The organism is Arenibaculum pallidiluteum (genome assembly GCF_017355985.1).
GTDB lineage: Bacteria > Pseudomonadota > Alphaproteobacteria > Azospirillales > Azospirillaceae > Arenibaculum > Arenibaculum pallidiluteum.
In genome coordinates this window covers 55,628-165,965 of sequence record NZ_JAFIQU010000001.1, presented here as the reverse complement: position 1 = coordinate 165,965, position 110,338 = coordinate 55,628, and the positions used below count along the sequence as shown (strand labels likewise).

The following is a 110,338-nucleotide window of genomic DNA, read 5'->3' as shown; positions in this document are numbered from 1 at the left end:
TTCCGCCGTCTCTACGCCGAGGCCGTGCGCCGCAAGGGCGACACCGGCGAGAACCTGATCCAGCTCCTGGAGCGGCGCCTGGATGCGGTGGTCTACCGCATGAAGTTCGTCCCGACCCCCTTCGCCGCGCGCCAGTTCATCAACCATGGCCACGTGACCGTGAACGGCCGGCGCGTGAACATCCCGTCCTACCAGGTCAAGGACAACGACGTCATCGAGGTCCGCAACCGGTCCAAGCAGATGGCGATGGTCCTGGAGGCCACGGCTTCGGGCGAGCGCGACATCCCGGACTACCTGGAGGTCGACAACGGCTCCCTGAAGGGCCGCTTCCTGCGCGCCCCGAACCTGGCCGACGTGCCGTACCCGGTCCAGATGGAGCCGAACCTGGTCATCGAGTTCTACAGCCGCTGACGCGGCCGGGAACCGACCGGAGAAGCGCCGCGGAGGGAAACCTCCGCGGCGTTTTCGTTTCCGGCTTCCGCAGTCGCCCGGGCATAGGTCTCTGCGGAGGCCCCGGCGGAGGCCGCGGTCAACGCGCCTGGGCGGCCTGCGCCGGCGACTCACCCAGGCGGGCCTCCAGCTCGGTCAGCGCCGTCGAGAGCGACGCGGCCTCTGCGAAGGCGCGCGTGTAGGGGACGTCCGCCGTCGCGCCGCGGGCGAGGCGGTCCGCGGCCGCGGCGATGTCCGACAGGGGCGCGGCCACGCGGCGCGCAAGCCACAGCCCGGCGAAGGATGCGCCGCCGGCAGCCAGGAGCGCGATCATCAGGATCCGCTGCCGGAGCGCATGGGCGGGCGCCAGGGCCACCTCGGCCTTCTGCCGCAGCAGCACAGTCCAGCCCAGGCCCTTGGGGCCCTCCTTGCCGCCGGTCGGCGCCACGGCGGTCACGTAGTCCAGCCCGTCCGGCCAGCGCTCCACCGTCACGCCGGCGACGCCCTGCCGCGCCGTGGCCAGGCTGCGCAGCTCGACTTTGCCGCCCTCGGTATCCCCGGGGCCGAGCAGGATCGACCCGTCCCGCGCGACGATGAACGCCTCCACCCCTTCATTGTCGATGCCCTCGAGCACCTTCTCCTCCACCTCCTCGGCCCAGGACCAGCTGAGATGCGCTCCGACCACGGCGACCGGCACGCCGTCCGGGCGCCGCACCGGCGCGGCCACGTCCACGAACCGCGGGGGCGCCCCGTCGCGTGTTGGGCCCAGCAGCTTCGCCAGCAGGACCGCCTCGTGCACGTCTCCGGCGAAGGGAGCCTGCAGCCCACCCCGGAACCACGGCCGCTGCGAAACATCCGCCTGCTCGAGCTGCCCGCCCGTGCTTGCGATGACCTTGCCGTCGGCGGCGGCCAGGCCGATCCAGGCATATGCCGGCGCAGCGGCGCGGAGCTGCTCGAGAAGGCCGCGCGTCGTCGCCGGGCTGCCAAGATGATCGGTGTCCCGAGAAGCACTACCGGGCGCCGGGATGCCCGCGGACACGACGGCCGCCATGGAGATCACGTCGTTCCACCGCTCGTGCAGGCCGGTGTCGAGCCGGTAGGCGACCTCGCCGGCATGCCGACCAAGCGCGGTGAAGGCCGACTGCTCCAGTCCCTGGACGGATGCGCCGCCCACGACGACGCCGACGGCGAGGACGGGCAGGGCCGCGACGCCGAGCACCGCGGCCGAGAGCTTGGTCCTCAGGGGGGCAGGACGGGACATCGGGACACTCCTGAACGTTCGGTGTGGAGGCGGGCGGTTCACGCGGCCTGAGGTCCGCCCCGGACCTCGAGCCGCTTCCAGCTCATTGGACCTGGAGCTCTAGCGGAGGGCGCGGCTGGCGAGATCGGCCACGAGACTGCCAAGCCGCACCCGCGTCGTGCCGCCCTCGTAGCGGTCGGAATGGAGCTTGCGGACGAGCCGGTCGCGCAGCGCCGGGTCATCCGCAAAGCGGAGAGTGAAGAAGCCGTCGCCCTGCAGCATCAGGGTTCCGGGCACGGCCCCGACACCCGGCAGGTCGAGCACGAGTTCGGAGCCCAGCGGCACGCCGGCCGTTCCACGCACCTTCGCCCCACCGGCCGAGAGATCCAGGAGACGGGTCCGGCGCGGGCGGCCGCCGGCGGTGACGACCACCCCTTCGGCCGTCGCGAAGCGCTCGTCTCGGCGGTGTCGGGGCAGCTCGACGCAGACGGCCATGGCCAGCAGAAGGGCCGTGACGTTGTAGAAGGTCCAGAACAGCACGACCCATTTGCCGTCCCCGGCGCTCCCGGTCGGCGCGTAGTCGGCCAGCGTATTCCAAAGCGCGCCGCCGAGGTTCAGCGCCAGCAGCCAGGCAAAGCGCTTGATCATGGTCCACTGCACGACGATCTGGCCGCGGTCGCCGCCCTTGGCGGTAACCTTGAACGCATGCCCCCTGGGCTTGACGAGGCCGGTCGCGACGGCGCGGACGGCATCGAACATCGTCAGCATCTGCCCGACATCGGTCAGGACCGGCACGACCTGCCCGCGGGTCGTCCAGTTCAGGGCGATCATGACCGCGAGGAAGTAGGGCCCGAAGTAGAGGACGACCTCGGGCAGCGGCGCGTCCACCAGCGTGACGCCGAGAAACCAGTAGAGCGGGGGCGAGAGGAAGCAGGCCAGCCGGAAGGTGAAGGTGGCGGCCCAGTACAGGAAGCTGTCGACGAGGCCGAGACGGTCCATCAGGGTCAGCGCGTTGCGCCGCAACGGGCCGAGCGGGCCCCGGACGATCTGCACCAGCCCCAGGCACCACCGGCTGCGCTGGGTCACGTATTCCTTCAGCCCCTCCGGCGCGAGGCCGTCCGACAGCCGCTCGTTCAGGTAGACCGTGCGGTATCCCTTCTCCTTCAGCCGCAGGGTGACCAGGAAGTCCTCGGTGACGCTGTCGGTGGGAAAGCCGCCGATCTCCTGAAGCGCGTTCCAGCGGATGGCGGAGGACGTGCCGCAGCAGAAGGCGATTCCCCAGGCGTCGCGAGACGCCATGGCGTGGTCGAAGAAGAAACGCTGCTCGTCCGGGAAGGCCCGACCGATCTGCAGGTTCGCCTGGATCGGATCGGGGTTGAAGAAATGCTGGGGTGTCTGCACCAGCCCGACGTGGGGGTCGTGGAACAGCGCCAGTGCACGGCGGGCGAAGTTGCTGTGCGGTACGAAATCCGCGTCTAGCACGACCAGGAAGTCGGGCAGCGGCTCCAGCGTCGCAAGATGGCGCAGCGCGTTGTTGATGTTGCCGGCCTTGGCATGGGCATTGTCGGTGCGGCGGAGATAGCTGACGCCCTTCTCGGCGCAGAGATCGCGCAGCCAGTCACGCCTTCCGTCGTCGAGCACCCAGACGCGCAGGCGTGGATGGTCGATGCCGGCTGCGCCCGCGATGGTGCGGGCCAGGATCTCCGCTTCCTCGTTGTAGGTCGCGATCAGCACGTCGACCTGGGGCGGCTCGTCGCCCCACCAGCGATCATGGGCGCTGGCCTCGGTTCCCCGGTTGCGGGTGCGCGACAGGACCAGGAAGGACAGCGTCGAGCTGACCGCCGCGGCTGCCTCGAGCAGCAGGAAGGCCCAGGAGCAGATCGCATCCAGGGTGAAGTCGGGCGACGGCACGGTGGTGCCGGCGCGCCAGGCTATGTAGCGCCAGCACAGGAAGGCGCAGATCGAGAAAAGGACGGCCCGCGTGGCGGTGTCGTCGCGGCGGCAGAACGGCAGGACGGCCAGCGCCAGCCCGGCGGTCAGCAGGGTCGGGCCGAAGGCCGCCGCGAGAGGCGAGAGCATCAGGCGAAGCCCAGCCAGCGGGCCAGGGTGCGCAGCACATCGGACGGGGCGCCGGCGAAGGTCACCTTCCCCGTGCGGCCGACCGCGCAGGCGGCCGCCGGATCGTCGATCAGGCCGGGGAAGGACAGGGCGACATCGAAGCGCTCGAGCTGCTCCTTGCCAGGGGCGACCGCAAGGTTCTCGTACACCGTGGCGGCACCCGAGCCCGCGAGCCGCAGGACGATCCCCTCGTACACCTTTCCCGTGCCCGAGATCCGGAATCGCGCGGGATCGCCGACCTTGAGGCGGTTGTAGTCGCTTTCGGCCACGCTGGCCGTCACCAGCACGGTCCTGCAGTCCAGCAGCCGCAGGAGGTTCTGCCCTTTGCGTGCATATTCACCGGCGCCGAGCGACGCTTCCCAGACGAGTCCGTCGACGGGTGATTCGAGGAGCGCGTCGCGAAGCCGGGCCACCCGGTGCCGCTCGGCTCCGAGCTGGTCCCGAACCGCTGCCAGCCGGTCGCGGCGCTCCTTCAGCGTCGCGTCGAGCTCGGCCTGCCGCAGCGACAGCTCCTGGGCGCGCTGGGTCGAGAAGGGGGTGTCGTTATAGCTGTCGCCGAGGAAGGTGCCGCGGCGCGCGGCTGCCAGCTCGATCTCGGTGGATTCGAGCCTATGCCTGGCAGCGGCCGCCTCGAGGGCATCCACGTCCTTCGTCGCGCGTGCCTTGTCCAGGCCCGCGACCGACTGGTTGCCGCCGGCGCGGAGCTCGCGGGCACGCACGAAGCTGGCATCGGACTCCGCCAGCCGCGCTTCCGCCGCGGCGAGCGTCGCGCGCGCCTCCTGGACCTTCGCCTGGAGCTGTCCGATGCGGCCTGCCTGGTAGGCGGCGGCACGGGCGCCAAGCTCGGCGACGGCGCCGGTCGCCGCGCGGATATCCGCCTCGAGACGGGCGGTCTCGGCGACCAGCTCCCGCTCGATCCGCTCGAGGTCGAGCAGCCGGGCCGCGTCGACGCGCTCGTCGGCGAGCGTACCCAGGGATTCGCCCCGGCGCAGCCGCTGTCCGACGGAGAGCGGCTCAAGGGCGAGGATGCCGTCGATCGGCGCACGGACGACAGCCACGCGGGCATTCACCACGGCATTGGCGCTGACGACGGCAACGCCTTCGCTGAGGACGACGTAGAGGCCGACCGCGCCGATGGCAACGCCGGCTGCGACCTTGACGAGCTTGCGGGAGGAGAACGGCATCTGGGGGTCCGAAGCGTGTTCCCCGCCACGGAGGCGGGTGGTCGACGACGACGGAGGTTTGAGGCCTTATTGGTTAACCGGGAGTTGCGCCCCGCAGGGACAAAAAGGGACATCCGCGGCCGGGCATCGTGCCTGGCCGGGACCGGTGCCGATCCGGGGGCTGCGCCGTGCTATTCCGCGGGCAGCGTGCGCCGGGCCGCGCGGCGGCCGAGCACGGCATCCGAGCTGTAGACCGCGAGGCCGGCCCAGATCAGCAGGAATGCTGCGGCATGGGTGGGGGTGAAGGGCTCGCCATAGGCCAGGGTGCCGAGGCCAAGCTGGATCGTCGGGCTGAGATACTGCAGCAGCCCGATGGTCGAGAGGCGCAGCCGCAGGGCGCCGAGGTTGAAGAGGACGAGCGGAAGCGCCGTCACCGCGCCGGCGCCGGCAAGCATCAGGTCGAGGCCAAGGCCGTGGGTTCCGAACGCGCCCTGGCCCTGCGAGCCGATCCAGAGCAGCCAGCCCAGGGCGAAAGGCGATGCCATGGCCGTCTCGACCAGGAGGCCGCCCACAGGATCGACCGCGGCCTTCTTGCGCACCAGCGCGTAGAAGCCGAAGCTCCCGGCGAGCGCCAGGGCCACCCAGGGCATGTGGCCGACGCCGGCCACCAGGACGGCGACCGCCGCGAGGGCGAGGAGCACCGCCGAGACCTGTCGGCGGTTCAGGCGTTCGCCCAGGAAGAGCACGCCCAGCACGACGTTGACGAGCGGGTTGATGTAGTAGCCCAGGCTGGCCTCGACCAGCATGTTCTGGCCGATCGCCCAGATGTAGATCAGCCAGTTGCTGGAGATCAGTGCCGCCGTCACGGCATAGACAGCAAGCCGTCGGGGCGAGCGCAGTTCGCGGAGAACCAGCCCCTGGCGGCGCAGGGCCAGGGCGACCACCGCCATGAACAGGACCGACCAGACGGTCCGGTGGCAGACGATCTCCAGCGGGGAGGCGGGACTCAGGGCCTTGAAATAGATCGGGACGAAGCCCCAGCACAGGAACGCCGTCAGGGCGTAGAGCAGGCCGGCTGCGGCCGGATCGGGGCTCCGGTCGGGGCGGGAAGCGTCAGCGGGCGGGGCGGTCATTCCCCGTCCTTAGCACGGGGCGGGAGCCGCCGCCCGGGCGCCCCCCGCGGGGCAGGCATGCGCAGGTTCAGGGGTGCGCCGGTTCAGGGTCCGCGCCGGGCGGCGCGGACCCGCCGATGCCTCAGCGGTCCTCGACCGCGATGCCCTTGGCGCGCAGGGACTCCTGCAGCTCGCCGGTCTCGTACATCTCGCGCACGATATCGCAGCCGCCCAGGAACTCGCCCTTCACGTAGAGCTGCGGGATCGTCGGCCAGTTGGTGAATTCCTTGATGCCCTGGCGCAGCGACGGGTCGACGAGCACGTCGACGCCCTTGAAGGTCACGCCCATGTGGTTGAGCACCTGCACCACCGCCGCGGAGAACCCGCACTGCGGGAAGACGGGGGTGCCTTTCATGAAGAGAACGACGTCGTTCTCGGTGATGTCGCGGCGGATCCGCTCGGAAACGGTCGTATCCATCTCATCGTTCCTTGTTCGGTCAGGCGCCCTGGGGCACCGAAGTGGTGAGGGCCAGGGCGTGCAGCTCTCCGCCCATGCGCCCCTGGAGCGCCGCGTAAACCATCTGGTGCTGCTGTACCCGGTTCTTGCCCTTGAAGGCCGCGGATTCCACGTAGGCGGCGTAATGGTCGCCATCGCCCCGCAGATCCTCGATGCGGACAATGGCGTCCGGGATGCCTTCCTTGATCAGGCGCTCGATCTGCGCCGCGTCCATCGCCATGGCGTGTGGGTCCCCCGTCCTCAGACGACCGGCGCAAGCTCGCCGGCCATGAGAGCCGGCAGCCAGCCTTCGTTGGCGCGCCGCAGCTCATCGACCGATATGGCCCCGTGCCCGAAGCCTGTCAACGCGGTGCCGCCCGTGGTGCCCAGCGAGCTGCAGGGAACGCCGGCCTCCCCTGCGCGCCGGGCGATCTCGGCCGCCGCGTCCGCGGGGCAGGCGATCACGTAGCGCCCCTGGTCCTCGCCGAAGAGCTGGCCCGCATCCGCGCCGGCAAGGCCCGGAAGCTCGGCGCCCATGCGCGCGGCCATGGCCATCTCGGCCAGAGCAACCAGAAGGCCGCCGTCGCTGACGTCGTGGCAGGCCGCAACCAGCCCGTCCCGGATCAGGCCGCGGACGAGATCGCCGTTGCGGCGCTCCACGGCCAGGTCGACGGGCGGCGGCGGGCCGTCCTCGCGGCCCAGGATCTCGCGGAGATACAGCGACTGGCCGAGATGCCCGTCCGTCGCGCCGAGCAGCAGAACCGCATGGCCCGCGGCCTGGAAGGCCAGCGGCACGGCGCCCGCGCCGTCGTCGAGCAGCCCGAGCCCGCCGATCGCAGGGGTCGGCAGGATCGCCTGGCCCTCGGTCTCGTTGTAGAGGCTGACATTGCCCGAGACGACCGGGAAGTCCAGGGCCCGGCAGGCCTCGGCCATGCCCTGGATGGCGCCCACGAACTGGCCCATGATCCGGGGCTTCTGCGGGTTGCCGAAGTTCATGTTGTCGGTCACCGCCAGCGGCAGGGCGCCGGTCGCGGTCAGGTTGCGCCAGGCCTCGGCCACGGCCTGGGCGCCGCCGCGCACGGGGTCGGCCACGCAGTAGCGTGGCGTGCAGTCCGTGGTGATGGCGAGCGCCTTGTTGGTGCCGTGCACCCGCACGACCCCGGCGTCGGCCTGGCCCGAGCGGTAGATCGTATCGGCGCCGACCTGGCCGTCGTACTGCTCCCAGATCCAGCGCTTGGAGGCGAGGTCGGGACAGGCGACAAGGGTCTTCAGCAGCTCGGCCACGGGCCGGGCGGGCAGGGCGCCGAGGGCGGGCTCGAGCTCCGCGCGGGCGGGGGTCGGCTCCCACGGGCGCTCATAGACCGGGGAGGCCTCGACCAGCGGCGCGATCTCGATGTCGCAATAGGTCTCGCCGTGCATCTTCAGAACCAGCCGGCCGCTGTCGGTCAGCCGGCCGATCACGGCGAAGTCCAGCTCCCACTTCTCGAAGATCGCCCGCGCCTCGGCCTCGCGGCCGGGCTTGAGGATCATCAGCATGCGCTCCTGGCTCTCGGAGAGCATGATCTCGTAGGGCGTCATGCCGGTCTCGCGCTGGGGCACCCGGTCGAGCTCCAGCTCGATGCCGAGGCCGCCCTTGCCGGCCATCTCCACCGAGGATGAGGTGAGGCCGGCGGCGCCCATGTCCTGGATGGCGACGATGGCGTCCGTCGCCATCAGCTCCATGCAGGCCTCGATCAGCAGCTTCTCGGTGAAGGGATCGCCGACCTGCACCGTGGGGCGCTTCTCCTCGGCGTCCTCCGAGAACTCGGCCGAGGCCATGGTGGCGCCGTGGATGCCGTCGCGCCCGGTCTTCGACCCGACATACACCACCGGGTTGCCGATGCCGGCGGCGGCCGAATAGAAGATCCGGTCGGCGCGTGCGATGCCGACGGTCATGGCGTTGACGAGGATGTTGCCGTTGTAGGCCGGATGGAAGTTCGTCTCGCCGCCCACGGTGGGGACGCCGACGCAGTTCCCGTAGCCGCCGATCCCGGCCACCACGCCCGAGACCAAGTGCTTGGTCTTGGGGTGGTCGGGCGCGCCGAACCGCAGCGCGTTCATGTTCGCGACCGGCCGCGCGCCCATGGTGAAGACGTCGCGCAGGATCCCGCCGACGCCGGTCGCCGCGCCCTGGTAGGGCTCGATGAAGGACGGGTGGTTGTGGCTCTCCATCTTGAAGACGGCGGCCAGCCCGTCGCCGATGTCGACGACGCCGGCATTCTCTCCGGGGCCGCAGATCACGCGCGGCCCGGTGGTCGGCAGCGTCTTGAGCCAGACCTTCGAGGACTTGTAGGAGCAGTGCTCGGACCACATCACCGAGAAGATGCCGAGCTCGGTGAAGGTCGGCGCGCGCCCGACAAGGCGCAGCATCAGCGCGTATTCCTCGTCCGACAGGCCGTGCTCGGCCGCCAGTTCGGCGGTGACTGCCGGTTCGTTCCTGGGGCTCACGACAGCGCCTCCACGAGGGATCGGAAGAAGGGCTGGCCGTCGGTTCCGCCATGCAGCGGCTCCACGGCGCGCTCGGGATGGGGCATCAGGCCCAGCACGGTCCGGCTCTCGTTCAGGATGCCCGCGATGTTGCGGGCGGATCCGTTGATGTTGCCGTCGGCCGTGGGCTCGCCGTCCTCGTCCACGTAGCGGAAGGCAACGCGTCCTTCGCCTTCCAGCCGGTCGAGCGTCGCCTCGTCGGCGAAGTAGTTGCCGTCGTGGTGCGCCACGGGGATGTGGATGCGCTGTCCCGCCTCGTAGCCGCGGGTGAAGTCGCTCTCGACGTTCTCGACGCGCAGCCCCACGGGGCGCGAGACGAACTTGAGCCCGGCGTTGCGCATCAGCGCGCCGGGCAGCAGCCGTGCTTCGGTCAGCACCTGGAAGCCGTTGCAGACCCCAAGGACGCGCACACCCTTGGCGGCGTGCTCGACCACCGTGCGCATGACGGGCGACTGGGCGGCCATGGCGCCGGAGCGCAGGTAGTCGCCATAGGAGAAGCCGCCGGGAACCGCGATCAGGTCGACGGGCGGGAGCTCCGTCTCGCGGTGCCAGACCATCTTCGGGGGGGTGCCGGTGGCGCGCTCCAGCGCGACGCTGAGGTCGCGATCGCAGTTGGAGCCGGGAAAGACGATGACGGCGGCCTTCATGAGGCGGTCCGGGCTCGCGCTGGGGGAAAACTGGCGCGGACACTAATGGCCCGGTCAGCGCATTGCAAGCTCGGTCCCCCCGGCGCCGCCCTGCTATGTTGCGGCCTTTCCGAATCGGGTTCCGAGCAGATGCAGACCATCCTTCTCCTGTGCGTCTCCAACATCTTCATGACCTTCGCCTGGTACGGCCACCTGCGCTTCAAGGGTGCGCCGCTCTGGCTCGTGATCCTGGCGAGCTGGGGAATCGCCTTCTTCGAGTACTGCCTGGCGGTGCCGGCCAACCGCTGGGGCTACGGGACCTTCACCGCCGGGCAGCTCAAGGTGATCCAGGAGGTCATCACCTTGACCGTCTTCGCGGGATTCGCCGTGCTCTATCTCGGCGAGAGCCTCCGCTGGAACCACGCCGCGGCCTTCGCCTGCCTGGTAGGTGCCGTCGCCTTCATGTTCGCCGACCGGTTCTGAGCGTCGGCGCCCTCCAGGCCGGCATGCCGCCGGCGCAGCGTCCATCCCAGCGTCATGCCCGCGGCCCCGGTCAGGATGGCCGCGGCGCCGGCCACCTGCAGGGGAAGGAGCTGCTGCCCGAACAAGAGGAGATCCGTGGCGATCGCGACGATGGGATAGATGAAGGACAGGGCCCCCACGGTGCTCGTCGGCAGCTTCTGGATGGCGCCGTAGAGCAGGATGTACATGAGCCCCGTGTGGACGGCGCCGATCGCGGCCAGCATGCCCCAGGCGCCCGGCCCCGACGGCGCCGGCGACGTCGCTGCGAGCGGGGCGAGCATCGCGATGCCGACGACGACCTGGACAAGCGCAATCAGGTGCGGGGGCACGCCCTTCAGCGCCTTGGTCGCGAGCGCGGCCAGCGCATAGAAGAAGGCGGCTCCCAGCGCCATGGCGATGCCGGCGAGATAGTCTGAGCCGGGCTGCCCCGCGCCGGGCTTCGCCTGAACGATCAGCAGCATCCCGATGAAGGCGAGGCAGAGCCAGAACAGCTTGGACGCCGTCGGGCGCTCGCCCAGGAACAGCATGCCGAGCGCCACCAGCATGAACGGCTGCGTGTTGTAGACCGCGGTCGCTATGGAGATGGACGCGCGCGGATAGGCGCCGAACAGCAGCAGCCAGTTCAGCACGATGGCGACGCCGCCCAGGGCCGCCAGGCCAAGCTGGGCTGCCGTCATCGCGCGGGGGTGCAGCAGGCCCATGGCGCCGCAGACCAGCACGAGGGTCGCCGCGCCGAACACGCATCGCCAGAACACGACCGTCGTGACGGGCTCCCCGGACAGGACGACGAAGCCGCCGATCGTGCCCGATATCAGCATGGCGCCGGTCATCTCGGCCGCGCCCCGCGCCGTGTCCCGCATGGCACCCTCCCTCCAGATGGCCAGAGAATGTCAGGCAATGGCGGCGTATTCCATGGCTGGAAGAAGGAAGTTTCCGCCCATCTCCTTTCATTGTAAGGTCGGAACGCCTAAACGCCTGGGATGATAAGATGCTGGACGCAGCCGACCGCCGGATCGTGGAAGCGCTGTTCGAGAATGCGCGGCTCTCGCTCAAGGAGCTTTCGGGTCGCGTCAATCTCTCCTCGCCCAGCGTCGCTGAACGGCTGCGCCGGCTGGAGGAGCGCGGCGTGATCCGCGCCTTCACGGTCGAGGTGGATCCCCGTGCCCTCGGTTACCAGCTTCAGGCCATGGTGCGCATCCGGCCGCTGCCGGGTCGGCTCCACACCGTGCAGGAGCAACTCGCGGGGATCCCCGAGATCGTCGAGTGCGACAAGGTCACCGGCGACGACTGCTTCATCGCCCGGATGCTGGTCCGCACCATCGAGCAGCTCGATGAGATCCTAGACCGTATAGCCGACAAGGCCGAGACCAGCACGGCGATCGTGAAGTCCCAGCCGATCCCCCGTCGGCTGCCCCGACTTCCCTGATGGACGGCGCGATGATCCAGGACCGCAGGCGAGGGAACCGATGACGATTGCACCGACATGGAGTGGCGCCCAGGGCTACGCCGAGAATGCCGACGCCCTGGCCGAGCAGTACGAGAGCGTCACCTTCGAGGAGGTGCACCGGGACACCCTTCACCTGATCCCATTGCCGCCCGCGCGCATTGTGGATATCGGCGCGGGGTCCGGGCGCGACGCGGCGGCCCTCGCCCGGATGGGGCATGCCGTGCTCGCGGTCGAGCCGACGCCCGAACTGCTGCTGCACGGGCAGCGGATCCACGGGGACCTGCCGATCGAATGGCTCGGCGACGGGCTGCCGGAGCTCTCCCGCGTCCGCGCCTGCGGCGAGCGGTTCGACGCCGTCCTGCTGACCGCCGTGTGGATGCATCTCGACGCCCGCGAGCGGGCGGTCGCGATGGAAGCGATCGCCGGCCTCCTGGCGCCGTCGGGCGTCGTCGTCATGTCCCTGAGGCACGGGCCGGTGCCCGCGGGGCGCCGCATGTACGAGGTCGGCGCCGACGAGACGATCGCGCTCGCGGCCGGCCGCGGACTGCGCGTGGTCCATCGCAGCGAACGCGACGACATGCTGGGGCGGCCCGAGGTCCGGTGGACGTCGCTCGGACTCGCGGCGCCGGGCGGCGAAGTGGGGCGCGGCTGAGGGGAGCGCCGCGCCGCTCAAGCGGCGCGCGGATCCACGGCGACGCGCAGCGCGAGGGCCGCGAGCACGCTGCCCATGATCCAGCGCTGGGCACGCAGCCAGGAGGGGCGGGTCGCGAACCAGGTGGCGACGGAGCCCGCCGCCAGCACGATGGCCAGATTGACCGTGAAGCTGACGGCGATTTGCGTCAGGCCCAGCAGGACGCTCTGCGCGAGGACCTGTCCCGCCTCGGGGTCCACGAACTGCGGCAGCAGCGACAGGTAGAGCACGGCCGCCTTGGGGTTCAGCAGATTGGTCAGGAACCCCATCGCGAAGAGCCGGCCCGTCCCGTCGGTCGGGAGGTCGGGGCGCGGCTCCAGCACCGATCGGGCGCCGGGCCGGACGGCGTTCCAGGCGAGATGCAGGAGATAGGCGGCGCCCACCCAGCGGATCGCATCATAGGTCAGCGGCACCGCCAGCAGGACCGCCGTCAGCCCCAGGGCCGCCCCCAGCATGTAGAGGAGAAAGGCGGCGAGGACGCCCAGCAGCGAGACGAACCCCGCCCAGCGTCCCTGGGTGATGGAGCGCGTCAGCAGATAGATCATGTTGGGCCCCGGCGTCAGCACCATGCTGAGCGCGACGAGGGCGAAGCCTGCGAGGGCACCCTGGCTGACCATGATCCGAGAAACTCCATCACGTTTGCGCAAGGACCCTCGCGCACATAGGATCTCGGTGCAATCCGAACATTGCACTCGGAGCAATTCAGCGAATGCCCGACTTCAGGCTGGTCGCCGACGAGCTGGCGGAGGACATCGCGTCCGGGCGCCTGCGCCCGGGCGACCGGCTGCCACCGCAGCGCGATTTCGCATACCGCCGCGGCATCGCGCCCTCGACGGCCGCGCGCGTCTATGCGGAGCTGGTCCGGAGGGGCCTGGTCTCCGGCGAGACGGGGCGCGGCACCTTCGTGCGGGCTGCCCCGGCACCGGCGGGCCCCATCCTTGCCGAACCTGCGAGCGCGCCGGTCGATCTGGAGCTGAACTTCGCCGTCCTGCCGGGGCAGGAGGCCGAGATGGCGCGGCTGCTGGCATCGATGGCCCGCCCGGCGGCACTGGGCGAGGCGCTGCTGCCCATCGGCGCCGTAGGAACCGCGGCCGCACGGCACGCGACCGCCCGGTTCCTGGCGCGCGGCGGCTGGACGCCGGATCCCGCGCAGATCCTGTTCACGGGGAAGGGACGGCACGCCATCGCGGCGGCATTCGCTGCGCTGGCACCGCCCGGCGAGCGGGTGGGGGTCGAGGCCCTGGCCTACCCGCTGGTGAAGGGGATCGCGGCGCGCCTCGGAATTACGCTGGTGCCGATCGCACTAGACGGGCAGGGGCTTCGGCCCGACGCCCTGGCGCGGGCGCACTGGCAGGCGCCGCTGAGGGCGGTCTACATGCAGCCGGTGCTGCACAATCCGCTGGGCATCGCCATGCCGCCCCAGCGCAGGGCCGAGATCGCGGCGGTGCTGGGCGCGACCGGGTTGGTCGCCGTCGAGGACGCGATCAACGCCTTTCTCGCGGACGAGGCACCCCTTACGGCCCTCGCGCCCGACCGGGTGGTCCTTGTCGACAGCCTGTCGAAGCGCGTGGCGCCTGGCATGGCTCTGGGCTTTGTGGTGCCGCCGCCGGCGCTGGTGCCGACCGTCGCGGCGGCGGTCCGTTCCGGAGGCTGGGCGGCCTCGGGCCTGCCTCTGGCCCTGGGCGTGCGGTGCATGTCGGACGGCACCGCGGAGCGGCTGGCCACCGCCAAGCGGGAGGACGCGGCGGCGCGCCAGGTTCTGGCCCGGGCCGAGTTGCAGGGTCTGCAGGTGCAGGCCGATCCACGCGCCTATCACCTGTGGCTCGAGCTGCCGGAGCCCTGGCGCGCCGAGGCCTATGTCGCGGCCGCGGCCCGGCGCGGCATCGCTGTCGCACCGGCCGGCGCCTTCGCCATGGCCCAGGGGCATGCTCCGAACGCGGTGCGGGTGGCGTTGTCGGCGCCCGGCGGCGACGTGCTGGCGACGGCGCTGCGGGTGCTGCGGCGGCTCGCCGAATCCGATCCCGATACCGTCGCGGGCATCGAGTGATCCTGCCCCGGCTGGCTTATGCCGACGGTGCCGGCCGCGTCCTGCGCCGGGCGTTCACGTACCAGTGCCAGATCAGGCGGGCGGCGGTGCTGCGGTAGGGGCGCCACGACTCGGCCAGAGCGTCGAGCTCCTGGCGCGTCGGGCGGCGGGGCAGGCCGCGCAGCTCCTGCACGCCGAGCTGCACCGCCAGGTCGTCGGCAGGCCAGAGGTCGGGGCGGCCGAGGTGAAGGAGCAGGTAGCATTCGGCGCTCCACCGCCCGAACCCCTTCAACGACGTCAGCGCGGCCATGGCCGCCGCGTCCGGCGCGGCGTGCAGCGCGCCGAGGTCCAGGCGTCCCTCGATCAGCGCCGTTGCAAGCCCGCGCGCATAGGCCGCCTTCGGCCGGGAGAAGCCACAGGACTTCAGCGCGGGATCGTCGAGCGTCAGGAAGTCGCCGGGCGCGAGCCCGGGCAGCAGCGCCGCGAGCTTCGCGAACATGGCGCGGGCCGCGGCCGTCGAGACCTGCTGCTCCAGGATGATGTGGACGAGGCCCGGGAAGCCCCGGGGGCGCAGGACCAGGGGCGGCAGCGGCCCGGCCGCGTCGATGCACGTCCGGAACATGGGGTCGCGGCCGACCAGCGCCGCGACGGCGCCGGCCTCGTCGAGGGCGGCGCCGTCGGCCAGATCGGGCGCGGGCAGGTCAGGTGCGGGCGGCCGCATGGCCGCGTCCGCGCTCAGCCCACCAGCTCGACCGCGTAGTCCTCGATCACCGTGTTGGCGAGCAGCTTCTCGCACATCGTCCGGACCGCGGCCTCGGCCTTCGAGCGGTCGGTCTCGGCCAGCTCTATCTCGATGACCTTGCCCTGGCGGACCTCGCCGACATTCCCGAAGCCCAGGGAGTGCAGCGCATTGCCGATGGCCTTGCCCTGCGGGTCGAGAACGCCCTTCTTCAGCGTGACGTGGACCTTCGCCTTCATGGTTCCCTTCACTGCATCATCTTGGGCGCGGCATGGTCGCCGGGGCCGTCGGGGAGGATGCCGAGCCGCTTGGCGACCTCCTGGTACGCCTCCTCGACCTTGCCAAGGTCCTGGCGGAAGCGGTCCTTGTCCAGCTTCTCGTTGGTGCGCGCGTCCCACAGCCGGCAGTTGTCGGGGCTGATCTCGTCGGCGAGGACGATGCGCATGCGGTCCTCCTCGAAGAGGCGGCCGAACTCCAGCTTGAAGTCGATCAGGCGCAGCCCGACGCCCAGGAACAGGCCGGTCAGGTAGTCGTTGACGCGCAGCGCCAGCGCCATGACCTCGTCGATGTCCTGCGGGCTCGCCCAGCCGAAGGCCGTGATGTGCTCCTCGGAGACCATGGGATCGCCGAGCTGGTCGTTCTTGTAGTAGAACTCGACGACCGAGCGAGGCAGGGGCGTGCCCTCGGCGAGGCCGAAGCGCTTCGAGATCGAGCCGGCGGCGACGTTCCGGACCACCACCTCGATCGGGATGATCTCGACCTCGCGCACGAGCTGCTCGCGCATGTTCAGCCGGCGGATGAAGTGCGTGGGGACGCCGATCTCGCCCAGCTTCGTCATCAGGTACTCGGATATCCTGTTGTTCAGGACGCCCTTGCCGGTGATGGTGCCCTTCTTCTGGGCGTTGAAGGCGGTCGCGTCGTCCTTGAAGTACTGGACGATGGTGCCGGGCTCGGGCCCCTCGAACAGGACCTTGGCCTTGCCTTCGTAGATGCGCCGGCGCTTCGTCATCTCGGCCTTCCGCAGTGCGAACGGGCCTCCCGCGGGTGGCGGCGGCCCGCAACTTCCGCGGCTGTATAGCAGGGGCCGTCTGCATGCACAATGCGCGCGGCAGCGCCCGGTCAGGCGGGATCCAGGGTTGTCCACGGCGCATCGCCCGGCCGGCCCGCGCAGAAAAGCCAGACCGGACGCGCATCGGCGATGCCGTGCGGTGGAAGGGCGATCAGGGCCGAGGAGCTGGTGCCGAATCCTTGGGGCGTGGCGAAACTCATCGCGCCGCGCGGCCCTGCGGCGGGCTCGTGCTCGGTGCTCGCCAGCAGCGCCTGCCAGGCGTCCCATCGGCCGGCCGCGGGATCCGGGTCGGGCGCCGCGGCGAAGCGCGGCCGGTGCATCCGGATGCGCGGCTCGCCGGCGTCGTTCGGCTCGGCATGGGTAATCATGCTTAGACCCGGAGGCAGCGGCTGCGCCTCGATGGGCCCTTCGCCACGGTGAATCACGCAGAAGGCGTCGCGGTCGTCGAGTATTACGAGGTTGAAGGGGCGCCAGGCATTCGGGTCCAGATGGACGAGCGCCCGGACCGCCTCGGCCGCGTCTGCGTAGTCGAGCGCATCGAGCACGAGCTCCCCGCGCGAGCGTTTTCCCGGCGCCGGCCCCAGCGTGCCGTGGCGGTTCAGGACGGCGGCAACGACCCCGTCGTCGTTCATCGCCAGCCAGGTTCCTCCCGCGGCCTCATCGAATCCGCCGAAGACATGGGGGCGATCCTCCCAGTGGCGCGCCGGAGGGCGCCAGGGCCGTCCGGCCATCTCGTCCCGGTTGGCCGCGAGGATCACGGGGAAGGCATCGCCCGGCCGGCGGAGAACGACGAGGCTGCACATGAGTCCTCCTGACGCGCGGTGACGACTGCGGTCATCGCGTATTAATCTGGTACGAAGGCGGGCCGTTCGCGGCCCGTGCCCGACGACACCGAACGGAGCTGTTGATGAGTACGTTCGACGAGCGCGAGCAGGCCTTCGAGGCCAAGTTCCAGCACGATGAGGAGCTTCAGTTCAAGGTCCTGGCGCGGCGCTCGAGGCTGCTCGGGCTTTGGGCTGCCCATCTGATGGAGATGCACGGCGACGAGGCCGAGGCCTATGCCCGCACGCTCGTGGACGGCGAGCTGACGCCAGGCAGCGACCAGGCCCTGATCACGCGGGTGTGCTCCGACCTGGAGCGGGCGGGAATCGACATCAGCCGGCACCGCGTCGAGCGCCATGCAGCCGATTGCCTGGTCGAGGCGCGCCGCCAGTACATGACGGCCTGAGCCCGGGCGCAGGTCCAGGTATCGTCAGGACAGGAGGGGGCCGGGGCGCCCGCGCATCTCCTCGTGCCGCGTGGTCCCCAGCTCCCGGGGGGCGCGTCCGGGTCCGGCGGGCAGGGCCAGTCCGTCCCCGTCGAAGACGAAGCCGTCGTCCGCCAAGACACCGACGGAGATCCGGTCGCCAGGGCGCGCGCGGCTCGCCCCGGCGGCCTTGACGACCAGCAGCTCCCCGTTGGCCATCCGTACATAGAGGAACGTCTCGGAGCCAAGCCGCTCGACCACCTGGACCTCCCCGCCAATTCGGGCAGCCCCCGTGCCGTCCTCGGCCAGGTGCTCCGGCCGGATGCCGAAGGTCACGGGGTCGCCCGGCCGTACGCCGCCCGGCGCGCAGGGTACGGTGATCTCGGTGCCGACCTCCCGCAGGACCACGGTGACGCCGGCCTCGCCGGTGCCGGAGACGGTGGCCTCCACGAAATTCATCCTGGGACTGCCGATGAAGCCGGCCACGAACAGATTGCGGGGGTGGTGGTAGAGCTCCAGCGGCGCGCCGACCTGCTCGATCACCCCGCCGTTCAGGACGACGATCCGGTCGGCCAGGGTCATGGCCTCCACCTGGTCGTGCGTGACGTAGATCAGCGTCGCCTTCAGGTCCCGATGCAGGTTCGCGATCTCGACCCGCGTCGCGATGCGCAGCGCCGCATCCAGGTTGGACAGCGGCTCGTCGAACAGGAAGACCTTGGGCTCGCGCACGATGGCGCGGCCGATGGCGACCCGCTGCCGCTGGCCGCCCGACAGAGCCTTGGGCTTCCTGTCGAGCAGGTGCTCGATCTGCAGGATGCGGCCCGCATTGCGCACGCGCCGGTCGATCTCGTCCCTGGGGTATTTCGCGAGCTGCAGGCCGAAGGCCATGTTCTCGTAGACCGTCATGTGCGGGTAGAGGGCGTAGGACTGGAACACCATGGCGATGCCCCGCTGGGCCGGGGGCAGGTCGTTGACCACCTGCCCGCCGATGCGCAGCTCGCCGTCGGTGATCTCCTCCAGCCCCGCGATCATGCGGAGCAGGGTCGACTTCCCGCAGCCCGACGGTCCCACGAAGACCATGAACTCGTGGTCTCGGACATGCAGGTCGACGCCCTTGATGACCGACAGCTCGCCGTAGCTCTTGTGGACGCCGTGGAGCGTGACCTCGGCCATTCCTTCCCCTCCGCCTTTCGTCCGCTGTGGGTCAGCCCTTGACGGCGCCGGCGGTCAGGCCGGCGACGATGTGCTTCTGGGCCGCGAAGAACACGATGATGGTCGGCAGGATCGTCAGGGTGACGAAGGCCAGGACCAGGTGCCAGTCGGTGCTGAACTCTCCCCTGTAGATCATCATCCCGAGCGGCCACGGGTACTTCGTCTCGGTGTTCAGGAGGATCAGCGGCAGGATGTAGTTGTTCCAGCTGTTCACGAAGCTGACGATCCCGACCGTCGCGAGGATCGGGCGCGAGAGTGGCAGCGTGATGTGCCAGAAGTACCGGACGTAGCCACAGCCATCAACCAGCGCCGCGTCCAGCAGGTCCTTGGGCACATTCCGGAAGAAGTTGCGGAACAGCAGGATGCTCATGCCGAGGCCGAATGCGACCTGTGGCAGGACGACGCCGAGATAGGTGTCCAGCAGGCCGAGGTCGCGGATCCGGATGAACAGCGGCAGCACGGCGGTCGCCGCGGGGAACATCAGGCCCAGCAGGAAGTAGTTCAGCAGCGCGCCGCTGCCGAAGAAGCGGAGATGGGCGAAGGTGAAGGCCGCCATGGATCCGGCCGCCAGCGTCAGGAACGCCGTCAGGGACGAGATGACCAGCGAGTTGCCGAGCATGCGCCAGTAGCGCTCGGTGGTCAGGATGTCCCAGTAGTTCGACCAGATCCATTCCTGGGGAAGGCCGAAGGGGTTGGTGCGCAGCTCGCCCAGCGTCTTGAAGCCGCCCAGCGCCGTCGTCAGCAAAGGCACGAGCACGATGCAGGCAACCAGGATCATGGCGCCGTAGAGATAGAGCGTCAGGAGGCCGTCGCGGCGCGGGCCGCGGCGGCGCGCGGGGCGGCGCGAGGCCGGGGTGCCGAGGGGCTGGGCCGCGTCAGTCATGGCGCATCACCCCGCGGCGGTAGAAGAAGGCGAAGGTCACGCAGATGCAGAACAGCACCACGCCGACCGCGCTGCCGAAGCCGATCTTCATCCGGGTGATCCCGAAGCTGTAGAGGAAGGTGACCATGGTCTGGCTGCTGTTCGACGGCCCGCCCGCGGTCAGCGGCATGATCATGTCGAAGAGCTGCAGCGACCCGATCACCGAGAAGAACACCGACAGGCGGATCGTAGGCGCCAGCAGGGGCAGGGTGATCCGCCGGAACCGCTGGAGGCGCGAGGCGCCATCGATCTCGGCGGCCTCGTAGATCTCGCGGTCGATTGCCTGCAGCCCCGCGATGAACAGCATCATGTGGAAGCCGAAATACTTCCAGACCACGACGGCGAGCACGGCGTAGATCGCGAGGTCCCGATCCGCGAGGACGTAGGGCGCCGTCATCCCGACCAGGCTCGCCAGCGCCGGAAGCAGGCCGTAGTCGCCGTCGTAGACGAAGCGCCAGATCAGCCCTGCGGCCACGTCCGCCAGCACGTAGGGCAGAAAGAACACCAGGCGGAACGCCACCACGCCCGGGATCCGGTGCGAGACCAGCGTCGCCAGCCAAAGCGCCAGCGGAAGCTGGACCAGCGCCGAGACGGCGATGATCAGCAGGTTGTTCTTCAGTGCTGTCAGGAACACCGGGTTGCGGAACAGCAGTTCGTAGTTCCTGAGCCCGACGAACACCTCGGGCGCGCCATAGCCGCTCCAGTCGTAGAGGCTGTACCAGGCCGCCTCGCCGATGGGCAGGACGACGAAGATCGTGAAGAGCAGGAAGGCAGGCGGCAGGAAGAGCACCAGCACCGGCCAGACGCCGCGGCGCAGGCCCTTCCGCCGCGCGCCGCCGCGGCTCCGCGTCGGCGCGGCGGCGGCGGTCGTCGGTACGCTGTGCAGGCTGCTCATGGGCTCGGGCCTCCCGCCGGGCGAGGGGTGCCGTCGCGCCCGGCGGCGCGACGGCTGCTGTCAGCGCTCCAGCTCCCAGGCGTCCTGGATGGCGCGGGCCGCCTGCTCCGGCGTCAGGTGTCCTGCGGCCAGATCGGTCGTCGTGTCGTTGACGACGCGACCGACCGCCGGGCCGAGATCCTGGTCGTAGAAGTTCTGATGGTACGTGGATGCGGCGAGCCCTTCGGCCGAGGCCTTCAGCAGCGGGCTGGTGATCGCGGCGTCAGCCCCCTTGGCAATGGGGATGTAGAGGTTCCGCGCGCCCATCTTGCGCTGGTTCTCGGCCCGGGTCAGGAAGCGCAGGAAGTCTACGGCCTCCTTGGGGGCGTTCCGGCCGACCAGCCAGCCGTTGATGCCGCCCATCGTGTCGGTGGGCAGGCCCTTGCCGCCTTCGACGACCGGGAAGCTGAAGGTGCCGAGCTCCTCGTCGGGGATGCCCTGGCCGCTGGCCGAATTGCGGCGCTGCAGGACCGGGGTCGTGCCGCTGAAGCTCAGTACCATGGCGGCTCGACCATCGCCGAAAGCCCCCAGCGTCGCCGGCCACATGGTGCCTTGCCAGCCGGGCTGGAACGGCTCCAGGTCCGCGAGCTGCTTGAAGAGCTGTCCGGCCTTGACGAAGGTCGGGCCGGCGAAGCCGTCGCCCTTGCCGCTGGTGGCCTCCTGGAAGGCCGCCTGGCCGCCCTGCCGGATGGCGAGATAGACCCAGTAGAAATGGACCGGCCACTTCTCGCCGCCGCCTACGGCGATCGGCGTGATCCCGGCCTTCTTGATGGTCTCGACGGCCTTCAGGAAATCGTTCCAGGTCCTGATTTGCCCGGCATCGACGCCGGCCTTGCGGAACAGAGCCTTGTTGTAGAAGAACTCGATCCGGGTCATGCGCTCGGGCGCCCCCCAGAACTTGCCCTTGTGATTGAAGGCCTTGGCCGCGCTGGGGTTCAGCCCGTCCATCCATTCGCCGGACATCTCCTTCGTGATGTCCTTGACCGCGCCGGCGTCGACCTGGGCGCGCATCACGCCGCCGGCCCAGCTGTAGAACAGGTGCGGCGCGTCGGCCGATTGCAGCAGCGTCGGCAGCTTGGCCTTGAAGGATTCGTTCTCCAGGAACTGCATCTCGATGGTGGTGCCCGGATTGGCCTTCTCGAAGTCCTGGGCGACCTCCTTCCAGTATTCCACGACGAGCGGGTTCTGCTCGACGTGAAGCCAGCGCACCTTGGTCTGGGCCGCCGCCGAGGAGAGGGCGAGGCCGCTGATGACGGCAGTGCCCGCAACGCAGCGGGCCGCGAGCCGGAGTCCTCTTCCGAGCTTGGACATGTGCATTGTTTTCCTCCCGCGGCCCGGGCTGTGCCGGATATTTTTTACGTGCCGCACACAAAAGTCTGCGGGCAAGGCGCAACGGCTGTCAATAGTCCTGGGGTGCTACCGCAATGACCGTGCGCCTTGCCAGAGCTTTGCGCATTGACGTCGCCCGGATGTGGGTTCATTAAATCCTGAGCCTTGAATAAACCGGCGGGCAGGATGCCGGGAAAGCACCGGATGCGATGAAGACCGCCGATCCCGAGCTGATGCGCGCCATCAACCGCTTCCACGTGATGGACGTGATCCGGCGGTACGGCCCGATTTCGCGCGTGGAGATCTGCGAGCGCCTTCAGCTGAGCCCGACCACCGTCTCGGCAATCACCGGAGCGCTGATCGACGACGCGCTGATCATGCCGCGGCAGGAGGGGGCGGTTCGCGACCCCGCGCGCGGACGGCCCAGGGTCATGCTGGAGCTGAATCCCGAGGCGGCCTTCGTCGTCGGAGTGAAGCTGGCGCCCGACCAGATCACGGTGGCCGTCACAAATTTCCGCGCCGACATCCTGGAGAGCCTCACGCTTCCGATCCGCATCGACCGGCAGCCCATTCCAGTCATCGCCGATCTCGTCGAGGACGGGGTCCGGCGTTGCGTGGCCGATGCCGACCTTCCCATGGCGCGCATCGCAGGCCTGTGCCTGGGCCTTCCGGGGCTGATCGTGCAGTCCGCCGGCCTGTGCCGGCAGAGCCCGCTGTTCGGCGAGCGCGACGTCGCCTTCGGCCCCGCGCTGTCGGAACGTCTCGGCATTCCGGTGCTGCTCGATACAGACGTGAACCTGGTGACGCTGGCCGAGCACTGGTTCGGTCATGGTCGCGGGCTCGACGACTTCATGGTCGTCAGCATCGAGCACAGCCTGGGGCTCGGCATCATGCATCGCGGCGAGATCTTCCGGGGCGCCAGCGGCCTCAGCCCGGACCTGGGGGACCTGCTGGTCCAGCAGCACGATGCCGAGCGGGCCGGCATCGAGCGGTTGAGCGCGGTCGCCTCTGGCGCCGCCATCGCCGCGAAGCTGCACGACCGGCTGCGCCGGGACGGCGAGGGGGCGCCGCCGTCCCTGCGCCGGCTAATGGCGCGGTTGCGCGAGCGGGTCGAGGGCGGAGACCGGGAGGCGGCGACGGTTGCCGCCGCGGCGGGCGAGGCGCTTGGCTTCGCAGTCGCCAATCTCGTCGCGCTCTTCGCGCCACCGCGGGTGATCCTGGCCGGCACCGTGCTGGAAGGGGGCGAGGCCCTGCTGCGGCCGCTGCGCGAGACGATCCCGCGCCTGACGCCCCCCGGCCTCGGCGACATCGCGGAGATCGTGGTGCAGGGCTGGGAAGAGACGACCTGGGCGCGCGGCGCCGCCGCCATGATGCTGCGCGAGCTCTACGGCTCGCCCTGGGGAACCACCGGGCCGGCGGAACGCCGCTGAGCCGCGGCCAACGGATCGAGGGAGGAAGGCGATGGAGCGGGTTGGCATCGGGATCATCGGCTGCGGCAACATCAGCGCGGCCTATCTGAAGGCGGCCGCGGGCTTCCCGATTCTCGCCATTCGGGGCCTCGCCGATATCGCCCCGGCCGCGGCCGAGGCGCGGGCGACGGAATTCGGCGTGCCGGCCGTGACGGTGGATGCGCTGCTGGCCGACCCCTCGGTCGAGATCGTCGTGAACCTGACGATCCCGAAGGCCCATGTGGAGGTCGGCCACCGCTGCCTCGCGGCCGGCAAGCACGTCCATTCCGAGAAGCCGCTGGGTATCGCGATCCGCGAGGCGCGCGAGCTGCTTGCCCATGCGGCGCAGCGAGGGCTGCGCGTCGGCTGCGCGCCCGATACCTTCCTGGGCGGCGCGCACCAGACCTGCCGCAAGCTCGTGGACGAGGGCGCGATCGGCACACCGGTGGCGGGAACCGCGTTCTTCATGTGCCCGGGGCACGAGCGATGGCACCCGAATCCCGGCTTCTACTATCTCGCGGGTGGCGGGCCCATGCTGGACATGGGACCCTACTACATCACCGATCTCGTGAACCTGCTGGGGCCCGTGGCCCGGGTCTCCGGGATCGTGTCGCGGCCCCGAAGCGAGCGGCTCGTCACCAGCGAGCCGCTGAAGGGCACCATGATCCCGGTCGAGGTGCCGACCCATGTGGCAGGGACCATGGAGTTCGTCTCGGGTGCCGTGGTCACCATCGTCACGAGCTTCGACGTACCCAAGCACCGGCATGCGCCCATCGAGCTCTACGGGACCGCCGGGTCCATGCTGGTTCCGGACCCGAACCGCTTCGGCGGCACCATCGAGCTGGCGGAACCCGGGGGCGAGTGGCGTGCCATCGAGACCGAGCATGCCTATGCCGACGGGAACTACCGGATAATCGGGGTCGCCGACATGGCGCATGCGCTCCGCTCGGGCCGGGCGCACCGGGCCAGCGGCGAGCTCGCCTTCCACGTGCTCGAGGTCATGGAGGCGTTCCAGCGATCCTCGGAGACGGGATCCCATATCGCCATCGAAAGCCGCCCGGCGCGGCCGGCCATGCTGCCGACCGGACTTGCCGCAGGCGCGCTCGACTGAACGCCGTCACTGAACGCCGGCCCGGTAGGAAGAAGGAGGAGATCATGCGGGAAGCCTTGATCGTCTGGGGCGGGTGGAGCGGCCACGAGCCCGAGCAGGGGGCGAGGATCGTCGCCGGGATGCTCGAGCAGGAAGGATTCAAGGTCTATGTGGAGAACACGACCGAGGCCTTCGCCGACCCGGCCATCGCGGATATGAGCCTGATCGTCCCGATCTGCACGATGTGGAAGATCGAGAAGGAGGAGCTCGACAACCTGACCCGGGCCGTCCAGAACGGCGTCGGGCTCGGGGGCTATCACGGGGGCATGGGCGACGCGTTCCGTGATGCCGTCGCCTACCAGTTCATGGTCGGCGGCCAGTGGGTCGCCCATCCCGGCAACATCATCGACTACCGGGTCAACATCACGCGTCCCGACGATCCGGTCATGGCGGGGCTGTCGGACTTCGACTACACGTCCGAGCAGTACTACATGCATGTCGACCCGTCGAACGAGGTCCTCGCGACGACGACCTTCTCGGGCGAGCACGCGCCCTGGATCAAGGGGGTCGTGATGCCCGTGGTGTGGAAGCGCCGCCACGGCGAGGGCCGCGTGTTCTACAGCTCGCTCGGCCACGTGGCGAGCGAATTCCAGCATCACGAGATGCGCACGATCCTGCACCGCGGCCTGCTCTGGGCCGCCCGATGACGGGCCACCGCTAAGGGCCCCGCCGACCGCCCGGCCTGCGGCGCCCGCTGCCGGGCGCCGCGGCTCACAGGACCGCGGCGGTCTTCCGGGTCTCGTGGGCCACTCTCCCACGGGGAATATGCAGGAAATCGGCCTCGAGCCCGCGCAAGGTCCCCTTAGCGCTTGTCAGGAGCATCCGCGGTGTTGGCGGTGACGAGGAAACTGCCATTGGCGGCCCCGGCCCGGCTCCCTGCTTCTACCGCCGATACGGCCCTCAGCCCTCGCCCTAACAACCAGTGTGCGGCTGCCAGTGTGCGGCTGCGGGACCCGCACCCGCACGCCGGATCGTTCCGCGCCTATGGTCACCCGCCGAAGACGCGGCGGAAGACGGTGTCCACGTGCTTGGTGTGGTAGCCGAGGTCGAAAAGCGGTGTCAGCTTGTCCACCGGCAGATGGCTGACGACCTCGGGATCGGCCGACAGATGGTCGAGCAGGCTCCCGCCCTCGCTCCAGACCTTCATGGCGTTGCGCTGGACCGCCTGATAGGCGCCCTCGCGGCTCATGCCGGCCTGCGTCAGCTCCAGCAGGACGCGCTGGCTGAACACCAGCCCGCCCATGCTCTCCAGGTTGGCGAGCATGCGCTCGGGATAGACCACCAGCCTGTCCATCATGCCGTTCAGTCGCGCCAGAGCGAAGTCCAGCGCGATGGTCGCGTCGGGCGCGAGGACCCTTTCGACCGAGGAGTGGGAGATATCGCGCTCGTGCCACAGCGCGACGTTCTCCAGGGCAGGAACCACGGCCGCGCGTACGATCCGGGCGAGGCCCGTCAGGTTCTCGCTGAGCACCGGGTTCCGCTTGTGCGGCATGGCCGAGGAGCCCTTCTGGCCCGGCGAGAAGTACTCCTCCGCCTCGCGCACCTCGGTGCGCTGCAGGTGCCGGATCTCGACTGCGAGGTTCTCGATGGACGAGGCGATGACGCCGAGCACCGAGAAGAAGAGGGCGTGGCGGTCGCGCGGGATCACCTGGGTCGATACCGGCTCGGGGTGCAGGCCCATCTTCTCGGCGACCCAGCGCTCGACGAAGGGGTCGATGTTGGCGAAGGTGCCGACCGCGCCCGAGATCGCGCAGGTCGCGATCTCGTCGCGGGCCCATTCCAGGCGCTGGCGTGCCCGCTCGAAGGCCGCATAATGGCCGGCGAGCTTCAGCCCGAATGTGGTGGGCTCGGCATGGATGCCGTGGCTGCGGCCGATGGTGATCGTGTCCTTGTGCTCGCGCGCACGGCGCTCGAGCGTCGCCAGCAGCGCGGACAGATCCGCCAGCAGCAGCTCGGCCGCCTGCTTGAGCTGGACCGCCAGCGTCGTGTCCAGCACGTCCGAGGAGGTCATGCCCTGGTGCACGAAGCGCGCCTCGGGCCCGACATGCTCCGCGAGGTTGGTCAGGAACGCGATCACGTCGTGCTTGGTCTCGCGCTCGATCTCGTCGATGCGCTCGATCTCCCACTTGCCGCGCTCCCAGACGGCCTTCGCGGCCTCCTTGGGGATCACGCCCAGCGCCGCCTGCGCATCGCAGGCATGGGCCTCGATCTCGAACCAGATCCGGAACTTGTTCTCGGGCTCCCAGATGCGGGTCATCTCGGGGCGGCTGTAGCGCGGGATCATTGGTCTTCCTCGGCCGGGCAGGTGGCGTCGCGGCGCGACCATAGCCGCGCCCGGCGGCGCTTGCCAGCCCCCTTGCATGGTGGTGGGGCATGGTGGCGGACGGTGCGCGCGGCTCCCGGCGCAATGGCCGCGGGCTTCCCCTGTTGACGAGGTGACGTGTACCGATGGAGGAAAGCATGGCGAATTCCGACCGCACCGAAGGCTCGCTGAAGGATGCCAAGGGCGACCTGAAGAAGGCTGCCGGCGAACTGCTGGGCGACGGCGAGCTCAAGCGCGAAGGCAATGCCGACAAGGCCGAGGGCAAGCTTCAGAAGGGCTTCGGCAAGCTGCGCGACATGATCCGGGGGCGCCGCGATGTCTGACCAGCGCCGGATGCCGGACAGCATCCAGGACCAGGACCGCAGCCAGGCCGAGCAGATCGAGGAGGCCCTGGAGGACAGGGCCTCCGGCTCGGCCGAGGAGGCGCACAAGCCGGCCCAGGAGAAGTGGGACGAGATGGGCGAGACCGAGGAGAGCAAGCGCTCGGGCGACCGCGCCTGAGACCGAGTGGCTAGCCGGCTCGGGGTGCGGGGGTCACAGCAGGCCCAGCGCCCTGAAGCTGGCATGGCTTCCGCGACCCACGATCACGTGGTCGTGGACCGTCACGCCCAGGATGCCGGCGGCCTTCGCGACCTCGCGCGTCATGTCGATGTCGGCGCGCGAGGGCGTGGGGTCGCCGGAGGGGTGGTTGTGCACGAGGATCAGCGCCGAGGCGCCGAGCTCGAGCGCACGCTTGACGACCTCGCGCGGGTAGACCGGCGCGTGGTCGACGGTGCCTCGCTGCTGGACCTCGTCCGCGATCAGCCGGTTCCTGCGGTCCAGGTACAGCAGACGGAACTGCTCGACCGGCTCCAGCGCCATGGCGCCTTGGCAGTAGTCCAGCAACTGCTGCCAAGACCCGATCACCGGCCTGCCCAGAAGCTGCTGGCGGCTCATGCGCAGCGCCACGGCGCCGATTGCCGAGAGCGCCACGGCGGCATTGCGCGGCACGCCAAGCTCGACTAGGCGCGCGGGCGCCGCGGTGGCGACCGCCCACAGGCTGCCGAGCTGCCCGAGCAGGTCCTTGGCCAGCGGCTTCACGTCCCGGCGCGGGATCGCCTGGAACAGGACCAGCTCAAGCAACTCGTAGTCCTGCAGCGCCTCGGGGCCGCCGGCCTCGAAGCGGTCGCGCAGCCGGTCGCGGTGGCCGTGGTAGTGCGGCTCCGTCTTGCCCTTGTGATCCGCGGCACCCATGCAACCCAGGATAGATCACCCCCGCGGCGCACGCCAGGGGCGCGCCAGGGGGGCCAGGCCGGGCCGGTGCGCTCAGGGGCGCTCGACCGGGATCACGACGCGCTGCATGCGGTCCACATAGGGCATCACGATGGTGGACACGATGGGTGCGCTCTGGGTGCCGGAGGGCGCGGCGCCGGCAGTCGGAGCCGGCGCTCCGGCGGCCACGTTCAGCGGCAGGGGCGGGGCTGCCGCTCCGGCGGCCGGCAGGGCGGCGGAGGGGCCGGCCGCGGGGGGCGGGGGAGCGGCCGGCGCCGGGCCCGCGGCGGGCGCCGCGCCGACGAAGGGCATGGCGCCCTGCCCGTAGATGACCGGCGCGACATTGCCGATTGCCGGAGCGGGGGCGATCCGCGCCACCAGCGGGGCCGCCGGCGCCGGCGCTGGCGCCAGTGCGGCCGGGGCGGGGGCTCCGCCCACGGCCTGGGCCGGGCCTATGCCTGCGCTGCCCATCGGGGCGGCGGTCGGGACGTTGTAGCCCTGGGGCGCAAGGCCGCTGCCGCCGACGAAGACGACCGGCGCGGATCCACCGGCAGCCGCCGGTGCGGGCGTGGGAGCGAGAGCCGGGGGGAGCGTCGGGGCGGATACGTCCGCAGCCACCGCCGGGAGGGCGCCGATCGCCGCGGCAGCGATCGCGGCGCGAGCGATCAGTCCGATGATCATTCCGTGTAGTCCCGTCCTGGGTGCGAGGTTCCGTCCGGGCTCAAGGAGCCGTGGACACGAGGGAGTCGGCGATCCAGCCGGTCACGGCTTGGCCGGTCGGTGCCTGGGCGCGGTACTCGGTCCATCCGCTCCGCGCGCTGCCCGTGGGGGTCACGGCGGCCAGGGCCGGAAGCGCCGTCAGGATCGCGAAGTTGGTGCCGGGGCCCGAGCGGATGTTGGCCGCCGTCTTGAGCCGCACGGCCGCCGGTGTCGGCGCCGGCACGGCCGGGACGGTCCGGGCCTTCTGCTCGCTCAGCAGAACCGGTGTCTTTGAGATAGGATCCCGGACGACCCGGATCACGCCGTCAGCGCCGGTCTCCGTCAGGATGCGCATGCCGGTCTCGATGTCGAAGGGACCATCCTGCCGCCCCGTGACGGGATCGGTATGGATCAGGACGGCGATGCCTTCCGGCTCGGGCGCGGGCGCCGCCAGCGGCGGGGGCGGGGCCGAGGTCCCGCAGCCCGCGAGCCCGGCCGCAAGTCCGAGGACCGCCCCAAGGGAAAGGCGGCGGTTCTTCGCCATGGGTACCTTCCTGCTGAGGAAGTATCAACTTCTCCACAAACTGCTTAAGCCCGCGTTAGCGCCGGATCGCCTCGGTGCCAGCGCCGCGCAGTGCCGGGGCCAGAAGGCTTGATGGGGAAGCATCTTCTTCACCTTTTGCGCGCATGCTACGCACTGTGTTCCGGGGGAGAAAGGTGCGATGGGACGGCGCAGGAACGGGTTCGGATTCCGCCAAGCAGCCGTGTTCGCCGTGGCCGCCCTGACCGCGGCGGCAGCGCCGGCCGCCGTCTGCCTCGCACAGGCGCAGGACGGGGATGCCCTCCTGAACCGCGACGTCGAGGTCCGCGTGGCGCCCCATCCCGAGGCGGCCGTGGTCCGGAAGCTCGCGAAAGGGCAGACGGTTGCCGTCTTCGGAATGCCGAGGCGCACGGACTTCGTCTGGATCGGGCGCGCCGGCCAGAGCCTCGGCTACGTCCCCGCGGAAACGCTCGATCCCGTCTGGAGCGACCGGCCGGTCGAGGAGGAGGTCGCGCTGATCGACCGCCGGCAGGTCGGCGAGTCCGGGCAGCTTCCGGGCACGCATGTGGTGGCGAAGGCGGTTGGAAGCGGCCGGCAGGGTCTCGCCCGTGGCGCGGTGGTCCGGGTCGAATCCGTCAGCGGCGGCGTTGCCCAGGTCAGCGGCGGTGCGGGCAAGGGCGCCAAGGGAACCAAGGTGCCCCTGGATTCGCTCAGGCCGATCGTCGGCGTCCGACAGGACTTTCCCGGAATCTCGGGTGAGGCACCGAGCTACTATCTCAGCAAGCTCGGGAATTATGTCGGCGCCGCCGAGGCCGAGGCGGCCTGGCGCGGGGAGCTGGCCTTCGTGGCGGAGCGGCAGGCCCAGGCCACGCCTTTCATCTATCCCACGGTCCGGAACGGAAGGCTGAGCTACAGCGTGGCGAGCGGGCCTCTCACCAGGGCCGACGCCGAGGCCCTTTGCATCTATGCCAGCCGGCGCGGCAGGGACTGCACCCTGGTTCGGGTCGATATCTACTGAGCAACGCCCGGCCGCGGGCCTGCGCACCCGGTCAGTGCAGGCGCTCGCCGATCCGCGGGGTGGCGCGGAAGAACTCTCGCGTGGCCGCCAGGACCTCGGCCCAGAGGATCGTGAACTCCCCATCCGGGTCGTCGGCGGCCACCGTGTCGAATCGACGCTCGGCGACTGCCACGGCCTCGGCGGCATGGTCCTCGATGAGGCAGGCCACCATGGCCCAGATCCCGCGACTTGTCTCCATGCCCACCCCCACGATTGCCAGCCCGGCCATGGTGCACCGGAGGTCGTTTCCAAGGGCTTAAGCGCCGGGCGCCTTCCTGCTGGGCACGGGGCCTCCGTCACGCCGGCGTTTTTGACGGGCCCGGCGCAACGCGGCGGCGCCTCGCCGGTTGGGCCAGGGGCGCCGGTCGGGGACGTCCGGCCCGCGATCCCCCTCCGAGGAGAAGTGCCATGGGTCCGAAAGACACCGCATCCCCCACGCGCCGCCGCGTCGTCGCGATGGGCGCAGGGATCCTGTCGGCCCCGGCTTTGGTGGCCGTCGCGGGCCAGGTCGCGGCCCAGCAGGCCCCTGGGAGCGGGAGGAGCGGGCAGGGGGATGGCGTGCCCGCGATGCAGAACCCGCTGACGCAGTATCCGAAGCCGCCTTTCCCGCGCCAGGCGAAGCAGGACCCGCCAGGGCTTGCCGGGCTGATGAACCCGCGGCCGGACCACGGCGAGACCAGCTATCGCGGCTCCGGCCGGCTGGCCGGCCGGAAGGCGCTGGTGACAGGCGGTGATTCCGGCATCGGCCGCGCGGCCGCGATCGCCTTCGCGCGCGAAGGTGCGGACGTCGCCATCGGCTACCTGCCGGTCGAGGAACCCGATGCCAGGGAGGTGATCGAGCTGATCAGGGCCGAGGGCCGCAAGGCCGTCGCCCTGCCTGGTGATATCCGGGACGAGGGCTTCTGCCGCAGGCTGGTGGCTGACGCGGTGCAGCAGCTCGGCGGGCTGGATATCCTCGTGAACAACGCCGCCAGGCAGGCCTCGCAGAAGTCCATCGAGGACATCACGACCGAACAGTTCGATGCGACGTTCAAGACGAACGTCTATGCGATGTTCTGGATAACGAAGGCGGCGATGCCGCACCTGCAGCCGGGCGCCGCGATCATCAACACCTCGTCCATCCAGGCCTACGAGCCCTCTGAGAACCTGCTGGACTACGCGCAGACCAAGGCCTGCATCGTGGCCTTCACGAAGGCGATGGCGAAGCAGCTGGCGCCGCGCGGGATCCGGGTCAACTCGGTGGCGCCGGGGCCGATCTGGACGCCGCTTCAGCCCAGTGGCGGCCAGCCGCTCGAGGCGCTGGACAGCTTCGGGGCCAAGACGCCGCTGGGCCGCCCCGGACAGCCCGCCGAGCTGGCCGCGACCTACGTCCTGCTGGCATCCCAGGAGTCCAGCTACGTCACCGGCGAGGTCTATGGCGTCACCGGCGGCAACCCGACGGCCTGAGGCCGTATTCCCGAACCGGAGAGGAGATCCCAATGGGTACCATCCCGCCAGCACGCCCGCCCGAGGGCGAGGTCCGGCCGACCCGTCGCCCGCGCGAGACGATCGACGAGCGCGACGACCTTCCGCCGGGCGCCCATATCCCTCCGGCGCCGTCGGAAGAGCCGAACGACCCCGGGCGTTTCCCGGGGCGATAGGGGCCCGCCACGCGGATGGGGCCTCGCCCTCGTCCGCGCTGGCGCCTCTTACTCGGCCGCGTTGCTCTCGGGCAGAACGTAGGGGGGCTTGGTCAGCCCGGCGGGCGAGAGCGTGAAGATCTCGCAGCCGTCCTCGGTGACGCCCACGGCGTGCTCGAACTGGGCTGACAGGCTCTTGTCCTTCGTGACCGCGGTCCAGCCGTCCGAGAGGATCTTCACATCATAGCGGCCGGCATTGACCATCGGCTCGATGGTGAAGAACATCCCGGGCTTCAGCACGGTGCCTGTCCCCGGCCGGCCGAAATGCAGGACCGACGGCGCATCGTGGAAGACTCGCCCGACACCGTGGCCGCAGAAGTCCCGCACGACCGAGAAGCGGTTCGCCTCGACGTAGCTCTGGATGGCCCAGCCGATGTCGCCCAGCGTCGCGCCCGGGCGCACCGCCGCGACACCGCGCATCAGCGCCTCGTAGGTCACGTCCACCAGGCGCCGCGCCTTCAGCGGGACGTCTCCCGAGAGATACATGCGGCTCGTGTCGCCGTACCAGCCATCCAGGATGACCGTGACGTCGATGTTCAGGATGTCGCCGTTCTGCAGGCGCTTGTCGCCGGGGATACCGTGGCAGACCACGTGGTTGGTCGAGATGCAGGTGGCTTTTGGGTAGCCGCGGTAACCCAGCGGGGCAGGCACGGCCCCGTGGTCGCGGATGTAGGTTTCGAGCAGCTCGTCGAGGCGCGCGGTGGTGACGCCGGGAACCACATGCGGGGTGATGAAGTCCAGCGATGCCGCCGCAAGGCGGCAGGCGCGGCGCATGCCCTCGAAATCCTCGATCCCGTAAATGCGGATCTTGGCGTCGGAATCGTCGGCTTGCGCCTCTTCGGTTCTGGTCATTGGAACTCGTCGGCAGATGGGGGCTGGTGCACGGGGAGGGCGCGGCCGAGTTCAATTCCCTCGGGCGTCACCGTGCAAGAATAGCACAATGCCTCGACGCCGGCCGCCATGGCCTGCGTCAGGGCGGTGGCATAGGCGGGGTCGATGTCCTCGGCCATCCGCAGATGGGTGCAGTCGGCGCGCTGGACAAGATACAGCATTACGGCGCGCGCGCCGGCGCCAGCCATCTCGGCGAGCTCGCGCAGATGCTTGGCCCCGCGGGCGGTCACGCAGTCCGGAAACTCCGCGGCGAGACCGTCGAAGCGATGCGGCCGTCGCATATGGACGTTCTTGATCTCGACATAGGCCGGCGCCCGGCCCGGCCCTTCCAGCAGAAGGTCGATGCGCGAGTTCACGCCATAGCGCACCTCGCGCCGCACCGAGGCGTAGCCTGCCAGCTCGGGGATCAGCCCGGCGGCGACCGCGTCGGCCGCGAGCGCGTTGGGATGCCCGGTGTTCACGCCGACGAGGCAGCCCTCCGCCTCGACCATCTCGAGCGTATAGGCCAGCTTGCGGGACGGGTTCGCCGCGCGCGAGAGCCAGACGCGCAGCCCGGGCGCGTCGACGCCGAGCATCGTGCCGGAGTTCGGGACATGCGCCGTCACGACGCTGCCGTCCGGCAGCGCCACGTCGGCGAGGAAGCGCTTGTAGCGACGCAGGAGCACGCCTTCGGCGAGCGGGGAGAGGAATTTCATGCCGCCCCTTCTACCGGGGCGGCCGCCATGGCGCCAGTCTCAGGGGCCGGGGAACTGGCGCAGCAGGGCGCTCCGGCTCCGCGCGTCGAGCACCGGGAGGCCGTTCCGCGCCTCCAGCATGTAGGCTTCGCGCTCGGTCAGGGTGCGCATCGCGAAGCCCGTCACCTGCGGGGGATCGCCGTCGGCTGCATGCGGGTCCGTGCCGTAGACCGGCTGGAAGGTGCAGCCGCCCAGCGCCGCCCGCAGCATCAGGGCATGGTCGCCCTCGGGCCGGTCCGGCGGAGCGGGCGATGCCAGCAGGCGTCCCACCTCGTTCTCGCCGACCAGGCCTCGCTCGCACAGATGCTCGACCATCGCCGTGTCGACCAGCAGGGGAGCTGCCCGTCCGCGCCGCCGGAACCGGTCGCCGTCCCAGCCGACATCCGCGGCCCGGAAGATCGCGTGGGGGTCGCCCTTGGCGAGGCTCGGCGCCACGAGATAGTTCAGGCGCACGAGCCCGTTCCAGCCGCCGCCATAGGTCAGGACGCAGCCTGCCCCGTTGCGCTTCAGCCGCAGGAACGCATCGTTGACGCCGTAAGGCTCGATCTCGAATTGCATGGCTGTTCCGTCGCGGAGGGGCCGGCGGCGGTGCCGCCGGTCCTCCCTGGAACAACCGGGGACGGCTCCCGGGTGCAGCTGCGAAGCAGCTATGCCGGCAGCGGAAGGCTCGGGGCCGCCCGGCGCCGGCGGCCCACCGGATTCAGACGACCCGGAAGTTCTTGAACTGCCAGGGGTCCTGGGTGTCGGTGTCCTCGGGGAAGAGGCGGCCGCGGTCGTAGAGCGGTGTCCAGTCGCTGTAGGCGCCGACGACCCTGCCGAGATAGGGCCGGCAGATCTCGAGGATCCGTTCGTGGTCGATCTCGTCGGGTTCCACGACGCCGCGCTCGGGGTTCTCAAGCGCCCAGATCGTGCCCGCAAGGACCGCCACCGTGACCTGCAGAGAGGTCGCGTTGTTGTGCGGGACCAGCGACCGCGCTTCCTCGACCGAGAGCTGGGATCCGTACCAGAACGCACCCTTGGCATGGCCCATCAGCAGCACGCCGAGCTCATCCACGCCCGAAGTGATCTCCTCCATCATCAGCCGCTTTTCCGGCTGCATGGTGTAGGCCTTGCCCGCGAACTCGTGGATCGAGAGAACCGCGTCGTCGCAGGGATGGTAGGCATAGTGGACGGTCGGCCGGTACACGACCTTGCCGCCGTCGCTCACCGTCAGGTAGTCGGCGATGGAGATCGCCTCGCTGTGGGTGATCAGGAAGCCGTGGAAGGGGCCCTCCATCGGCGTCCAGGTGCGGATGCGCACGCTGACGCCGGGCCGCATCAGGTAGATCGCCGCATCGGAGCCGAACTCGTGGCGGCGGCCGTCCGCGGGAAAATGTCGCTCATGCGTGCCCCAGCCGAGCTCCGCCGGCTGGCAGCCCTCGCCCACGAAGCCGTCGATCGACCAGGTGTTGACGAACTCGCCCACCGCCTTCGGGATCTGCGCGACCTGGGTGTCGCGCTCGGCGACGTGGATCGTCTTCACGCCCAGGCCCTGGGCCAGCGCGCCCCAGCCGGCACGATCGGTCGGCGGGTCCGCCGGGCGGCCGGTGTCGCGCGCGATCTCCAGGAGCGCCTGCTTCACGAAGTGGGAGACCAGCCCCGGATTTGCGCCGTGGGTGATCAGGGCGGTCGGCCCGCCGGGGTTCCGGCGCTTCAGGTCGAGCGCGCTCTCGCGCAGCGCGTAGTTCGAGCGCAGCGAGGGCGAGAGCGAGGTGTCGGTGTAGCCGCCGGCCCAGGGCTCGATGCAGGTGTCGAGGTACAGCGCGCCCCGCTCGCGGCACAGCTCGATCAGGGCGATCGAGCTGACATCCACCGAGAGGTTCAGCAGGAAGTCGCCGGGACCCAGCATGGGCTCGAGGATCGCCCGGTAGTTGCCGGGCGTCAGCGGCTCGACCCGGAAGGTCACGTGGAAGTCGTCGGCTTCCTGGTGCCCGCGCTCCTCGGCCGTCACCACGGTGATCTGGGACGCATCCATGTCGATATGGCGCAGCAGCAGCGGCAGGACACCCTGTCCGATGCTGCCGAAGCCGACCATCACGAGCCGGCCGTTAAATTTCACGTATTTCTTGTCGAGGGCCATGGTTGCGTTGTCCCGAGGTTGGAGCGTTGTCGCGTCGGTTCCGTGCTGGTTTCGACAGGTGATAGGGAACAGGAGGAAAGCGCGTCAGGCAACCCGCCGTGCGTTACTGGAGTAACCGGGCGTTGCGAGGAGCGGCACATCCTCCACCTCGACCAGGCGGGCCTGGTCGAAGCCGTTGAAGGCCGTGCGCAGGCAGCCGCCATAGGCGCCGAGCTGGCCGATCTCGATCCAGTCGCCGGGGCCCACATCGTCCGGCAGCATGAAGGGACCCTTCATGAAATCGGCGCTGTCGCAGGTCGGGCCGTAGAAGGCGAAGGCCGAGTCCGGCGCCGGGGCGCCCTCCTCGGCGCGAATCAGCCGCGCCGGGAAGCGGAAGCCCGGGACGCCCGCGTCGGACAGGCTGCCGTAGACGCCGTCGTTCACGAACAGCTCCTGCCCGCGCCGCTTGAGGACTTGTACCACCACCGACACGCCCGGCGCCACGAGGGCGCGGCCGGGCTCGCACCACAGGCTGGTGCTCGGGCCGAATCCCGCCGCCGAGAAGGCCGCGCCGATGGCCGCGACAAAATCATTGAGCGGAGGCGGCGTCACGTCGGGGTAGCTGACGGGGAACCCGCCGCCGACGTCGAGCACGTCCAGCTCGACCCCCGCGTCGCGCGAGACCTCGGCCGCAAGGCGGATCGCCCGGTCATAGGACAGCGGGTCCAGGCACTGCGAGCCTACGTGGAAGCAGATCCCGACCCGCGCCGCCGCCGCCCGGGCGCGCCGCAGCAGGCGGGCGGCCTCGTCCGGCTGCGCGCCGAACTTGCCGGAGAGATCGTAGACCGCGCCGCCCTTCGGCAGCGCGAGGCGCACGAAGAGACCGAGGTCGCGCGCCCCGTCGGTCTCGGCCAGGATCTTCTCGATCTCCTCGGCGGAATCCAGCGAGAAGTCGCGCACGCCATGGCGCGACCAGGCCTCGCGGATGGCCGTCGGAGCCTTCACGGGGTGCATGTAATGGATCTCGGCATCCGCGAAGAGCTGGCGCACCAGCCGCACCTCGGCGGGCGAGGCGCAGTCGAAGTGGCGCACGCCGCCGGCGTGCAGCGCGCGCAGGACCGCGGGCTCCGGATTGCACTTCACGGCATAGAGCACGGTGCCCGGGAAGGCCTCCACGAAGCGCCCGGCCGTCTCGGTCAGGACCGAGGGGCGGATGCAGTGCAGCGGATCCGTCGGGCGCAGGTCGCGGACGATCTCGGCGACGGCGCGGCTCGCCCGTCCCGGACGGGCGGCCGGGACGGGAAAGGGGCCGCGGCGAAGCGGCGCCACGGCGGAACGGAAGCGGACATGACCCATGACGCACCCCTGTCCGGGCGGACGGCCCGGAAAGAAGACAGGATGAGGCCGCGGCGGTGCGCCGCGGCGACGGATGTTGGGGAGATGGAGCAGCCCGGACGGCTAAGGGGCGCCGCGTCCCGTCGCAGGGACGCCGGCCATCACCGGCACGCCGACGGAACTGCTCTAAGCTACCGTCTCAAAGCCCTGCGGTTACTGGCAACCATACCGACCTCCCTCTCGGGACCGGTCCACGATGACCGGCTCTGCCAAAAAGGACGCTGTACGTCGTTGCATAACCACGAAGGGCCATAGGCACGTGCGGGTGCGTCTGCGCGCTGAAATACGCTATTCGCGCCGGATTGCAAGAGGGAAATCCATGATCCCGCCGCGCAGGCCCGCGCGTCTCACCCGCGTCTCAACCTTCGTGCAGGCCGGAGCGGGAGATTCGTGTGTGGCGGTGGATCGAAACGCTGAGCAGCAGCCCGAATCCGATCAGGACCGTCATCATCGCGGTGCCGCCGTAGCTGACCAGCGGCAGCGGAATGCCGACCACCGGGATCAGCCCCGTGATCATCGCGACGTTGACCAGGATGTAGAGCAGGAAGCTCGTGGTCAGCCCGATGCCCGTCAGCCGGCCGAACTGGCTGCGAGAGGACAGGGCGATCGCGTAGCCGTAGACCACGACCACCATGAACAGCGCCATCACCGCGAGGCATCCGACCAGCCCGAACTCCTCGGCAAGGACCACGAAGATGAAGTCGGTATGCTTCTCGGGCAGGAACATGAGCTGGCTCTGCGAACCCTCCATGAACCCCTTGCCGAACAGCCCGCCCGAGCCGAAGGCGATCTTGGACTGGATGATGTTGTAGCCGGTGCCGAGCGGGTCCCGCTCGGGGTCCAGGAAGGTGTAGACGCGCTGGCGCTGGTAGTCGTGCAGGAACTGCCAGCCGATCGGGATCGCGCCGAGCCCCGCGCTGATCGCGAGGAGGAACTTCCACAAGCGCACGCCGCCGCACCAGAACACCGCGCCGGACGTCATGATCAGCAGCAGGGCCGTGCCGAGATTGGGCTGCAGCAGGACGAGGCCGACCGGCATGAAGACCAGGGCAAGCGGCGGCAGCAGGACCAGCGGGCGCCCGATGCGGTCCAGGGTCTGGGTGTGGAAGTAGCGTGCGAGGACCAGGACCAGCGCGGGCTTCATCAGCTCCGAAGGCTGGATGACGATCGGGCCCAGGTTGATCCAGCGCTGCGCGCCCATGCCGATATGGCCCATGATCTCGACCAGGATCAGCAGGAAGAGCACGATCAGGTAGATCCAGTAGGCCAGCCGCATCCAGATGCGCACGTCGACCAGCGCGATCGCGATCGTGATGGGCAGCAGCGTCGCGAACCGCACGAGATGACGCGAGGCCCAGGGTTCCCAGCCTCCGCCGGCGGAGTAGAGCAGGCCGGTACCGGCCGCGGCGAGCGCGCAGACCACGAGGACCAGGCCCCAGTTCAGCATCTGCAGCTTGGCGCCGAGCCCGAGCGAGGGCTCGCGGGAGTCGATGGCGATGGTCAAGTGGTCCTTCCCGCGGCGGGCTGGCGCAGGTCCATGGTGTGATCCGCTCCGGACGGCAGAATGGGAAGCGGCCTGCGCCTGCGCAAGGGACAAAGGATCGCCGGCGCGGGCGCCTCCGCCGCCATGCGCGACCGGGTCCGCGGCATCCGAATGGGCATCGCGATGGGCGTCGGCTCAGACGGCCGCGGCGCGCGCCCCGCCCGCCCGGGGCAGGCTCTGGACGAAGGCCTCGGCGATGTCGGCGGGCTGCGGCTTTGCGAACAGGTAGCCCTGGGCCGAGGTGCAGCCGAGGCGCAGCAGCTCGCGCGCGCAGCGCTCGTCCTCGACGCCTTCGGCGATCACGCCGAGTCCGAGCGCGTGCCCAAGCGCGATGACGCTGCGCACGATGGCCGCGCAGTCGGGATCGACCAGCATCGGTCGGACGAAGCTCTGGTCGATCTTCAGCGCGTCGATGGGAAAGCGGTGCAGCCGGCCGAGCGACGAGTAGCCCGTGCCGAAATCGTCGATCACGATGCCGAAGCCGCGCTCGCGCAGGGTGCGCAGCCGCGAGGCCACCAGGTCGGCATCGCCGTCGAAGGCGGTCTCCGTCACCTCGATGCGCAGGCGGTCCACCGGGGCGCCGGTCTGCGCGATCAGCCGGTCGAGGGTCTGGAACAGGTCGGGCGTGGCGACCTGGGACGGCGCCATGTTGATGCTGAGGCTGAACGGGCAGTCGGCCGGGATCCGGCTGCTCCATTCTGCGAGCTGCGCGAATGCCTGGCGCATCACCCAGTGCCCGAGTTCGGGCATCAGGCCGGCATCCTCGGCGATCGGGATGAACAGGGCCGGCGAGACGAGGCCGCGGGTCGGATGGCGCCAGCGCACCAGCGCCTCGAAGCCCAGCAGGGTGCGGGACGGAAGCTCCAGGACCGGTTGGTAGTACAGCATGAACTCGTCGCGCTCGATGGCGCGCCGCAGCTCGCTCTGCAGGCGCAGGACGGCCAGAGGTTCGCTCCGCATGGCTGGCGCGAACATGGCCGTCTGGCCGCGGCCCTGCGATTTCGCCTCGTGCAGCGCGATGCCGGCGTCGCGCAGGAGATCCTCGGCATCCTGGCGTTCGCCGTCGTCGACTGCGATGCCAAGGCAGATCGACGGGAAGATCTCGTGCCCGTTCAACGCGAAGGGTGCCGAGACGGCGCTGCGCAGGGCATCGGCCAGCAGCCGGCCGACGCCAGGATCGCTCAGGCCCTCGGCGAGGACCGCGAACTCGTCGCTGCCCAGCCGGGCCAGCGTGTCGCCCGGGCGCAGCGCGGTCTGGAGGCGCTGGCCGAGCTCCACCAGCATCGCGTCGCCGACGGCGTGGCCCAGGCTGTCGTTGATCAGCTTCAGGTCGTCGTAGTCGATCAGGATCACCGCCGTGCCGCCGAGCGCGCCAAGGCGCTGGCGGGCGAGGGCCTGGCCCACGCGGTCGACGAACAGGTAGCGGTTGGGCAGGTTCGTCAGCCCGTCATGCATGGTGGCATGGTCGAGCTGGGCCTTCGCGCGTTTGAGATGGGTGATGTCCTCGGCCGAGCCCTCGACCGCCACGATGCCACTCTGGGCGTCGCGGACCACGCGCAGGTTCAGCGAGACCCAGACGTGCTGCCCGTCGCGGCGCACCAGCTCCGCCTCGTGGCCGAGCACGCGGTCCTGCTGCTCGATCAGCCGCTTCAGCTCGTGCCAGCGGCCGGCATCCGCAAAGAGCTGGCGCGGCCGTCCGAGCCGCTTCAGCAGCTGCGCAGGGCCATCGAAGCCCAGGATCTCCGCCAGGGCCGGATTGGCCTCGGCGAGGCGGCCGTCCCGGCCGATCCGCCACAGCCCCTCTACCGCATTCTCGAACAGGGATCGGTAGCGGGCCTCGGCCTCGCGCTTCTCCTCCTCGCGGCGCACGCTGTCGCTCACGTCGGTCTTGATGCCGATCCAGCGCACCGGGCGTCCGTCGGCATCCAGCACGGCGCGGCCGAAATCCTCGACCCAGATCCAGGACCCGTCGGTCCGGCGCATGCGGTAGCTCTGCCGCAGGACCGGGATCTCGCCCGCCATGTGCCGCCGGTACATTTCCGCCACGCCCTCACGGTCGTCGGGATGGATCAGGCTTTCGAAGAGTGCCGCGGTCGCGGGCAACTCCGGGGCGAGCCCGAGCAGGCGGTAGTATTCCGGGGACCACCAGATCTCGCCCGTCGTGGCGTCATGGTCCCAGATACCTGCGCGCATCACCGAGAAGGCGAGGTTCAAGCGCTCCTCGGAGCGGCGCCGCTCCTCGCCCGCCAGCGCCACGGCGACGAAATCGGCAAGCGAGCCCACGAAGGCGATGTCCTCGGGCGTCCATGCGCGCGGTCCGCCGGTCTGCTCGCAGCACACCACGCCCACGACCTGGCCCTGCAGCAGGACCGGCGCATCGATCAGGGCCGTGACCCCCCGGCTCGTCAGGTAACTCTCGAGGCTGGCCGTGCGCGGATCGGTGCGCGGGGCAGCCGTCGCGACGAGCCGCGCCTCCTTCAGCGCCGCGAAATACGCCGGATGCTCGGCGTCCAGCAGGGACGGGCCGCGCTCGTGCAGCCGCCCGGCCGCCGAGAACAGGTCGGAGCATTCCAGGACGCCCGAGGCAGGCCGGTACATCCAGACGGATGCCTGGGCCACGCCGAGGACGTCCACCGCGGTCTCGGTGATCGCCCTGAGGCTGGCCTCGCGGTCCTGCCGCGCGAAGCTGTCGTGGCGCGCGAGCGCGCCAAGGGCGGCGCTCGGTCTTCCGACCACGCTGAAGCCAGACCCCACCCGCCCGTTCCCCCTTGTGAAGGCCGAGATGGCGAGGATCGCAGCATTTGGATTAAGGAAGGATGAAATCCCGAAAAATGCTTATTCTTGCGCGTGACCTTTTCGATTCCGGCCCGCGCCGAAGACCGGCGCCAGGACAGCAGCCAGGGCAGGCAGCACCAGAACGGCGCCCACCATGTTCACGAGGAACATGAAGGTCAGCAGCAGTCCCATGTCGGCCTGGAACTTGAGGGCCGAGAAGAGCCAAGTGCTGACCCCGACGGCCAGCGTGATGCCTGTGAAGATGACCGCGCTTCCGGTCTCGCGCAGGGTGCGCAGATAGGCCAGGGGCAACGGCTCTCCCGTCTGCAGGTGCACCTGCAGACGGGAGAAGATGTAGATGCCGTAATCGACGCCGATGCCGACGCCCAGCGCCGCCACGGGCAGCGTCGAGACCTTGAGCCCGATCCCGAGCTGCGCCATCAGCGCGTTGCACAGGAGCGAGACGAGCGTCAGCGGAAGCACCGTGCACAAGGTGGCGTAGACGGAGCGGAAGGTCAGCAGGCACAGGGCGACGACCACCCCGTAGACCCACAGCAGCATCGGCATCTGGGCGGCATCGACGGCCTCGTTGGTGGCGGCCATCACGCCGACATTGCCGGTGGCGAGGCGCAGCCTGACATCGGCGGAGGGGTTCGCGGCCGCAAAGGCCCCGACCGCCTCGGTGACGCGCCGGATCGTCTCGGCCTTGTGGTCCTCGGTGAAGATCAGGACCGGCATCACCGAGCAATCGGCGTTCAGCAGGCCGGTTGAGGTCTCGACGGGCGTGACGGCCCTTACGAGGACGCGCTCGTCGCGCGGGAGGACCCGCCATTTCGGGCTTCCCTCGTTCCATCCGGCATTGACGGTCTTCATCACCGTGGGCAGCGACAGCGTCGACTGCACGCCGGGCACGTTGCGCATGAACCAGTCGAAGTCGTCGAGATAGGAGACGACGTCGTGCCGGATGCAGCCGTTGGCCGGCACCTCGGCGATCACCTGGATCAGGTCGACGCCGATCGCGAAACGCTCCACGATGAAGGCGGTGTCGCGGTTGTAGCGGCTGTCCGGCCACAGCTCGGGAACGCCGGCCTCCATGTCGCCGACCGCCATGCCGCGGCCCTCGTGCCAGGCCCATGCCCCGAGAGCTACCGTTGCGACGAGTATGGGGACCGCCACGGCCGGGCGCGCCGCGGCGGCCATCGTCTCCCAAAGGCGGAGGCGGTGCGCCGTGGAGCGGCGGAGGCGGTCCCGGTGGCGCTCGCCGAGCTTCGCATAGCTCAGCAGGACCGGCAGCAGGAACAGGTTGGTCAGGATGATCACCGCGACCCCGACGGAGGCCGAGACCGCGAGCTCCTGGATGATCGGGATCTCGATCAGCATGATCGTCAGAAAGCCGGCCACGTCCGTCGAGAGCGCCGTCACCCCGGGGACCAGAAGCTTGCGGAAACTGCTGCGCGCGGCCTCCATGGCACCCGCGCCCTCGTACATCTCGGCGCCGACGCCGTTGACCATCTGCACGCCGTGGCTGACCGCGATCGCGAAGATCAGAAAGGGCAGCAGCAGCGACATCGGGTCGATGCCGTAGCCGAGCATAACCAGCAGTCCGAGCTGCCACACCACCGCCACCAGCGAGCAGCCGACCAGCATCGCGCTCAGCACGACGGAATGCGCGTAGCTCCAGACCAGCAGCGCGGTCAGCAGCACCGCAACGCCGAAGAAGCCGACGACGCCGGCCGCGCCGTCGGCGACGTCGCCGATCACCTTGGCGAAGCCGATCACGTGGACGCCGAAGGCTTCGCTCTCGTAGCGCGCACGGACCTCGGTCTCGAGCCGCTTCGCGACCGCCATGTAGTCGAGCCGCTCGCCTGTCCGCGGGTCGCGGTCCAGCAGGTTCGCGCTGACGATGGCCGCCCGGAAATCCTGGGACACCAGCCGGCCCATCTGGCCGGACTTCAGGATGTTCTCCCGGACCTGGTCCAGGCCCTCGCGCGTCGGGCGGAAATCCGCTGGGATCACGTTGCCCCCGGCGAACCCGTCCTCGACGATCTCGATGAACCGGACGTTCGGCGTGAACAGCGAGGTGACGCGCGCCCGGTCCACGCCCGGCAGGAAGAACACCTCGTCGGTGACCTTCTTCAACACGTTGAAGAACGCGGGCGTGAAGATGTCGCCGCGGCGCGCCTCGATCGCGATCAGGACCCGGTTCGCCCCGCCGAACTGTTCCTGGTATTCCAGGAAGGTCTGCATGTAGGGATGCTCGACCGGGAGCTGCTTCTCGAAGCCGGCCGCGACCTTGAGCTGCGAGGCGGCCAAGGCAAGTGCCAGCGTCGCCACGGCAAAGGCCGCGAGCACCAGGGCCCTGTGCCCGAAGACCCAGGCCTCGACGCGGTGGATCAGTGTGGCGGGCATGTCCCGTGCTTCATTTCGGGGCTGCGGGCGCGTCGACGCGCCGGATGCCCTGATCCCCGAGGAGGATCAGTGCGCGGTCGCCTGCGGGGAGGATGCCCGACAGGGCGGGGCGGTCCTCGAGGCGTGTCAGGGCGAAGCTGCGGCCGCCGTCCCTGCTGGTGAGCAGCGTTCCGGACAGGCCGACGACCGCGACGGTGCCGTCGGGAAGGCGCCGCGCCCCGGTCAGCCCCGCCGTGGTGCCGGTCTCGATCCGGGTCCAGCTCCGGCCGCCGTCCGCGCTGCGGTAAAGCCGCCCCTGGATGCCGTAGGCCAGCGCCTCGCTTGGTGATAGCACGAGGACGCCGAAGAAGGACCCCTGGTACGGGGTCTCGCGCTGCTGCCAGGTGGCCCCGGCATCCTCGGAGCGCATCAGCGTCCCGGACTCGCCGGCCACGAGCAGCAGCGCGGCGGCCCCATCGATCCCGTTGAGGTGCAGGTCCTCCTCGGCCGGCGGCTCCGGGTGCCATGTCGCCCCGCCGTCGGCGGTGGTCAGGAACAGGCCGTAGGCGCCCGTCGCGAAGCCGCGCTCCGCGTCTAGGAAGAGCACGTCCAGGAGCGGAGCCTCGCCGTCGGGGTCCTGGTACTGGAGCGTCCAGGTCTCCCCGCCGTCCCGGGTCCGCAGGATCACGGCGTCGTGCCCCACGGCCCAGCCGTTGCGCGCATCGGCGAAGGCGACGCCGGTCAGCGTCGCGCGCACCGGCACCGCGGCCTGCCTCCAGGTCGCGCCGTCATCGTCGGACAGCAGGATGTGCCCGCGCTCCCCGACCGCGACCAGCCGGGAGCCGGCAAGCGCGCCGTCGAGCAGCAGGGAGCGCGGCGCAAGACGCGCCGGCACGGCCGGACGGTCCGTCTCGGCCGCCGCCGGTGGCGGAGCGCTGGCCGCCAAGGCCGCAAGGCCGATGGCCATGATGATCAGGGAGAGCAGCGTCTTCATGGGTGGTCCCGGGGCGGGTCCGTCACGACCCGCCCCGGCCTCATCAGCGGACCCCTTCGCGCCGCAGCGCGTCGGGCGAGAAGTCGCCGGCCGACAGCGGCACTCCGAACTCGTACATGCGTTCGCGGTTGTCGAAGCCCACGGCGGTGTAGCGGCCGGACTGGAGGTCGTAGGAGGCCTCGAGCGTCGTCCAGAGGACCGGCACGTCGTAGTAGTTGATGGGATAGGCCTCGGCAAGTCGCCAGATCTGGCCGCGCTGGTCGTAGTGGTCGACGACCAGGATCTGCCAGCTGTCCTCGTCGATGTAGAAGGTCCGGCGCGAATAGACGTGGGACGTTCCCGGCTTGAGAGTCGCATCCACGACCCAGACCCGGTGCAGCTCGTAGCGGAGCAGGTCAGGGTTCAAGTGGTTCGCCTTGATGATGTCGTCGTAGGAGAGTTTGTCGCCGTGCAGCTTGTAGGTGTTGTAGGGGACGTACATCTCCTTGCGGCCGAGCAGCTTCCAGTCGTACCGGTCGAGCGCGCCGTTGAACATGTCGAGCTGGTCCGATGTCCGCAGACCGTCGGCCGCCGTACCCGGGTTGTCGTAGGCCACGTTCGGCGCGCGGCGCACGCGGCGCTGGCCCGGGTTGTAGGTCCAGGCCGTCCGCGGCTCGCGCACTTGGTTGATGGTCTCGTGGACCAGCAGGATCTCGCCGGCGAGGCGCGCCGGCGCGACCACGCGCTGGATGAAGTAGGCGGAGACGTTGGTGTTCTCGTCGAAGCCCTCCCGCGCGTAAGGGAAGGCGAAGTCGTCCTCGAACATCACCATCGTGTACTGGCCGCCCGCCGTCGGATTGACCTGCCCGACACGCCGCGTCATGGATTCGCCGCGCCAGCGCAGCAGGTGGTTCCACATGGCCTGGCAGCCGTCCTGCGGCACGGGAAAGGGGATGCCGACCTTGGCGCCGGTCACGCCGTTGCAGCCGTCGGTGAGCTTGGCGCGCGAGGCATTCGCGATGCTGGCGTCGTAGATCCGCTGCGGGGCCGAGGCGCTGCGCCGCGTCGGGTACACGTTGATCCTGTATGTCGGATACTGCTTCAGCATTGCGACTTGGCCCGGCGAGAGCTTGTCTGCGTGCTGGCCGACATTCTGCGAGGTGATGGTGACCCGCGGCTGGTCGGCCGGGAAGGGGTCGGGGTGGTGCATTCCGGGGCTGTAGCCCGCGGGTGGTTGCGTGATCCCGCCCATCCATTCAGGGATCGTCCCGTCGGCGTTGCCGGCCTTGATGGCGCCCAGCGGCGTCAGGTCCCGCCCGAGCTGTCCCTGCGCCGCGGCGGTTCCCGCCGTGAGGGCCACGGCGCCGGCGAGCAGCGCCCGGGACAGGACCCGCGGCAGGGCTTTCTTGAGTTTCTTCATGTGAGCGGCTCCTCCTTTGTCGCGCTTCTGCCGGCGCGTCAGAACGAGTAACGGAGCACGGCCGAGATGAAGTCGCGGTCGTGCAGAAGGTTGAAGTTCTCCCCGCCGAAATACGCGGTCCACTGGATCTCGGCTGCCCAGGTATCGAGATAGGTCGCCTGCAGGCCGATGCTGATCGCCTTGCGGTCCTCGAGGAAGGTGCCGAGCGGCAGAGGCGTGGTGCCCTCGACATCGTGCTGCCAGCTCAGGATCGGGTACAGGTTCACGCTTCCCAGCGCGTTCAGGTAGTCGAGCCGCGCGCGCAGCCGGTAGCCCCAGGAGAACGCGTCCGCGAAGCCGTCGGTCTGCACGCTCGGCATGCCGCCGACGCCAAGGAAGTTCGGGTTGCCACCCCGGAAGGTGCCGGGTCCGTCGTAGCGCAGCGTCCCCTTCTCCGGCATGTCGTGGACGTAGAGGCCTCCGACCTCGCCCACCAGCAGCCACTGGTCGGCACCCAGCGCAGGCGGGAAGACCTTGCTGGCGCCGAGTTGGAACTGCGAGACGTCGTGCAGGCGGTAGCCTTGGATCTCGCGGTTGAACAGGCCGGCCGCCTGTGACGCCGCCAGCGCCGGGTTCAGAGAGAACGCCGTGCCCTGGTCGCGCAGGATCTGGTTGCTGTTGAACACGCCGACCGTGCCGCCGCAGGTCGCGACCTGCGCCGCCGTCGCGGCGCCCGCGCAGTTCGCCGCGACGGCGGCGGGCGCCAGCGAGGCCTGCAGCAGTTCCACGTCGTCGAGCTGCAGGGGCTGGTCCTTGCGCAGCGAATACTCGCCCTGCAGCGTGATGCCGCCGAGATTCGTGTTGAAGCTCGTCGCCAGGACCTTGATGTCCTCGGGATACTCCACGCGGTAGCGGGAGTTGGCGGCGTATTGCAGCGGGCCGGTGGCGCCGGGGCCGAAGAAGCCGGTCTGGGCGCTGATGACCGGCACCCGGCTGTGGGTATTCACGAAGTAGAAGCCGAACTCGGTTTCGTTCAGCTCCTCGGCGAAGTAGCGGGCGGCGAACCCGAACTGGCCGCCGTCGCGCGGCTCCTCGTCGAGGCCGCGGGGAACGCGCGCGCCGAAGGGGGCGATAGGCGCGCCCACGCCGGGGCGTGGCAGCGGACCCAGGATCGGGTTGACGACCTGGTTCTGCAGGTTCGCCAGGACCGGTCCGGCGGTGTTCTCGGTGACCAGCGGGTTTCCGAACCCGAGGAAGACGTTCCGGCCTCCGTCGACGGCGAAGTCATTGGTGCTGAACAGCGTTCCACGCGGCTCGAGCCGGGTCTCCTCCCAGGTGAACTGGTAGAATCCCTCCACAGTCACCGCATCCGTCACGCCGAGGCTGGCGCTGATCATGGGCACCGGCTTCAGGGCGTCACGGATCTCGGAGCCGGGGACGCGGAGCGCGGCCACGTCGAACGGGCTCATGTTCGACAGTCCGCTGGGAATGAAGGTGCTTTCGCCCCAGTTCAGCACCTGGTTGCCGAGGCGCAGGGTCAGCGGACGGTCGGCCACGTCCCAGGACCCGAACACATAGGCGTCCAATAGCTCGAAGTCGCGGCCGACCGCCTCCTGGGCTTCGGCGGAGAACGGGACCGCGCCGGTCCGCGCGCCGCGCGAGCTGCTCCTGGGCGCATTGACCCAGTCGTAGAAATAGGTGCCCCGGACGAAGGCTCCGTAGTCCTCGTAACCCAACGTCAGCTCGTGCGTGGCCTTCCCGGCCAGAGAGGCCAAGCCCTTGTCGTAGTTCCGGTTGCCGTCGTCCACGTTGATTGAATAGCCGCGGCCGCCGTTGCCGGCGCCGATCAGGTCCTGGTCCGGATCCTGCGTCCGGAACAGTGCGCCGAGGCTCAGCGTCGTGTCGAAGCTTCCGGTCACCTGACCGACCCGGAACTCCACCGCACGGGTCCCTGTCGGCGTGAGCAGCGGGACAGCCAGCGCCAGCGCGCTGACGCCGCACAGCCAGGCCGCGCGATGACCGCGGGCCTTCGCCAAACACTCAGGCATCGAACCTCCCCCTTAGTCTTCTTGGCGCACGGCCTGGACCGGCGCTCTTTACCTTCCAGCCCCCCTTCGCGGTGGGCGGTTCCAGGATTGCGCCCCGGCCCGGCGCCGTCAAAGTGAAACTTGAGGTCTTCAACTATCCGTGGAGCGGCATGTTGCGCTCAACTACGACTGGATCGTCAGAAAGTTATCGACATCATGTCGAAAACCCTGGATGACGCTACGTCAACCAGGCTCGCCTTGCCGAATTGACGAACGTTTAAGTAAACGAATCCGCCGAGCCTTGACGCTGGGGAAGGCCGGCAGGCGGCCCTCGGCACGGCCCGAGTCGGCTCGAAACAGATGCATCGGATTGCCATTCCGCGGCAGCGGTGGCTATATGGGCCCAGGATCGCAGGGCCTGTCGGGGGAGCGATGTCCGAAGCGGCGCCTTTGGCAGAGTCGGAATATCTTCAGATCGAGGAGTTCATCGCAAGAACTCCTCGCGGGCGCGCATTCCTGCGCGAGCACAGTAGGCGTTCAGAGGGGACGGCCGTTCACGAGGTTCGTGCACTCGTCGGCGAGCTGCGCGATCTCTGGCAGCGGCAGAGCGAGGCGACGAACCTCGTGAACCGGGTCGCGGTGCTCCGCCACGAGCTCCAGGACATGAGCGCGTCGATTTCCCAGGCCCGGCGCGAGATCGCGGCGATCAAGCCGGCCGACGACCAGGGCAAGGACCGGATCGTCTCGGCAACCAACGAGCTCGATGCCATCATCCTGTCGACCGAGCGCGCCTCGTCCGAGATCCTGGGCGCGGCCGAGCGCATCCTCGAGCTCCTCGCCAGGCTGCGGGAGGGCGGCCCCGGCCCCGAGCTGGCCTCGGAGATCGAGGACCAGGTGATGACCATCTTCACCTCCTGCTCCTTCCAGGACCTGACGGGACAGCGAACCACCAAGGTGATCAACGCGCTGCGCTACATCGAGCAGCGGATCGCCACGCTGATCGCGCTCTGGGGCGTAAGCAGCGAGGATTCCGCCAGGGCGCCCGCCGGGCCGGAGGACAAGCGCCCGGACGCTCACCTGCTGAACGGACCCTCCGCGGACGGCAACAGCCAGGACGAGATCGACCGGCTGATGTCCGGCTTCGGCGGTGCAGCGCCAGGGCGGTCCGCCGCGCCCAAGGCGTCGCAGGCAGGTGTCCGGGAGGCGGCGGCGCCGGTGCTGCCGGCCTCGGCGCCGGCCGATGTGATCGACGCGCCGCCGGCCCTGGACCAGTCCGCCGTCGACGCGCTCTTTGGATGAGCGGGGCAGCCGCGCGGCACAATAGAGAGTATCGTACCATATGAAGGAGACGCCCATGCGCGATGGCGCACCCCCGTCCAGGACGCAGGACCCCGCCATCGAGCGCGGCCCGTCGCGCCTGGAGACGCTCTGCCTCAAGAAGGGGCTGAAGATGACGGGGCAGCGGCGCACGATCTCGCGCGTCCTGTCGGAGGCGAAGGACCATCCCGACGTCGAGGAGGTCTACCGGCGGGCCTCGGCCCTGGACGACAAGATTAGCATTGCGACGGTATACCGCACGGTGAAGCTGCTCGAGGACGTGGGCGTGATCGAGCGGCTCGACTTCGGCGACGGGCGTGCCCGCTTCGAGGAGGCCCGGGACGAGCATCACCACCATCTGATCGACCTGCAGAGCGGGCGGGTCGTGGAGTTCCAGTGCGAAGAGCTCGAGCTTCTGAAGGAGCGCATCGCGCGCGACCTCGGCTACGACCTCCTGGGGCACCGGCTTGAGCTCTACGGCGTACCGCTCGACCAGAAGCGCGGGAGTGGGGAGTGAAGGACCGGCCCTCGCCCGAAAGGACGCCCCTGTCCCGCAGCGCCTGCGGCCCCGGGTCGGATTGCTGCCGCCCCGCGGTGCAGCGCGCCTATGCGGAGCTGCGCGACCGCGGCCAGCCGGAGCGCTACGCATTCGAGGCGGCGCTCACGGTCTATCACTACTATCATCCCGAGACGCCGAGCGCCGAGGCGCAGACCATCGTCTCGGAATGGGTGTGGGACGGCCCGCGCCACTGATCCGCTCCGCCGCCCGCGAAACCCCGCACGGCCACTCGGCTCCTTCCCGGGGCCTGCCCCTGGACAGGGCGCGCCGCACGCGCCAGCATCGGCCCGGTTCCGATCATCCGAGGTATCGATGCTGACCCTGTTCTACGCCTCCGGCGCCTGTTCGCTGGCTCCCCATATTGCCCTCGAAGAGGCCGGCGCCCGCTACGAGGCCACGCCGGTGGCGCTCTCCAAGGGCGAGCAGCGCTCCGAAGCCTATCTGGCGATAAATCCGCGTGGCCGCGTTCCCGCGCTGCGCATCGGCTCGGACGTGCTGGTCGAGAACCCGGCGATCCTTCACTACATCGCGCGCAGCTATCCCGACGCGGGTCTGATCCCGGCCGGGGATGCGCTGGCCGAGGCCCGCTGCATCTCAATCATGTCTTGGCTGGCCAGCACCGTGCACGTGGCCTACGCCCATATCTTCCGCCCCGAACGCTATGCCGCGGACGAGACGGCGCACCCGGCCATCAAGGAGACCGGCCGCGCCGCCTTCTTGAATCATCTCCAGGAGATCGAGCGCATGCTGACGGGGCGCGAATGGGCCCTGGGCGAGCGGTATTCCGTCTGCGACCCCTACATGTTCGTGTTCTACCGCTGGGGCCGCCGGATCGAGCTCCCGATGGGCGAGCTCGCGGCCTATACGGCCCACAAGGATCGCATGCTGCAGCGTCCGGCCGTGCGCCGGACGCTGGAAGCGGAAGGACTCGACATCGCGTGAGGCCGCTCGGGCCGGCGCGGCGGTTGAACCCCTCCGCTTCCGTGCCGGCTCGCGCTGCGGCGCTGGGCTCAGCTTCCGCGGTATGTGGAATAGGACCAGGGACTGGCGAGGAGGGGCACATGGTAGTGGCCGTCGGGCTCCGCCAGGGCGAAGCGCAACGGGACGATGTCCAGGAAGGGCGGGTCGGAGAGCGGCACGCCAGCCGCGCGGAAATACTCCGCCAGGTGGAAGCGAAGCTCGTAATGTCCGGGTCTGAACGCCGCACCCTCCAGCAGCGGCCGGTCGGTGCGCCCGTCGGCATTGGTCGTGCGCGCGTCCAGACGGCGCGTGGTTCCATCCGGCTCGACGGCGAAGAGCTCCACCCTCAGGTTTCCGGCCGGCCGGCCCGCCGCGGTGTCGAGCACATGAGTCGTCAGCCGTCCCATCGCGCAGCTCCCCTTATCCCGTGATCATGGCCGCGATCCGGTGGCGCGCGATCCGCGCGACCTGGCCGAGCGCGGTCCGGATCTCCTCCGCGGGCTCGGCCGCCAGGCGGCGCGCGAAGGCGTCCAGGATGCTGTCCTTCGTATGTTCGCGCACGGCGATGATGAAGGGGAAGCCGAAGCGCTCCCGATAGGCGGCGTTGAGCGCGTCGAACCGCGCCCCGTCCTCGGGGCCGAGCGCAGTCAGGCCGGCCCCCCTCTGCTCGTCGGTCGAGGCGGCTGTCAGCAGGCGCTGGCGCATGGCCTCGCCGGCCAGCTCGGGGTGGCTACGCAGCAGCGCCAGGCGGCGTTCGGGCGAGGCGCGCTCGATCGCGGCCATCATGGCGCCGTGCAGCGCGTCCGGATCGGCGAAGGGCCGGGCCTCCCAGGCCTCGGCGGCGATCCAGGGCGCATGCTCGAAGACCTGTCCGAATGCAGCGACGAAGGCATCGCGCCCAAGGGCGTTGACCGCCGCCATGGCAAGGGGTTGCTGGCTCATGCCTCTCTCCTTACCCCGGCCGCCGGTCCCGCGCCAGCCGCCCGTTGCGGCCCCCCGGCGCGGAGCCCATACTGGCTGCGATATCGCAGCCCGCTGAGGGGATATGCCGGGTACCGTCAGGTTCGTGCTGGGCGACCGCGTCGTGGAGGTCAGCGACCCCGATCCCACGACGACTGTCCTGCAGTGGCTGCGCGCACAGGGACGCACCGGCACGAAGGAGGGCTGCGCCGAGGGTGACTGCGGGGCCTGCACGGTCGTCCTGGGGAGCGTCGATGACGGCCGCATCTCCTATCGCGCCGTGAATGCCTGCATCCTGTTCCTGCCCATGCTCGACGGACGCCAGCTCCTGACCGTCGAGGACCTGCGCGAGCCCCGAGGGCCGCTTCATCCCGTGCAGCAGGCGCTGGTCGATCATCACGGCAGCCAGTGCGGCTTCTGCACACCCGGCTTCGTGATGTCCCTCTTCGCGGAGTTCCACCGGGAGGAGGGGCTGAAGGACGAAGAGGGCATCCAGGACGCGCTGGCCGGGAATCTCTGCCGCTGCACGGGCTACCGACCGATCCTGGACGCCGCGCGCCGGGTTGGTGCCGCGTCGCGGGCCGACCGCTTCGCCGTCGAGGAGCCACGCATGCTCGCGCTGCTGGAAGGGCTGCGGCGGGACACGGGGCTCGCTCTCACGGGACCCGACGGCCGACGCTGGTTCGCCCCGCGCTGCCTTGCCGAGCTGCAGGCGCTTCTCGATGCGCATCCCGACGCGACGCTGCTGGCGGGGGCCACGGATGTAGGGCTGTGGGTGACCAAGCAGCACCGCCGGCCTGATCCCGTGGTCTGGCTCGGCGACGTCGCCGAGCTGCGCCGGATCGCGCAGGAACCCGACCGCATCGTCTTGGGCGCCGGCGTCAGCTATGCCGCGGCGCTGCCGGTCCTTGCCAGCCGCTGGCCCGCCTTCGGCGCGCTGGTACGGCGCCTGGGCTCGGCGCAGATCAGGAACTCGGGCACCATCGGCGGCAACATCGCCAACGCCTCGCCCATCGGCGACGGCATGCCGGCCCTGATCGCGCTTGGCGCGCGGCTGATCCTGAACCGCGCCGGGCTGCGGCGCACGATCCCCATCGAGGACTACTTCCTGGGCTACCGGCGCACGGCGCTTCTGCCCGGCGAGTTCCTGGAGGCGGTCGAGGTGCCGTCGGTCCCGGGCGGCACCTTCGCGACCTACAAGGTCTCCAAGCGCCGCGATCAGGACATCTCGGCCGTCGCAGCTGGTTTCAGCGTGACGCTGGAGGAGGGCGTGGTGACGGAGGCACGGCTCGCCTTCGGAGGCATGGCCGAGATCCCGAAGCGGGCCGCGGGGGCCGAGGCGGCGCTGGTCGGCAGGCCCTGGACCCTCGAGACCGTGGCCGCCGCCATGGAGGCGCTGGGCACCGACTTCGCCCCGCTGAACGACATGCGCGCCAGCGCCGCATACCGGATTCTGGTGGCGCGCAACCTGCTGATGCGTTTCCACCTGGAGAGCACCGGGCAGGCAGAGCTGCTGGAGGCCGCGGATGCGTGACGAGCCCGGCTTCGGTCCCACCACCCCTGGCCCCGTCCACGATGCCAACCCCGGCCCGGCGCGCCTGCGCGGCGCCGCCGGCGATCCCGTCCCCCATGACAGCGCCGCCAAGCATGTCAGCGGCGAGGCTGTCTACACCGACGACATCCCGGAGCTGCCGGGCACGCTCCACGCCTATGTGCTCCAGTCGCCGCGCGCCCATGCTCGGATCCTGCGCCTGGACGTCTCGGCGGCGCGCCGGGCGCCGGGCGTGCATGCGGTGCTGACCGCAGGGGACGTTCCGGGCGCGGTGGATATCGGGCCCGTCTTTCCCGGTGATCCTGTCCTCGCGCCGGAACTCGTGGAGTATGTGGGCCAGGCCGTCGCGGCCATCGCCGCCGAGACCCCGGGCCAGGCGCGCGCCGCTGCCGCGCTGATCGAGGCCGAGTACGAGGACCTGCCGGCGATCCTGACGGTTGACGAGGCGCTGGAGGCGGGCAGCTACGTCGGACCGGGCCTGACCATGCGGCTGGGCGAAAGCGCGGCGGCGCTGGCGGCCGCGCCGCGCCGGCTCTCCGGCTCCTTCGCGATGGGTGGCCAGGACCATTTCTACCTCGAGGGCCAGATCGCCTATGCGCTGCCGCGCGAGGACGGCGACATGCTGGTCCACAGCTCGACCCAGCATCCCAGCGAGGTCCAGCACCTGATCGCCAAGGTCCTGGGGCGGCCGGACGCGCATGTGACGGTCGAGGTGCGCCGCATGGGAGGCGGCTTCGGCGGGAAGGAGACTCAGCCCGCGCTGATCGCCTGCATCGCCGCGCTGCTGGCCGATGCCACGGGACGTCCGGTGAAGTACCGGATGGACCGCGACGACGACATGGTGATGACGGGCAAGCGCCACGATTTCCAGGTGCGTTACGAGGTCGGCTTCGACGAGGAGGGCCGCATCCAGGGGATCGAGATGGATCTGGCTGCGCGCTGCGGGATGTCGCCGGACCTGTCGAACGCGGTGGTCGACCGCGCGATGTTCCATGCCGACAACGCCTATTTCCTGGCCAATGCGACCGTCACTGGCCTGCGCTGCAAGACGAACACCGTCAGCAACACGGCCTTCCGCGGCTTCGGCGGGCCGCAGGGCATGGTCGCCATCGAGTACGTCGTGGACGAGATCGCCCGCGCCCTGGGCCGCGATCCGCTCGACGTGCGCAGGGCCAATCTCTACGGGCCCGGCCGGGATCTCACGCACTACCATCAGCCCGTCGAGGACGGCCCCCTGCTAGCGGCGCTGATGGACGATCTCGAGGCCTCCTGCGCCTATCGCGAGCGCCGCCGCGCCATCGATGCGTTCAACGCCGCGCACCGCGTGCTGAAGAAGGGGCTGGCGCTGACGCCGGTGAAGTTCGGCATCTCGTTCACGGCGACCCACATGAACCAGGCGGGGGCGCTGGTCCATCTCTACCAGGACGGGTCGATCCAGCTGAACCACGGCGGGACGGAGATGGGGCAGGGCGTCCACACCAAGGTCGCCCAGCTCGTCGCGACGGAGTTCGGCGTGGGTCTCGACCGGGTCCGGATCATGGCGACCTCGACCGGCAAGGTCCCGAACACCTCGCCGACCGCGGCCAGCTCGGGCACCGACCTGAACGGCGCCGCGGCCCTGCGCGCCGCGCGTGAGATCCGCAACCGGATGACCCTGTTCCTGGCCGAGCACTTCGCGGAGCCGGCCGAGTCCGTCGCCTTCAGGGACGGGATCGTCGCCGTGGGCGGGCGGACGCTCGCCTTCGCCGAGGCCTGCCACCTGGCCTACGTGAACCGGATCCACCTGTCGGCGGCCGGCTACTACCGCACCCCGAAAATCTGGTGGGACCGGACCGAGGCGCGCGGTCGGCCCTTCTACTACTTCGCCTGCGGGGCGGCCGCGACCGAGGTGCTGGTCGACACGCTGACCGGCGAGTACCGCTTCCTGAGGGCCGACCTGCTGCACGACTGCGGCACCTCGGTCAACCCGGCGATCGACCTGGGACAGGTCGAGGGCGGCTACGTTCAGGGCCTCGGCTGGCTGAGCTTCGAGGAGCTCTGGTGGGACGCACACGGCAGGCTGCGCACCCATGCGCCCAGCACCTACAAGATCCCGACGGGCCGCGACGTTCCCGCGGATTTCCGGGTCCGCTTGGTCGCGAACCAGCCGAACCGCGAGGATGTCGTGCACCGCTCCAAGGCCGTCGGCGAGCCGCCGCTGATGCTGGCCATCAGCGGCTATCTCGCGCTGAAGGACGCCGTCGCGGCGGTCGGCGGGCACAGGTTCCCCGTCCATCTCGACGCGCCGGCCACGCCCGAGCGGGTCCTGATGGCCTGCGAGGCCGTGCGGGCGCTCGGCGCGGCAGGCCCATGGGCGGGACCATGAGCGGGGACTGGCTCGCCGCGCTTGCCGCCTGCCGCGGTGCGCGGGAGGCGGCGGTGCTGGTGACGGTCGCTGCGGTCGAGGGCTCGGCTCCGCGCGAGGCCGGGGCGAAGATGCTGGTCACCGCGGCGCGCCAGGCCGGCACCATCGGCGGCGGCACGCTGGAGTTCGAGACCGTGCAGCGCGCAAGGCGGCTGCTGCGCGACGGCGCACGCTCCCCGGTCCTGGAAACGCTGCCGCTGGGGCCCGCGCTCGGCCAGTGCTGCGGGGGAAAGGTGACGCTGCTCCTGGAGCCGGTGCTGCCGCCAGGCCTGACTCTCTATCTGTTCGGCGCCGGTCATGTCGGGCGGGAGGTGGCTTCCGTGCTGGGCGGCCTTCCCGGTATCGCCATCCAGTGGATCGACCCGCGCGAGGACGAGTTTCCCGCCGCGGTGCCGACGGGCATCCGGCGGATCGTCAGCGACGTTCCCGAGGCCGAGGTGCTGGAGGCGCCGGCCGATGCCGCCTTCCTGGTGATGACGCACAGCCACGAGCTTGACCTGCGGCTGGTCGAGACAGTGCTACGACGGGGTGCCTTCCGATGGCTCGGCCTGATCGGCAGCGCGACCAAGCGGGCCCGGTTCGAGAAGCGCCTTGCCGCGCGTGGTCTTGATCCCGCCCGGCTGTCCTGCCCCGTCGGCGTCGCCGGCATCCGGGACAAGCACCCGCGCGCCATCGCCATCGCGGTCGCGGCCGATATCCTGCGTCTGGCCGAGTTGCCTTGCCTCGCTCCGATCCCCGTCGCAGCCGCAGCCGTAGCGGTGCGTGACTAGGACAGCTGCTCTTCAATCGAGCGGGTACGCTCCGTGACCACATCCCCGGTGTGCTTGGTGCTCACGGTTTCGATGAGCACGATCCAACACTCGTCGTCGGCAACCGGGTTGTGCATCGTGCCCTTGGGCACAACAAAGAACTCACCCGGGCGAAGATGAACAGTACCTTGCCCCTCCAGCTCGATTTTGAGGTGGCCCTGGATAACCCAAAATAACTCATCTTCTTCGTCGTGCTTATGCCACATGAGTTCGCCATGCAGCTTGGCAACCTTGACGTATTGATCGTTGACCTGGCCAATGACCTTTGGCGCCCAAGTTTGAGCAACGGCATCTAGGGATGCACCGATGTTCACTGCCTTCGGCAAGTGGACCTCCCCACGCGATAACCCGGTCCAGCGCGATAATCCCGTCAGCGCCTTTGGCCGGATACTTTTTGCAATGAGCGGTCACCGCTCACGCGGCGGCGCCGTTGGTCGGGACTCCAAGCCATAAGGAAAGTGTTCGGCCCGACACGAGAAGCTCGCCACCAGCTACATGCAATGCTCAAGCTCGCCTTCATCCGATGGTAGCTGCGCCTGCTCAGCCCGTCAGACGGGATCCATGGTTGGTGAAGTTCACGTTCGGTGATGGGGACTGGACACGCGAGCGTCCCATCCCAGCATCGCGACTTCGGCCACGTCTTCCAGCTCGGCACGGCTGGCGCCGTCGCGAGCCAGGATCGACATGCCGTTCTGGACGGTCTGGACGAAGCGGGCGAGCGCGTGGACGTCGAGCGACGCCGGGATTTCGTGGTCCGCAACGGCCCGGTTCAGGCGCTCCTCGAGGCGGTCGAGCGTAATTGCACGGGCTGATCGCACGAGATTGCCGAGTTCCAGGTGGCCTTCGCTGCCGACGGACGAGAGCGTCACCATGCAGCCGCTGGGAATATCGCCGGGATATCCCGTAAGCGCCGCAGCCGAATCCCAAAGCAGCGACCTGACCGCGTCGCGGGCCGTGGCGGCCGCGAAGAAGCCGGCCCAGACCAGCGCCTCGTAATTCTCGCGGTAATGACGCAGGGCTTCGGCGTAGAGCGCTTCCTTGGAGCCGAAAGCTGCGTACAGGCTGGGCGATCCGATGCCCATCGCCTCTGTGAGGTCGGTGATCGACGTCGCCTCGTATCCCTTGGACCAGAATAGGCGGGTCGCCTTCGCCAACGCGGTTTCGCGATCGAATGCGCGAGGCCGCCCGCGGCCGCGGCCCGGTGCCGCCACGTCGGTCTTCGGCGTCGGATCTGATTTTTGCATCGGTCGATATCTAAATCCGTTGACGAGCCTCCGCAAGGCGTCTAGGAATTCTGTGTCGATCGATACGTAATAAAGGCGCGGCGGGTGCAGAACCGGCGACACGACCTGTCGCTGCTCACCCGTACTCCGAAGCTCCCCGGCTTGAAGGAAGTGAGAAGGTGAAGGCCCTGAACCGCCAGATCGTATTGGCTGCACGCCCGAACGGCCACGCGAGGCCGAGTGACTTCGAGTTCGTCGAACGCCCGATCCCGGTCCCAGGGGACGGCGAGGTGCTGTTCCGCAATCTGCTGATCTCGGTGGACCCGTATCAGCGCAACCTGATGGGCAATGCGTCCACCGAACTGCCTCCGATTGATATTGGCCAGACCATGCCGGGCCCGACGGTCGCGGTCGTGGAACGGAGCGGAAATCCAGAATTCGCCGTGGGCGATCATGTCGTCAGTTGGTCAGGCTGGCGGGAGTACGGGCTTTCCGATGGCTCCGACCTCATGAAGGTCGATCCCGAGGCGGCGCCGCTGTCGACCGCGCTCGGCGTGCTTGGCCATACCGGCCTGACTGCATGGATTGGGACCACGAGGTTTCTCGATCCGAAGCCCGGCGGCACCTTCGTCGTTACTGCCGCGGCCGGATCGGTGGGTTCGGTTGCAGCGCAGATCGCGAAGCTGCGGGGCCATCGCGTCGTCGGCATCGCCGGCGGGCCTGAGAAGGTGCGCTATCTGAAGGAGGAGCTCGGCCTCGACGAAGCGGTCGACTACAAGGCGCCCGACTTCGCCGAGCAACTCGCCCGCGCATTGCCCGACGGCATCGACACGCTCTTCGAGAATGTCGGGGGGCGGCTTTTCGAGGCGTTGATGCCGTATTTCAACATGAAGGCGCAGATCGTCATCTGCGGCACCATCGCGCAATACGCGTTCCCCGGTGCTTCCGATGGTCCGAACCGTCTCCCCGAGTTGCTGAAGGCGTTTCTCTACCGGTTCATTGTCATTCGCGGCTTCTCGCTGACGGACCACTTCGACGCCTATCCCGAGTTTGCCGTGGAGATGAGATCCTGGGTGTCTCAGGACAGGATCAGGTACAGGGAGGAGTTCGTCGACGGGTTCGAGAACATCCCGGGCGCTTTTCTGAGGCTGTTCGACGGCAGCAACACCGGCAAGCTGATTGCGAGGCTTGGCTGAGGCCTGCGCCTGGCCCCGCTCAGGGATGGGTCGAACGATGGATCCCGCGGGTTGGCGCACCCGCAGCGCGTGCCCAATCGCTGGGCATCTGGCGATCTGCCCGTTTTTCGGGCCGCTGCGCACGCCGCAACCAGAAGCATAAAATTTGTGCAGTCATATTCGGCGCCGGCCGATGGCCGGCCGATGGTGGTATCCCGCCCGGCCGCGCCTGGGCCGCCCGGCGTACCGGCCGCGGGTCTCCGCCGCAACGCGGGCCCGCGATGGCATGCCTCTTGCTCCTGGACCCCGCGTCGGGCGGCGCGCCCGACCAACAAGCTGGGGGTCTGCATGTTCCTGAAAGACCGCGTTCTCGCCTTTGCATCGGGCGCCGCCCTGTCCGCCGCGATCCTGGCCGCCCCGATGGCTGCCCAGGCGCAGGAGACCATCAAGGTCGGCATCCTCCATTCGCTCTCCGGCACCATGGCCATCAGCGAGACGACGCTGAAGGACGCCATGCTGATGCTCATCGAGGAGCAGAACAAGAAGGGTGGCGTTCTCGGCAAGAAGCTCGAGGCGGTGGTCGTCGATCCCGCGTCCAACTGGCCTCTCTTTGCCGAGAAGGCGCGTGACCTCCTGACCAAGGACAAGGTCGCGGCCGTGTTCGGCTGCTGGACCTCGGTCTCGCGCAAGTCCGTGCTTCCGGTCTTCGAGGAGATGAACGGGCTGCTCTTCTACCCCGTGCAGTACGAGGGCGAGGAATCGTCCCGCAACGTCTTCTACACCGGCGCCGCGCCGAACCAACAGGCGATCCCGGCGGTCGACTATCTCGCCGAGAAGGAGAAGGTGCAGCGCTGGGTCCTTGCCGGCACCGACTACGTCTACCCGCGCACCACGAACAAGATCCTCGAGACCTACCTGAAGTCCAAGGGCGTCAAGGCCGAGGACATCATGATCAACTACACGCCGTTCGGGCATTCCGATTGGCAGTCGATCGTTGCCGACATCAAGAAGTTCGGCATGGCGGGCAAGAAGACGGCGGTCGTGTCGACGATCAACGGCGATGCCAACGTGCCGTTCTACAAGGAGCTCGGAAACCAGGGCATCAAGGCCGAGGACATCCCCGTCGTCGCCTTCTCGGTCGGCGAGGAGGAACTGGCCGGCATCGACACCAAGCCGCTGGTCGGCCATCTCGCGGCCTGGAACTACTTCATGTCGGTCGAGGATCCCGTCAACTCGGCCTTCATCAAGCAGTGGAAGTCCTTCATCAAGGACGAGAAGCGCGTGACCAACGATCCCATGGAGGCCCACTACATCGGCTTCAACATGTGGGTGAAGGCCGTCGAGAAGGCCGGGACGACCGCCCCCGACGCCGTGATCGACGCCATCGTCGGCGTGACCGTGCCGAACCTGACCGGCGGCTACTCGGCCATGATGCCGAACCACCACATCACCAAGCCCGTGCTGATCGGCGAGATCCAGGAGGACGGCCAGTTCGAGATCGTCTCGAAGACGCCGGGCCTGGTCGTCGGCGACGAGTGGTCGGACTTCCTGCCGGACTCGAAGGACCTGATCTCCGACTGGCGCGCCCCGATGGGCTGCGGCAACTTCAACGTGAAGACCGGGAAGTGCGGCGGCAAGGGAGCCTGACGCCGCCGCGCGCCGCCCGAGGGCGGCACGAAACGGGGGAGGCGGGTTCGCGCCCGCCTCCCCGATCCCCGGGGACCCCATGATGAACAGCTTGATCCGCCTGCTGGCCGGGCTCTGCCTCCTGCTCGCCGCCCAGGGCGCCGCCGGCCCGGCCGGCGCAGCCGATCTGGCGCCACTCGTCCGGATGCTGGGCGCGGGCGGCTTCGACGGCACCGAGCGCGCGGTGGCCGGGATGGCCGAGGCCGGGGAGCCTGCCGCCGTCCCGGTGCTGGAGGCGCTGCTGGCGGGCGACCTGCACGTCCGCAAGCCCGAAGGCGACGTGGTCGTCGCCCGGCGCCAGGGCGCCGAGATGGCGCTGACCGATCCGCTGAGCGGCGCATCGCTCGGCACGGCCGCGCCGGCGGTGGTGGACAAGATCCGCATCAACAACTCCCTGCGCCGCTCGATCCGCGCGGCCATCGGCAGCCTGACGCTGATGAGCCCGGATCCGCGCATCCGCCTGAACGCGGCCCACGCCGTCTTCAAGAGCCGCGACGCCGCGGCGCTCGAAACCCTCGATACGGCGCTCGGGCGCGAGACGGACGCATCCGTGAAGCAGGCCATGGCCGAGGCCCGGGCCTCGGTGATCCTCGCCTCGGCCTCGGCGCCCGAGGAGCAGAAGCTCGCGGCCATCGACACGCTGGGCGAGCGCGGCGACCGGGAGGTGCTCTCGCTCCTCACCGGGCTCTCGCGCGATGCGGCGGCTCCGGCCGCGCTGAAGCAGCGCGCGGCCTCGGTCGTCACCGATATCGAGCAGCGCATGCTGTTCTGGGACGCGCTGCAGAACCTCTGGTACGGGCTCTCCCTCGGCTCGGTCCTGCTGCTGGCCGCCATCGGGCTCGCGGTCACCTTCGGAGTGATGGGCGTCATCAACATGGCCCATGGCGAGATGGTGATGCTGGGGGCCTATTCGACCTTCGTGGTGCAGGAGGTCTTCCGCGCCTATGCGCCGCAGGCCTTCGACCTCTCGCTGCTGGTGGCCCTGCCGGTCGCCTTCGCCGTCGCCGCGGGCGTCGGCCTCGCCATCGAATGGACCGTGATCCGCAAGCTCTATGGCCGACCGCTCGAGACGCTGCTGGCGACCTGGGGCATTTCCCTTGCCCTGCAGCAGGCCGTCCGCTCGATCTTCGGACCGAACAACCGCGAGGTCGGCGCGCCGTCGTGGATGTCCGGCGCCTTCGAGCTCGGCGGCCTGTCCATCACCTACGGGAGGCTGTGGATCGTCGTCTTCTCCCTGGCGGTCTTCGCGCTGCTCGTTGTCGCCCTGCGCCGCACCTGGTTCGGGCTGACGATCCGCGCCGTCACCCAGAACCGACCCATGGCCGCAGCCATGGGCATGCGCACGCCGCGCGTCGACGCGATGGCCTTCGCCCTTGGCTCCGGCGTCGCCGGCCTGGCCGGCGTCGCGCTCAGCCAGATCGACAACGTCAGCCCCAACCTGGGCCAGGCCTACATCATCGACAGCTTCATGGTGGTGGTGTTCGGCGGGGTCGGGAACATCTGGGGCACGCTGGTCGGCGCGCTGGCGCTGGGCACCGTGAACAAGCTGCTCGAGCCCTATGCCGGCGCCGTGCTCGGAAAGATCTTCGTGCTCGTGCTCATCATCCTCTTCATCCAGCGGCGTCCGCGCGGGCTCTTCGCCCTGCGCGGCCGGGCCGTGGAGGCCTGAGATGCGCATGGTGCTTCCCGGCGGCCTGGACCGCAGCAAGCTGGTCCTGCCGATCCTGCTGCTGGCCGCGGCGGTCTACGTCCCCGTCGCCGTGCTGCTGATCCCCGAAGGATCGCCCTTCGCCCTGTCGGTCCACAGCGCAGGCCTGTTCGGCAAGTATCTCTGCTACGCCCTGCTGGCCCTGGCGCTCGACCTGGTCTGGGGCTACTGCGGGATCCTGTCGCTGGGCCACGGCGCCTTCTTTGCCCTGGGCGGCTACGCCATGGGCATGTACCTGATGCGGCAGATCGGTCCGCGTGGCGTCTATGGCCATCCGGTGCTGCCGGACTTCATGGTGTTCCTGAACTGGCAGGAGCTCCCCTGGTACTGGTACGGCTTCAACCACTTTCCCTTCGCGGCGCTGATGGTGCTGCTGGTGCCGGGGCTGCTGGCCTTCGCCTTCGGCTGGTTCGCCTTCCGCTCGCGCGTCACGGGCGTGTACCTCTCCATCATCACCCAGGCGCTGACCTTCGCGCTGCTACTGGCCTTCTTCCGGAACGACATGGGGTTCGGCGGCAACAACGGCCTGACCGACTTCAAGGAGATCCTGGGCTTCGAGCTGCAGGCCCCGGGCACGCGCGCGGCGCTCTTTGCCGCAACCGCCCTGGCCCTGGCCCTATGCTACCTGCTGGCGGCCTGGGTCGTGTCCTCCAAGGCCGGCAAGGTGATGACGGCCCTGCGCGACGCGGAAAGCCGCGTGCGCTTCCTCGGCTACGACGTGGAGCGCTACAAGCTCTTCGCCTGGACGCTCTCGGCCATGATGGCGGGCCTGGCAGGCGCCCTCTACGTGCCGCAGGTCGGCATCATCAACCCCGGCGAGTTCGCGCCCGCAGCCTCCATCGAGGCCGTGATCTGGGTGGCCGTCGGCGGGCGCGGCACGCTCACCGGCGCGGTCATCGGAGCGGTCATGGTGAACTTCGGCAAGAGCTGGTTCACCAGCGCCATGCCGGAGTTCTGGCTCTTCGCCCTGGGCGGCCTCTTCGTGCTGGTCACGCTGTACCTGCCGCGCGGCGTGCTGGGCCTCGTTTCGGACCTGTGGAGCCGCGCGGAAAGCCATCGCCGCCGGCGGCCGGACGACGTCCCGCAGGCGAGCCCCTGAGAGGAGGACACGGCATGGAATCGCTCCTCTATCTCGACGGCGTGACCGTCAGCTTCGACGGCTTCAAGGCGCTGAACGGCCTGTCGCTGGTCCTGCAGCCCGGCGAGATGCGGGCCGTGATCGGCCCCAACGGCGCAGGCAAGACGACCATGATGGACGTCATCACCGGCAAGACGCGCCCGCAGTCCGGGACGGTGCTGTTCGACGGCGGCACCGACCTGACCAAGCTGCGCGAGAACGACATCGCGACGCTCGGCATCGGGCGCAAGTTCCAGCGCCCCACAGTGTTCGAGCATCTCAGCGTCTGGGACAACCTGGAGCTGGCGCTGAAGGCGCCCCGCGGACCTTTCAGCACGTTGATGTGGAAGGCCGCCGCCGAGCACCGCGCGCGCATCAACGAGATCCTGGCGGTGATCCGGCTGGGCGACCGGCGAGACCGGCTGGCCGGCGGCCTGTCCCACGGCGAGAAGCAGTGGCTGGAGATCGGCATGCTGCTGGCCCAGGAGCCGCGCCTTCTGCTGGTCGACGAGCCCGTCGCCGGCATGACCGACGCCGAGACCGAGCAGACGGCGGCGCTGCTGCGCGACGTCGCCGAGACGCGGTCGGTGGTCGTTGTCGAGCACGACATGCATTTCGTCAGGGCCCTGGGGGTGAAGGTGACGTGCCTCCACGAGGGCTCGGTGCTGGCAGAGGGATCGCTCGATTCCGTCAGCGCCAACCAGCAGGTCATCGACGTGTATCTGGGACGCTGAGAATGCTCGAAATCCGGTCCGTCGACCTCCATTACGGCGCCGCCCAGGCGCTGCGCGCCGTCTCTCTCGACGTCCGCCCCGGCGAGGTCACCTGCCTGCTCGGCCGCAACGGCGTCGGCAAGACGAGCCTGCTGCGCGCGATCGTCGGCCATCGCGCCATCACGCGGGGATCCATCCGTTGGGAAGGTCAGGATCTGGCGCGCCTCCCGCCCTTCGAGCGCGCGCGCCGCGGCATCGCCTACGTCCCCCAGGGGCGCGAGGTCTTCCCGCTGCTCAGCGTGCGCGAGAACCTGCTGACCGGGTTCGCGCCGCTCGGCCGTGCGGATCGGACCATCCCCGACACGGTCTTCGAGCTGTTCCCGGTGCTCAGGACCATGCTGGCGCGCCGCGGCGGCGACCTGTCGGGCGGGCAGCAGCAGCAGCTCGCCATCGGCCGCGCGCTGGTGACACGCCCGCGGCTCCTCGTGCTGGACGAGCCGACGGAGGGCATCCAGCCCTCCATCATCAAGGACATCGCGCGGGCCATCGCGTATCTGCGCTCGCGCGGCGACATGGCGATCCTGCTGGTCGAGCAGTATTTCGACTTCGCCCGCGAGCTTGCCGACCGCTGGGCGGTGATGGATCGCGGCGAGGTCGTGCTGTCCGGCGACAGGGACGGGCTGGAGGGCGAGGAGGTCCGCCGGCACCTGACGGTCTGAGGGCTTGTGCTGTGAGCCCTGCATGGTTGAATAGGCCGTCCGTCCCGCGCGGGAGAAAGTGATTGCCCGTATCCGTTCCCGCGCCAGCCAGGCTCCGGGTCCATGGCACCGCCGAGGTCGCTTTCCGTCATGCCGACGGGGCGTCGCGCCTTGCGCATCTCTACCAGCACGACCCACTCAAGGTGCTGTTCCCCACCGTCCCGGCGGGCGAGCCGCCCTGGGCGGTGCTGGTGACGACCTCGGGCGGCATGGTGGGCGGCGACCGGCTCGACGTACGGGCCGAGGTGCGCGACGGCGCGGAAGCCCTTGTCACCACGCAGGCAGCCGAGAAGGTCTACCGCTCCGCGGAGCCCGACTGCCTGATGGAGGTGGCGCTTGCCGCCGGGCCCGGCGGCGCCCTGGAATGGTTGCCGCAGGAGACGATCCTGTTCGACCAGGCGCGGCTCCGCCGTACCACCCGGGCTGATCTCTCGGGCGATGCGCGGCTGATGGCGGGCGAGATGCTGGTCTTCGGGCGCACCGCCATGGGCGAACGGTTTCGCCGGGGCCTTGCGCGCGACGCCTGGGAGATCCGGCGGGATGGCCGCCTGGTCTGGGCCGACGCCCAGCACCTGGACGGGGGCTGCGCCGCGGTGCTGGATGACCCCGCCTGCTACGGCGGGGCGGTCGCGACCGGCACGATCCTCTGCGTGGGGCCGGGCGCGGCCGGGCTGCTCGACAGGGCGCGGGACCTGCTGGACGCGCCGCCGGACGGTGTCCGGGCTGCGGCCGGCATCGTCGAGGACATCCTGCTGGTGCGCTGGCTCGGCCGCGAGGCGCGGGCCATGCGCGGCGCCTACGGCGCCTTCTGGGCGGGCATGCGCGAGGCGTTCCTGGGGCGCCCGGCGCGGCTGCCGCGGCTCTGGCATGTGTGATCGGGCGGGCTGAACGGAATAAGAAGGGGAGGCGGGAATGAACCTGACACCGCGCGAGAAGGACAAGCTGCTGGTCGCCATGGCGGCCGTGGTCGCGCGTCGGAGGCTGGAGCGCGGCGTGAAGCTGAACCATCCCGAGGCAGTGGCGCTGATCACCGACTTCGTCGTGGAGGGCGCGCGGGACGGCCGCTCCGTCGCCGAGCTGATGCGCGACGGCGGCACCGTGCTCTCGCGCGAGCAGGTGATGCCCGGCGTCGCCGAGATGATCCACGAGATCCAGGTCGAGGCCACCTTCCCCGACGGGACGAAGCTGGTCACCGTCCACAACCCGATCCGATAGGGGAAGGCCATGATTCCAGGCGAAGTCATCACCGCTCCCGGCGAGATCGTCCTGAACGACGGCCGGCCGACGGTCACGCTCGACGTCTCGAACACCGGCGACCGGCCGATCCAGGTCGGATCCCACTATCATTTCGCCGAGACCAATCCGGCGCTGTCCTTCGACCGCGCGAAGGCGCACGGGCACCGGCTGGACATCCCGGCCGGCACGGCCGTGCGCTTCGAGCCCGGCCAGGTGCGCAGCGTGACGCTCGTGCCCTATGCCGGCGGACGGATGGTCTTCGGCTTCAACGGCAAGGTGAACGGGAGCCTCTGAGCCATGGCGCACCGCATCGACCGCGCGGCCTATGCCGCCATGTTCGGACCCACCGTGGGCGACAGGGTCCGCCTCGCCGACACGGAACTGGTGATCGAGGTCGAGGAGGACCGCACGATCTACGGCGAGGAGGTGAAGTTCGGCGGCGGCAAGGTGATCCGTGACGGCATGGGCCAGTCCCAGGCGACGCGCGCGTCCGGCGCCGTGGATACCGTGATCACCAATGCCCTGATCCTCGACCACTGGGGCATCGTGAAGGCGGATATCGGGATCCGCGACGGCCGCATCTCGGGCATCGGCAAGGCCGGCAACCCCGACGTCCAGCCCGGCGTCACCATCGTGGTGGGGCCGGGGACCGAGGTGATCGCCGGCGAGAACCGCATCGTGACGGCCGGGGGCATCGACAGCCACATCCACTTCATCTGCCCGCAGCAGGCCGAGGACGCGCTCTACAGCGGCCTGACCACCATGCTGGGCGGGGGGACCGGCCCGGCCGCCGGCACCGCTGCCACCACCTGCACGCCCGGCCCCTGGCACATCGCGCGCATGCTGCAGGCCGCCGAGGGAATCCCGATCAATCTCGGCTTCTTCGGCAAGGGTAACGCGGCCCGGCCCGAGGCGCTGGTCGAGCAGGTGGAGGCGGGGGCCTGCGGCCTGAAGCTGCACGAGGACTGGGGCACCACGCCGGCCGCCATCGACACCTGCCTTTCGGTCGCCGAGGACCTGGACATTCAGGTCGCGATCCACACCGACACCCTGAACGAAAGCGGCTTCGTCGAGCACACCATTGCGGCGTTCAAGGGCCGCACGATCCACACCTTCCACACGGAAGGGGCCGGCGGCGGCCACGCGCCGGACATCATCAAGGTCTGCAGCCTCGCCAACGTCCTGCCGAGTTCGACGAACCCGACGCGGCCCTTCACCGTGAACACGGTGGACGAGCATCTCGACATGCTGATGGTCTGCCACCACCTCGACGCACGCATCCCCGAGGACGTCGCCTTCGCGGAGAGCCGCATCCGGCGCGAGACCATCGCGGCCGAGGACGTGCTGCACGACCTGGGCGTCATCTCCATGATGTCCTCGGACAGTCAGGCCATGGGCCGGATCGGCGAGGTGATCACCCGCACCTGGCAGACCGCCCACAAGATGAAGGTGCAGCGCGGTCCGCTGCCCGAGGACGGGGCCGGCAACGACAACTTCCGCGCAAAGCGTTACGTCGCCAAGTACACGATCAATCCCGCCCTGGCCCACGGCATCGCCCGCCACGTCGGCTCGGTCGAGGTCGGCAAGCTCGCGGACCTCGTGCTCTGGTCGCCGGCCTTCTTCGGCGTGAAGCCCGAGATGGTCCTGAAGTGCGGGACCATCGCCGCGGCGCTGATGGGCGATCCCAACGCCTCGATCCCCACGCCGCAGCCCGTCCACTACAGGCCGATGTTCGGGACCTTCGGCCGGTCGCTGCAGGCGAGCGCCGTGACCTTCGTCAGTGCGGCCGCCGCGGACAGCGGCATCGCCGGCCGGCTCGGCCTCGCGCGGATGGTGCTGCCGGTCCAGGGCTGCCGGAGCGTCCGCAAGACCGACATGGTCCACAACGGCGCGACGCCCGACATCCAGGTGGATCCCGAGACCTACGAAGTCAGGGCCGACGGCGTCCTGATGACCTGCGAGCCGGCCGAGGTGCTGCCTCTGGCCCAGCGGTACTTCCTGTTCTGATCCATGGTGTGGTCCATGCGATGTCAGCGACCCGTTAACCCTGTCATGGCATGCTGCTCGGGAATCCGGGGCAGGGGCGGGCATGATCGGCGTCTTCGATTCGGGACATGGCGGGCTGACGGTCCAGCGGCGGCTGGCCGAGACGTTTCCGGCGCTGTCCTTCCTCTATCTCGGGGACCACGCCAATGCACCCTACGGGCCGCGCACCGGCCCCGAGGTGCTGGAGCTGACGCGTGCCGGGGTGGACCTGCTGTTCGACCGCGGATGCCGGTTGGTGATCCTGGCCTGCAACACGGCGGCCGCGGTCGCCCTGCGCAAGCTCCAGCAGGAATGGCTGCCGGAGCGTGCCCCGGGGCGCCGCATCCTGGGCGTGCTCGTGCCGACGGTCGAGGCGATTACCGGCGCACCCTGGCGTGTCGAGACGCCGCCGGTCGGACGCGTCCAGGACACGCGCACCGTCGCGATCTTCGCGACCCAGCGCACCGTGCTCAGCAACTCCTTCCCGGTCGAGATCGCGAAGCGGGCCCCGGCCTTGCGCGTGGTCCAGCAGCCCTGCCCGGAGCTCGCGGGCGCCATCGAGGCGGGCGCGCCGGAAGCTGCCCTGCGCACGCTGGTCGCGAGCTACGTGGACGAGCTGCTTCACCGGCTGGGCGGTCGGATGCCGGATTCGGTGGTGCTCGGCTGCACGCACTATCCGCTGGTGGCGGGGCTCTTCGCGGACCGGCTGCCGGGAGTGCAGGTGCTCTCCCAGCCCGACCTGGTGGCGGAGAGCCTGGCCGGCTATCTGGAGCGGCGGCCGGAATACGCCGGCCGGGATGGGGGCGAGGGCGGTGGCGTCCGGCGCTTCCTGACGACGGGAGACCCGGCCCGGGTTTCGGCCCTGGCCCAGCGCTTCTTCGGCCGTCCCATGGCCTTCGAGCCCGTGCGCGCCGCCGCCGCCTGAGGAGGCGGCAATGACGCTCCGCCGGGCCGTCTCGGTGGAGCCCGCGGGCTCCTGGTCCGCGCCCGAGCCCGTGCGCGCGGCCACGCTGGCCTTCGACGAGCGTCATCGCCGCCGCATCCTGCTGAAGGACGACGCGGGGGAGCCGTTCCTGCTGGACCTCGCCAAGGCCGTGGTGCTCGGCGACGGAGACGGGCTGCGGCTCGAGAATGGCGGATGGCTGCGGGTGCGCGCGGCTGCGGAGGACTGTGCCGAGATCCGCTGCCCGACCCCGCGCGAGCTCGCCCGCATAGCCTGGCATCTCGGAAACCGGCACCTGCCTGTTTCGGTGGGGGAGGGCGTGCTGCTGTTCCGCTGGGATTCCGTGATCGTCGAGATGGTGCAGGGCCTCGGGGCCGAGGTGCGGCGCGTCAGTGCGCCGTTCACGCCCGAGGGCGGCGCCTATGGTGGACACCAGGACCATGGACATGACCACGGCCCCGGCCATGGCTGACGGGGCGCCGGGCCTTCGGGGCGAGAGCGCACGGCAGTCGCTGCTCCGCCTGCTGACATGGCTGAGCCCGAGCTTCCCCACCGGCGGCTTCAGCTACAGCCATGGCCTCGAATATGCCGTGGAGGAGGGGCTTGTCGCCGAGTGGCGCAGCCTCGCCGGCTGGGTCTCGGCACTGGTCGAGCACGGGGCGGGGCGCACGGATGCAGTCCTTTTCTGCACGATCCACAACGCCGTCGCGACGGACGACGCCGGGGCCTTCGATCGTGCCGCCGAGATCGCCGCAGTGATGCGCGGCACCCGCGAGCTGGCGCTGGAGAGCACGGCGCAGGGTGCGGCGTTCCTGACCACGCTCCGCGCCGCTTGGCCGGACCCTGCGCGGGAGGCCTGGGCAGACCGGATCGCGGCCTCCGGGCGGGAGGCCACGCATGCGGTCGCCGTGGCGCTTGCCGCGGCGGCGGCAGGGATCGCGCTGGCGCCGGCGCTCGCAGCCTTCCTGCATGCCTTCGCGGCCAACATCGTCTCGGCCGGAGTGCGGCTGGTGCCGCTCGGGCAGACCGACGGGCAGCGCGCTCTCGCCGCGCTCGAACCCGTGGTGCTGCGCTGCGCTGCGGCCGCGCCCCTCATTCCTCTGGACGATATCGGCGGGCGCGCGCCGCTCGCCGACTGGACCTCGCTTCGCCACGAAACTCAATATACGAGGCTCTTCAGATCATGACCGAGCATTCCCACACGGGACCCCTCAGGGTAGGGATCGGCGGGCCGGTGGGCTCCGGCAAGACGGCGCTGACGGACGCGCTGTGCAAGCGGATGCGGGACGGCTGGAACGTCGCCGCGATTACGAACGACATCTACACGAAGGAGGACGCCGAGTTCCTGACCCGCAGCGGGGCCTTGGCGCCCGAGCGGATCATGGGCGTGGAGACCGGCGGCTGCCCGCATACGGCGATCCGGGAGGACGCCTCCATCAATCTGGCGGCGGTGGACCAGATGATCCGGCGCTTCCCGGACCTGGAGGTGATCTTCATCGAATCCGGGGGGGACAACCTGGCCGCCACCTTCTCTCCGGAACTCGCCGACATCACGATCTACGTCATCGACGTCTCTGCCGGCGACAAGATCCCGCGCAAGGGCGGCCCCGGCATCACCCGGTCGGATCTGCTGGTGATCAACAAGATCGACCTGGCGCCGCTGGTCGGCGCGAGCCTGGAGGTGATGGATCGGGACGCGCGCCGCATGCGCGGCGAGCGACCGTTCCTGTTCACGAACATGAAGCAGCGCCAGGGCCTCGAAGAGATCGTGTCCTTCATCGTCAGGGCCGGCGGACTTCCCGCGGAACGCGAGCGGGCGGGGTAGGCCTGGAACCCCCGCGCGCGCCGGATGTTCTTGGCCTGAGATCAGGAATCAGGAGGACACCGGTGAGCCAATCCAGTCAGAACGTCCAGGGCCTCGAGCGTTGGGCCTCGATCCTGGGCGGGGGCGCCCTCGCGGCGCTCGGCATCCGCCGCGGATCGGTCGGGGGCACGCTGATGGCCCTTGCGGGTGGGGTCCTGCTGGCGCGCGGGGTGACCGGGCACTGTGCGGTCAAGGCCATGATCGAGGAGGGGCTGCCGGACATGACCGGCAGCACCGACGAGAACCTGATTCCCGACGAGTTCGACGAGGAGGGGGAGCACACCGCGGCGATCACGCGCGATCGCGAGACGGACAAGCGCGACCGGCCCTGGAACAAGGTGGACGAGGCCTCGGATCAGTCCTTCCCCGCGAGCGATCCGCCGAGCTACTACCCCGCCAGCGCATCCTGAGGACGCCATCCCGAAGGGCCCCGGCCGGATCTTCCGGCCGGGGCCCTTCGCGTTTCAAGCGCAGGGCGCAGGCGCTGATGCAACTCTATTACTTCAGTGCAGGTGCGAAATTGCGCTCATTCCTTGGCATTACCTCTGTAACCGTGATATTGCGGTGCGGCATAAAAAGATCCCGCAGTTGTTGGGACCAGGAACGAGGCAACGCGAGTTCCATCTGGAACTCCTTATATTAGGAGCAAAATCATGGCGATCGAGAAGGAAGTTCCCAAGAAGGCTGGAGACACTGTGCGTGTTGGTGCGGATGCCGTGTCCGGTCAGGCGCGCGACGCTATCGATACTCTGCGCGAGACGGTGTCGGTCGGCGCCGACGCCAGCCGGACCGCTGCCGGCGCGGCGGGCCAGACGGCCGAGCGCGCGAGTGCTGCGACCCGGGACATCACGACCAAAGCCGCCGAGACTACGGGCCGCGTGACCGAGGAGGCCGCGCAGCGCTTCGGGCAGTTCTTCAGCGCATCGGCGCGCGTCTCGGAGGAGGCCGCCCAGCGTACCCAGCAGACCGTGGATGCGCTCCTGCAGACCAGCTCGGTGGTGGGCGAGGGCATGCAGGCGATCATGCGGGAATGGGTTAACTACGCCCAGGGCGCCATGCAGCGCCAGGCCGACGCGGTGAACGAGATCCTGAAGGTCCGCAGCGTCCAGGATCTGCTTGCGATCCAGACCGAGCGTGTCCGGCGCGAGATGGAGCAGCTTCTCGACACCTCGACCCGGATCTCGGAGCAGGCCGCCAAGGCATCCAGCGAGGCCTATGGCAAGCTGCACAGCCAGGCCGAGCAGGGTCGCCGCGCCGCCTGACCACGGCCGGCCGGGCGGCCTGCCCCGGACCGCACCGGCTGCCGTTTTGAAGGCGCCCCGTCCAGGCGGGGCGCCTTCCTGCGTTTCAGGCCGCTTCCTCCGGGACCAGCCAGTCGACCAGGACCCCTCCGGCCTCGGCGCCCAACGCCTCGTGGAGCGGTGGCAGGATGCGGCCCAGAAGGTCGTCGAGGCGCCAGGGCGGGTTCACGATCAGCATTCCGCACCCGTTGAGCCGCGTATGCGTGTCCTCGGGATGGATCGTGATCTCGGCGCGCAGGATCTTGGGAATCCCCGCCGCGGCGACCGCCTCTTGGAAGCGCCAGACGGCCGGCCGCTCCTTGACGGGATACCATAGCGCCTTGATGCCGCCGGCCCAGCGCCGGTGCGCCAGCGTCAGCCCCTCGGCCAGGCGCGCGAATTCGTCCGTGGCCTCGAAGGGCGGGTCGACGAGCACCAGGCCCCGCTTCTCGCGCGGGGGGAGGTGGGCCTTGAGCGACTGGTAGGCATCCATGTGGTGGACGGCAACCTGCCGGTCCCGGGCGAACTCGGCCTTCAGGGTGCGGACGTCCTCTGGATGCAGCTCCACCAGGGTCAGCCGGTCGTCGGGCCGCATCAGATGCCGCACCACGCGCGGCGAGCCCGGATACCAGCGCGGCGTACCCGCGGCCCCGGAGTCGAGCGCGCGCACGGAATCGAAATAGGGGCCGAGCTCCGCAGGGAGCCTGTCCGCCGCCTCCAGCACCCGCGCGATCCCCTGCCGCCATTCGCCGGTCTTTCCGGCTTCGACCCCGGCGAGGTCGTAGCGGCCGATGCCGGCATGGGTGTCGAGAACGTGGAAGGGGGCGGGCTTCGCCTTCAGGTGCTCGACCAGCAGGGCGAGGATTGCATGCTTGAAGACGTCGGCGAAGTTCCCGGCGTGATAGGCGTGGCGGTAGTTCATGACCGCAGATGTAGGCCGGCCGCCCGCGTGAATCCACATAACCCTTCGAACCCGCCGCAAGCTCCCGCACGGCCAGGTGAAATTTACGATAGATTTACACAGAACATTCGTTCGGTCGCCTAGGGTGGGCCCTCGTTGTCGTGAGGGGGCTTCATGCGACCGGAAGAAATCCAGACGCTCCTGTCGAGCAAGTCGATCGCGCAAAGGGCCGCCCTGGCCGACCGCGCGGCGAGGGAACTCGACCATCCCGAGGTTCTCGAGCGCTCCGCGGCGGAATGGATCGTCCGGGCGCTCGTCGAGGACGTCAGCGAGTTCGTGCGCGCGGCCCTGTCCGAGGCGGTCTGCCGCAGCGAGACACTGCCGCGGGACGTGGCGCTCCAGCTTGCGTTCGACCTGAACGCCAGCGTGGCGGCACCGATTCTCGAGTTCTCGCGCGTGCTCACGGCCGAGGACCTGATGCGGCTGATCCTGGCCGTGAACAACCAGGCGCGCTGCGCGGTCGCGCGGCGCCCGGACCTGGAGCCGCGACACGTCTCGGTCCTGATCGAGCGCGGGAACGACGCCGTGCTGGCAAGCGTGGCCGGAAATCCGGAGGCGCCGCTCGACCATGCCAGCTTCGATGCGCTGCTTGCGCGCGCCCGGGAGCACACGGTCCTGCGGCTGGCGCTGCGCGGGGGCCTGCCCTTCGGCGTCTTGCGCAAGCTGCTCGACACGCTCGTGCGCCATTTCCAGGACGTGCTGTCGCGCCGGCCGGTGGTTCCGTCCGAGGCGCGCGCCCTGCTGATCGACGCCCGTCAGCGCACCCTCCTGCGCATCGCCCAGGAGCTGAACGGGCCGGAGATGGAGCGCTTCGCCTCGCTTCTCTTCGCCGCCGGCGAGCTGAAGCCGACGCTGCTGATCGCAGCCTTGCGGGCGGGGCCGAGAGCACTCTTCGAGGCCGGCATCGCGCTGCGCGCCGGCCTGCCCTCGACGCGGGTCCGGTCCCTGCTGGCCGATCGCAGCGGCTGCGAAGTCCTGTGCCGGCAGGCCGGTCTGCCGCAGCCGCTGATCGAAGGCCTCTGCGCCGAGCTGGCGCGGACCTGAAGCAGCTCGAGGTTCGTCCTGAACCTCAAGCCGATCCCAGCTCTTCGAGGTTCGGACGGATTCGCGCGTCCGGTCTCCGCTCCGGATCGCGATCCACTCTGAACTCCGCGCCGGCCGACGCGGCAAAAAAGAAGGGGCCGTCCGCGCCGTGGCGCGGGCGGCCCCCTTTACGCTGGGGGTCAGGAGCCAGCGTCTCAGTCGAGGGCGAGCAGCGCGACCTGGTGCTCGCGGAACTTCCGGCGCGTCTCGGGTGCGATGGCGGGCCGCTCCTGGCCGCCACAATCGGCGCTGTCCAGGAGCTGCGCGCTGCGCGGCTCGAGCTGCATGAGGTGCTCGTGGATCTTGCAGGTATACGCCACGCGCTGGGCGCGGGTGCCGCCCTGATAGCGGCCGATCGCCTTCGTCCAGCTCCCCATCTCGCTGCGCAGCCGCTTCAGGTAGCGGGCGGCGTAGAAAACGTTCTCGCGGGGGTCGAGGATCCGGTCGGCAGGCTTGAAGGCGTGGGCGTGGTAGGTGACCGAGAGTTGCATGCAGCCAACGAAGAGGCTGCTCTTGAGCCGGCCCGAGCCGTCGCGCAGGTGCCGGCGCGCCTCGTCGATGCTCTCGGGGCTGACGGAGCGTCCGTCATGGTTGATCGCGAAGGGTCGGGGCTTCCCGGACATGCCGGTTTCAACCAGCGATACGGCCAGCAGGAGGCCCGAGGGGAGTTCGAACTGACGCTCGGCCTCCAGCGCATGTTCGGTACACGACGGTGCCGTATTGGCCGTCGCGGCCGGGGCGGGGGGTGCGGCAGCTTCCGCGGGAGCGGGCGCCTGGCGCTTGGTCGGCTGGCTGGCGGGTGCCGGCGCGGCGGTCAGGGCGGTCGCGGCGATCGCGACCATGCCCAACAGGCCCCCGCGGAGCGTGCGCCCGAGGCGCGCAGTCGAATTCATGGGTGAACCCCCCTTGTCGTGTCACCCGCTTGCGCGCGGGCACCGGCCCCTGGGGCTCGGATTTGACCAACCGGACGCCGATACCGTTACGGCGCCCGCCTCCTCGGTTTGGCGCCGCTCCGTGCGGCGCCGATGCCTGTGCCGCCCCATGCGGCACGGGGGGAGTTTTCCCGTAAAATGCCGGGGGCGTCAACCGTCGAGGGCGGGTAATTCTCCGCAAGGGTGCACAGGGGGTTACGGAGAACCTCCTACGGCTTCGCCCGGTTGGAGTCCCGCGAACGTTGCGCATGGCGGCGCCCTGGCGCATATGTCCCGAAAGTGCGGTTTCCCTGGTGATTCCCGAGATCTCGATGGCTTCTCCGACCAGTCCCGGCCAGGATGCGCTGGCTGCCGCCCATGCCCTTGCGGAAGCCGGGAATCCCAAGGCTGAGGCGGCTTACAGGGGCATTCTTCAAGCTGATCCCGCCGATGCCGAAGCCTTGGGCGGCCTGGGCTTCTGGCTCGCCGCGGCTGGGCGTCCCCGCGAGGCTGCCGAGGCGTTGCGCCGTGCGGCCTGGATCGATACCGGAACGATGCGGTGGCTGCGCGCCTGGGCGGAGGCCGAGGAGGAGGCGGGGCGGATAGCCGAAGCGGCCGAGGTGCACGGGAGGATTCTCGAAAGGCGGCCCGACGACGCGGTCTCGCACCGCAAAATCGGTGATTTTAGGCGAATCACCGGCGAATCGGGCGATGCCGTCCGCCACTACCGCGAGGCGCTTCATCTCGACCCCTCGGACAGCGCGGCGCTCCTTGGCCTTGGCGGACTGCTCGTAGAGACCGGCGATGCCGTCGCCGCGCTGGAGCTTCTGCAGCCGCGGATGCGCCGAGATCCCGACGACCTGGCGCTCGTCGCCCTGGCCGCCAGGGCCTGGGCTGCGGTCGGCGAGCGCGGGAAGGCCATGGCCCTGGTGGCGCGCGCCCTCGATCTCGATCCAGAGGACCCCTTCGGCCTGCGCGGCCTCGCAGACGCGCTCGCGACCGCCGACGCGCTGAGCCCGGCCTTCGTGCGCGGACTGTTCGACACCTACGCCGATCGCTTCGACAGGGACCTGCTGGGCCGTCTGGACTACCGCGCGCCCGCCATCCTGCGCGAGGCCACGGCGCCGCTGCTCGCCGGGCGGGGCGAGCTGGACGTGCTCGACATCGGCTGCGGCACCGGCCTTGCCGGCATTGCCTTCAGGGACGCCGCGGCGTTCCTGGAGGGGAGCGACCTGTCGCCCCGGATGGTGGACAAGGCCGCCGCTCGGGGCATCTACGACCGGCTGGAGGTCGCGGAGCTGCGGGACTCCCTCGGCAGGCGCCCGGCGGCCCGGGATCTCGTGATAGCCGCCGACGTGCTAGTCTATCTCGGCGATCTCCACCCGGTCTTCTCGGCGGTGGCGGAGGCGCTCCGCCCCGGGGGAATGCTCGCCGCCACCGCCGAGCGTCTGGAGGGGGAGGGATTCGTCCTGGGCGCGACGCGCCGCTACGCCCATGGCGAGGCGCATCTGCGTGCGGCCGCCGCCGCCTCGGGGCTGGAGGTTGCGATCCTGGACCATGCCGTGCCGCGGCGCGAGAAGGGTCAGCCGGTGCCGGGCTGGGTATTCGTGCTCAGGAAGCCGGGCTGACGGCAGGGATCCAGCGGATCAGCGGGCCGGCCGCGCCCTCGACCACCCACTCGGCCAGCAGGTCGCCCGTGCGGTCCGTCTCCAGTGATGCCCAGCCGCGACCGGCCAGGAAGCGCCGGCCGTCGGCCTCGGGAAAATCGGAGAAGGACAGCTCCAGACCGTCCCGCACGATCTCGGCGGTGCGGCCGGCGCGCTCAAGCGTCTCGGCCCGGGGGGCAGGGACGGCTCCGTCCATGGCCGGCAGCGAGACCTGCCAGATCTCGTGGTCGGGCCCGCGCAACGTCGCCAGGCTGCCCAAGCCCCAGCCACCGCCCACCAGCGCAATCCTGGCGCCGGAACGGTGCGCATGGTCTCCCAGCAGCCTCAGGAGCCGCATCCATCCGGTCTCCCTCGCTTCGCTCCGCCAGCTCCCCTCGATCCGGGTCGAGGATCGGAGAAGGGCCCCGATTCCCCCGATCCGCGGCTCCAGCGGGGGCGGGGCGCAGATTACGAGCAGCAGGCGGTTGTCCACGAGGCGGTCGAGCCGGGCAGGCAGCCCACGCCAGGCGGGCTCGATCAGCGGATCGGGGCCGCGGCGAACGGTGAGGCCGAGCAGCCCGACGCCACCCGCGGCGAGATCCCAGCCGGAGCCCGGTTGATCGCCGACCTCTGGCGACCCCGCCTGGAGGCAGGCGGCGGCTCGATCCGCCTCGGCCAGGACGCCGCGGACGACGGGGCTGGCGGCCAGCTCGGCAGGCAGGGCGTCCCAGTCCTCGCCGCGGTCGGCGGTGCCCGGCGCCATGGCCGAGGGGACGCTGGCATGCAGCGCGGCCAGTTCGGGCCGGCGCCATGCCCGCAGGTAGCAATCCGCCAGGGTGGCGCCGGCCTCGGCCGTCATCTCGGCCGTGAAGGGCAGGGCGGCGCGCTCGCGCCATGCGCGCGCGCTCCATGCCGCGAGGATCGGGCCGGCGGTCCAGACGGCGCGCGCGTCGGCCTGCCCGCCGGCGCGCAGCATGAGATGGAAGGGGTTGGCCCGGTGCGCGCCGTTGAGCCGCGACCAGGGGCCGCCCGGCGGAGGGCCGGCACCGTCGGCCAGGGCCGCGATGCGGAGGCGGCCATCGCGCGCGGGAACCTGGAACCACCAGCGCTCGCCGCTCGGGAACCCGTAGAGCACGCGGCGGTCCGCCGCCTCGCGGGCGACGGCGAAGTCGAAGCGCCAAAGCGTCAGGCCGCCGACGGTGCCCACATGGCGCGGCGGGATCGGCAGCAGCACGCCTTCGGCCCCGAGGTCCGGCGGCTCCGCCTCGTCCTCGGCGGCGAACAGGGCCGAGACGCGCCAGCGCTCCTCCTGGACGCCGCGGAAGAGCAGAATGGGGCCTAACGCCGGGCGCCAGCCCCGTCGGGCCCGGGACCGGGGCGGCGACGCGGGCATGGGCAGCCTCAGGCCTTCTGTTCCCAGCGGCCGCGATCCGTCTGCTGCCAGTAGGACAGGGCGTGCCCGCCGTCCTTCAGGCGCTTCCAGCGCTGCCGCGCGGCGGCGACGGCCTCGGGATCGTTGCCGTCGAAAAGGTCGCAGATCCTCTCGTAGAGCTCGGGGGAGCCGGTCTCCGCGCCGTCGATCAGGAACAGGACCTGCGCGCCGTTCGGATTCTCCTCGGTGTCGCTGAGCCAGACCGGCTGGTACTCGGCGTCGCCCTGGGCGGCCGTCCCATGCGGCAGGAAGCTGCGGTCGTCATAGGTCCACAGATGCTGGTCCATGGCCTCGACGCGCTCACGGGAGCCGGCGAGCACGACGGCCCGCCAGCCCCGCTCCAGCGTCTTCTCGAGCAGCTCGGGAAGCGCCTGCTCCAGCGGCTTGCGCAGGAGATGATAGAACCTGACCTCAGTCATCCCTCGTAATGGTCGGCCACGAGCCGGTCCAGAAGCCGCACGCCGTAGCCCGTGCCGCCCTTGGGGACGGTCGGCGCGTCCTTCTTGGACCAGACCACGCCGGCCACGTCCAAATGGGCCCAGGGGATGTCGCGCACGAACCGCTTCAGGAACTGCGCGCCGACGATCGAGCCGGCATTGCGGCCGTCGCCGATGTTCTTCATGTCGGCGGCATCCGAGTTGATCATCTTGTCGTAGGCATCGCCCAACGGCATGCGCCAGAGCTTCTCCCCGGTGCGGCTGCCCGCCTCGATCAGCTGCTGCGCCAGGGCGTCGTCGTTGGCGAAGAGGCCGGCCTGCTCGGCGCCCAGCGCCACCAGGATCGCGCCGGTCAGCGTCGCCAGGTCGATCATGGCCCGGGGATTGAAGGTGTCCTGCGCGTACCAGAGCGCGTCGGCGAGCACCAGGCGGCCCTCGGCGTCGGTGTTCAGGACCTCGATGGTCTGGCCGGACAGGCTGCGCACGATGTCGCCGGGACGCTGGGCCGTGCCAGAGGGCATGTTCTCGACCAGCGCCACGACGCCGACCACGTTCGCGCGCGCCTTGCGCCCGGCGAGAGCGCGCATGGTGCCGACCACGGCGCCGGCACCCGCCATGTCCCACTTCATGTCCTCCATGCCCGCCGCAGGCTTGATGGAGATGCCGCCGGTGTCGAAGGTGACGCCCTTGCCGATCAGGGCCAGCGGCCGCGCGTCACGGTCGGCGGCATTCCGCCACTGCATGGTGACCAGCCGCGGCGGGTTCTCGGATCCCTGGGCGACACCGAGAAGCGCGCCCATCCCGAGCTTGCGCATGCGCTTCTCGTCGAGGACGTCGACCTCGACGCCGAGCTCGGCGAGCTGCTCGCAGGCCTCGGCGAAGGCCACGGGCGTCAGCACGTTGGCCGGCTCGCTCACGAGGTCCCGGGTCAGGAACACGCCGTCAGCCACGGCGTCGAGGAGCGGCCATGCCTTCTTGGCGCCGCCGGCATCGCGCGTCAGCAGGGTGATGCGCCGCAGGGTCGGCTTCGTCTCCGCCTTCTCCTTGGTCCGGTACTTGTCGAAGCGGTAGCACCGCAGATTCGCGCCGAAGGCGACCTGCGCCGCGGGATGGTCGACAGCCGGTGCTCCCTCGGGCAGCTCGACCAGGATCGAGGCCTCCGCCGGTCCGCGCGCCAGCGCCGCGTAGGCGATGCCGCCCGCCGCGGCCAGCGCCTGCTCGTCGACCTGCTCGGGCTTGCCGATTCCAACCAGCAGGACGCGGTCGAGCTCAGTCCCGCCGGGCGCCAAGAGCGAGAGCGTCTCCTCGGCCTTGCCGGAGAAGCGAGCGGTCTCCATGGCGCGGCCGACGGCGCCGCCGGTGATCCGGTCGAGCTCCTGGCCCAGCGCGCCCAGCCTGCGGTCGGCGGCGACCAGGATCGCAAGCGTGCCGGCCTTCGGCAGCGCGGCGTCGGCGAAGTTGAACTTCATGCGTCCGTTTCCCCATTTCTGTCCCGGCGGCGGCGGCGGGCGGTTGTTGAGTCGAGCGCCGGGAATCGATAAAGAACACGGGCCGCGTGCTGTCAAGCCGTGCGGCCCGCCATCACGGCGCCACCTTCGACGGCCAGCGTCGGAGGCATTGGCCCGACCGGCCGGCGTCTGCGACCACGGATCCATGAACAAGCTTTCGCGATATCTGCTGCGCCACTTGGCGGTCACCATGGTCTTCGTCACGCTCGGCCTGACCATGGTGATCTGGCTGACGCAGTCCCTGCGCCTGATCGAAATCGTGATCGAGGGCGGGGCGCCGCTGTCGCTGTTCCTGCGGCTGATGGTCGTGACGCTGCCGACCTTCCTGTCCATCGTGCTGCCCATCGCGACGGTGGCAGCGGTGCTGTTCACCTACAATCGCCTGCTGATGGACAACGAACTGGTGGTGATGCGCTCCATCGGGCTGAGCCCGGTCGACCTGGCGCGGCCGGCGCTGCTGCTGGCCGCCGCCGTCGGCTTGGTCTGCATGGCGCTGACGCTGTGGATCGCCCCACTCGCCTCGCGCGAGCTTGTCATGCTGGAACGTCTGGCGCGCAACGGCTACTCAGCGGCCCTGCTGCGCGAGGGCGTGTTCAACCAGGTCGACGAGGGCGTGACCGTCTATGTCCGGCGTCGCGAGCCCAACGGCGAGCTGTGGGGCCTCGTGATTCACGACAGCCGCATCAAGGAGCGGCCGGTCACCCTGATCGCGGAGCGCGGCGTCGCGAGCGAGGGACCCGACGGCGGCCAGCGGGTCCTGGTCTTCGACGGCCAGCGCCAGTCGGTCGACCGCGCGACGGGCCGGCTCTCGGTTCTCTATTTCGACCGCTACGCCCTGGACATCGTCTCGCTCGACCGCTCGGGCCAGCCGCGCGTTCCGGACCCGCGGGAGCAGTCCCTGGGCGAGCTGCTGGATGCCCGCGACAGCGCCGGCGATGCCGCTGTCCGGAACCGCCTCGTCGTGGAGCTGCACCAGCGGCTCAGCGCGCCCTTTGCCTCGCTCGCCTTCGCGCTCGTGGGCAGCGTCGCGCTGCTGACCGGCGAGTTCAACCGGCGCGGCCAGGTGCGCCGTATCGTCGCGGCGGCGCTGCTGATCGTCCTGCTGCAGAGCCTGAGCCTCGGCGCATCGAACCTGGCCGCCAGCAACCCCGCGCTGCTGCCGCTGATGTGGGTCCTCGCGCTGGGCCCGGTCGCGCTCGGGCTCTGGGCGCTGCTGCGTCCGCGCCTCCAGCGGCCGCCGCATGCGGCCGCGGCGCCGTAGGAGGTCCGGTTGGCGTTCCCGAGAACCCTCTCGCGCTACATCGGCCGGCAGTTCCTGGCCTGGTTCCTTGCGCTGCTCCTGGTGATTCTCGCGATCATCCTGCTGCTGGACATCGTCGAGCTGCTGCGCCGCGCGGTCGGCAAGCCCCAGGCCAATTTCGCCATCGTGATGCAAATGGGGCTGCTGAAGCTGCCCGAGATCGGACAGCAGGCATTCCCCTTCGTCGTCCTGTTCAGCGCCATGTTCACCTTCTGGCGCCTGACCCGGAGCCAGGAGCTGGTCGTGGCGCGCGCCGTCGGTGTCTCGGCATGGCAGTTCCTGGCGCCCGTGCTGGTGCTGGCGCCACTTGTCGCGGTCATACAGGTGACGGTCATCAATCCGCTGGGGTCGATTCTGGTGGCGCGGTACGAGCGCATGGAGGACTTCTACCTCCGCGGACGGCAGAGCTCGCTGGCGGTGGGGCAGTCCGGTCTGTGGCTGCTGCAGGGCGCGGACGAGGAGCGCTGGCTGATCCACGCCGAGCAGGTGCGGCCCGGCACGCTCGAGCTGCAGGGCGTCACGATGATCCGCATCGAGGGCGACGAGCAGGTGCGCGAGCGGGTCGACGCGCCGGTGGCACTGCTGCTGCCTGGCCGGTGGGAGATCCCGTCGGGCTGGCTGAACCGGCCCGAGATGCCGACCCAGGCTGTGACCGACTACCGCGTGCCGACCACGCTGACCTTCGAGCGCATAGCAGAGGGGCTCGCGGCGCCGCGCACCATGGGTTTCTGGGCCCTTCCGGGATTTATCAAGACGCTGGAGGCGACGGGCCTTTCGGCCGTGCGGCACCGGCTGCAGTACCAGTCCCTTTTGTCGCAGCCGCTCCTGTTCTGCGCGATGGTCCTGTTCGCCGCTGCGTTTTCATTGCGCCAGACGCGCCGGGGAGGCACTCTCCTGATGGTCGCCGGCGGGGTGGCGACCGGGTTCGTCCTGTTCGTGCTGACCGATGTCGTGCTCGCCTTCGGCATATCAGAGACCATCCCGGTGGTCCTGGCCGCGTGGGCGCCGGCGGTCGCCAGCCTGCTGATCAGCATCGCCGTGCTGCTGCACCTGGAGGACGGATGATGCCCGGCCTCTGCCCCGACCCGAACCGCCAGTTCACGAGCCAGAAGCCGATGCCTGCAAACCTTCCGAAGTGCCTGATCCGAATTCCCGTCGCTGCGGCCCTGCTGGCTGCGGCGGCACTGCCGGCATCCGCCCAGTTCACGTCGCCTGCCACCCGCTCCGCCCAGCCGCCCGCCGTCGCCCGGCCCGCGGCGCCCCAGGCTGCTCCCCAGGCTGCCCCTCCGGCCGCGCCGCAGGCCTCGCGCCCGGCCGCTCCGCCGGCGGCTGCCGCGCCCGCGCCGGGCGCGCCGCCGACCGCCATGCTGCGGCCGCCTCCGTCCGGCGCGCCGTCGATGGTCGAGCGCATCGCCGCGGTGGTGAACGACGAGATCGTCTCGCTGTCCGACCTGGAGGCGCGGCTGCAGCTGGCCCTGCTCTCTGCCGGCCTTCCGGACAGCCCGGAGGCCCGCCAGCGCCTTGCGCCCCAGGTGCTGCGCCAGCTCGTGGACGAGCGCCTGCAGCTCCAGGAGGCGAAGCGGCTGAACGTCCGGGTCACGGACAAGGAGCTGGACGACCGCCTGGGCCGCCTGGCCCAGCAGAACCGCATGACCCAGCAGCAGATGGGCGACTTCCTGAAGGCCCGCGGCATCTCGCCGGTCACGCTGCGCGAGCAGACGCGCGCCGTGATCTCGTGGGAGAAGCTGATCCAGCGGCGCCTGCGTCCGCAGGTCGAGATCGGTGACGAGGAGATCGACGCCTATCTTCAGCGGATCCAGGCCAATGCCGGCAAGCCCGAGTACCTGGTGGCCGAAATCTTCCTGGCAGTCGACTCCCCCGAGCAGGACGAGGAGGTCCACCGTCTCGCCGACCGCCTAACCGAGCAGATCGTCGGCGGCGCGAGCTTCTCTGCCGTCGCCCGCCAGTTCTCGCAGTCCGCCGTGGCGGCGCAGGGCGGCGATCTCGGCTGGGTCCAGCAGGACCAGCTCCCGGGCGAGCTGGACCAGGCGCTGCGCCAGCTTCGTCCCGGCCAGATCTCCCGCCCGATCCGCGGCATCTCGGGTTATCACCTGCTGATGCTGCGCGACCAGCGGCTGGTCTCGGCCGGCAACCCAGCCGACGCCAAGGTCACGCTAAAGCAGCTCCTGCTGCCGCGCGTCGCCAACCAGGACGCCGAGGGGCTGCGTGCCGAGGCCGAGAAGCTGCGCCCGCAACTTACCGGTTGCGAGGCCATGGGCGAGAAGGCGACGGCGCTGGGCAGCCCCCAGTCCGGCGATGCGGGTACGCTGCGCCTGGGCGACATGCCCCAGGAGCTGGCGCAGCTCGTCGCCGGCCTGAACATCGGCGAGCCGAGCCCGCCGCTGCTGAACGAGTCCGGCGCGATGATCGTCATGGTCTGCGGGCGCGAGCTGCCGGCGGGATCCCTGCCGTCCCGCGAGGAGGTCCTGGCCGTCCTCGGCACCGAGCGGCTGGACATGCTGCAGCGGCGCTGGCTGCGCGACCTGCGTCGGTCCGCCTTCGTGGACGTTCGCGTGTGACCGGATGGGAGCGGCCGCTCGCCCTGACCATGGGCGAGCCGGCTGGGATCGGGGGCGAGATCGCGTGCATGGCCTGGCTCGACCGGGCGCGTGCCGGCGTTCCTCCCTTCATGCTGCTGGACGATCCCGAGCGGATCGCGGCGCTGGCGCGCGCCGTCGGCTTCGACGTGCCCGTGCGCGCCGTCGGGGATGCCGAGGAGGCGGTCGCCGTCTTCGGCACGGCCCTGCCGGTGTTGCCCCTGGCGCTTCCCGCCGCCGTGACCCCGGGACGGCCCGACCCCGCGAACGGCGGCGCGGTGATCGGCAGCATCGACCGTGCGGTCGCGCTGGCCAGGGCAGGCGAGGCCTCGGCCGTCGTCACAAATCCGATCCAGAAGAGCGTCCTGTACCAGGCGGGATTCAGCCATCCCGGGCATACCGAGTACCTCGCCCACCTCGCCGGCGGGACCGAGACGGTGATGATGCTGGAGGGCGGCGGCATACGGGTCGTGCCGGTGACGATCCATGTCCCAATCGCAGCCGTTCCCGGAATGCTTACGACGGCGCTGATCCTGCGCACCGCGCGCATCTTGGCGCAGGCGCTCCGGCGCGATTTCGGGATCGCCGAGCCGCGGCTGGCGCTCGCCGGGCTTAATCCCCATGCCGGCGAGGCCGGTACCATCGGGCGCGAGGACGTCGAGGTGATCGCCCCGGCCGCCGAGGCCCTGCGGGCCGAGGGGATCGCCGCCAGAGGTCCGCTGCCGGCCGACACGCTGTTCCATGCCGGCGTGCGGCGTGATCACGACGCCGTGCTGTGCATGTACCACGATCAGGCGCTGATCCCGCTGAAGACGCTGGATTTCGACGGCGGCGTGAACGTGACGCTGGGGCTGCCCTTTGTGCGGACGTCGCCGGACCACGGCACGGCGCTCGGCCTGGCGGGCACGGGCCGCGCCAGCCCCAGGAGCCTCGTCGCGGCGCTGAGGACGGCGGCGCGCCTGGCCGCGACGCGCGCCGTGGCCCCGGCATGAGCGAGGACTCGGACGCCATAGACGCGCTGCCCCCGCTGCGCGAGGTGATCGCGCGGCATGATCTCGGCGCGCGCAAGGCGCTCGGGCAGAACTTCCTGCTGGACCTGAACCTGACCGGGCGCATCGCGCGCGTGGCGGGAGATCTCGCGGACGTGTCGGTGATCGAGGTGGGGCCGGGCCCGGGCGGTCTGACGCGGGCGCTGCTGAAGACCGGAGCGCGCGAGGTCGTCGCCATCGAGCGCGATCCCCGCTGCGTCGCGGCCTTGCAGGACTTGATCGCCGCCGCCGGGGACCGCCTGCGCATCGTCGAGGGCGACGCGCTGGAAGCGGATCCGGAGGCTCTCGTCGCGGCGCCGCGGGCGATCGTCGCGAACCTGCCCTACAACGTCGCGACGCCGCTCCTGCTGGGCTGGCTGAGGCGCATCGACGCCTTCCGCAGCCTGACGCTGATGTTCCAGAAGGAGGTCGCCGACCGCCTGACGGCGCCCCCGGGCGGCAAGGCCTACGGGCGCCTCTCCGTGATCGCGCAATGGGTCGCCGAGGTGAGGCCGGCCTTCAACCTTCCGGCCCAGGCCTTCGTGCCGCCGCCGAAGGTGATGTCGACCGTCGTGCACTTCACGCCGCGGCCAGGGCGCGAGGAGGCCGACTGGCAGGACATGGAGCGGGTGACCGCCGCCGCCTTCGGTCAGCGGCGCAAGATGCTGCGCGCGAGCCTCAGGTCGCTGGGCGATGCCGAGGCGCTTCTGGAGGAGGCCGGCATCGCCCCGACCGCACGCGCGGAGGAGGTTCCGGTCTCCGGCTTCGCCGCGCTCGCCCGGGCCTGGGCCGCGCGGCGCTGAACGCCGCCGTCAGGCGTCCAGTCCCGCCTCGAGCTTCCGGATGAAGTCCGCGAGCCCGACTTGGCGCTTCCGCTTCAGCCGCTCGACCTCGATGATGCCCTGCACGGTGGCGAGCGTCTCGTCCACGTCCTCGTTCACCAGGACGTAGTCGTAGTCCTTCCAGTGTGAGATCTCCTCGGGCGCCTTCGCCATGCGGCGCTGGATCACCTCGTCGCTGTCCATGGCGCGGGCCTTCAGCCGGCGGGCCAGCTCCTGGTACGAGGGCGGCAGGATGAAGATCGAGACGAGGTCCTCGCGCGCATTGGCGACGAGCTGCAGGTGCCCCTGCCAGTCCACGTCGAAGAGCACGTCGCGGCCCTGGGCCAGGCTGTCGCGCACGGGCCCTGCCGGCGTTCCGTAGTAGTTGTCGAAGACCTGGGCCCATTCCAGCAGCTCTTCGCGCTGGACCATGCGCTCGAAGGTCTCCTTGTCCATGAAGTGGTAGTCGATGCCGTCGGATTCGTTGGCGCGCCTGGGCCGGGTGGTGACGGAGATCGACAGCGACATCGAGCCGTCGAGCTGCAGGAGCTTGCGCGAGATCGTCGTCTTCCCCGCTCCGGAAGGCGAGGACAGCACCAGCATCATGCCGCGCCGCTTGCCGTCGCCGATGATCGGGCGCTGGAACTTGACCTTGGGGGGCCGAATCATGACGGTCTCGCTCATTCGATGTTCTGGGTCTGCTCGCGCAGCTGCTCGATCACGGCCTTGAGGGCGAGGCCGGTGCGCGTCAGCTCCACGTCGGTGGACTTGGAGCACAGCGTGTTGGCCTCGCGGTTGAATTCCTGGCAGAGGAAGTCGAGCTGACGTCCCGTCGCTCCGCCGTTGCCCAGCATCTCGCGGGCTGCGGCGATGTGGGCGCGCAGCCGGTCGATCTCCTCGCGCACGTCGCCCTTGGAGATCAGAATCGCGGCCTCCTGCGCGAAGCGCTCCTCGGACAGGGCGGGCACCATGTCCAGCAGCGTCCGGATCTGCTCGCGCAAGCGCTCGCGCAGCGCCTCGGGCTGGACGGCGGCGCAGCGGGCCGCGGCGGCGGTCAGCTGCTCGATCTCGTCGAGCTGCTCTTCCAGCACGCCGCGAAGACGTTGGCCCTCCGCCATGCGGACCGTGGCGAGGCGGTCGAGCGCCTGCTCGAGCCCCGCCAGGAGTGCGGCGTCCAGCGCGGTCCGGTCCTGCTCGGTCTCGGTCTCCTCGACGGTCTCGATGACCCCTCGCACCGACAGCAGCCCGTCCAGGCGGGGCGGCTCGACCCCCGACGCCTCGAGATCCCGGCCGAGCGCCAGCAGGCTGTCCAGGAGCTCCCGGTTGATGCGGAGCTGGGGCGGGGCGGACGGCCGTGTCGCCTGGAGGTTCAGGGTGACGTTGCCGCGCTTGAGCCGGGCGGCCGTTGCCAGGCGAGCCTGCGGCTCCAGCCCGTCCAGGCCCTGCGGCAGGCGGAATCGGAGGTCCAGCCCCTTGCCGTTGACGCTCTTCAGCTCCCAGGCCCATTGCCAGCCGGCATGGGTCCCTTCGCTCCGGGCGAAGCCGGTCATGCTGGAGACCGGGCCTCCGCGGCCCTGACTGCCTTCCTTCGCCGCCACGCCATCGTTCCTTTCCCAGGAGGGTCGGCCCTTATAGCCTCTGACCCAGTCACACAACAAGACGCGGCGCCGGCTTGGCGCAGGGAGGCGGCGGCCATGCGGGATCCCAGGAGCATCGTCATCACCGGCGGGTCGAGCGGCCTCGGCGCAGCGCTTGCGGAAGCCTACGCCGCGCCAGGCATCGCGCTGGCGCTGACCGGCCGCGACGCGGCGAGGCTAGAGGCGGTGGCCGGCCGCTGCCGCGCGGCCGGCGCCGAGGTCCGGACCGCGGTGCTGGACGTGACCGATCGGGATCGGCTCTCTGACTGGCTGGCCTCGGTGGACGCGGCTGCCCCGGTCGACCTGGTGATTGCGAATGCCGGCATTTCCGGCGGGAGCGGGGATGGCGGCGAGACGGGCGAGCAGGCGCGCGCGATCCTCGCCACCAATGTGATGGGGGTGGTCGACACGGTGATGCCTCTGCTGCCGGCGATGCGTGCGCGCCGGCGCGGGCAGGTCGCCGTCATGGCCTCGCTCGCCGGCTTCGCGGGGCTTCCCAGCGCGCCCGCCTACTGCGCAAGCAAGGCCGCCGTGCGGGTCTGGGGTGAGGCGTTGCACGGCGCCGTAGCCCATGATGGCGTCGAGGTCTCGGTCATCTGTCCGGGCTTCGTGCGCACGCCGCTGACCGCCGTGAACCCGTTCCCGATGCCCCTGCTGATGGACGCGGGGAAGGCGGCCGCGGTGATCGTCGCGGGCTTGGCGCGGGGCCGCGCCAGGATCGCCTTTCCCTGGCCGACCTATCTCGCCGTGAGGCTCCTCTCCGCGCTGCCACCAGGGCTGGTGGGATGGCTGCTGCGCAGGGCGCCGGCGAAGCCCGAACTCGGTCGCGCCGACGTCGGCGGGCCATGACGGGGCCTCTGGCCACGCGGAAGACTGCCCTGTTCCACACGAAAGTAGTAACGCTTACGGCGTGGAGAAGGGGAGTAATTCCGGAGGTCTTCATTTTGTCCGTGGGAGTACGTCTTCCACTCTCTTAGTCCCGGGGCGAATATTTACTGGTCGTTAACCCGGTGCATGGCGATATGGGGTCACGCAAACGGACCCAAGCAAAGGAAAACGGTCATGTCGATGGTTCCCGCCGCCGCCCGCCTCCAGGTTGCCACCCTCACCCATGTCGGTCTTCTCGAGCGCTTCATCGAGCTGACCCAGGCGGAGCTGGACCGGGCCGAGGACTCCTTCACCCGCGAGAGCCTGGCCGAGATGATCGAGGCGATGCGCACCGACCTGCGCGGCCACACCATGCTGATGAGCCGGATTCCCGCCGCCGAGATGGCCTGCGCCTGAGGACGGCACGGCGGGCGGCCGGGTATCGTGGCCCGGCCGCGGGGACGGAGGAGGGACAGGTCCGCGGGCGCCGACGGCGCTCAGGCGGGACCGGCCTCCGCCTGAGCGGCCTCGAGCGTCTCCTGGGCTTCCATCCAGGTCTCCTCGGCCGCCGCGATGCGCTTCTCGATCTCGCCGAGATCGATCTGAAGCCGGGTGACCTTCTCGGAAGGTCCTGAATAGAGGGCGGGATCGGCGAGCTTCGCCTGGATCGCCGCCTTTTCCTTTTCCAGTTTCGCCAGCAGCTTCTCGGCCTCTTCGGCCTTGCGCCGCAGCGGCGCCAGTGTAGCCCGCAGTTCCGCTGCCGCCCGGCGCTGGTCCTTGCGCGCCACGGCGGCGCGCGCGCCGTCGGATCCGGCTGCGTCCCGCGCCTCCGCGCGGTCAGCGCGCGCCCGCTCCAGCAGCAGCTTCCGGTAGTCGTCCAGATCGCCCTCGTAGGGCCGGCAGGTGCCGCCGTCCACGAGCCACAGCCGGTCGGCCGTCAGAGAGACCAGGTGCGGGTCGTGGCTGATCAGGATGACCGCCCCCTCGAAGGCGTTCAGCGCCTGGACCAGGGCCTCGCGGCTGTCGATGTCCAGATGGTTCGTCGGCTCGTCCAGCATCAGGATGTGGGGCGCGTCGCGCGTCATCAGCGCGAAGAGAAGCCTCGCCTTCTCGCCGCCCGAGAGGGACGAGATCCGCGTCTCGGCACGTTCCTGCGGGAAGCCGAAGCGTCCGAGGTGGGCGCGGACCTTCGTCTCGGGCTCCTTCGGCATCCAGGCCTGGGCCTGTTGCAGCGCCGTCAGCGCCGGGTCGAGCTCGTCCGTCTGGTGCTGGGCGAAGTATCCCACGCGCAGCTTCGGGGATCGGCGGATCTCGCCGGCCAACGGGGCCAGCCGACCCGACAGCAGCTTGACCAGCGTCGACTTGCCGTTGCCGTTGGCGCCGAGCAGCGCGATGCGGTCGTCCTGGTCGATGCGCAGGTCCAGCCCGCGCAGCACCACCCTGTCGCCGTAGCCGCCGACCGTGCGCTCGAGCTGGATCAGCGGCGGCGCCAGTTCATCCGGCGAGGGAAAGTCGAACCGGACGGTGTGGTCTTCCTCCAGCCCCTCGATCGGCTCCATGCGCTCCAGCATCTTGATCCGGCTTTGGGCCTGCCTGGCCTTGGAGGCCTTGTAGCGGAACCGGTCGATGTAGCTCTGGATGTGCTTGCGTGCGGCTTCCTGCTTGGCGGCCTGGGCGGCGATGCGCTCGCGGTTGGCGCGTCGCGTGCGCTCGAACTGGTCGTAGCCGCCGGCATAGGTCACCAGCTTGCCGCCCTCCACATGGACCGTTGTCGTCGGCACCTTGTTGAGGAGCTCGCGGTCGTGGCTGACCATGAGGATCGTGTGCGGGTAGGAACGGAGATAGTTCTCCAGCCAGATCGTGGCCTCGAGGTCCAGGTGGTTGGTGGGTTCGTCCAGCAGCAGCAGGTCCGGCTCCGCGAACAAGACCCCGGCGAGCGCCACGCGCATGCGCCAGCCGCCGGAGAAATCCCGGCTGGGGCGGAGCTGGGCCTCGGCGTCGAAGCCGAGCCCGGCCAGGATCTGCGCCGCCCGGGCCGGCGCGGAATGGGCCTGAATGTCGCCGAGCCGGGCATGCACCTCGGCGATGCGTTCCGGATCCGTCGCGGTCTCGGCCTCCGCCAGCAGGCGCGTGCGCTCGGCATCCGCGGCCAGCACCGTGTCCAGCAGCGACATGTCCGAGGCCGGGGCCTCCTGCGCGACGCGCCCGAGGCGCGCTCCTGCGGGAACCGAGATGCCGCCCCCGTCCGGCGCCAGCTCGCCCCCGATGAGCTTCAGCAGCGTGGTCTTGCCGGTGCCGTTGCGGCCGACCAGGGCGACGCGATGGCCCTTCGGGATCGTCGCCGAGGCCCGGTCGAAGATGACCCGGCCCCCATAGCGGAAGGTGAGATCGTTGATGTGCAGCATGGGGGTCCGTTGGTAGCACGCCCGCGCGGGGCGGTAGAAGCGCCGTCCACCGCGGTGAAAGAGCCGGTTGCCGGTCCTCGGCCCGGCGTATATAACGCCGCGACTTCGCGAAAGCACAGGAGCCCAAGATGGCCGTCGAACGGACTTTGTCCATCATCAAGCCTGACGCCACCCGCCGCAATCTCACGGGCAAGATCAACGCCCGCTTCGAGGAGGCGGGCCTGCGCATCGTCGGCCAGCGCCGCATGCGCCTGACCCGGCAGCAGGCCGAGCAGTTCTACGCCGTCCATGCCGAACGCTCCTTCTTCGGTGAGCTCGTCGAGTTCATGATCTCGGGCCCGGTCGTGGTCCAGGTCCTCGAGGGCGAGAACGCGGTTGCCCGCAACCGCGAGATCATGGGTGCCACCAACCCGGCCAATGCGGCCCCGGGCACCATCCGCAAGGACTTCGCCGAATCGATCGAGGCCAACTCGGTCCACGGCTCGGACAGCCTGGAGAACGCGCGGACCGAGATCGCGTTCTTCTTCGCCGAGATCGACATCGTTGGCTGATGCGCCGGTGCCGCTTGGCGGCGCCGTCCTTCGCGGGCTCCGGCGGCCCGGCATGGTCCTCGGCCGGGCCATGCCGGCGCCGCGTGCCGGCTGTTAGACGTAGCCGCCGACCAGCGTCACCGCCGAGCCGCCGAGCCCGGCCTTGAAGTGCTCGATGCCCGGCGTCCGCACGTTGAAGCCGCCGAGATCGAGCCACTTCGTGCCCTTGGCGCGCAGCTCCAGCACCGCCCTCCAGAGCAGCAGGTTCTGGGCGCGATGCGGGCGCCCCTCGGGCGCCGTCCAGCCGATCTGATAGGTTGCGGCCGACCCGTGCCGCAGGAAGAGGGCGCCCGCGACCGGCCGGCCTCGCGAGACCGCCCGGAGGATCAGCGGGCGGTCCGCCTCGCCCTGCGAGACCTCGTAGAGGACACGGATCACGGCCGGCGAAGGCCCACGATACCCGCGCGCCGCCATGTCGGCGGCGTGCAGTTCCAGCAGCCAGTCCCGATGGTGTCCGTCGCGGTCGATTTCGACCTCGAGTCCGGACCGCTCGGCTTGGCCGAGCTGGTTGCGCCACGTGCCGGAGAGGCCCGCCCTCAGAGCTGCCGGTTCGGGCGAGAGGTCGATCCAGTGTGTCCGGTAGCCGTCTTCACGCCGGCGGAAGCCAACGGCGTGCAGGCGATCCCGGTTGGCCGGCGTGTCCGGCAGCTCCGGATGGAAGGTGAGGGGGCGCCCGCGAAGCAATAGGTAGCGCCGGCGCAGCATGCCGAGGACGAGCTTCAGCATCTCGCCGGGGATCTCGTCGTAGATGAAGACCGGGCCCCTGTGGATGCTACAGACGGCGAGACCCAGGGGCAGGCGTCGCCGCTGGACCTGGACAAGCCCGATGGGCTTGGACCCGAAGCGTATGATGCCGAAATCGGCGGCGAGGCCCTCGGTGCGCGCCACGGCGGCCGCGTACTGCCAGGACTGCAGCAGGGTCGGCCGCCGGCACGCACCGAGCATCAGGTCCCACTGGGATTGGGAGCATCCGTTCCAGTCGATCTGGAACGGGTTGAAGGGGACCGGTCTCAGAGCAGGAAGATCGCCATCAGGACGAGCACGGCGATGACGGCGACGACGCCGTACTGCGAGACCTTCATGAAGCGGTCGTAGAACGCGACGTGCTCGTTGTACTGGGCGTCGCGCCAGATCGGCTGCTGGTCGTCGGTGGTGGCCATGTCTCGGGTCCCCTCTTTTGGATCGTTGCGGATTTAGGCCGATGCCCGTGCTTTGGCAAGCGCCCCGTTGGGATCAGGCGGCCGGATTGAGGAGGCCTTCCGGCGCGGGCGCCGGCGCCTCGATTGCGACGCGCTCGCCGGCGACGCGGGCGCGTCCCTCGGCGATCAGGCGAACGGCCAGCGGATAGATACGGTGCTCGGCCGCCAGCACCCGGGCGGCGAGCCGCTCCGCGTCATCCCCCGGTACCACCGGAACCGCGGCCTGCGCCAGGATCGGGCCCTCGTCCATCTCGGGGCGGACGAAATGGACCGTGCAGCCATGGAAGCGCACTCCGGCCGCCAGGGCGCGGGCATGGGTGTCCAGCCCCTTGAAGGCCGGCAGCAGCGAGGGGTGGATGTTCAGCAGCCGGTCGCGCCAGCGCTCGACGAACCACGGCGTCAGCAGGCGCATGTAGCCGGCGAGGCAGGTCAGCTCCACCCCGGCCCCGGCCAGGGCGGCATCGATCGCGCGCTCGTGCGATTCGCGGTCGGCGAAGGCTTCGTGCGGAACGATTCCGGTCCCGAGGCCGACCGCTTGCGCCCGCGCGATGGCCTGGGCGCCGGGCCGGTTGGACAGGACGAGCGCGATCTCGGCCGGAAAGGCCGGGTCCGCGCAGGCATCGATCAGCGCCTGGAGATTGCTGCCGCGACCGGAGGCGAGGATACCCAGCCTCAGGCGGCCCACGCGGCCTCCGCGCCCTCGATGCGCACGCGCTCGCCGGCGGCCTCGGTCACGGTGCCGATGCGGTATACCGCCTCGCCGCCGGCGGCCAGCGTCCGCTCGGCCTCTGCAGCCCGGTCGGGCGGGCAGACCGCGACCATGCCGATGCCGCAGTTGAAGGTGCGGGCGAGATCGCCCGTCGACAGCTTCCCCGCCGCAGCCAGCCAGCGGAAGACAGGCAGCAGAGGCCAGGCGGCGGCATCCAGCGCGACGCCCAGCCCCTGCGGCAGGACGCGCGGGATGTTCTCGACGAGGCCGCCGCCGGTGATGTGGGCAAGGCCGCGAATCGAGCCGTCGCGCACCGCCGGAAGGACCGAGCGGACATAGATCCGCGTCGGGCGCAGCAGCGCCTCGCCGAGAGTGATGCCCGGCTCGAACGGGGCGGGATCGTCATAGGCCGCGCCGGAGGTCTCGGCCACCCTGCGGACCAGGCTGAAGCCGTTGGAATGCACGCCGGTGGAGGCCATGCCGAGCACCACGTCCCCGGGCCTGATCGCGGCGCCGGTCAGGACCTGGTCGCGCTCGACCGCACCGACCGCAAATCCCGCGAGGTCGTAGTCATGGCGCGCGTAGAGGCCGGGCATCTCCGCGGTCTCGCCGCCGATCAGGGCGCATCCGGCCTGCCGGCAGCCTTCCGCGATTCCTGCCACGACGGCGCGGCCAGTCGCCACGTCGAGCTTTCCGGTTGCGAAATAATCCAGGAAGAACAGCGGCTCGGCGCCCTGGACCACGAGGTCGTTGACGCTCATGGCGACGAGGTCGATGCCGACGGTGTCATGCCGGTTCGCTGCGATCGCGACCATCAGCTTGGTGCCGACGCCATCCGTGGAGGACACGAGGATCGGGTCGGTGTAGCCGGCCGCCTTCAGGTCGAAGAGTGCACCGAATCCGCCCAGCCCGGCATCCGACCCGATGCGGGCCGTGGAGCGCGCCAGCGGCTTGATCGCCTCGACCAGGGCGTTGCCGGCATCGATGTCGACGCCGGCGGCCTTGTAGGCATCCGCTGCGTCATGAGGTTGAGTGCTGATGGCGTCCTCGCGCGGGCTGTACTATAAACCGGGCCGTTCCCACGGGGGCCGAACATACAAGAATCGGAAGGCATTGCAATGCTCCAGAGCCGCCCGCCCGGGCGTTGCACCCCGGTGATCCCCGCGCTTTTCCTGGCTTTCGCCCTGGGCATGGTGCCGATCCGCGCGGCGCTTGCGCAGGCGCCCGCGCCGGGCCAGCAGCTCTCGGGCGCGCAGATCGCCCAGGAGGCCTATGCGGTGCGCGACGTCGATGTCGACGTGACCGCCGCGAGCGCCGCCGCGGCCCGCGACGACGCGATCGCGGAGGCGCAGCGCAAGGCCTTCGCGACCCTGTATCGGCGGTTTGCCAGTGGCAACCCGCCCGCGGTGGGCGATGCCCAGCTCGCGTCCCTGGTCCAGGGCTTCGAGGTCCAGCGCGAGCGCAGCTCCAGCGTGCGCTACGTGGCGACGCTTACCGTGCGCTTCCGCCCTGCGGCCGTCCGCACGCTGCTGACGGAGCGCGGCGTCGCCTTCTCCGAGCCGCCGTCGCGGCCCTTCCTGGTGCTTCCGGTGACGCGGGTTGGTGGCCGCCCCGTGCTGTGGGAAGACCGGACACCGTGGCGCGAAGCCTGGGAGAACGCCGTTCCGGGCGGATACATCCCGATCCAGGTGCCGCTCGGGGAGCTCGCAGATGTCTCCGACGTCACCGCGGATGAGGCGCTGTCGGCGGACCGCGCGAAGGTGGACGCCATCGCGGCGCGCTACGGCGCGGGGGACGTGCTGATCGCCATCGCTGACCTGCCGGCCTCGGGCGAGCCCAACCCCGCCGCGGCCTCCACGGTCGCGCTGCGCCGCCTGCCGGTCGCTGGCGCCCCGTCCGATATGACGGTCCCAGTCCCGGCCGCGCCCGGCAGGACCGCCGGGGAGTTCTTCGCCGGTGGCGTCGCGGTCGCCCTCGCTCGGGTCGAGGAGGACTGGCGCCGCGGCGCGGTGCCCCAGTCCCGCGAGGAGCGGGTGCTGCGCGTCGCCGTGCCCATCGGCCGGCTCGACGACTGGGTCCAGACGCGTCAGCGGCTGGCCGCCACGCCGGGCGTCGCACGCATCGACCTGAAGAGCCTGAGCCGCAGCCGCGCCGATCTGGAGCTCGCCTATCTCGGCGACCTCGACCGGCTCCGTTCCGCGCTGGCCGAGCGCGAGCTCGCGCTGGCGCCCGGCACCGCCGTCCCGTCGCCCGCCGCGGTGTCCGTCCCTCCGGCCGGCAGCCCCGTGCAGCCGGCGCCGCTGGGCCTCGGCGCGCCGCCGGCGCCGGCGGTCCCGGGCATGCCCGCCGGGACACCCGCGCCCGAGACCTGGGAGCTTCGCTGGAACGGGGCTGCAGGTCGGTGAGCATTCCCAACATCATCACGCTCGGCCGTCTCATGGCCGTGCCGCTGGCCGTCTACCTGATCGTGATCGGCGAGCTCGGCTGGGCCTTCTGGACCTTCGTCGCGGCCGGGGTCTCGGACGCGATCGACGGCTTCATCGCCCGTGCCTTCCGCGCGCAGACCTATCTCGGCGGCTACCTCGACCCGCTTGCGGACAAGGCGCTCCTGGTGAGCGTCTACGTGGCGCTCGGCCATTCCGGCCACCTGCCGGTCTGGCTCGTGATCATGGTCGTGTTCCGCGATGCGCTGATCATCGGCGGTGTCCTGCTGATCTATACGCTGAAGGAGTCGCTGGCGATGCAGCCCTCCCTCAGCAGCAAGGTCAACACCGGGGCGCAGATCCTGCTGGCGGGGCTCGTGATGTCGGCCCAGGGGCTGGAGCTCCTGGGCATTCCCTTCGACGCGGCGCAGCCGGTCAGGGGCATGATCTGGGTGGTCGCCGCGACCACCGCCTGGTCGGGCCTGGGCTACGTGATCCAGGGGTCCCGCGTCATGAGCCGGCTGGGCAGCACGAAATGACTCCGCAGCGCCAGCTCAGGTTCTGGCTGGCCGGCCTCGGGATCCTGATCCTGGCGCTGTGGATCCTCAGCGACGTCCTCCTGCCCTTCGTGGCGGGCATGGCGATCGCGTACTTCCTCGACCCGATGGTCGACCGTCTGGTCGCCGCCGGCCTGCGGCGCTGGCTGGCGACAACGCTGGTGCTGCTGTTCTTCGGGCTCGTCATGCTGGCCTGCGTGGTGCTGCTGGTGCCGCTGGTCCAGGCCCAGGCGGCCCAGCTCGCCGACCTGCTGCCGCGCGTCGCCGACTGGGTGCGCACGATCGCGGTGCCCTGGGCCGAGCGCCTGCTGGCGCGGCTGCCGCCCGGGGACATGGAGCGCCTGCGCGGCGCCGCCGGGAACTTCGCCGGCGACGCCGTGGGCTGGGTGGCGCAGGTGCTCCGGGACGTGCTCACGCGCGGGCTCGCCCTCTTCGACGTGATCTCCGTGCTGCTGATCACGCCGGTCGTCGCCTTCTACATGCTGCGCGACTGGGACGAGATGGTCGCGACGCTGGAAAGCTGGCTGCCGCGGCAGCATCGGCCCGTGATCCTGGAGCAGGCCCGCGAGGTCGACCGGACGCTGGCGGGCTTCGTTCGGGGCCAGGCGACCGTCTGCCTCGTCCTCGGCCTCTTCTACGCGGCGGCGCTGACCCTGGTCGGGCTGAACCTCGGGCTGGTCGTCGGGCTCACCGCGGGGCTGCTGTCCTTCATCCCCTTCGTCGGGTCGCTGGTCGGCTTCGCAGGGAGCGTCGGCATCGCGGTGTTCCAGTACGAGAGCTGGACCATGGTGGCGGTGGTGGCCGGGATCTTCATCTTCGGCCAGGCGGTCGAGGGTAACGTCCTGACGCCGCGCCTTGTCGGGGGGCGGGTCGGCCTGCACCCGGTCTGGGTGATGTTCGCGCTGCTGGCCGGCGGCAGCCTGTTCGGCTTTGTCGGCGTCCTGCTGGCGGTGCCGGTCGCTGCCGTCATCGGCGTGCTGACACGCTTCCTGCTGCGACAGTACCTCGCCAGCCGCTACTACGCCGGTTCCGGCCCGGAAGGCACGCGTCCATGAGCGCGCCGGCTCAGCTGCCCCTCGATCTCGGCCACCGCCCGGCCATGGAGGCCGACGACTTCCTGGTGGCGCCGGAGAATGCGGAGGCCGTCGCCTGGCTCGACCGCTGGCCCGCATGGCCGGCCCCGGCGCTGGTGATCCACGGGCCGCCGGGCTGCGGGAAGACCCATCTGGCCCAGGTCTGGCGCGCGCGCAGCCACGCCCCGCTGCTGCGCGGGTCGGCCGTTGCCGGGGCGGACCTGCCGGCCCTGATCGCCCAGGCCGGCGCCGTGGCGCTGGACGACGCCGAGGCTGTGGCCGGCAACCGCGCGGCCGAGCGCGCGCTTTTCCATCTCTACAACCTCGCGCGCGAGAGCGGGGGCACGCTGCTGCTGACCGCGGCGAAGCCGCCGAGCCGGTGGCGAATCAGGCTCCCGGACCTGCGCTCGCGGCTTCGGGCGGCGCCCGCCGTGGGCGTCTCCGCGCCCGATGACAGCCTGCTCGCCCTGGTGCTGGTGAAGCTCTTCGCCGACAGACAGGTGCGCATCGGCGCCGATCTCGTCGACTACCTGCTCCCACGCATGGAGCGCTCCTTCGAGGCGGCGCGACGCCTCGTGGACCGGCTGGACCGCGAGGCCCTGGCCCGCCAGCGGCCGATCACGCTGCGGCTCGCCCGTGCCGTCCTCGCCGGAGAGGAGGGGCCCATCGACTGAGGGCCGCCGGACGCTCAGGGACCGGCCTGCGCCGATCCTCAGCGGATCGGCGGCGCATACATCAGCCCGCCTTCGGTCCACAGCGCGTTCTGGCCGCGCTCCAGCCGCAGCGGCGAGGAACGGCCGAGGTTCCGCTCGAAGATCTCGCCGTAGTTCCCGACCTGCTTCACGATGGTGTAGGCCCAGCGGTTGTCGACGCCCAGCGCCTTGCCGAGGTCGCCGGTCACGCCGAGGAAGCGCTGCACCCGGGGATCGGGGCTGTTCATGTGCTGGTCGATGTTGGCGGCGGTCAGCCCCAGCTCCTCCGCCTCGATCAGCGCCCGGACCGTCCAGCCGACAAGATCGAACCACTGGTCGTCTCCCTGGCGCACCGCCGGGGCGAGCGGCTCCTTGGAGATCCGCTCGGGCAGGATCACGTAGTCCTCGGGGTTTCGGGCGAGCGTGGCCCGCACGCCGGCAAGGCCCGAAGCGTCGGTGGTGTAGGCGTCGCACCGGCCCGCGAAGAAGGCGGCGTTGATCTCGTCGAAGGCCTCGATCACCACGGGCTGGAACGAGATGCCGCTGCGCCGGAAATAATCCGCGAGGTTCTGCTCGGTGGTCGTGCCGGGCTGCACGCATATGGTCGCGCCGTCAAGCTGGCGCGCCGACTGCACGCCGAGATCCTTGCGCACCATGAAGGCCTGCCCGTCGTAGAAGACGACGGGGCCAAAGTTCAGGCCGACCTGGGTGTCGCGTCCCATGCTCCAGGTCGTGTTGCGCGACAGGAGGTCCACCTCGCCGGACTGGACGGCCGTGAAGCGCTGCTGCGGCGAGAGCGGGACGAATCGGACCTTGCCGGAATCGCCGAACATGGCCGCTGCGATGGCACGGCAGACATCTGTGTCGATGCCCGACCAACGGCCTGCATTGTCCGGACTCGAGAAGCCCGACACCCCCGTGCTGACGCCGCAGATCAGCGACCCGCGGGCGCGTACCGCGTCGAAGGTCGGCCCGGCCTGAACGGTCAGGGCAGGGAGCGTCAGCAGCAGCGCCCCGAGCATCGCATTCCGGATTCCCATGGCCATCGCCTCCCTTGTCGGTGCCTGCGTTGTCCCCGGCCACAACAGGGAAGTGTGCGAAGCGTCGCTCAGAGCCAGAACGGCGCCGTGCTCCCGAACGAATCCCAGTCCTCGGCCAGCGCTGCCAGCCGCTTGCCCATGCGCCGCTCGATCCAGGAGCAGACATCGCGCGCGGCGGCGCGGGCCGGCCTGTCGGCCTCCTCGGCGAGGGCCTCGACCATGCGCCGGGCGGTGGCGAGGTCGTTGAGCCCGCCCAGCCGGTCCTGGAGCCGCTCCAGCGCGTCGAGGTAGGGGCCCGCGGCCGCCGGGTAAAGTCCTCGCAGCAGCTCGGCCGCATAGCGCAGGCGCTTCACCCGCAGGCGCAGCCGGTGGCGCTCTTCCTCGTCGAGCCGGGCCAGGCCGCGGCCAGCCTTGCCGACCTTGCGCTGGAGCTCGCCGAGCCACAGCGCCGCGGGCTCGCGCAGCGGGCGGGCAAGCAGCGCCGCGGTCTCGGGGCCGGGTGCCTGCCAGCGGCCGGACTCGATCCAGCCGCCAAGCGTCAGAAGCAGCGTCGTGTAGCGCGGCGAGCGGATCCCTTCGGCCGCCTTGCGGTGTGCGGCACGCGCCGAATCTTCCGCGGCCGCCTGCAGTGCCGCGAATCCCGGGTCGCTGCCGCCATGACGGCTGGCGAAGCCCGCGAGCGTCTCGTCGCAGAGCACGTCCCAGCTGCGTGCGGGGCCGAGGCGTCCGGCCAGCCATCCGAGCTCGTCGCGATGGTGCGCCGCCTCGTCCGGGACCAGCCCCGCCGAGAAGAGGGACAGGGCTGTGCGCAGCCGCCGCAACGCGATCCGCATCTGGTGGACGGCCTCGGGATCGCCGCAGGTCAGGGCGGCGCCTTCGTTGGCCAGCAGATGCCCGATGCCGTGCCGCATGACATGCCGGAACCCCTCGGCCGTGGTGGCGATTGGGGTCAGCGAAGGGAGGGCGGGGGCGCTCGGCGCCGGCGGGCGGGCCGCCATCAGCGCGAAGCCGGCCTCGGCTTTGCTCTCGGGAGAAATGCGCAAGGGCACGCGGCGCTGCAAATCGAGCGCGAGCTCGAAGAGCGCGTCCAGGCGTCCGGACTTCAGCTCCAGCTCGATTTCGCTGATGGGACGATGGGCGACGCCGGCGCGAATCTCGCCGCTGTCGAGCGCGACCTCGATCTCGGTCAGGGGATCCGGCCGGATACGATAGGAAGTCCGCCGGAAATCGGTCGTGAAGATCGGGCCGATCCGCTCCAGCGCCCCGGCCGGCAACAGGTCTGCCACGCCGTCGCGGACCAGGAGGGAGACATCGGGAGCGGGTTTGGCCAGCTGCCATTCCCATTCGCGGCGCACGGCGACGGCTGCCGCATCGCCCAGGCGGTCCAGCGACTTCACGGCCTGCACGATGGAGCGCCCCTGCCGGCGCACCCGAAGCGCGAGGCCCGCGGCCGCGAGGGCGAGATCGCCGGTATCGTAGTAGGTCGTCAGCAGCCGCGCCTCGCCGGGCGCCTCGGCCCCGAGGTCACGCAGGCCGTCGTCGCGGACCAGTCGCACGAGCTCGGCCGGCGGGACGGCGAGCTTCAGCTCGACCTCCCGCGTCGGCGTGCCGCCGGCCTCGCGACCCAGGGTTCCGGCGCGCGAGTCGCTTCCCGCCGTGGCCGGGTCCCGGTCCGCCGCCGTCAGATTGCCGCTCAACGCTCGCCCTCCGCTCCGGGCTCCCTGCCGTGATATCGCAGCAAGCGCCCCGCGCTAAGTTAAGTTTTTGGGAATCGCGAACTCCTCGAGCCGTCCCGCGCCCGGCGCCAGGTCGGCCCAGGACTCGATGCCGAAGGACAGACTGGCGAGGCCTCCCGTCGGGAACTTCTCGGCCACGCGCTCCAGCAGGCCGGGCGCGGCCGAGCCCGCCAAGGCCAGGGTCAGGTTCTGGAGATCCGGGTTGTGCGCGACCAGAAGCACCGAGCCGACGGCTTCCGGAAGGGAACGCAGGCGGTCCAGCAGGGCCCGGTCGCCGCAGAGATAGAGGCCGGCTTCCCGTTCCAGCGGCGGCGCCGGGCCTTCGAGCTGCGCCAGCACGATGGTCGCGGTGTCGACGGCGCGGCGCGCCGTCGAACACAGCACGAGATCGGTCCTGAAGTCCTGGCGCGCCAGGTGGCGGCCCATCAGCGTGGCCGCGCGGGCGCCGCGCGGCGCCAGCGGCCGGTCGTGGTCGGCGAGGCCAGCGTCGTCCCAGGCCGACTTGGCATGGCGCAGCAGATGCAGGAGTTTCATCGTCCTCGCCTGTTGATGGCCCATGCGGAAGCGGGAGGGTTTACAAGAAAGGCCGCACTGTCCCACAAACGTAACGGTGGGATCATATCCTGAATGCCGCCTTTCAGAGAACGCGCCGAGGATGACGTGACCATCGCGCCCGAGATCGACACGCAGAAGATCGACAGAACCTCCCAGGACCGCTTCATCAACCGTGAGCTGTCGTGGCTGGCCTTCAACCAGCGTGTCCTGGAGGAATCCGACAACGCCAACCACCCGCTGCTCGAGCGTCTGCGGTTCCTGTCGATTTCCGCCAGCAACCTCGACGAGTTCTACATGGTGCGCGTCGCGGGGCTCAAGGCGCAGGTCGCCGCGGGCGTGACGACGATCTCGGCCGATGGGCTGACGCCCGTGCAGCAGCTGCAGGCCGTGAACCAGCGCGTGATCGAGCTGATGCGCGACCAGCAGCACCGCTGGCGCGCGCTGCGCCAGGAGATGCGCGAGAACGGCATCGCGGTCGTCGACCCCTCGGAGCTCACCGACAGCGAGATGGAGTGGCTGGAGCGCCGCTTCATGGAGGACATCTTCCCGATCCTGACGCCGGTGGCGGTGGATCCGGCGCATCCGTTCCCCTTCATCCCGAACCTGGGCTTCGGGCTGGTGCTCCAGCTCGTGGATCCGGACCGCGCCCATGCGCTGGACGCGCTGATCATGCTGCCCCAGCAGCTCGACCGCTTCATCCGGCTTCCGGGCTCGGACGTCCGCTTCGTCCTGATCGAGCAGACCGTCCTGCTGTTCCTCAGCAAGATCTTCCCGGCACCGTTCAAGCTGACCGGACACGGCGTCTTCCGGATCCTCCGGGACAGCGAGGTCGAGATCGACGAGGAGGCCGAGGACCTCGTCCGCACCTTCGAGACCGCCCTGAAGCGCCGGCGGCGCGGCAGCGTGATCCGGCTCGCCGTGAACGCGGGCATGTCGCCGGACTTGCGGGACTTCCTGCGTGCACAGTTCCGCGTGTCTGACGAGGACGTCTTCGTGCTTCAGGGGCTGCTGGGTCTGTCCGAAACCCGGAACCTGATCATCGACGAGCGTCCCGACCTGATCTTCCCGCCCTACAATGCTCGCTTCCCCGAGCGCATTCGCGACTTCGGCGGGGACTGCTTCGCGGCGATTCGACACAAGGACATCGTCGTCCATCACCCCTACGAGAGCTTCGACGTCGTGGTGCAGTTCCTGCGGCAGGCTGCGCGGGACCCGCAGGTCGTCGCGATCAAGCAGACGCTGTACCGGACCTCGAAGAACTCGCCCATCGTCGCGGCGCTGATCGAGGCGGCCGAGGCCGGAAAGTCGGTCACCGCCATGGTGGAGCTGAAGGCCCGCTTCGACGAGGAGGCGAACATCCAGTGGGCGCGCGACCTCGAGCGGGCGGGCGCACAGGTCACCTACGGCTTCGTCGACCTGAAGACGCACGCCAAGGTATCGCTCGTCGTCCGGCGCGAGCAGAAGGGGCTGCGCTCCTACGTGCATTTCGGGACCGGCAACTATCACCCGATCACCGCCAAGATCTACACGGACCTGTCCTTCTTCACCTGCGATCCCGCGCTGTGCCACGACGCTGCGGTGATGTTCAACTTCATGACCGGCTATGCCACGCCGAAATCCCTGGAGAAGCTGGCGATCGCACCGCTGACGCTGCGCGAGCGGCTAATGGGTCTGATCGATGCCGAGATCGCGCATGTCCGCGAGGGGCGGCCGGGCCACATCTGGGTGAAGCTGAACTCTCTCGTCGACGCGGGGGTGATCGACAAGCTCTACGAGGCGTCTCAGGCCGGCGTGCAGATCGACATGATCGTCCGCGGCATCTGCTGCCTGCGGCCGGGCGTCCAGGGCCTCTCGGACAACATCAAGGTCAAGAGCATCGTCGGGCGCTTCCTCGAGCACGGGCGGGTCATCTGCTTCGGCAACGGGGAGCGGCTGCCCTCGGCGGATGCGCTCGTCTTCATCTCATCGGCCGACTGGATGCCGCGGAACCTCGACCGGCGGATCGAGACGCTGGTGCCCATAGAGAACCCGACCGTCCACCAGCAGGTACTCGACCAGATCATGGTCGCCAACCTAAAGGACGAGACCTCCACCTGGTGGCTCGCGCCGGATGGTTCCTACCGAAGGGACGCGACGGGAAGCCGCGCCTTCAGCGCCCACGAGTACTTCATGACCAACCCCAGCCTTTCGGGGCGGGGCAGTGCCCTGTCCGAGGCGCGGCAGCCGCCGCGCCTCGTCCTCAAGTCGGTCCAGTAGGGAAGCGTCTCAGGTCATGCCGGAGCCCATCCAGAATCCCGCCGCCCTTCCCGGCACCGGCGGAAACGGCCGCATCGCGGTGATCGACATTGGCTCGAACTCCATGCGGCTGGTGGTCTATGCGGGCCTGTGCCGGTCGCCGGTGCCGCTTTTCAACGAGAAGATCATGTGCGGCCTCGGCAGGACGGTCGAGCGGACCGGCATGCTGAACCCCGAAGGGGTGCAGCTGGCGCTCGACAACCTGACCCGGTTCCGCTTCCTGATCGAGGCCATGGACGTGGAGCGCGTGGACGTGCTGGCCACGGCCGCCGTCCGAGACGCCTCCGACGGCCCGGCCTTCGTGCGCGAGATCAAGCGCTTGGCCGGGTTCGATGTGCGGACCATCGCGGGCGAGGAGGAGGCGCGGCTCTCCGCGCTGGGCGTTCTTTCCGGGACTCCGGACGCCAACGGCGTCATGGGCGACCTCGGCGGGGGCAGCCTGGAACTCGTCGGGCTCCAGGACGGCGTCATCGGCGACACGCAGGTGACGCTGCCGCTGGGTCCGCTGCGGCTTTCCGAGGCGGCCGGTGGCCGGGCCCAGGCGGCCCTGCGGATCGTGGACGAGCACCTGGAGCGCCAGGGCTGGCTCGGCGCCTGGCGCGGGCGGACCTTCTACCCCGTCGGCGGAAGCTGGCGCGCCCTGGCCAAGCTGCACATGGAGCAGACGAACCACCCAGTCCACATCATCCACCACTACGAGGTCGATACCGGTGCCCTGCGCGACTTCCTGTCGCTGATCGTGAAGCAGAGCCGGTCCTCGCTGGAGAAGGCCAAAGTGTCGCGGCGGCGGCTCGAGACGCTGCCCTTCGCCGCGCTGGTGCTGGAGCGCGCCCTGCGGGCGGCCGCCCCGTCGCGGGTCGTGTTCTCGGCCCACGGGCTGCGCGAGGGGTTGCTGTACGAATGGCTCACGCCCGAGGAGCGGCGGCACGACCCTCTGCTGAGCGCCTGCCGCGACGTGGCGGAGCGCTACGGGCGGTTCAGCGTAGGGACGGCCCTGAGCCACTGGACCGACGCGCTGTTTCCGGGCGAGGACACGGCCTCCGCGCGCCTGCGCTATGCCGCCTGCCTGCTGAGCGACCTCGGCTGGGCCGAGCATCCCGACTACAGGGCCGAGCATACCTTCCTGCGTGTCCTTCGGATGCCCGTCTCGGGCATCGACCATGCCGAGCGCGTCTTCCTCGCGATGACGTCGTATGTCCGCTACGCGGGAGCGCTGGACGACGCGGTGGTCGGCCGCGTGCGCGGCCTCGCGGGCGACGCCCATGCGGCCCGAGCCCTGGTGCTCGGCTTGGCGCTCCGCTTGGCCCACACGGTGACGGGCGGCGCCACGAACCTGCTGCAGCGCACCAACCTCGTGCTCGGCGACGAGCGCTTGACGCTGAGCCTGCCCGAGGATTCCGCCTGCCTCGTCGGCGAGGTGGTGGAACGCCGGCTTGATGCCCTGGCCAAGTCGCTCGGCCGGACCGGGGCGATCGCCTACGTTCCGCGGCCCCAGGCTGCCTGAGTCGCGGCCCGGCCGGGCCGTCCTGAAAGAGAAGGGCCGGCGCGGGATGTCTCCCGCGCCGGCCCATGTCCCGTCCGGAGACGGGAGCGCCGTCAGTCGGCGAAGGTGCCTGCCGCCTCGATGATCGGCTTCCAGCGTGCGATCTCGGCGCGCAGGTGCTGGTCGTGGGCGGCCGGGGTGGCGCGCTCCTTGGGCTCGGGCGTGGTGCCGAGCTCGGCGAAGCGGGCGATCACGGTCTGGTCGGCCAGCGCCGTCTGGAGCGCGCCCGAGAGCTTCTCGACCACCGGCGCGGGCGTGCCCTTCGGGGCATAGACGCCGTGCCACACGCCGACCGTCATGCCGGCAAGGCCGGCCTCGGCCACCGTCGGAAGGTCGCCCAGCGACGCGAGCCGGTCCTTCGTCGTCACGGCGTACGCCTTGATGGCATTGCCCTTGATCTGGCCCGTCGTGTTGGTGGTCTGGTCGCACATCAGGTCCACCTGGCTGCCGACCAGATCGTTCATGGCCGGGCCGGTCCCCTTGTAGGGAACGGTGGTGAGCTGCGTCTTGATGGCGTCCTGGAACAGCATGCCGCAGAGATGCGAGGCCGAGCCCACGCCCGCATTGGCCAGCGTGACCTTGTCCTTGTTGGCCTTCACGTACTCGACGAGCTCCTTCATGTCCTTCGCCGGAAAGTCCTTGCGGGCGACGATGGTCATGGGCACGTCGGTGACGAGGCCGACGGTCTGGAAGTCCTCGAGCGTCTTGTAGGGCAGCTTGCGGTACAGCGTGGCGGAGGTCGCCTGGCCGATATGGTGCAGCAGCACGGTATAGCCGTCGGGTTCGGCCTTCGCGACGCGGCCGGCGCCGAGGGTGCCGCCAGCGCCGCCGACATTCTCGACAACCACCTGCTGGCCGAGGGTCTGGCTCATGGACTGGGCGATCAGGCGGGCCACGGTATCAGTCGGGCCGCCAGCCGCGAAGGGGACCACCATGGTGACCGGGCGCGTCGGGTAGTTCTGGGCCATGGCCGGCCCCGCGAGAACCGAAAGGCCGACGGCGGCCAGGGCAATCGATCTGAACGTCATGTTTCCTCCCAGTTTTGGATTGGTAGCGGTTTCGGGACGATGCCGGAGGCCGTCGACGGCTCCGGCCGGGCGCAGGGCGGTTGCTGATCACTCCTGGAACGCTTCCTTGCGCCGCTTCTTGACGCTCGGCATCACAACCAGCAGCAGCAGCGCCGCCGCGACGAGCAGCAGGCCCAGGCTGATCGGCCGGTTGAGAAACACCATGGGGTCTCCCCGGGAGATCAGCAAGGAGCGCCGCAGGTTTTCCTCCATCAGCGGGCCGAGCACGAAGGCCAGCATCAGCGGGGCCGGCTCGAAGCCGAACTTGGTCAGCCCGTAGCCGACGAGACCGAAGAAGGCCACGCCCAGCACGTCGACGTAGGAGTTGTTCACCGTGAAGACGCCGATGCAGCAGAACAGCAGGATCGCCGGGTACAGAAGGCGGTAGGGCACCATCAGCAGCCGGACCCAGAGTCCGATCATGGGCAGGTTGATGACCACCAGCATGGCGTTGCCGAGCCACATGCTCGCAATCATGCCCCAGAACAGCTGGGGGTTTGTGTCCATTACCTGCGGTCCTGGGATGATCCCCTGGATCGTCATGGCGCCGACCATCAGGGCCATCACCGGGTTCGGCGGGATGCCGAGGGTGAGCAGCGGGATAAACGAGGTCTGCGCGCCAGCATTGTTGGCGGCTTCGGGGCCTGCCACCCCCTCGACGGCGCCGCGCCCGAAGCGTTGCGGCTCGCGCGCGATCTTCTTTTCGAGGGTGTAGGAGGCATAGGGCGCCAGCACGGCGCCGTTCCCGGGAAGGATCCCGAGGACCGAGCCCAGGAATGTGCCGCGCAGCACCGGCGCGGCCGAGGTCTTGATGTCCTGCCAGGTCGGAAGCAGCCCGCGGATCTTGGCGCCGAGCACGCCGCGCTCTTCGGGGTTCTCCAGGTTGCGGATGATCTCCGCGACTCCGAAGAGCCCGATCGCGAGCACCGTGAAGTTGATGCCGTCGGCGAGCTGCGGGATGTCGAAGGTCATGCGCGGCGTGCCGGTCTCGATATCCGATCCCACCGCCCCGAGCAGCAGGCCCAGGATGATCATCGCCACGGCCTTGACGATAGAGCCGCTGGCCAGGACCGTCGCGCCGACCAGGCCGAGCACCATCAGCGCGAAGTACTCGGGCGCGCCGAACTCCTTCGCGACGCTCGCCAGGATCGGGCCGAGGATCGCGACGGCAAGGGTGGCCACGCAGCCCGCGAAGAAGGACCCCAGCGCCGCGATGCCGAGGGCGGCCCCGGCGCGGCCCTGGCGCGCCATCTGGTGGCCGTCCAGCGTGGTCACGACCGAGGAGGTCTCGCCCGGCATGTTGACCAGGATCGCAGTGGTGGAGCCCCCGTACTGTGCGCCGTAGTAGATGCCGGCCAGCATGATCAGGGCGCCCGTTGCGTCCAGGCTGAAGGTCAGCGGCAGCAGCATCGCGATCGTCGCGATGGGGCCGAGCCCCGGCAGCACGCCGATCATGGTGCCGACCAGCGCGCCGATCAGGCAGAGGCCGAGATTGAGGGGCGTCAGCGCGACGCCCATCCCCATCGCGAGATTGCCGAGAACGTCCATGGATCAGAGCCTCGGCCAGATGGGGAGCGGAAGGTTCAGGGCGATCGGGAACAGGATCACGGAGAAGACGAGCATCCCCGCCGTGAACAGCAGAACCTCGCGCCATCTGAGATCGTGGGACGCCAGCGCGCTCACGAGCATCAGCGCCGCGCCCGAGAGCACGAGTCCCAGCGTCCGGATCGCGAAGGCGAAGATCACGATGGCCCCGAGGACGAGGACCAGGTTCTTCACCCTCCAGCGCTCGAGTCCATCGCCATGCACTACGACCGAGCCCGCCATCAGCACGAGCCCGAAGAAGCCGAGCAGGAAGGCGAGGAGCCGCGGATAGTAGCCGGGTCCCATCCGCATGGCCGTGCCGACCGAGAGGTCCTGGATCTGCCAGAGAGCCAGCGCGGCGATTGCCAGGAGAACGAGCCCTCCGGCGAAGTTCCGGGGGCTCCTGATCCCAAGGCCGGCGGCGGGGACCTTCATCTGCGGAGGCGGCATGGACACGATCTCCGTTCGCAGGATGGGACCGGATCCGGGCGCGCGCCCTCGGACTCGGACCAGGTTACGGCCTTGGCGATGTACCAAGGCGCAGCTTCGTCGACAATTGTCGATATCCCGGCATCCGAGCGCAAACGGAATGATCATTCCGTATGAACGCCATCCGTATGAATAAATCAGTCCTGCTGCACGGCCAGGGGGACAAGCTTCACCCGCTTGCGCTCGATCGCAAGCGCCAGCCGTCCGTTCTTCAGCGCCAGCGCGTCCTCGCCGAATAGCTCCCGTCTCCAGCCCTTGAGCGCCGGCACGTCCGCCTGGTCGTCCGCCGCGATGGCCTCAAGGTCGCCGCCATTGGCGACGAGCTTGGGCGCCACCTCCTGGTCCTCGCAGCGCATCTTCAGGAGCACCCGGAGAAGGTCGACGATCGGTGCCAGGCCAGGGGGCGGCTCGATCCGCGGCTCGACGGTGGGGCATTCGGCCGCAGGCGTCTCCAGGCCGCGCTTCACGGCGGCAAGGAGTTCGGTGCCCCAGCGCCCCTCTGCCACGCTGCGGCCGAGGCCCCGCGTCCGCGCAAGATCATCGACCGTAGTGGGCGCGTGGGCCGCGATCTCCAGCAGCGCCTCGTCGCGCAGGACGCGGGCGCGGGGCAGGTCCTTGCGCTGTGCCTCGCGCTCGCGCCAGGCCGCGATCTCGCGCAGGACGGCGAGGAAGCGCGGCTTGTCCGTCCGGACCTTGAGCCGCCGCCACGCCTCCTCGGGGGCGACGGTGTAGGTGCCGGGGTCCGTCAGCACCGCCATCTCCTCCTCAAGCCAGGGTGCGCGCCCAGTCTTCTGGAGCTTGCGGCGGAGCTTCTCGTAGGCTGGACGGAGATGCGTCACGTCCGAGAGCGCGTACTGGAGCTGGCGCTCCGTCAGCGGGCGCTGGGACCAGTCGGTGAAGCGGCTGGATTTGTCCACCCGTGCCCCGGCGAGCTTGGAGATCAGCGTCTCGTAGCCGACGCTCTCGCCGAAGCCGCAGACCATGGCAGCGACCTGGGTGTCGAAGATCGGGTGCGGGACGTGGCCGGAGAGATGCACGAAGATCTCGACGTCCTGCCGGGCTGCGTGGAAGACCTTGAGCACCGCCGGATCGACCATCAGCTCGAAGAGAGGGGCCAGGTCGATTCCCTCGGCCATGGGGTCGACGATGGCTGCTTCGTCCGGTCCGGCGAGCTGCACGAGGCAGAGCTTGGGCCAAAAGGTCCTCTCGCGCATGAACTCGGTGTCGACGGTCACGTACTCGGCCGTGCGCAGCCGCTGGCAGAGGGATGCGAGATCTTCGGTGGTGCTGATCGGCGTCATGATCGGTTCATACAACAGCCGCGGGTAAGGGCGAAGGGGAAAGCCGCGCGGGCGCTTGACAAACAAGTGCCGGGCGTGTGGTCTGCGCACCCTGTCCCCTCCCGACGTGATGAAGACGCCGGAGCGGGCCGGCTTCCTGCCGGGTCCGTCCGGTCCCGACCCCAAGGTGCGCGATACAATGCATCCCTACCGGACCCACACCTGCGGCGCGCTGCGCCAGGACGATGCCGGCTCGACGGTCCGCCTGTCGGGCTGGATCCACCGCAAGCGCGATCACGGGCAACTGCTGTTCATCGACCTGCGCGACCACTACGGCGTCACGCAGTGCGTCGTCGACAGCTCGAA

Annotated in this window: 110 protein-coding genes (2 of these 110 cut by a window edge); 53 read left to right on the top strand and 57 right to left on the bottom strand. The window is 70.1% G+C overall.

Annotated elements, in window-relative coordinates; translation table 11 throughout:
* Positions 1–411 carry the 3' portion of a 30S ribosomal protein S4 gene (gene rpsD, locus JUB13_RS00815; protein ID WP_207476369.1) on the top strand. 204 nt of this gene lie to the left of the window's left edge, so the window shows 411 of its 615 coding nt (coding positions 205–615); its start codon lies beyond the left edge, outside the window; its stop codon occupies positions 409–411.
* A gap of 118 nt (positions 412–529) precedes the next feature.
* Here rpsD and JUB13_RS00810 read toward each other — a convergent pair whose 3' ends face one another.
* The 8 genes from JUB13_RS00810 to purQ form a co-directional block, all read right to left on the bottom strand.
* On the bottom strand, positions 530–1,690 hold the full coding sequence (locus JUB13_RS00810; RefSeq protein WP_207476368.1) for a cache domain-containing protein: 1,161 nt from the start codon (positions 1,688–1,690) through the stop codon (positions 530–532).
* 99 nt (positions 1,691–1,789) lie between these two features.
* On the bottom strand, positions 1,790–3,748 hold the full coding sequence (locus JUB13_RS00805) for a glycosyltransferase (protein WP_236024641.1): 1,959 nt from the start codon (positions 3,746–3,748) through the stop codon (positions 1,790–1,792).
* Complete coding sequence (locus JUB13_RS00800) at positions 3,748–4,971, bottom strand: HlyD family efflux transporter periplasmic adaptor subunit (RefSeq protein WP_207476367.1); 1,224 nt, start codon at positions 4,969–4,971, stop codon at positions 3,748–3,750. Before JUB13_RS00800 ends, JUB13_RS00805 begins: the two co-directional genes overlap by 1 nt.
* 170 nt (positions 4,972–5,141) lie before the next feature.
* Positions 5,142–6,083, bottom strand: coding sequence for an EamA family transporter RarD (gene rarD / locus JUB13_RS00795; protein WP_207476366.1), 942 nt, complete (start codon positions 6,081–6,083; stop codon positions 5,142–5,144).
* 121 nt (positions 6,084–6,204) lie between these two features.
* Positions 6,205–6,540: a Grx4 family monothiol glutaredoxin gene (gene grxD / locus JUB13_RS00790; RefSeq protein WP_207476364.1), complete on the bottom strand. Its 336-nt coding sequence runs from the start codon at positions 6,538–6,540 to the stop codon at positions 6,205–6,207.
* A gap of 19 nt (positions 6,541–6,559) precedes the next feature.
* On the bottom strand, positions 6,560–6,799 hold the full coding sequence (locus JUB13_RS00785; RefSeq protein ID WP_207476362.1) for a BolA family protein: 240 nt from the start codon (positions 6,797–6,799) through the stop codon (positions 6,560–6,562).
* Positions 6,800–6,819: 20 nt separating this feature from the next.
* Complete coding sequence (gene purL / locus JUB13_RS00780; RefSeq protein ID WP_211115451.1) at positions 6,820–8,967, bottom strand: phosphoribosylformylglycinamidine synthase subunit PurL; 2,148 nt, start codon at positions 8,965–8,967, stop codon at positions 6,820–6,822.
* 74 nt (positions 8,968–9,041) lie between these two features.
* Positions 9,042–9,731 carry a phosphoribosylformylglycinamidine synthase subunit PurQ gene (purQ, locus tag JUB13_RS00775; RefSeq protein ID WP_207476358.1) on the bottom strand — a complete coding sequence of 230 codons (690 nt, stop codon included), beginning with the start codon at positions 9,729–9,731 and terminating at the stop codon, positions 9,042–9,044.
* A 129-nt stretch (positions 9,732–9,860) separates the two neighbouring features.
* On the opposite strand from purQ, the gene JUB13_RS00770 reads away from it, so the two are divergent.
* Positions 9,861–10,193, top strand: a complete 333-nt coding sequence (locus JUB13_RS00770) for a DMT family protein (protein WP_207476356.1) — start codon at positions 9,861–9,863, stop codon at positions 10,191–10,193.
* Here JUB13_RS00770 and JUB13_RS00765 read toward each other — a convergent pair.
* Complete coding sequence (locus JUB13_RS00765; protein WP_207476354.1) at positions 10,103–11,092, bottom strand: DMT family transporter; 990 nt, start codon at positions 11,090–11,092, stop codon at positions 10,103–10,105. The genes JUB13_RS00770 and JUB13_RS00765 overlap by 91 nt on opposite strands.
* A 128-nt stretch (positions 11,093–11,220) precedes the next feature.
* Here JUB13_RS00765 and JUB13_RS00760 point away from each other — a divergent pair, with 128 nt between their 5' ends.
* The gene (locus JUB13_RS00760; RefSeq protein ID WP_207476352.1) at positions 11,221–11,658 is read left to right on the top strand and encodes an Lrp/AsnC family transcriptional regulator; all 438 of its coding nucleotides are present in this window, start codon (positions 11,221–11,223) and stop codon (positions 11,656–11,658) included.
* Positions 11,659–11,698: 40 nt separating this feature from the next.
* Positions 11,699–12,331, top strand: a complete 633-nt coding sequence (locus JUB13_RS00755) for a class I SAM-dependent methyltransferase (RefSeq protein ID WP_207476351.1) — start codon at positions 11,699–11,701, stop codon at positions 12,329–12,331.
* 17 nt (positions 12,332–12,348) lie between these two features.
* Here the strand turns inward: JUB13_RS00755 and JUB13_RS00750 are convergent, their stop codons facing one another.
* Positions 12,349–12,987, bottom strand: a complete 639-nt coding sequence (locus JUB13_RS00750) for a LysE family translocator (protein WP_207476349.1) — start codon at positions 12,985–12,987, stop codon at positions 12,349–12,351.
* A gap of 92 nt (positions 12,988–13,079) precedes the next feature.
* On the opposite strand from JUB13_RS00750, the gene JUB13_RS00745 reads away from it, so the two are divergent.
* A complete protein-coding gene (locus JUB13_RS00745; protein ID WP_207476348.1) occupies positions 13,080–14,417 on the top strand; it encodes an aminotransferase-like domain-containing protein in 1,338 nt (445 codons plus the stop codon).
* Between the two features lie 16 nt (positions 14,418–14,433).
* Here JUB13_RS00745 and JUB13_RS00740 read toward each other — a convergent pair whose 3' ends face one another.
* The 4 genes from JUB13_RS00740 to JUB13_RS00725 form a co-directional block, all read right to left on the bottom strand.
* Positions 14,434–15,117, bottom strand: coding sequence for a DNA-3-methyladenine glycosylase family protein (locus tag JUB13_RS00740; protein ID WP_207476346.1), 684 nt, complete (start codon positions 15,115–15,117; stop codon positions 14,434–14,436).
* Positions 15,118–15,131: 14 nt separating this feature from the next.
* Positions 15,132–15,374, bottom strand: a complete 243-nt coding sequence (gene purS / locus JUB13_RS00735; protein WP_207476344.1) for a phosphoribosylformylglycinamidine synthase subunit PurS — start codon at positions 15,372–15,374, stop codon at positions 15,132–15,134.
* An 8-nt stretch (positions 15,375–15,382) separates the two neighbouring features.
* Complete coding sequence (gene purC, locus JUB13_RS00730; RefSeq protein ID WP_207476342.1) at positions 15,383–16,144, bottom strand: phosphoribosylaminoimidazolesuccinocarboxamide synthase; 762 nt, start codon at positions 16,142–16,144, stop codon at positions 15,383–15,385.
* Between the two features lie 110 nt (positions 16,145–16,254).
* The gene (locus tag JUB13_RS00725; RefSeq protein WP_207476340.1) at positions 16,255–17,007 is read right to left on the bottom strand and encodes an NRDE family protein; all 753 of its coding nucleotides are present in this window, start codon (positions 17,005–17,007) and stop codon (positions 16,255–16,257) included.
* 104 nt (positions 17,008–17,111) lie between these two features.
* On the opposite strand from JUB13_RS00725, the gene JUB13_RS00720 reads away from it, so the two are divergent.
* A complete protein-coding gene (locus tag JUB13_RS00720) occupies positions 17,112–17,432 on the top strand; it encodes a DUF1476 domain-containing protein (protein WP_207476338.1) in 321 nt (106 codons plus the stop codon).
* Between the two features lie 24 nt (positions 17,433–17,456).
* Here JUB13_RS00720 and JUB13_RS00715 read toward each other — a convergent pair whose 3' ends face one another.
* The 4 genes from JUB13_RS00715 to JUB13_RS00700 are packed head-to-tail and all read right to left on the bottom strand — an operon-like array spanning position 17,457 to position 21,835.
* A complete protein-coding gene (locus JUB13_RS00715; RefSeq protein ID WP_207476336.1) occupies positions 17,457–18,623 on the bottom strand; it encodes an ABC transporter ATP-binding protein in 1,167 nt (388 codons plus the stop codon).
* 31 nt (positions 18,624–18,654) lie between these two features.
* Positions 18,655–19,545 (bottom strand): carbohydrate ABC transporter permease, encoded by an 891-nt coding sequence (locus tag JUB13_RS00710; protein WP_207476334.1) that lies wholly within the window; start codon positions 19,543–19,545, stop codon positions 18,655–18,657.
* Complete coding sequence (locus JUB13_RS00705; RefSeq protein WP_207476332.1) at positions 19,538–20,479, bottom strand: carbohydrate ABC transporter permease; 942 nt, start codon at positions 20,477–20,479, stop codon at positions 19,538–19,540. Before JUB13_RS00705 ends, JUB13_RS00710 begins: the two co-directional genes overlap by 8 nt.
* Positions 20,480–20,539: 60 nt before the next feature.
* Positions 20,540–21,835 carry an ABC transporter substrate-binding protein gene (locus JUB13_RS00700; RefSeq protein ID WP_207476330.1) on the bottom strand — a complete coding sequence of 432 codons (1,296 nt, stop codon included), beginning with the start codon at positions 21,833–21,835 and terminating at the stop codon, positions 20,540–20,542.
* A gap of 221 nt (positions 21,836–22,056) precedes the next feature.
* Between JUB13_RS00700 and JUB13_RS00695 the strand changes: the two genes are divergently transcribed.
* From JUB13_RS00695 to JUB13_RS00685, 3 genes are read left to right on the top strand one after another with little or no spacing between them, the layout of a single operon-like run.
* Complete coding sequence (locus JUB13_RS00695; protein ID WP_207476328.1) at positions 22,057–23,277, top strand: ROK family transcriptional regulator; 1,221 nt, start codon at positions 22,057–22,059, stop codon at positions 23,275–23,277.
* A 31-nt stretch (positions 23,278–23,308) separates the two neighbouring features.
* Entirely contained in the window at positions 23,309–24,406 is a 1,098-nt protein-coding gene (locus JUB13_RS00690; protein WP_207476326.1) for a Gfo/Idh/MocA family protein, read from the top strand.
* Between the two features lie 44 nt (positions 24,407–24,450).
* Positions 24,451–25,092 (top strand): ThuA domain-containing protein, encoded by a 642-nt coding sequence (locus tag JUB13_RS00685; protein ID WP_207476323.1) that lies wholly within the window; start codon positions 24,451–24,453, stop codon positions 25,090–25,092.
* A gap of 341 nt (positions 25,093–25,433) precedes the next feature.
* Here JUB13_RS00685 and purB read toward each other — a convergent pair whose 3' ends face one another.
* Positions 25,434–26,729 carry an adenylosuccinate lyase gene (gene purB / locus JUB13_RS00680; protein ID WP_207476321.1) on the bottom strand — a complete coding sequence of 432 codons (1,296 nt, stop codon included), beginning with the start codon at positions 26,727–26,729 and terminating at the stop codon, positions 25,434–25,436.
* A gap of 176 nt (positions 26,730–26,905) precedes the next feature.
* Here purB and JUB13_RS00675 point away from each other — a divergent pair, with 176 nt between their 5' ends.
* The gene (locus JUB13_RS00675) at positions 26,906–27,091 is read left to right on the top strand and encodes a CsbD family protein (RefSeq protein WP_207476320.1); all 186 of its coding nucleotides are present in this window, start codon (positions 26,906–26,908) and stop codon (positions 27,089–27,091) included.
* On the top strand, positions 27,084–27,269 hold the full coding sequence (locus tag JUB13_RS00670) for a hypothetical protein (protein ID WP_207476318.1): 186 nt from the start codon (positions 27,084–27,086) through the stop codon (positions 27,267–27,269). Before JUB13_RS00675 ends, JUB13_RS00670 begins: the two co-directional genes overlap by 8 nt.
* A 33-nt stretch (positions 27,270–27,302) precedes the next feature.
* Here the strand turns inward: JUB13_RS00670 and radC are convergent, their stop codons facing one another.
* The 3 genes from radC to JUB13_RS00655 all read right to left on the bottom strand — a co-directional run bounded on the left by radC (position 27,303) and on the right by JUB13_RS00655 (position 29,262).
* Positions 27,303–28,001, bottom strand: coding sequence for a RadC family protein (gene radC, locus JUB13_RS00665; RefSeq protein WP_207476316.1), 699 nt, complete (start codon positions 27,999–28,001; stop codon positions 27,303–27,305).
* Positions 28,002–28,073: 72 nt separating this feature from the next.
* Positions 28,074–28,700, bottom strand: coding sequence for a hypothetical protein (locus tag JUB13_RS00660; protein WP_207476314.1), 627 nt, complete (start codon positions 28,698–28,700; stop codon positions 28,074–28,076).
* Between the two features lie 40 nt (positions 28,701–28,740).
* Positions 28,741–29,262, bottom strand: a complete 522-nt coding sequence (locus tag JUB13_RS00655; protein ID WP_207476312.1) for an SH3 domain-containing protein — start codon at positions 29,260–29,262, stop codon at positions 28,741–28,743.
* Positions 29,263–29,440: 178 nt separating this feature from the next.
* On the opposite strand from JUB13_RS00655, the gene JUB13_RS00650 reads away from it, so the two are divergent.
* A complete protein-coding gene (locus JUB13_RS00650; protein ID WP_207476310.1) occupies positions 29,441–30,277 on the top strand; it encodes a hypothetical protein in 837 nt (278 codons plus the stop codon).
* Between the two features lie 31 nt (positions 30,278–30,308).
* On the opposite strand, the gene JUB13_RS00645 is transcribed toward JUB13_RS00650, so the two are convergent.
* Entirely contained in the window at positions 30,309–30,515 is a 207-nt protein-coding gene (locus tag JUB13_RS00645) for a hypothetical protein (RefSeq protein WP_207476308.1), read from the bottom strand.
* 209 nt (positions 30,516–30,724) lie between these two features.
* Here JUB13_RS00645 and JUB13_RS00640 point away from each other — a divergent pair, with 209 nt between their 5' ends.
* Positions 30,725–31,762, top strand: a complete 1,038-nt coding sequence (locus JUB13_RS00640; protein ID WP_407928051.1) for an SDR family oxidoreductase — start codon at positions 30,725–30,727, stop codon at positions 31,760–31,762.
* Between the two features lie 242 nt (positions 31,763–32,004).
* On the opposite strand, the gene map is transcribed toward JUB13_RS00640, so the two are convergent.
* The 11 genes from map to JUB13_RS00585 all read right to left on the bottom strand — a co-directional run bounded on the left by map (position 32,005) and on the right by JUB13_RS00585 (position 48,239).
* Positions 32,005–32,847, bottom strand: a complete 843-nt coding sequence (map, locus tag JUB13_RS00635) for a type I methionyl aminopeptidase (protein WP_207476306.1) — start codon at positions 32,845–32,847, stop codon at positions 32,005–32,007.
* Positions 32,844–33,581, bottom strand: coding sequence for a DNA/RNA nuclease SfsA (gene sfsA, locus JUB13_RS00630; protein WP_207476304.1), 738 nt, complete (start codon positions 33,579–33,581; stop codon positions 32,844–32,846). Before sfsA ends, map begins: the two co-directional genes overlap by 4 nt.
* A 39-nt stretch (positions 33,582–33,620) precedes the next feature.
* Entirely contained in the window at positions 33,621–34,178 is a 558-nt protein-coding gene (locus tag JUB13_RS00625; protein ID WP_207476302.1) for a hypothetical protein, read from the bottom strand.
* A 142-nt stretch (positions 34,179–34,320) separates the two neighbouring features.
* On the bottom strand, positions 34,321–35,739 hold the full coding sequence (locus tag JUB13_RS00620) for a homospermidine synthase (RefSeq protein WP_207476301.1): 1,419 nt from the start codon (positions 35,737–35,739) through the stop codon (positions 34,321–34,323).
* An 84-nt stretch (positions 35,740–35,823) separates the two neighbouring features.
* A complete protein-coding gene (locus JUB13_RS00615; protein WP_207476299.1) occupies positions 35,824–37,074 on the bottom strand; it encodes a type III PLP-dependent enzyme in 1,251 nt (416 codons plus the stop codon).
* Between the two features lie 397 nt (positions 37,075–37,471).
* Positions 37,472–38,560: a rod shape-determining protein RodA gene (gene rodA, locus JUB13_RS00610; RefSeq protein ID WP_207477397.1), complete on the bottom strand. Its 1,089-nt coding sequence runs from the start codon at positions 38,558–38,560 to the stop codon at positions 37,472–37,474.
* Positions 38,561–38,791: 231 nt separating this feature from the next.
* Positions 38,792–41,392 carry a sensor domain-containing phosphodiesterase gene (locus JUB13_RS31960; RefSeq protein ID WP_207476298.1) on the bottom strand — a complete coding sequence of 867 codons (2,601 nt, stop codon included), beginning with the start codon at positions 41,390–41,392 and terminating at the stop codon, positions 38,792–38,794.
* Positions 41,393–41,491: 99 nt separating this feature from the next.
* Complete coding sequence (locus tag JUB13_RS00600; protein ID WP_207476296.1) at positions 41,492–43,840, bottom strand: efflux RND transporter permease subunit; 2,349 nt, start codon at positions 43,838–43,840, stop codon at positions 41,492–41,494.
* A gap of 10 nt (positions 43,841–43,850) precedes the next feature.
* The gene (locus JUB13_RS00595) at positions 43,851–44,813 is read right to left on the bottom strand and encodes a WD40/YVTN/BNR-like repeat-containing protein (protein WP_207476294.1); all 963 of its coding nucleotides are present in this window, start codon (positions 44,811–44,813) and stop codon (positions 43,851–43,853) included.
* Between the two features lie 43 nt (positions 44,814–44,856).
* Positions 44,857–46,212 (bottom strand): DUF1329 domain-containing protein, encoded by a 1,356-nt coding sequence (locus tag JUB13_RS00590; protein WP_207476292.1) that lies wholly within the window; start codon positions 46,210–46,212, stop codon positions 44,857–44,859.
* A gap of 38 nt (positions 46,213–46,250) precedes the next feature.
* Entirely contained in the window at positions 46,251–48,239 is a 1,989-nt protein-coding gene (locus tag JUB13_RS00585) for a DUF1302 domain-containing protein (RefSeq protein WP_207476290.1), read from the bottom strand.
* A 429-nt stretch (positions 48,240–48,668) separates the two neighbouring features.
* Between JUB13_RS00585 and JUB13_RS00580 the strand changes: the two genes are divergently transcribed.
* From JUB13_RS00580 to JUB13_RS00565, 4 genes are all read left to right on the top strand, one after another.
* Complete coding sequence (locus JUB13_RS00580; protein WP_207476288.1) at positions 48,669–49,517, top strand: protein phosphatase CheZ; 849 nt, start codon at positions 48,669–48,671, stop codon at positions 49,515–49,517.
* Between the two features lie 55 nt (positions 49,518–49,572).
* Entirely contained in the window at positions 49,573–50,052 is a 480-nt protein-coding gene (locus tag JUB13_RS00575) for a Fur family transcriptional regulator (RefSeq protein WP_207476286.1), read from the top strand.
* Positions 50,049–50,288 (top strand): hypothetical protein, encoded by a 240-nt coding sequence (locus JUB13_RS00570; RefSeq protein WP_328702834.1) that lies wholly within the window; start codon positions 50,049–50,051, stop codon positions 50,286–50,288. Before JUB13_RS00575 ends, JUB13_RS00570 begins: the two co-directional genes overlap by 4 nt.
* Before the next feature lie 118 nt (positions 50,289–50,406).
* Positions 50,407–51,036, top strand: a complete 630-nt coding sequence (locus JUB13_RS00565; protein WP_207476284.1) for a glutathione S-transferase family protein — start codon at positions 50,407–50,409, stop codon at positions 51,034–51,036.
* A 68-nt stretch (positions 51,037–51,104) separates the two neighbouring features.
* Here JUB13_RS00565 and uraH read toward each other — a convergent pair whose 3' ends face one another.
* Together uraH and uraD are read right to left on the bottom strand one after the other, a co-directional pair.
* Positions 51,105–51,461, bottom strand: a complete 357-nt coding sequence (gene uraH, locus JUB13_RS00560) for a hydroxyisourate hydrolase (RefSeq protein ID WP_207476281.1) — start codon at positions 51,459–51,461, stop codon at positions 51,105–51,107.
* Between the two features lie 13 nt (positions 51,462–51,474).
* On the bottom strand, positions 51,475–51,996 hold the full coding sequence (uraD, locus tag JUB13_RS00555; protein WP_207476279.1) for a 2-oxo-4-hydroxy-4-carboxy-5-ureidoimidazoline decarboxylase: 522 nt from the start codon (positions 51,994–51,996) through the stop codon (positions 51,475–51,477).
* Positions 51,997–52,099: 103 nt separating this feature from the next.
* On the opposite strand from uraD, the gene xdhA reads away from it, so the two are divergent.
* Genes xdhA through xdhC form a run of 3 tightly spaced genes read left to right on the top strand, consistent with a single transcriptional unit; the run spans position 52,100 to position 56,740 of the window.
* Complete coding sequence (xdhA, locus tag JUB13_RS00550; RefSeq protein WP_207476277.1) at positions 52,100–53,548, top strand: xanthine dehydrogenase small subunit; 1,449 nt, start codon at positions 52,100–52,102, stop codon at positions 53,546–53,548.
* Positions 53,541–55,931: a xanthine dehydrogenase molybdopterin binding subunit gene (gene xdhB / locus JUB13_RS00545; RefSeq protein ID WP_207476275.1), complete on the top strand. Its 2,391-nt coding sequence runs from the start codon at positions 53,541–53,543 to the stop codon at positions 55,929–55,931. The genes xdhA and xdhB overlap by 8 nt, the downstream gene beginning before the upstream one ends.
* The gene (gene xdhC / locus JUB13_RS00540; RefSeq protein ID WP_207476273.1) at positions 55,928–56,740 is read left to right on the top strand and encodes a xanthine dehydrogenase accessory protein XdhC; all 813 of its coding nucleotides are present in this window, start codon (positions 55,928–55,930) and stop codon (positions 56,738–56,740) included. The genes xdhB and xdhC overlap by 4 nt, the downstream gene beginning before the upstream one ends.
* Here xdhC and JUB13_RS00535 read toward each other — a convergent pair.
* Both JUB13_RS00535 and JUB13_RS00530 read right to left on the bottom strand, forming a co-directional pair.
* Positions 56,737–57,105 (bottom strand): cupin domain-containing protein, encoded by a 369-nt coding sequence (locus tag JUB13_RS00535; RefSeq protein WP_236024640.1) that lies wholly within the window; start codon positions 57,103–57,105, stop codon positions 56,737–56,739. The genes xdhC and JUB13_RS00535 overlap by 4 nt on opposite strands.
* Positions 57,106–57,354: 249 nt before the next feature.
* Positions 57,355–58,125 (bottom strand): TetR/AcrR family transcriptional regulator, encoded by a 771-nt coding sequence (locus JUB13_RS00530; RefSeq protein ID WP_328702833.1) that lies wholly within the window; start codon positions 58,123–58,125, stop codon positions 57,355–57,357.
* A gap of 56 nt (positions 58,126–58,181) precedes the next feature.
* Between JUB13_RS00530 and JUB13_RS00525 the strand changes: the two genes are divergently transcribed.
* From JUB13_RS00525 to JUB13_RS00450, 16 genes are all read left to right on the top strand, one after another.
* Positions 58,182–59,198 (top strand): NADP-dependent oxidoreductase, encoded by a 1,017-nt coding sequence (locus tag JUB13_RS00525; RefSeq protein ID WP_207476271.1) that lies wholly within the window; start codon positions 58,182–58,184, stop codon positions 59,196–59,198.
* Positions 59,199–59,597: 399 nt separating this feature from the next.
* Positions 59,598–60,824 carry an urea ABC transporter substrate-binding protein gene (urtA, locus tag JUB13_RS00520; RefSeq protein WP_236024685.1) on the top strand — a complete coding sequence of 409 codons (1,227 nt, stop codon included), beginning with the start codon at positions 59,598–59,600 and terminating at the stop codon, positions 60,822–60,824.
* Between the two features lie 82 nt (positions 60,825–60,906).
* Entirely contained in the window at positions 60,907–62,532 is a 1,626-nt protein-coding gene (gene urtB / locus JUB13_RS00515; RefSeq protein WP_207476267.1) for an urea ABC transporter permease subunit UrtB, read from the top strand.
* A 1-nt stretch (position 62,533) separates the two neighbouring features.
* Complete coding sequence (gene urtC, locus JUB13_RS00510) at positions 62,534–63,670, top strand: urea ABC transporter permease subunit UrtC (RefSeq protein ID WP_407928049.1); 1,137 nt, start codon at positions 62,534–62,536, stop codon at positions 63,668–63,670.
* A gap of 14 nt (positions 63,671–63,684) precedes the next feature.
* Positions 63,685–64,422: an urea ABC transporter ATP-binding protein UrtD gene (gene urtD, locus JUB13_RS00505; protein ID WP_207476266.1), complete on the top strand. Its 738-nt coding sequence runs from the start codon at positions 63,685–63,687 to the stop codon at positions 64,420–64,422.
* A gap of 2 nt (positions 64,423–64,424) precedes the next feature.
* On the top strand, positions 64,425–65,120 hold the full coding sequence (urtE, locus tag JUB13_RS00500; protein WP_207476265.1) for an urea ABC transporter ATP-binding subunit UrtE: 696 nt from the start codon (positions 64,425–64,427) through the stop codon (positions 65,118–65,120).
* A gap of 62 nt (positions 65,121–65,182) precedes the next feature.
* The gene (locus JUB13_RS00495) at positions 65,183–66,034 is read left to right on the top strand and encodes an urease accessory protein UreD (protein ID WP_207476264.1); all 852 of its coding nucleotides are present in this window, start codon (positions 65,183–65,185) and stop codon (positions 66,032–66,034) included.
* Between the two features lie 37 nt (positions 66,035–66,071).
* On the top strand, positions 66,072–66,374 hold the full coding sequence (locus tag JUB13_RS00490) for an urease subunit gamma (RefSeq protein WP_207476263.1): 303 nt from the start codon (positions 66,072–66,074) through the stop codon (positions 66,372–66,374).
* Between the two features lie 9 nt (positions 66,375–66,383).
* Positions 66,384–66,689 (top strand): urease subunit beta, encoded by a 306-nt coding sequence (locus JUB13_RS00485; RefSeq protein WP_207476262.1) that lies wholly within the window; start codon positions 66,384–66,386, stop codon positions 66,687–66,689.
* 3 nt (positions 66,690–66,692) lie between these two features.
* The gene (gene ureC / locus JUB13_RS00480; protein ID WP_207476260.1) at positions 66,693–68,402 is read left to right on the top strand and encodes an urease subunit alpha; all 1,710 of its coding nucleotides are present in this window, start codon (positions 66,693–66,695) and stop codon (positions 68,400–68,402) included.
* An 82-nt stretch (positions 68,403–68,484) separates the two neighbouring features.
* On the top strand, positions 68,485–69,345 hold the full coding sequence (locus tag JUB13_RS00475) for a glutamate racemase (protein ID WP_207476259.1): 861 nt from the start codon (positions 68,485–68,487) through the stop codon (positions 69,343–69,345).
* A gap of 10 nt (positions 69,346–69,355) precedes the next feature.
* A complete protein-coding gene (locus JUB13_RS00470) occupies positions 69,356–69,835 on the top strand; it encodes an urease accessory protein UreE (protein WP_207476256.1) in 480 nt (159 codons plus the stop codon).
* Positions 69,804–70,550, top strand: coding sequence for an urease accessory protein UreF (locus tag JUB13_RS00465; protein WP_236024639.1), 747 nt, complete (start codon positions 69,804–69,806; stop codon positions 70,548–70,550). Before JUB13_RS00470 ends, JUB13_RS00465 begins: the two co-directional genes overlap by 32 nt.
* The gene (gene ureG, locus JUB13_RS00460) at positions 70,547–71,188 is read left to right on the top strand and encodes an urease accessory protein UreG (RefSeq protein ID WP_207476254.1); all 642 of its coding nucleotides are present in this window, start codon (positions 70,547–70,549) and stop codon (positions 71,186–71,188) included. Before JUB13_RS00465 ends, ureG begins: the two co-directional genes overlap by 4 nt.
* 62 nt (positions 71,189–71,250) lie before the next feature.
* Positions 71,251–71,637 (top strand): YgaP family membrane protein, encoded by a 387-nt coding sequence (locus JUB13_RS00455; RefSeq protein ID WP_207476252.1) that lies wholly within the window; start codon positions 71,251–71,253, stop codon positions 71,635–71,637.
* A gap of 243 nt (positions 71,638–71,880) precedes the next feature.
* A complete protein-coding gene (locus JUB13_RS00450; RefSeq protein WP_207476250.1) occupies positions 71,881–72,489 on the top strand; it encodes a phasin family protein in 609 nt (202 codons plus the stop codon).
* 85 nt (positions 72,490–72,574) lie between these two features.
* Here the strand turns inward: JUB13_RS00450 and JUB13_RS00445 are convergent, their stop codons facing one another.
* The gene (locus JUB13_RS00445) at positions 72,575–73,429 is read right to left on the bottom strand and encodes a 23S rRNA (adenine(2030)-N(6))-methyltransferase RlmJ (protein ID WP_207476248.1); all 855 of its coding nucleotides are present in this window, start codon (positions 73,427–73,429) and stop codon (positions 72,575–72,577) included.
* A gap of 153 nt (positions 73,430–73,582) precedes the next feature.
* Here JUB13_RS00445 and JUB13_RS00440 point away from each other — a divergent pair, with 153 nt between their 5' ends.
* The gene (locus tag JUB13_RS00440; protein WP_207476246.1) at positions 73,583–74,512 is read left to right on the top strand and encodes a DUF2336 domain-containing protein; all 930 of its coding nucleotides are present in this window, start codon (positions 73,583–73,585) and stop codon (positions 74,510–74,512) included.
* A 194-nt stretch (positions 74,513–74,706) separates the two neighbouring features.
* On the opposite strand, the gene JUB13_RS00435 is transcribed toward JUB13_RS00440, so the two are convergent.
* Complete coding sequence (locus JUB13_RS00435) at positions 74,707–75,444, bottom strand: transglycosylase SLT domain-containing protein (protein ID WP_207476244.1); 738 nt, start codon at positions 75,442–75,444, stop codon at positions 74,707–74,709.
* Between the two features lie 350 nt (positions 75,445–75,794).
* On the opposite strand from JUB13_RS00435, the gene JUB13_RS00430 reads away from it, so the two are divergent.
* Positions 75,795–77,090, top strand: coding sequence for a tetratricopeptide repeat protein (locus JUB13_RS00430; RefSeq protein WP_207476242.1), 1,296 nt, complete (start codon positions 75,795–75,797; stop codon positions 77,088–77,090).
* Here JUB13_RS00430 and JUB13_RS00425 read toward each other — a convergent pair.
* The 3 genes from JUB13_RS00425 to JUB13_RS00415 are packed head-to-tail and all read right to left on the bottom strand — an operon-like array spanning position 77,074 to position 80,446.
* Positions 77,074–78,501: a hypothetical protein gene (locus JUB13_RS00425; protein WP_207476240.1), complete on the bottom strand. Its 1,428-nt coding sequence runs from the start codon at positions 78,499–78,501 to the stop codon at positions 77,074–77,076. The genes JUB13_RS00430 and JUB13_RS00425 overlap by 17 nt on opposite strands.
* Before the next feature lie 8 nt (positions 78,502–78,509).
* Positions 78,510–78,959 (bottom strand): DNA polymerase III subunit chi, encoded by a 450-nt coding sequence (locus JUB13_RS00420; protein ID WP_207476238.1) that lies wholly within the window; start codon positions 78,957–78,959, stop codon positions 78,510–78,512.
* The gene (locus tag JUB13_RS00415) at positions 78,956–80,446 is read right to left on the bottom strand and encodes a leucyl aminopeptidase (RefSeq protein WP_207476236.1); all 1,491 of its coding nucleotides are present in this window, start codon (positions 80,444–80,446) and stop codon (positions 78,956–78,958) included. The genes JUB13_RS00420 and JUB13_RS00415 overlap by 4 nt, the downstream gene beginning before the upstream one ends.
* Before the next feature lie 184 nt (positions 80,447–80,630).
* Between JUB13_RS00415 and lptF the strand changes: the two genes are divergently transcribed.
* From lptF to rsmA, 5 genes are read left to right on the top strand one after another with little or no spacing between them, the layout of a single operon-like run.
* Positions 80,631–81,746 carry an LPS export ABC transporter permease LptF gene (gene lptF / locus JUB13_RS00410; protein WP_207476234.1) on the top strand — a complete coding sequence of 372 codons (1,116 nt, stop codon included), beginning with the start codon at positions 80,631–80,633 and terminating at the stop codon, positions 81,744–81,746.
* Between the two features lie 9 nt (positions 81,747–81,755).
* The gene (gene lptG / locus JUB13_RS00405; RefSeq protein WP_207476232.1) at positions 81,756–82,850 is read left to right on the top strand and encodes an LPS export ABC transporter permease LptG; all 1,095 of its coding nucleotides are present in this window, start codon (positions 81,756–81,758) and stop codon (positions 82,848–82,850) included.
* Complete coding sequence (locus JUB13_RS00400) at positions 82,847–84,364, top strand: peptidylprolyl isomerase (RefSeq protein WP_236024638.1); 1,518 nt, start codon at positions 82,847–82,849, stop codon at positions 84,362–84,364. Before lptG ends, JUB13_RS00400 begins: the two co-directional genes overlap by 4 nt.
* Positions 84,361–85,374: a 4-hydroxythreonine-4-phosphate dehydrogenase PdxA gene (gene pdxA, locus JUB13_RS00395; protein WP_407928048.1), complete on the top strand. Its 1,014-nt coding sequence runs from the start codon at positions 84,361–84,363 to the stop codon at positions 85,372–85,374. The genes JUB13_RS00400 and pdxA overlap by 4 nt, the downstream gene beginning before the upstream one ends.
* On the top strand, positions 85,371–86,213 hold the full coding sequence (rsmA, locus tag JUB13_RS00390) for a 16S rRNA (adenine(1518)-N(6)/adenine(1519)-N(6))-dimethyltransferase RsmA (RefSeq protein WP_207476230.1): 843 nt from the start codon (positions 85,371–85,373) through the stop codon (positions 86,211–86,213). The genes pdxA and rsmA overlap by 4 nt, the downstream gene beginning before the upstream one ends.
* Before the next feature lie 9 nt (positions 86,214–86,222).
* Here the strand turns inward: rsmA and gmk are convergent, their stop codons facing one another.
* Together gmk and JUB13_RS00380 are read right to left on the bottom strand one after the other, a co-directional pair.
* Complete coding sequence (gene gmk, locus JUB13_RS00385; RefSeq protein WP_207477389.1) at positions 86,223–86,900, bottom strand: guanylate kinase; 678 nt, start codon at positions 86,898–86,900, stop codon at positions 86,223–86,225.
* Positions 86,901–86,911: 11 nt separating this feature from the next.
* A complete protein-coding gene (locus tag JUB13_RS00380; protein ID WP_207476228.1) occupies positions 86,912–87,781 on the bottom strand; it encodes a YicC/YloC family endoribonuclease in 870 nt (289 codons plus the stop codon).
* A gap of 144 nt (positions 87,782–87,925) precedes the next feature.
* Between JUB13_RS00380 and JUB13_RS00375 the strand changes: the two genes are divergently transcribed.
* Both JUB13_RS00375 and JUB13_RS00370 read left to right on the top strand, forming a co-directional pair.
* Entirely contained in the window at positions 87,926–88,717 is a 792-nt protein-coding gene (locus JUB13_RS00375; protein WP_207476226.1) for an SDR family NAD(P)-dependent oxidoreductase, read from the top strand.
* Between the two features lie 213 nt (positions 88,718–88,930).
* Positions 88,931–89,152: a hypothetical protein gene (locus JUB13_RS00370; protein ID WP_207476224.1), complete on the top strand. Its 222-nt coding sequence runs from the start codon at positions 88,931–88,933 to the stop codon at positions 89,150–89,152.
* An 80-nt stretch (positions 89,153–89,232) separates the two neighbouring features.
* Here JUB13_RS00370 and abc-f read toward each other — a convergent pair whose 3' ends face one another.
* Positions 89,233–91,140 (bottom strand): ribosomal protection-like ABC-F family protein, encoded by a 1,908-nt coding sequence (abc-f, locus tag JUB13_RS00365; RefSeq protein WP_207476222.1) that lies wholly within the window; start codon positions 91,138–91,140, stop codon positions 89,233–89,235.
* A gap of 128 nt (positions 91,141–91,268) precedes the next feature.
* Here abc-f and ndk point away from each other — a divergent pair, with 128 nt between their 5' ends.
* Entirely contained in the window at positions 91,269–91,691 is a 423-nt protein-coding gene (gene ndk / locus JUB13_RS00360) for a nucleoside-diphosphate kinase (RefSeq protein WP_207476220.1), read from the top strand.
* 93 nt (positions 91,692–91,784) lie between these two features.
* Here ndk and JUB13_RS00355 read toward each other — a convergent pair whose 3' ends face one another.
* The 4 genes from JUB13_RS00355 to purM all read right to left on the bottom strand — a co-directional run bounded on the left by JUB13_RS00355 (position 91,785) and on the right by purM (position 94,678).
* Positions 91,785–92,675 (bottom strand): lipid II:glycine glycyltransferase FemX, encoded by an 891-nt coding sequence (locus JUB13_RS00355; protein ID WP_207476218.1) that lies wholly within the window; start codon positions 92,673–92,675, stop codon positions 91,785–91,787.
* A gap of 65 nt (positions 92,676–92,740) precedes the next feature.
* The gene (locus tag JUB13_RS00350; protein WP_207476217.1) at positions 92,741–92,890 is read right to left on the bottom strand and encodes an aa3-type cytochrome c oxidase subunit IV; all 150 of its coding nucleotides are present in this window, start codon (positions 92,888–92,890) and stop codon (positions 92,741–92,743) included.
* A gap of 73 nt (positions 92,891–92,963) precedes the next feature.
* Positions 92,964–93,614: a phosphoribosylglycinamide formyltransferase gene (purN, locus tag JUB13_RS00345; RefSeq protein ID WP_207476216.1), complete on the bottom strand. Its 651-nt coding sequence runs from the start codon at positions 93,612–93,614 to the stop codon at positions 92,964–92,966.
* A complete protein-coding gene (purM, locus tag JUB13_RS00340) occupies positions 93,602–94,678 on the bottom strand; it encodes a phosphoribosylformylglycinamidine cyclo-ligase (RefSeq protein WP_207477388.1) in 1,077 nt (358 codons plus the stop codon). Before purM ends, purN begins: the two co-directional genes overlap by 13 nt.
* Before the next feature lie 78 nt (positions 94,679–94,756).
* Between purM and JUB13_RS00335 the strand changes: the two genes are divergently transcribed.
* The 4 genes from JUB13_RS00335 to JUB13_RS00320 are packed head-to-tail and all read left to right on the top strand — an operon-like array spanning position 94,757 to position 98,365.
* Positions 94,757–96,043, top strand: a complete 1,287-nt coding sequence (locus JUB13_RS00335) for a DUF2066 domain-containing protein (protein WP_207476215.1) — start codon at positions 94,757–94,759, stop codon at positions 96,041–96,043.
* Positions 96,040–96,600 (top strand): CDP-alcohol phosphatidyltransferase family protein, encoded by a 561-nt coding sequence (locus JUB13_RS00330; protein WP_207476214.1) that lies wholly within the window; start codon positions 96,040–96,042, stop codon positions 96,598–96,600. Before JUB13_RS00335 ends, JUB13_RS00330 begins: the two co-directional genes overlap by 4 nt.
* Entirely contained in the window at positions 96,597–97,673 is a 1,077-nt protein-coding gene (locus JUB13_RS00325; protein ID WP_207476213.1) for an AI-2E family transporter, read from the top strand. The genes JUB13_RS00330 and JUB13_RS00325 overlap by 4 nt, the downstream gene beginning before the upstream one ends.
* Positions 97,670–98,365 carry an HdaA/DnaA family protein gene (locus JUB13_RS00320; protein ID WP_207476212.1) on the top strand — a complete coding sequence of 232 codons (696 nt, stop codon included), beginning with the start codon at positions 97,670–97,672 and terminating at the stop codon, positions 98,363–98,365. The genes JUB13_RS00325 and JUB13_RS00320 overlap by 4 nt, the downstream gene beginning before the upstream one ends.
* A gap of 38 nt (positions 98,366–98,403) precedes the next feature.
* Here JUB13_RS00320 and JUB13_RS00315 read toward each other — a convergent pair whose 3' ends face one another.
* The 3 genes from JUB13_RS00315 to JUB13_RS00305 all read right to left on the bottom strand — a co-directional run bounded on the left by JUB13_RS00315 (position 98,404) and on the right by JUB13_RS00305 (position 101,693).
* Complete coding sequence (locus tag JUB13_RS00315) at positions 98,404–99,429, bottom strand: amino acid ABC transporter substrate-binding protein (protein WP_456237103.1); 1,026 nt, start codon at positions 99,427–99,429, stop codon at positions 98,404–98,406.
* 62 nt (positions 99,430–99,491) lie between these two features.
* Complete coding sequence (locus tag JUB13_RS00310) at positions 99,492–101,120, bottom strand: CYTH and CHAD domain-containing protein (RefSeq protein WP_207476210.1); 1,629 nt, start codon at positions 101,118–101,120, stop codon at positions 99,492–99,494.
* A 54-nt stretch (positions 101,121–101,174) separates the two neighbouring features.
* On the bottom strand, positions 101,175–101,693 hold the full coding sequence (locus tag JUB13_RS00305; RefSeq protein ID WP_207476209.1) for a SixA phosphatase family protein: 519 nt from the start codon (positions 101,691–101,693) through the stop codon (positions 101,175–101,177).
* A gap of 93 nt (positions 101,694–101,786) precedes the next feature.
* On the opposite strand from JUB13_RS00305, the gene JUB13_RS00300 reads away from it, so the two are divergent.
* Both JUB13_RS00300 and JUB13_RS00295 read left to right on the top strand, forming a co-directional pair.
* A complete protein-coding gene (locus tag JUB13_RS00300) occupies positions 101,787–103,970 on the top strand; it encodes an RNA degradosome polyphosphate kinase (protein WP_207476207.1) in 2,184 nt (727 codons plus the stop codon).
* A 16-nt stretch (positions 103,971–103,986) separates the two neighbouring features.
* Entirely contained in the window at positions 103,987–105,513 is a 1,527-nt protein-coding gene (locus JUB13_RS00295; protein WP_207476205.1) for a Ppx/GppA family phosphatase, read from the top strand.
* Between the two features lie 92 nt (positions 105,514–105,605).
* Here JUB13_RS00295 and JUB13_RS00290 read toward each other — a convergent pair whose 3' ends face one another.
* The 4 genes from JUB13_RS00290 to rnd all read right to left on the bottom strand — a co-directional run bounded on the left by JUB13_RS00290 (position 105,606) and on the right by rnd (position 109,993).
* Positions 105,606–106,580: a tripartite tricarboxylate transporter substrate binding protein BugD gene (locus tag JUB13_RS00290; protein WP_207476203.1), complete on the bottom strand. Its 975-nt coding sequence runs from the start codon at positions 106,578–106,580 to the stop codon at positions 105,606–105,608.
* 87 nt (positions 106,581–106,667) lie between these two features.
* A complete protein-coding gene (locus JUB13_RS00285) occupies positions 106,668–108,167 on the bottom strand; it encodes a tripartite tricarboxylate transporter permease (protein ID WP_207476201.1) in 1,500 nt (499 codons plus the stop codon).
* 3 nt (positions 108,168–108,170) lie between these two features.
* The gene (locus JUB13_RS00280; protein WP_207476200.1) at positions 108,171–108,653 is read right to left on the bottom strand and encodes a tripartite tricarboxylate transporter TctB family protein; all 483 of its coding nucleotides are present in this window, start codon (positions 108,651–108,653) and stop codon (positions 108,171–108,173) included.
* A gap of 176 nt (positions 108,654–108,829) precedes the next feature.
* Complete coding sequence (gene rnd, locus JUB13_RS00275) at positions 108,830–109,993, bottom strand: ribonuclease D (protein ID WP_207476198.1); 1,164 nt, start codon at positions 109,991–109,993, stop codon at positions 108,830–108,832.
* Between the two features lie 178 nt (positions 109,994–110,171).
* Between rnd and aspS the strand changes: the two genes are divergently transcribed.
* Positions 110,172–110,338 carry the start of an aspartate--tRNA ligase gene (gene aspS / locus JUB13_RS00270; RefSeq protein ID WP_207477387.1) on the top strand. It continues 1,648 nt past the right edge of the window, so only the first 167 of its 1,815 coding nucleotides appear in the window; the start codon lies at positions 110,172–110,174; its stop codon lies off the right edge, out of view.

Bases quoted from the DNA above. Each gene is read 5' to 3' on its own strand.
- JUB13_RS00810 (WP_207476368.1), bottom strand. From the start codon at position 1,690: ATGTCCCGTCCTGCCCCCCTGAGGACCAAGCTCTCGGCCGCGGTGCTC.
- JUB13_RS00805 (WP_236024641.1), bottom strand. From the start codon at position 3,748: ATGCTCTCGCCTCTCGCGGCGGCCTTCGGCCCGACCCTGCTGACCGCC.
- JUB13_RS00800 (WP_207476367.1), bottom strand. From the start codon at position 4,971: ATGCCGTTCTCCTCCCGCAAGCTCGTCAAGGTCGCAGCCGGCGTTGCC.
- rarD (WP_207476366.1), bottom strand. From the start codon at position 6,083: ATGACCGCCCCGCCCGCTGACGCTTCCCGCCCCGACCGGAGCCCCGAT.
- grxD (WP_207476364.1), bottom strand. From the start codon at position 6,540: ATGGATACGACCGTTTCCGAGCGGATCCGCCGCGACATCACCGAGAAC.
- JUB13_RS00785 (WP_207476362.1), bottom strand. From the start codon at position 6,799: ATGGCGATGGACGCGGCGCAGATCGAGCGCCTGATCAAGGAAGGCATC.
- purL (WP_211115451.1), bottom strand. From the start codon at position 8,967: ATGCTGCGCCTTGTCGGGCGCGCGCCGACCTTCACCGAGCTCGGCATC.
- purQ (WP_207476358.1), bottom strand. From the start codon at position 9,731: ATGAAGGCCGCCGTCATCGTCTTTCCCGGCTCCAACTGCGATCGCGAC.
- JUB13_RS00770 (WP_207476356.1), top strand. From the start codon at position 9,861: ATGCAGACCATCCTTCTCCTGTGCGTCTCCAACATCTTCATGACCTTC.
- JUB13_RS00765 (WP_207476354.1), bottom strand. From the start codon at position 11,092: ATGCGGGACACGGCGCGGGGCGCGGCCGAGATGACCGGCGCCATGCTG.
- JUB13_RS00760 (WP_207476352.1), top strand. From the start codon at position 11,221: ATGCTGGACGCAGCCGACCGCCGGATCGTGGAAGCGCTGTTCGAGAAT.
- JUB13_RS00755 (WP_207476351.1), top strand. From the start codon at position 11,699: ATGACGATTGCACCGACATGGAGTGGCGCCCAGGGCTACGCCGAGAAT.
- JUB13_RS00750 (WP_207476349.1), bottom strand. From the start codon at position 12,987: ATGGTCAGCCAGGGTGCCCTCGCAGGCTTCGCCCTCGTCGCGCTCAGC.
- JUB13_RS00745 (WP_207476348.1), top strand. From the start codon at position 13,080: ATGCCCGACTTCAGGCTGGTCGCCGACGAGCTGGCGGAGGACATCGCG.
- JUB13_RS00740 (WP_207476346.1), bottom strand. From the start codon at position 15,117: ATGCGGCCGCCCGCACCTGACCTGCCCGCGCCCGATCTGGCCGACGGC.
- purS (WP_207476344.1), bottom strand. From the start codon at position 15,374: ATGAAGGCGAAGGTCCACGTCACGCTGAAGAAGGGCGTTCTCGACCCG.
- purC (WP_207476342.1), bottom strand. From the start codon at position 16,144: ATGACGAAGCGCCGGCGCATCTACGAAGGCAAGGCCAAGGTCCTGTTC.
- JUB13_RS00725 (WP_207476340.1), bottom strand. From the start codon at position 17,007: ATGTGCAGCCTCGTCGTTCTCCGCCGGCCGGGCGATGCCTTCCCCGTG.
- JUB13_RS00720 (WP_207476338.1), top strand. From the start codon at position 17,112: ATGAGTACGTTCGACGAGCGCGAGCAGGCCTTCGAGGCCAAGTTCCAG.
- JUB13_RS00715 (WP_207476336.1), bottom strand. From the start codon at position 18,623: ATGGCCGAGGTCACGCTCCACGGCGTCCACAAGAGCTACGGCGAGCTG.
- JUB13_RS00710 (WP_207476334.1), bottom strand. From the start codon at position 19,545: ATGACTGACGCGGCCCAGCCCCTCGGCACCCCGGCCTCGCGCCGCCCC.
- JUB13_RS00705 (WP_207476332.1), bottom strand. From the start codon at position 20,479: ATGAGCAGCCTGCACAGCGTACCGACGACCGCCGCCGCCGCGCCGACG.
- JUB13_RS00700 (WP_207476330.1), bottom strand. From the start codon at position 21,835: ATGCACATGTCCAAGCTCGGAAGAGGACTCCGGCTCGCGGCCCGCTGC.
- JUB13_RS00695 (WP_207476328.1), top strand. From the start codon at position 22,057: ATGAAGACCGCCGATCCCGAGCTGATGCGCGCCATCAACCGCTTCCAC.
- JUB13_RS00690 (WP_207476326.1), top strand. From the start codon at position 23,309: ATGGAGCGGGTTGGCATCGGGATCATCGGCTGCGGCAACATCAGCGCG.
- JUB13_RS00685 (WP_207476323.1), top strand. From the start codon at position 24,451: ATGCGGGAAGCCTTGATCGTCTGGGGCGGGTGGAGCGGCCACGAGCCC.
- purB (WP_207476321.1), bottom strand. From the start codon at position 26,729: ATGATCCCGCGCTACAGCCGCCCCGAGATGACCCGCATCTGGGAGCCC.
- JUB13_RS00675 (WP_207476320.1), top strand. From the start codon at position 26,906: ATGGCGAATTCCGACCGCACCGAAGGCTCGCTGAAGGATGCCAAGGGC.
- JUB13_RS00670 (WP_207476318.1), top strand. From the start codon at position 27,084: ATGTCTGACCAGCGCCGGATGCCGGACAGCATCCAGGACCAGGACCGC.
- radC (WP_207476316.1), bottom strand. From the start codon at position 28,001: ATGGGTGCCGCGGATCACAAGGGCAAGACGGAGCCGCACTACCACGGC.
- JUB13_RS00660 (WP_207476314.1), bottom strand. From the start codon at position 28,700: ATGATCATCGGACTGATCGCTCGCGCCGCGATCGCTGCCGCGGCGATC.
- JUB13_RS00655 (WP_207476312.1), bottom strand. From the start codon at position 29,262: ATGGCGAAGAACCGCCGCCTTTCCCTTGGGGCGGTCCTCGGACTTGCG.
- JUB13_RS00650 (WP_207476310.1), top strand. From the start codon at position 29,441: ATGGGACGGCGCAGGAACGGGTTCGGATTCCGCCAAGCAGCCGTGTTC.
- JUB13_RS00645 (WP_207476308.1), bottom strand. From the start codon at position 30,515: ATGGAGACAAGTCGCGGGATCTGGGCCATGGTGGCCTGCCTCATCGAG.
- JUB13_RS00640 (WP_407928051.1), top strand. From the start codon at position 30,725: ATGGGTCCGAAAGACACCGCATCCCCCACGCGCCGCCGCGTCGTCGCG.
- map (WP_207476306.1), bottom strand. From the start codon at position 32,847: ATGACCAGAACCGAAGAGGCGCAAGCCGACGATTCCGACGCCAAGATC.
- sfsA (WP_207476304.1), bottom strand. From the start codon at position 33,581: ATGAAATTCCTCTCCCCGCTCGCCGAAGGCGTGCTCCTGCGTCGCTAC.
- JUB13_RS00625 (WP_207476302.1), bottom strand. From the start codon at position 34,178: ATGCAATTCGAGATCGAGCCTTACGGCGTCAACGATGCGTTCCTGCGG.
- JUB13_RS00620 (WP_207476301.1), bottom strand. From the start codon at position 35,739: ATGGCCCTCGACAAGAAATACGTGAAATTTAACGGCCGGCTCGTGATG.
- JUB13_RS00615 (WP_207476299.1), bottom strand. From the start codon at position 37,074: ATGGGTCATGTCCGCTTCCGTTCCGCCGTGGCGCCGCTTCGCCGCGGC.
- rodA (WP_207477397.1), bottom strand. From the start codon at position 38,560: ATGCTGAACTGGGGCCTGGTCCTCGTGGTCTGCGCGCTCGCCGCGGCC.
- JUB13_RS00600 (WP_207476296.1), bottom strand. From the start codon at position 43,840: ATGCCCGCCACACTGATCCACCGCGTCGAGGCCTGGGTCTTCGGGCAC.
- JUB13_RS00595 (WP_207476294.1), bottom strand. From the start codon at position 44,813: ATGAAGACGCTGCTCTCCCTGATCATCATGGCCATCGGCCTTGCGGCC.
- JUB13_RS00590 (WP_207476292.1), bottom strand. From the start codon at position 46,212: ATGAAGAAACTCAAGAAAGCCCTGCCGCGGGTCCTGTCCCGGGCGCTG.
- JUB13_RS00585 (WP_207476290.1), bottom strand. From the start codon at position 48,239: ATGCCTGAGTGTTTGGCGAAGGCCCGCGGTCATCGCGCGGCCTGGCTG.
- JUB13_RS00575 (WP_207476286.1), top strand. From the start codon at position 49,573: ATGCGCGATGGCGCACCCCCGTCCAGGACGCAGGACCCCGCCATCGAG.
- JUB13_RS00565 (WP_207476284.1), top strand. From the start codon at position 50,407: ATGCTGACCCTGTTCTACGCCTCCGGCGCCTGTTCGCTGGCTCCCCAT.
- uraH (WP_207476281.1), bottom strand. From the start codon at position 51,461: ATGGGACGGCTGACGACTCATGTGCTCGACACCGCGGCGGGCCGGCCG.
- uraD (WP_207476279.1), bottom strand. From the start codon at position 51,996: ATGAGCCAGCAACCCCTTGCCATGGCGGCGGTCAACGCCCTTGGGCGC.
- xdhA (WP_207476277.1), top strand. From the start codon at position 52,100: ATGCCGGGTACCGTCAGGTTCGTGCTGGGCGACCGCGTCGTGGAGGTC.
- xdhB (WP_207476275.1), top strand. From the start codon at position 53,541: ATGCGTGACGAGCCCGGCTTCGGTCCCACCACCCCTGGCCCCGTCCAC.
- xdhC (WP_207476273.1), top strand. From the start codon at position 55,928: ATGAGCGGGGACTGGCTCGCCGCGCTTGCCGCCTGCCGCGGTGCGCGG.
- urtA (WP_236024685.1), top strand. From the start codon at position 59,598: ATGGCTGCCCAGGCGCAGGAGACCATCAAGGTCGGCATCCTCCATTCG.
- urtB (WP_207476267.1), top strand. From the start codon at position 60,907: ATGAACAGCTTGATCCGCCTGCTGGCCGGGCTCTGCCTCCTGCTCGCC.
- urtC (WP_407928049.1), top strand. From the start codon at position 62,534: ATGCGCATGGTGCTTCCCGGCGGCCTGGACCGCAGCAAGCTGGTCCTG.
- urtD (WP_207476266.1), top strand. From the start codon at position 63,685: ATGGAATCGCTCCTCTATCTCGACGGCGTGACCGTCAGCTTCGACGGC.
- urtE (WP_207476265.1), top strand. From the start codon at position 64,425: ATGCTCGAAATCCGGTCCGTCGACCTCCATTACGGCGCCGCCCAGGCG.
- JUB13_RS00490 (WP_207476263.1), top strand. From the start codon at position 66,072: ATGAACCTGACACCGCGCGAGAAGGACAAGCTGCTGGTCGCCATGGCG.
- JUB13_RS00485 (WP_207476262.1), top strand. From the start codon at position 66,384: ATGATTCCAGGCGAAGTCATCACCGCTCCCGGCGAGATCGTCCTGAAC.
- ureC (WP_207476260.1), top strand. From the start codon at position 66,693: ATGGCGCACCGCATCGACCGCGCGGCCTATGCCGCCATGTTCGGACCC.
- JUB13_RS00475 (WP_207476259.1), top strand. From the start codon at position 68,485: ATGATCGGCGTCTTCGATTCGGGACATGGCGGGCTGACGGTCCAGCGG.
- JUB13_RS00470 (WP_207476256.1), top strand. From the start codon at position 69,356: ATGACGCTCCGCCGGGCCGTCTCGGTGGAGCCCGCGGGCTCCTGGTCC.
- JUB13_RS00465 (WP_236024639.1), top strand. From the start codon at position 69,804: ATGGACATGACCACGGCCCCGGCCATGGCTGACGGGGCGCCGGGCCTT.
- ureG (WP_207476254.1), top strand. From the start codon at position 70,547: ATGACCGAGCATTCCCACACGGGACCCCTCAGGGTAGGGATCGGCGGG.
- JUB13_RS00450 (WP_207476250.1), top strand. From the start codon at position 71,881: ATGGCGATCGAGAAGGAAGTTCCCAAGAAGGCTGGAGACACTGTGCGT.
- JUB13_RS00445 (WP_207476248.1), bottom strand. From the start codon at position 73,429: ATGAACTACCGCCACGCCTATCACGCCGGGAACTTCGCCGACGTCTTC.
- JUB13_RS00440 (WP_207476246.1), top strand. From the start codon at position 73,583: ATGCGACCGGAAGAAATCCAGACGCTCCTGTCGAGCAAGTCGATCGCG.
- JUB13_RS00435 (WP_207476244.1), bottom strand. From the start codon at position 75,444: ATGAATTCGACTGCGCGCCTCGGGCGCACGCTCCGCGGGGGCCTGTTG.
- JUB13_RS00430 (WP_207476242.1), top strand. From the start codon at position 75,795: ATGGCTTCTCCGACCAGTCCCGGCCAGGATGCGCTGGCTGCCGCCCAT.
- JUB13_RS00425 (WP_207476240.1), bottom strand. From the start codon at position 78,501: ATGCCCGCGTCGCCGCCCCGGTCCCGGGCCCGACGGGGCTGGCGCCCG.
- JUB13_RS00420 (WP_207476238.1), bottom strand. From the start codon at position 78,959: ATGACTGAGGTCAGGTTCTATCATCTCCTGCGCAAGCCGCTGGAGCAG.
- JUB13_RS00415 (WP_207476236.1), bottom strand. From the start codon at position 80,446: ATGAAGTTCAACTTCGCCGACGCCGCGCTGCCGAAGGCCGGCACGCTT.
- lptF (WP_207476234.1), top strand. From the start codon at position 80,631: ATGAACAAGCTTTCGCGATATCTGCTGCGCCACTTGGCGGTCACCATG.
- JUB13_RS00400 (WP_236024638.1), top strand. From the start codon at position 82,847: ATGATGCCCGGCCTCTGCCCCGACCCGAACCGCCAGTTCACGAGCCAG.
- rsmA (WP_207476230.1), top strand. From the start codon at position 85,371: ATGAGCGAGGACTCGGACGCCATAGACGCGCTGCCCCCGCTGCGCGAG.
- gmk (WP_207477389.1), bottom strand. From the start codon at position 86,900: ATGATTCGGCCCCCCAAGGTCAAGTTCCAGCGCCCGATCATCGGCGAC.
- JUB13_RS00380 (WP_207476228.1), bottom strand. From the start codon at position 87,781: ATGACCGGCTTCGCCCGGAGCGAAGGGACCCATGCCGGCTGGCAATGG.
- JUB13_RS00375 (WP_207476226.1), top strand. From the start codon at position 87,926: ATGCGGGATCCCAGGAGCATCGTCATCACCGGCGGGTCGAGCGGCCTC.
- JUB13_RS00370 (WP_207476224.1), top strand. From the start codon at position 88,931: ATGTCGATGGTTCCCGCCGCCGCCCGCCTCCAGGTTGCCACCCTCACC.
- abc-f (WP_207476222.1), bottom strand. From the start codon at position 91,140: ATGCTGCACATCAACGATCTCACCTTCCGCTATGGGGGCCGGGTCATC.
- ndk (WP_207476220.1), top strand. From the start codon at position 91,269: ATGGCCGTCGAACGGACTTTGTCCATCATCAAGCCTGACGCCACCCGC.
- JUB13_RS00355 (WP_207476218.1), bottom strand. From the start codon at position 92,675: ATGCTCGGTGCGTGCCGGCGGCCGACCCTGCTGCAGTCCTGGCAGTAC.
- JUB13_RS00350 (WP_207476217.1), bottom strand. From the start codon at position 92,890: ATGGCCACCACCGACGACCAGCAGCCGATCTGGCGCGACGCCCAGTAC.
- JUB13_RS00335 (WP_207476215.1), top strand. From the start codon at position 94,757: ATGCTCCAGAGCCGCCCGCCCGGGCGTTGCACCCCGGTGATCCCCGCG.
- JUB13_RS00325 (WP_207476213.1), top strand. From the start codon at position 96,597: ATGACTCCGCAGCGCCAGCTCAGGTTCTGGCTGGCCGGCCTCGGGATC.
- JUB13_RS00320 (WP_207476212.1), top strand. From the start codon at position 97,670: ATGAGCGCGCCGGCTCAGCTGCCCCTCGATCTCGGCCACCGCCCGGCC.
- JUB13_RS00315 (WP_456237103.1), bottom strand. From the start codon at position 99,429: ATGGCCATGGGAATCCGGAATGCGATGCTCGGGGCGCTGCTGCTGACG.
- JUB13_RS00305 (WP_207476209.1), bottom strand. From the start codon at position 101,693: ATGAAACTCCTGCATCTGCTGCGCCATGCCAAGTCGGCCTGGGACGAC.
- JUB13_RS00300 (WP_207476207.1), top strand. From the start codon at position 101,787: ATGCCGCCTTTCAGAGAACGCGCCGAGGATGACGTGACCATCGCGCCC.
- JUB13_RS00295 (WP_207476205.1), top strand. From the start codon at position 103,987: ATGCCGGAGCCCATCCAGAATCCCGCCGCCCTTCCCGGCACCGGCGGA.
- JUB13_RS00290 (WP_207476203.1), bottom strand. From the start codon at position 106,580: ATGACGTTCAGATCGATTGCCCTGGCCGCCGTCGGCCTTTCGGTTCTC.
- JUB13_RS00285 (WP_207476201.1), bottom strand. From the start codon at position 108,167: ATGGACGTTCTCGGCAATCTCGCGATGGGGATGGGCGTCGCGCTGACG.
- JUB13_RS00280 (WP_207476200.1), bottom strand. From the start codon at position 108,653: ATGCCGCCTCCGCAGATGAAGGTCCCCGCCGCCGGCCTTGGGATCAGG.
- rnd (WP_207476198.1), bottom strand. From the start codon at position 109,993: ATGACGCCGATCAGCACCACCGAAGATCTCGCATCCCTCTGCCAGCGG.